Source organism: Rhizobium sp. WCS2018Hpa-16, assembly GCF_031843705.1.
GTDB lineage: Bacteria > Pseudomonadota > Alphaproteobacteria > Rhizobiales > Rhizobiaceae > Agrobacterium > Agrobacterium tumefaciens_C.
In genome coordinates, this window is sequence record NZ_JAVTIX010000004.1 from 114,909 (window position 1) to 230,251 (window position 115,343).

Sequence of the window (115,343 nt, forward strand, 5' to 3'; positions counted from 1 at the left end):
CCGCTCAGGAAGAAAATGTCGGTAAGGCTTACAAGACCGTCAAGCGTGAGCTTGCTGCTTATGGCGGTGGGTTGACCGACAAGCCTGAGATCGTAGCCCTTTCTCAGATCGACGTGCTGGACGAAAAGGAATTGAAGAAGAAGGCGAAGGAACTGGAGAAGGCTTGTGGCCGCCCACCGCTTCTTCTGTCTGCTGCTGCCCATATCGGCATGGTCGAAACCCTTCGCGAGCTGCGCGATATCATCGTGTCCGATAGCCGTGGCGGTGATACCGCCATGCCAGACCGCTCCATGCCGGTTGAAGATGAGCTAGAGGATGGAGACGACCGCCTATGACACCGGTGCGAAAACCGCTCGGTAGCCATCACCGCATTGTCATCAAGATCGGCTCTGCCCTTCTCGTTGACCGTGCCAGCGGCCTGAAAAAGGAATGGCTCGACGCGATCTGCGAAGATATTGCAGCGTTGAAGGCCAATGGTGCCGATGTTCAGGTCGTGTCCTCGGGCGCCATCGCCCTTGGTCGCACCGTGCTTGGCCTCCCCTCCGGCGCACTCAAGCTTGAGGAGAGCCAGGCTGCTGCGGCAGTGGGTCAGATCGCGCTGGCCCGCGCATGGTCTGAAAGCCTTTCGAAATATGAGATCGTCGCAGGTCAGATCCTGCTGACCCTTTCCGACACCGAAGAGCGCCGCCGCTATCTCAACGCCCGTGCGACGATCAACCAATTGCTGAAAATCGGCGCTATCCCGATCATCAACGAAAACGACACGGTCGCGACCACGGAAATTCGCTATGGCGACAATGATCGCCTGGCGGCACGCGTGGCGACGATGACCGGCGCAGACCTCCTGATCTTGCTCTCGGATATTGACGGCCTCTATACGGCACCGCCGCATCTTGATCCCGACGCACAGTTTCTGGAAACGATTGCCGAAATCACCACCGACATCGAAGCCATGGCTGGTGGCGCAGCGTCGGAACTGTCGCGTGGCGGCATGCGCACCAAGATCGATGCAGGCAAGATTGCAACGGCTGCCGGTTGCGGCATGATCATCGCCTCCGGCAAGACGCTCAACCCGCTGAAAGCCATCGAAAACGGAACACGTTCTTCATGGTTTGCGCCGTCGGGCACACCCGTCACGGCGCGCAAAACGTGGATTGCCGGGCAACTTCAGCCTGTCGGGGAATTGCATGTGGATGCCGGCGCTGAAAAGGCGCTCTATGATGGCAAGAGCCTCCTGCCTGCGGGTGTAACGCTGGTGAAGGGCAATTTCGGTCGTGGCGATGCGGTTGTCATTATCGGCTCGCAAGGCCGGGAAATCGCCCGTGGCCTTGCAGGCTACGATGATGACGAGGCACGGCAGATCAATGGCCACAAGTCCACCGAGATCGAAGCGATCCTCGGCTATGTCGGTCGTGCCGCGATGATCCATCGCGACGATCTAGTGATGACGGGCGCGTCCGTCAAAGTGAAATATGCAAATAAGGATGAGGTCGATGCCTGAACAGGCCGTGAAGCAGAGCCATGATATCGAAACGCTGATGCTGTCCATCGGCGCTCAGGCAAAAGCTGCTTCCCGACCGTTGTCCATTGCCAGCACCGATCAGAAAAACCGGGCTTTGCTGGCTATGGCATCCGCAATCAAGGCGTCCGAGGCGAAGATTCTCGACGCCAATGCCAGGGATGTCGCAGCCGCAGAAATTGCGGGCGTCGCCGCCTCTTTCATCGACCGTCTGAAACTGGATGCTTCGCGCATCGCCGCGATTGCCGACGGCATTCGCTCCATCGCAGCACTGCCAAACCCCGTTGGTGAGGTGATTGCGGCATGGGATCGGCCCAATGGTCTGAAGATCGAGCGGGTCCGCACGCCGCTCGGCGTTATCGGCGTGATCTATGAAAGCCGCCCGAATGTGACGGCTGACGCAGGTGCGCTTTGTCTCAAAGCCGGCAATGCGGTGATCCTGCGCGGCGGTTCGGACTCGCAATATTCATCGCGTGCCATCCACGCCTGCCTTGTGGAAGGTCTGAAGATAGCGGGCCTTCCAGAGCACGCCATTCAACTTGTACCGGTTACCGATCGCGCCGCTGTCGGCAGCCTTTTGGGCGGACTTGGCGGCACGGTGGACGTTATCGTTCCGCGTGGCGGCAAAAGCCTCGTTGCTCGTGTTCAGTCGGAAGCGCGGGTGCCTGTCTTTGCGCATCTTGAAGGCATCTGCCACGTCTATGTCGATAAGTCAGCTGATCTGGAGATGGCGCGCAAGGTGGTGCTGAACTCCAAGATGCGCCGCACCGGCATTTGCGGCTCGGCGGAAACCTTGCTCATCGATAGCGCGGCTGTCGCCACGCATCTTGCGCCGCTGGTCCAGGTGCTGATCGACGGCGGCTGTGAGGTTCGTGGATCGCAGGCCGTGATGGATGCGGTCAGCGGCGTTACGGCAGCAATCGAGGAAGACTGGCGCACGGAATATCTGGATGCGATCATCTCTGCGACTGTGGTTGATGGCATCTCCGGTGCCATTGCCCATATCGGCACCTATTCCTCCAACCACACCGAAGCTGTCATCGCTGAAGACCCTGAAGTCGTTGAGCGTTTCTTCAACGAGATCGATTCGGCCATTCTGCTTCACAACGCCTCCACCCAATTTGCCGATGGTGGCGAGTTTGGCATGGGCGCGGAAATCGGCATCGCAACGGGCAAGATGCACGCACGCGGGCCTGTTGGTGTGGAGCAATTGACATCGTTCAAGTACCGCGTGCATGGCACCGGCCAGACACGGACCTGATATTGACCGCGGATCATGGCCTCGAGAAACGCTACCTGACCATGCCGCACACCGAGCGCGGCATGGTGATCGGCCTGTTCGGCGGCTCGTTCAACCCGCCCCATGCCGGCCATGCGCTGGTAGCGGAAATTGCCCTGCGGCGTCTGGGTCTCGACCAGCTCTGGTGGATGGTCACACCCGGCAATCCGCTAAAGAACAGGGCCGACCTTGCACCTTTGGCAACGCGCATCAAGGCGTGCGAGGCGCTGGTGTCCGATCCGCGCATCAAGATCACAGCCTTCGAGCAATCCTTCGGCGTGACCTATACGGCCAATACCCTTCGGCTCATAAAGGCGAAGAACCCGCTTGCCCGTTTCATCTGGATCATGGGTGCGGATAATCTGCGCAGCTTTCACCGTTGGCAGAACTGGCGCAAGATCGCCGAGACATTTCCCATCGCGGTCATCGACAGGCCGGGTGCAACGCTCGCCTATCTCTCCTCCACCATGGCGCAGGCCTACAGCCAGGCGCGCGTGGATGAAGACGATGCTGGCATTCTGTGGACGAAAACAGCGCCTGCATGGATGTTCATCCATGGTCCGCGCTCCACATTGAGCTCCACGGCACTGCGCAACGCGCAAAGCTGAATAGGCAAATTCTAGCCTTTGCACGCATCTTGAAAAGTTAACGCTTTGATGCCACCTTTATTCTGTGGCGCACAGAATCGCATGCCACAGTATCTGGTTTGTCATTTTGAGAGGAAAACAACTGACAACAGTGCACACCAAGGGAAGAGCTTTCAGCGCTATCCCAAAGAGCATGGAGAGTGGCGTTGATGCCGCCCGTCGTGCCCTCGGAACCGTCCTGACCAGTGTCGAGGACTCCAAAGCAGAAGACGTCGTTTACCTGAACATTGCCGGAAAATCGGCGCTTGCGGACTACATGGTTGTGGTTTCCGGGCGATCGAACAGGCATGTCTCGGCGATTTGTGATCACCTCATGTCCGATCTGAAGGATGAGGGCTTCGGTCACTCGCGCGTCGAGGGTCTGGAAAACGGCGACTGGGTTGTGATCGACGCCGGCGACGTCATCATTCACGTGTTTCGTCCCGAAGTCCGGGCGTTCTACAACATCGAAAAGATGTGGGCCGCTCCCGATATCGAGGAAGAAACGCTGCATTGATTCGACCTTGCATCTGGTGCCGACGCATCACTGCATAGGAATTCGCTGATCATCCTGATATGAGCGCAAACCACAAGGTTTGCGACAAGGATGGATGTGGACAATGCGAATCTCGATTTTTGCGGTGGGACGGCTTAAATCCGGCCCTGAAAAGGATCTTGCGTCCCGATATCTCGATCGCCTGGCCAAGACCGGCCCGGCCATTGGGCTGGAATTTGGCCGCATCATCGAGGTGGCGGAAAGCCGCGCATCGAACGCTGAAACGCGCAAGCGTGAAGAGGCTGCCATGCTGGAAAAGCATCTGGCCGACGGTGCCGTGCTGGTCCTCCTCGACGAACACGGCAAGGCGCTCGACAGCCCGGCTTTTGCCGAGCTTTTCGGAAATCTCCGCGATAGCGGCAAGCGCGATCTCGTGATCGCCATTGGCGGCGCGGATGGGCTGGACCCATCACTCTATGACAGGGCAACAGCGACCCTGTGCCTTGGCAAACTCACCTGGCCACATCAGCTGGTTCGCATCCTCATTGCAGAACAGCTTTATCGGGCAGTGACAATCCTGTCCGGCCACCCCTATCACCGCGCATAATCCCTTGTTCTGCCCATTATATAAAAGCGCGCGCATCCGTTCCGGTCATCTTCTTGCCCATCCATACGTGTTGATTGGCGAAACGCCGCGAAGCAGCGTATGGTCATCCATCTTTCGACGGTTCACACATTTCATGATCAAGAGCGGCAGCAACACCAGATGGACGACCCTTTCGGGCGCGCTTCTTGCTGCCTGCATGGTCGCTTCTCATGCGCTCACGCCTGCATTGGCGCAGGACGCTGTGGTGCCGGAAACCGCTCCACCCACCCTTGCGCAGACGCCAACCGCGCCTGACGATTTGGACGCGCTCGAGCAACGCCGCGACCAGAACCGTCAGGACTTGCAGGAACTCGTCGATAGTATCGGCCTTTCCGAAGACAAATCCCGCCAGCTTCAGGATAGTATCGCCGCGCTCAACCAGGACACGGCGCGGATCAAGGCCGAGCTGATCGCCTCTGCCGCACGCCGGAAGGACCTTGAAGACAAGATCAGGGATGGTGAGGACCGGCTTGCCAAGCTCGGCGTGCGTGAAGATGCGGCCAAAGCGTCGCTCCGAGAGCGGCGCGGTGTTCTCGCCGAAGTGCTGGCCGCCCTTCAGCGCATGGGCCGCAACCCACCCCCTGCCCTTTTGGTTTCGCCTGAAGATGCGCTGGCATCCGTTCGCAGCGCTATTCTGTTGGGGGCCGTCGTTCCCGGCATTCGCACGGAAACGGAAAAACTGGTGTCTGCTCTCAAAGAGTTGACTGACCTGCGCCTCGCCATCGCCAGCGAAAAACAGCAGCTGACCGACACGATGACGGCGAGCCTTGAGGAAGAAAAGCGGCTGGATCTGCTGCGGCTGGAAAACGAAAAGCGTAACACCCAGACCGCGAGCGATCTGGAGGCAGAACGCAAACGTTCTGAAGAACTTGCGAGCCGGGCAACGAGCCTGGAAGGCCTGGTGTCCTCGCTGGAAAACGAGATTTCCTCGGTGCGTGAAACCAAGGAAAAACAGCGGCTGGAAGAAGAGCGGCTGGCCGCACTTTCGCAAGCTGAACGTGACAAGGTGCAGGCCGATACCGAGGCTGGAACGCCCGATAAAAACCGCATTGCGCCCGCATATCCGTTTTCAAGTTTGAAGGGCAAGCTGGCCATGCCGGTTTCCGGTGACGTGCTGCGACGGTTCGGCGATGCTGACGGTACGGGGCATTTCTCTAAAGGAATCGTCGTGGCGACAGGCCCTGAAGCACTGGTGACCGCACCGGCCGATGGCTTTGTCGTTTTTGCTGGTGAGTTCCGCAGTTATGGCCGCATGATTATTCTAAACGCCGGCGACGGTTACCATCTGGTGCTGACGGGCATGGACAATGTGAGGACGAGGCAAGGCATGTTTGTGTTCTCTGGCGAACCCATTGCCTCCATGGGTGCAAAAAGAGTGGCAAGTGCTGCCGCATTGGCGCTGGAAACTGACAAGCCGACGCTTTACATTGAATTCAGGAAAGACGGTGTGCCGGTTGATTCTCAACCATGGTGGACCGCAAAAAATACCGGAAGGGCGCGCAATGATTCGTAAGGCTTCACTTCTCCTCATCGGTGGACTTATGGGTGCCACAGCGATGAGCGTCATCTATTCGGCAAGCATGCCGGCACAGGCTGCCGGTCCTTCCACCTATAAGGAGCTGTCGATTTTCGGTGACGTGTTTGAGCGCGTGCGCGCGCAATATGTGACGCCTCCCGATGACAAGAAGCTGGTTGAGAATGCCATCAACGGCATGTTGAGCTCGCTTGATCCGCATTCCAGCTTTCTGAATGCGCAGGACGCAACCGACATGCGCTCCCAGACCAAGGGCGAATTTGGCGGTCTCGGCATCGAAGTCACCATGGAAAACGAGCTGGTCAAGGTCATCTCGCCGATGGATGACACCCCTGCCGCTAAGGCGGGCATTCTGGCTGGTGACTTCATCTCCGAGATCGACGGCCAGCCTGTTCGCGGCCTGAAGCTGGAAGAAGCCGTCGAAAAGATGCGCGGCGCGGTTAAGACGCCGATCAAGCTGACCATCATCCGCCAGGGCGCAGACAAGCCACTCGATATCACTGTCATGCGTGAAATCATTGCCGTTCGTGCCGTGAAGTCCCGTGTAGAGGCTGGCGACGTCGGTTATCTGCGCGTCATCTCCTTTACGGAAAAGACCTATGACGACCTCGAAAAGGCAATCAAGAAGATCAAGCAGGATGTGCCGGCTGACAAGCTGAAGGGCTACGTGCTTGACCTGCGCCTCAACCCGGGCGGATTGCTGGACCAGGCGATCAACGTCTCCGACGCCTTCCTTGAGCGTGGAGAAGTCGTGTCCACACGCGGCCGTAACCCTGAAGAAACCCGCCGCTTCAACGCAACGGCTGGCGATCTGACCGATGGCAAGCCGGTCATCGTTCTCGTAAACGGCGGTTCGGCTTCCGCGTCCGAAATCGTGGCTGGCGCCCTTCAGGATCTGCGACGTGCAACCGTTCTGGGCACCCGTTCCTTTGGCAAGGGTTCCGTCCAGACCATCATCCCGCTGGGCGACACAGGCGCTCTTCGCCTAACGACCGCGCTCTATTATACGCCATCGGGCAAGTCCATTCAGGGCACGGGCATCACGCCTGACATCAAGGTGGATCAGCCGCTGCCGCCGGAACTGCAGGGACGTGTGCGTGCGGAAGGCGAATCCAGCCTGCGCGGCCACATTCAGGGCCAGAGCGAGACGGAAGAAGGTTCCGGCTCGGTTGCTTATGTGCCACCGGAAGCCAAGGACGATATTCAGCTGAACTATGCGCTGGATCTTTTCCACGGCACCAAGACTGACCCTTCATACCCGCCAAATCCTGAAAAGGCGGTCGTCAACAAGCAGTAAGGCCGTAAGGCATCGCAATGCGCGATGCCTTTCCGGCTGCACGCAGTCAAGCACGGATAGATCATTGCCTTCAGACCTGCGCAAACCGCTTATGGGTCGACGTAAGAAGAAAAGCGCTGGGTCGTTCCGGCGCTTTTCTGCGCTTGCGGGCATCGTCCTGCTCGGCGTGGGCGGCATAGGCGGCCTGTCCGTCTACACGGCTCTGTCTCCCGGTAATATGAAGAGCAACTCCACAGCGCCCAATGTGGAACTGAGCGACGCTGCAACACCGCCTGAGAAAAAAGAGCCAACCGCCCCGCAAACCGACGTGGACGGTACGCTCCTGACGCAGAGCGGCCGGTCCGGGGCGAATGTCCAGCGAAACCAAATGGACGACGGCAACGTCGTGTCCGTCTATTCGCCACGCGACCGAGGCACCGACGGTCCGGTGCTGATGACAGGCCAGACCTATGGGCAAGACCCCCGCATGGCGGCCCAACCCAATGAGGAACTGCTGGAGGATTCGGCCTTCGGCAGGCTTCCGAAGATTGGCCCTGATGGCCTGCGACCCCTAGAGCAATATGCGCGGCCATGGTCGGGCACGAGAGGCACACGCATCGCAATTGTCGTCGGAGGGCTGGGGCTCAGCCAGACCGGCACCCAGAAGGCGATCAGGGAATTGCCTGCAGACATTACGCTCGGCTTTGCGACAAGCGGAAACAGCCTTCAACGATGGATGCAGGAGGGCCGCCGCAAAGGCCATGAGATTTTGCTTCAGATCCCCTTCGAGCCCTTCGGCTATCCCGGCACCAATCCGGGGCCGGACACGTTGCTGGTTGCTGGGCCTGCCAAGCTCAACCTGGAGCGATTGCACCGCTCCATGGCCAAGATCACCAATTACACCGGCATCATGAACTATCTTGGCGGACGCTTCATGGCAGACGAAAAAGCGCTGGAGCCTGTGATGTCCGATATCGGAAAGCGCGGCCTGCTGTTTCTGGACGATGGCTCCTCCGCCCAGTCGAAAAGCACACCCCTTGCCAAGGCCCAGTCGGTCGCGGCAGGCTTTGCCGATCTGCAACTGGATGATCAGGTCAACGAAGCCGCAATTCTGCGAAAGCTTGATGATCTGGAACGCATCGCACGGAGAAATGGTTCTGCCATCGGCGTGGCCTCGGCCTTTGATGAAAGCGTTGCGGCCATTGCCAAGTGGTCCGTTGAAGCGTCCGGGCGCGGCATCGAAATCGTCGGCGTTTCAGCCCTTGTCATCGACAAGACAGCCCCTTAGTTCTTGACGCCACAGCACTCCTTTCATCAAAGGTCCAAAATGACAGTCAAAGCGGAAGATCTTCCCTACCGCCCCTGCGCGGGTATCATGGTTCTGAATGCTGAAGGGCTTGTCTGGGCCGGACGGCGTATCTCCGAAGGCAACTCGGAATTCGATGGTTCTCCGCAACTCTGGCAGATGCCACAAGGCGGCATAGATGACGGCGAGAAGCCGCTTCTGGCGGCCATCCGCGAACTCTACGAAGAAACGGGCATGAAAACCGTGTCGCTGCTGGCAGAGGCAAGCGACTGGATTCACTATGATCTACCGCCGCAACTGATCGGCATTGGGCTCAGGGGAAAGTATCGCGGACAGGCCCAGCGCTGGTTTGCGTTCCGTTTCGAGGGCGACGAAAGCGAAATTCAGATCAATCCACCACCGACAGGCCATGAGCCGGAATTCGATGCCTGGGAATGGAAGCCAATGGAAAGCTTGCCGGATCTTATCGTGCCCTTCAAGCGCGGCGTTTACGAACAGGTCGTTGCTCAGTTCAGGCATCTGGCCGCGAAATAAGCAAAAGCAAAAGGCGGCACGAATGCCGCCTTTTTCAAATTCAGTCTAATCCGCTTATTCGGACTCTGCAGCGTCTGCGGAGTCTGCGTTCAGCTGGCCGTACTTGGCTTCGCCGATCTTGTTCAGAAGCTCAAGCTGGGTTTCGAGGAAGTCAATGTGACCTTCTTCGTCGATCAGCAAGGTTTCGAACAGCTTCATCGAAACATAGTCGCCAGCCTCGTGACAGATCTCACGGGACTTCTTGTACGCGGCGCGGGCATCATATTCACCGGCGAGATCCGCTTCCAGAACTTCCTTAACGTTCTGACCGATGCGCAAAGGCGCAACCGTCTGAAGGTTCGGGTGGCCTTCGAGGAAGATGATGCGATCGATGATCTTGTCAGCGTGCTGCATCTCTTCGATGGACTCGGCACGCTCTTTCTTGGCGAGCTTTGTATAGCCCCAATCGTTCAGCAAGCGGTAATGCAGCCAGTACTGGTTGACTGCGCCGAGCTCGAGGAAAAGTGCCTCGTTAAGCTGCTCGATGACTCTTTTGTCGCCTTTCAATGTCCGCTCTCCTGTTGTCTTCATGCAATTGTCTCAGGCGGGACATAAAATCAAAAACATCGGCTTCCGTCGAGTGGCGACGTGCATGATATTCTTCCGTGGTCCTGATAATCAGTTCAACAACGGTCGGGAAGCAGCCACAGCAACGACCACGTTTGGCCATAGCGTGATACACTTTGGACGGGACGATAAGCTGCCAACAGTCTTCATCGAGCATCTCGTTGATGACATCGCGAATGTCGTTGTCGGTGATGTAGTTACAGCTGCAAACGAGCATGGTTCTTTGCCTGTATGACGCAACACGTTGTTTTCATTCTTAAACCAAAACAGGATAGTGAGTGTCAAGAAAAAGATGCGATGCATCGCCCGAGATATATTAGAACTATTCCAAACTAAACGAAAATTATCGTGTTTTCATTAGGTTAGCGTTCTCTACAGAACAAATTTCCACACTCAATTTTTTGTCAACCGACCCAATACACCGCGCACGCGATCACGAAAAGTTTACTGAACATGCGCCTTAAGTGAAATACTGACCGCCATTCGCCGTCAATGTCGAACCGGTGATGAAACCAGAACTGTCAGCCGCCAGAAACAGCGCGCAGCGAGCAATCTCTTCCGGCTCTCCAAGGCGACCGACGGGTATCTGCGGCAGGATGCGCTCGTTCAACACGTTCTCAGGTATCGCCCGCACCATCTCCGTTCCGATATAGCCAGGGCAGATCGCGTTCACGGTAATGTTTCGCGCCGCACCTTCCTGCGCCAGCGCCTTGGTCAGTCCCAGATCACCGGCCTTGGCAGCCGAGTAATTGGCCTGTCCAGCCTGACCTTTCTGGCCGTTGATCGATGAAATATTGACGATGCGGCCAAAACCGCGCTCGCGCATACCGGGCCATATGGGATGCGTCATGTTAAACACGCCGGTCAGATTGGTATCGAGCACCTGCCGCCACTGCTGCGGTGTCATCTTGTGAAACATCGCGTCGCGGGTGATGCCCGCATTGTTGACAAGCACCTCTATCGGACCGAGATCGCTTTCAACCTGCGCGATGCCGGCAACACAGGCATCGTAATCGCGGATATCCCAGCAATAGGTAGGAATGCCGGTCTCGCTGCGAAACTGTGCGGCGCGCGCCTCGGTAAAAGCGTAGTTCACCGCGACCTTGTAGCCTTCGGCATGAAATGCCCTGGCAATCGCCGCACCAATTCCGCTTGTCCCGCCTGTTATCAAAGCAACCCGGCTCATCTCAAGGCCTCCCCTGTTTCATTGCGTCAGCCTTAAGATGTGCCAAAGTGGCATTTCGATGATCGAAAGGATCAGAGACCTTCGAGGCACATGGCGATACCCATGCCGCCACCGATGCACAGTGTCACCAATCCTTTTTTTGCACTGCGGCGCTTCATCTCGAAAAGCAGTGTGTTGAGCACGCGTGCGCCAGATGCACCGATGGGATGGCCGATGGCGATCGCGCCGCCATTCACGTTGACGATCTCGGGATTAAGCCCCAGATCGCGGACGACCGCGCAGGACTGCGCTGCAAACGCCTCGTTCGCCTCGACAAGATCGAGATCGGATACCGACCATCCGGCCTTTGACAGCGCTTTGCGCGATGCCGGAATGGGGCCTGTACCCATGATCTGCGGATCGACACCGGCTGTGGCCCAAGAGGCGATGCGCGCCAGGGGTTGCAGGCCGCGTCGTGTTGCTTCCGCCTCACTCATAAGCAAAACGGCAGCTGCCCCGTCGTTCAAGCCAGAAGCGTTGCCAGCGGTAACGGTACCTTCCTTGTCGAAGGCAGGGCGAAGTTTCGCCATGGTGTCGATTGTGGCACCAGCGCGGATATATTCGTCGGCATCAACCGTCACATCAGACTTGCGACCCTTGATGATGAAGGGGACGATCTCATCTGCAAAACGCCCGGCGGATTGCGCAGCCTCGGCGCGGTTTTGAGAGGTCACGGCAAATTCGTCCTGCTCGTCGCGCGAAAGCTGCCACTGACGGGCAATGTTTTCTGCCGTTATTCCCATGTGATAGCCGTAAAAGGCATCCGTCAGGCCATCCTTCAACATGGTGTCCACCATCTTGAAATCACCCATTTTCACGCCGCCACGCAGATGTGCACAATGCGGTGCCATGGACATGGATTCCTGCCCACCCGCCACAATGATGGATGCGTCGCCCGTGGCGATCTGCTGCATCCCCAGCGCCACTGCACGCAGGCCAGAACCGCACAGCTGGTTGATGCCGAATGCCGTGGCTTCCTGCGGAATACCAGCCTTCATCGCGGCCTGGCGGGCCGGGTTCTGTCCTTCGCCCGCGGCAAGCACTTGCCCGAGAATGACTTCATCCACCTCGCTTGGCGCAATCCCCGCCCGCTCCAGCGCGGCCTTGATCACCGCAGCACCCAGCTCATAAGCCGGCGTGTTCGCGAAGCTGCCATTGAACGAGCCCACTGCCGTGCGTGCTGCAGCAACGATGACGATTGAAGTCGAAGTCATGTCGTAGATCTCCCATTTGCGGCGCAAGATAGTCAAAGCTTGGAGGTCAAGTCAAACCATCTCGGCATTGCAACCTTCCAGCCAATCCCTCACCGTGAGAGAGCGCAAATGCTGCGCAAAAAAAGTGACTGCTGCAACGCACAAAACGTTTGTCAGTCCGGTTGAATTGAGCATAACTTAAAAGCGGGAAGAGCAAAAAAGCATTATAAGAAGAAAATACCAGGATCGCGAGGAGGCGAGCATGGCCAAGCACAGCGGCGAGACCGTTATCAAGAAATATGCCAACCGGCGGCTCTACAATACCGGAACCAGCACCTATGTGACACTTGAAGACCTGGCCAAGATGGTCAAGCGCGGCGAAGAGTTCAAGGTTCAGGATGCCAAGACCTCGGAAGACATTACCCACGCCGTCCTGACGCAGATCATCATGGAGCAGGAAGGCAAGACCGGCAACACGCTGTTGCCAACCGCGTTTCTACGCCAGCTCATTTCCTATTATGGCGACCAGATGCAGATGGTGGTGCCAACCTTTCTCGAGCACTCCATGAAGACGTTTTCCGAACAGCAAACCCAGATGCAGGAGCATATGGGAAAAGCCTTCGGTGATACATCGTCGAAAAATTTCGCCACGCCATTCGGCTTCATGGAAGAACAGATCAAGCGCAACACCGAGCTTTTCCGTCAGGCCATGCAGGTGTTTACGCCATTTCCCATGCCTGCGGCCCCTGCAGAAAACAAGAAACCGGACGCCTCAGAAATCAATGAGCTGAAGGCACAATTGCGCTCGCTTCAGACTAAGCTCGATCAGCTTTGAGCGACTTCTGATCTTTCGGGAACACGCAGCAGCAACAGGAAGCCCGCGCCCAGAAAAATCGTGAGCGTCGCCATGCCCAAATGGGCCGAACCGCTGACATAGGTGACGATAGAAAAAGACAGCGTCGCCATGAAGCTCGTGGCGCGACCGGACAGCGCATAAATCCCGAAATAACGGCCAGCCTCGGCAACCGTCACATTGCGCGAGAGATATGACCGTGACGAGGCCTGAACCGGACCAAACGCAATGCCGATGAGAATGCCATAAAAGAGATAGGCCTTTTCAGCAGAACTCGAAAACAGCCCTTCCGTGCTGGACACCGGAAGAGCCAGCAGACCGAACAGGGTCGAATCCGTATAGGTCGAGACGATGCCAAAGGTTGCCACCAGCAACAGCGCAAGGCTGATCAGCACTGTGTTGCGCGAACCCAGACGCTGATCGACAAGCCCTGCGGCAATGCAACTGCCAATCGCCACGATGTTGAGAATGATCCCGTAAATTCCGATCTCCAGCGTACCCCAGCCGAACAGGCCCGCCGCAAAGGCACCGCCAAGGATCAGCACGCCATTGACGCCATCCTGATAGAGCATCCGCGCGATCAGAAACCGCGTGATGGCAGGGCGACCTTTCAACTCCCTGAGCGTCGCTTTCAGTTCCGTGAGTCCAGAGTGAACCGCTCTACCGAGCGGCAGGCCCTTCTTGACGTCAGGCGTGAACAAAAACATCGGCAAAATGAACACGAGATACCAGAGCGCCGAAATGGGGCCCGTGATGCGCGCATCTTCCCCCGCCGCCGGATCAAGCCCGAACAGGGGCGGAATGCCGAGGATCGTGACATTGCTGTTGGGTGCAGCGGCCAGAAACAACACGACGAAGATCAGAACCACCATACCACCCAGATATCCAAGACCCCAGGCCGTATTGGAAATGCGCCCGACATTCTCAGGCGTGGTCAGACGCGGCATCATGGAATCATTGAAGACGATCGAAAATTCAGCAGCGATGGACGCCACGATCATGAAGGTGACAGGCCACAGGAGAGCTGATCCGGGTGCGGCAAACCACAACATAGCAAGGCTCGCGATCTTCAGCGTCGCGAAGAAAGCGATCCATGGTTTTCGAGAGCCGGATTGGTCAGCGATGGAACCCAGGATTGGCGAGAAAATGGCAATGATGATGGATGAGATCGTCGCCATATTGCTCCAGGTCGTCTGGGCCGAGATCGGGTCCTCTGTCAGCCGCGCAACGAAATAGGGGCCGAAAATGAAGGTGGTGACGACGGTGAAAAAGGGCTGAGCTGCCCAATCGAACAGCATCCAGCCCCATATGCCACGCTTCGTCACAGTGTCGCCGGTCGCAAGGGAAGATGAGGCCATACGTCACCCTTTCGGCCATGGAATGGTCTGGTCTGCCCGGCCACGCAGCCGGGCAGTTCTGCACCTGATGTCAGACGCTTCGAGCCTGGACTATATCCGAAAGCAATCCGGCAGCAACCGTTAGGCGGGCGAGGTTGGTCTCGCCGCTGTCGCTGAGAGCGCTCAGCTCAGAAACGATGCGGTTGACCCGAACGCGGTCGGCGGCATACCAGGCCTGCACCGGGTTCTTTTCCTTCGCGTACTCGGTCATCGCCGAGATGACGATGCGAAGACGCGACGATGCGATCTGATCCTGGCTGCGCAGCAAGGCAAGGCTTTCATAATGGTCCGCAGGCGTAACCCGCTGACCCGCCTCCAGAAGCTTCGCCACACGGAATGTGGCGGATACGGCAGCATAGCTTTCCGCCGCACGCGCAAGCGTCGTGTTTGCCCGCTCGGCAATCAGCATGATTTCCGGCACATAAACCAAGAGCGACAGCGTTTCCAGATCGCGGATCAAAGCGGGCTCGACGCCCTCGATCTCGCTGAAACCAAGCTCCTCCTTATACTTGGCCGCACCTGGAACAAGCGTATGGATCGCCGCTTTCAACCGCTCGATTTCATCCGCCATAGAACCTGCAGCCGATGTCGTCTGGAGATAGAGCCGTGTGGCATCGGTAAATATTCTGGCGACATCGGCGTAAAGGCCGTTCTGCACCGCGCCGGAAATTTTGCCGTCGAGCTTGTCGATCTCGCTCCACAGACGCTTCAGACCAAAGCCGTCTTCCACGATCATCGCGGCCTTGACCACCGTGGGTGCCAACAGTCCGCTGGCATCGACCAGTTTCTGGACAAAGCCGGGACCGCCGCGATTGACGACTTGGTTGGCAAGCGATGTCGCAACGATTTCGCGGTGCAGACGATGGTTGGTAATATCGCCAGCATAGGTCTTCTGCATCTTGCTGGGGAAATAATCCCTTAAGAGATGCTGGAGGTAGGGCTCATCAGGCAATGGGCTCGCCACAAGCGTATCGAACAGCGTCAGCTTGGCGTAGGAAAGCAGAACGCCGATTTCCGGTCGTGTCAGCGGCTTGCCGGCTGCGTAACGCTCAGTGAACTCCGCATCGTTCGGCAGGGTTTCCACCCGCCGGTTCAACAGACCCGCCGTTTCCAACGCGCCCATCAGGCGGCCAAGTTCCTCACCATTTTCCGTGCCGCGACGTTCGGTCAGCGATATGGCAAGCGATTGAAGGTAGTTGTTGCGCAACACCAGATGCCCGACTTCCGTCGTCATGGAAGACAGCAGCTGATTGCGCTTGGGCAAGGTCAGACGCCCGTCATTGACCGGAGATGACAGGGCGATCTTGATATTGACCTCGACGTCCGAGGAGTTGACGCCAGCCGAGTTGTCGATGGCATCGGAGTTGCATCGGCCACCTGAAAGCGCATAGGCAATACGGGCTTTCTGCGTGATGCCCAGATTGGCGCCTTCACCGATCACCTTGGCGCGAACCTCGGTCGCGTTGACGCGGATCGGATCATTGGCGCGGTCACCCACCTCTGCATTGGTTTCCACCGCAGCTTTGACATAGGTGCCGATGCCGCCAAACCAGAGAAGATCGACGGGTGCCTTCAGGATCGCCGTCATAATTTCAAGTGGCGTCGCCACGGATTTGTCGATGCCGATGGCGGCAACAGCCTCCGGCGTCAGTGTCACCGATTTTTCCGAGCGGGAAATAATCATCGCACCTTCGGACAAAGCGGAACGATCATAATCCTGCCAGCTGGAGCGCGGCAGGTCGAACAGGCGTTTACGCTCGGCAAAAGACTTGTCCGTATGGGGCGTTGGATCGATCACGATATCGCGGTGATCGAAGGCCGCAATCAGTTCGATCTTTTCCGATAGCAACATGCCATTGCCGAACACGTCGCCCGACATGTCACCCACGCCAACCACCTTGAATGGCGTTGTCTGGATGTCGGTGTCCATTTCGCGGAAATGCCGCTTCACGGTTTCCCAGGCGCCGCGGGCGGTAATGCCCATTTTCTTGTGGTCGTAGCCGGCAGAGCCGCCTGAGGCAAAGGCATCATCCAGCCAGAAACCGGCCTCGCGGGCCAGACCGTTTGCGGTATCGGAGAAGGTTGCCGTTCCCTTGTCGGCTGCGACGACGAAATAGGGATCGTCACCATCCAGCCGCAACGTGTCGGCAGGGGCGACGATATCATCGCCGACAATGTTGTCGGTAATGGACAGCAGCGTGCGAATATAGGTCTTGTAGGCTTCCTTGCCCGCGTTAAAGACCTCATCGCGGTTGCCGCCAACCGGCAGGGTTTTCGGATAGAACCCGCCCTTGGCACCAACAGGCACGATCACCGCGTTCTTAACCTGCTGCGCCTTGACCAGACCCAGCACCTCGGTACGATAATCCTGACCGCGATCCGACCAGCGAAGCCCGCCACGGGCGACCTTGCCGAACCGCAGATGGACACCTTCGACCTCCGTGCCGTAAACGAAGATTTCACGGAAGGGCCGTGGATCCGGCAAACCATCCAGAAGCTTCGGATCGAACTTGAAGGCCAGCATCGCCTTTGGCGAACCATCCTCATTGCGCTGGAAATAATTGGTGCGCAGCGTCGCATCCACCGCATTGACGTAACGGCGAAGCGTACGGTCCTCGTCCAGATTGGGAACGCCTGAAAGTGCGGCCTCAATCGCCTTGTGCAGATCAGACAGCTTGCGAAGCCGGGGCTTGTCGCCGACCTTCGGATCGAAGCCATAAGAAAACAGCTCGAAAATCTTCACGGCAATCGCTGGATATTTGAACAGCGTCTCAGAAATATGCTCCTGCGAGTAGACAATACCCGTCTGCCGCAGATAGCGGGCATAGGCGCGCAAGACAGACACTTCGCGCACGCTTAGGCCAGCTGCGACAATCAGCCGGTTGAAACTGTCATTGTCGACAGTGCCATCGAAGGCCGCCAGAAATGCTTCTTCAAGCCGTGGCCCGTAAACCGAAAGATCAAGCTTGACCCCGGGCTGTACCTGCAATTCCATATCGTGCAGCACGATGGATCTGGTCTCATCTGGAGATATGACACCAATATCGAACGTACGTTCGCTAATAACGCTGAAACCGAGATTCTCAAGCAAAGGCACACGTCGTGAAAGCGGCAAATGGCCATCTCGGTGAAAAATCTTTAGCGACAGCACGCCTTCGGCCTGGGTGTCGCGGCGGTAGAACTCGATGCGCACTGGCTCACCGCCAGCAGTCGCGGCAATATCGGGCAGATCGATGATCGCCTCGTCAGGCGTAAAGGCTTCCTGATAGGCCTGATCGACATCCAGAACGGGCGAACCGACGGGGGAAAGGGCCACGAAATGGTCGGTCCACCGTGCTGCGATATCGCTGACGGCGTCTTCGAGTTTATCCTGCGCCACCCGCGGCGTCTTGCCATTGGTGCGCCCGACGATGAAGTGGACCCGTGCCACAGCGCCCTCGGGAAATGCCGGGTAATAGGCCGAGATATGGCCATCATAGATATGGGATAGATACTCGCCCATCTTTTCGCGGACGTAGGAGTTATACTCCTCGCGCGGCACGAAAATGATGACCGACACAAACCGGTCAAAGCGGTCGATGCGTGGGAGAACGCGAACACGAGGTCTGTCGCTGAGCTCCATGATCTGCTCGATGAAGCGGATCAGAAGATCGGCATCGATCTGGAAGAGATCGTCACGCGGGTAGGATTCCAGCGTATTGTGCAAGATCCGGCCGGAGTGGCTGTTGGGATCGAAACCGAAATGATCCTCCACTTCGGCCACTTTCGCCCGCAGAAGCGGTATCTGTTTGACGGAATGCGTATAGGCGGTGGCGGTGAACAGGCCGACAATGCGCAATTCGCCAACGACATTGCCATCCTCATCGAAACGCTTGATGCCGATATAATCCATATAGGCGCGACGGTGGACGATGGATTTGACATTGGCCTTGGTCACGATCAGGAAATCGGGACCATCGAGAAAGGCCAGGATTTCCGGCGTCGTCGTGACCGCGTCCTTGCCGAGGCGCAACACCCGGACATTCGGGTCCGTCAGCGTACCAAGACCGCTGCCCTCGCCGCGCTCGACCTTGGCATCGTTGCCCGTGCCGGAATAGCTGTAGTCGCGCATGCCAAGAAAAGTGAAGTTATCATTGCGCAACCACTCCAGAAACGCGACGGCTTCGTTGCGCCCGGTTTTACGACGGCTGGGACCACGCTCCTGCAACTCCGTCAGCGCCTTGTCCAGCTTGGCAATCATCGGTTTCCAGTCGGTGAAGGCCGACTGAACCTGAGACAGCACAAACAGCAGACGCTCCGTCAGCGCCTCGGCTGCCTGCGAAGCAATCGGCGCGATATGGATCTGGATGAGGCTGATATTGTCATGGGGCGCATCAAGTTCGGAATCGGCGAGACGATAGCCGCCGGTTACAGCGGCATCGGCAACCAGAATAGGGTGGACGGCGAGAAATAGGCTGCGGTAGCTGCTCGTTACCTCACCCATGACGCTGTCATAGAGGAAAGGCATGTTGCGACCGATAATGGTCAGAATAGAGACAGGATTGTCGCGCGGAGAAACACCCTCTACTTCAGAAATTCCAATATAGGGCTTGTCTTTCGTCCAGCGGGACAATTCATCCCGCGTGTGCTGGGCTGCTGCTGCCAGCATTTCAGGTGAATAATATTGTATATCATCTGAACTTGCGCGGCCAAAAACTGCCTCTGGGTCTAGAAATGGCTTACCGGACATCTCCGCCAAAATTCTGGTCTTTTCGAGTTTTTTGTCGCGTTTTGGATTGTTCCGGTAGCCCATTTTGTCTTTTTCCTCCCAAAGGGTGAAGTTTTATCAATGAAAACAGAAAAAATCGTCATTTTCACAAATTCGAATCGGATATTGGCGCGGAATTATGAAGAGTTTAAGTGGCAATCTTTACTTTAAGCGCCGCGCCCGAATTTTATTCGATTGAAATCTGCGGGGCGCGTCCTGCGCCGAATCAAAAGGCACCGATTCGCATTTTTCGTCGGTGGCAAAGTGACCCTATTGTGACTCGATAGTCACGGTCGAAGCAAATTATTGATTTCCTCGTATTTTTGTGATAGACCTTAGAAACTGATCCACAGCGTGGCATTTGCGTGCCCAAAAACACCACGAAAGCAACTCATCACTTGCACGCGGTTTCCGTGACATACCGATTGTTTGTGTCAACCTGCGGGTTGCGGGTGGCCTGTCTTTGAGCGCACGTCTGTACCAGTATCAAGTCACTTGACGGTTCCCCCGTCTCATCCGGGCCTGACCGACCCGACCCCCGGAAATCCCGGGTGTATGTAACAGGGAGTTTTTAGAACGAATGACGACCCAGCCAAAAAAATCTCCAGCGCGTCACGGTTTCAAGACCGGCGAAGCGATCGTTTATCCCGCTCATGGTGTCGGTACCATTTCGTCCATTGAGGAACAGGAAGTTGCGGGTATGAAGCTCGAACTGTTCGTCATTGATTTCGAAAAAGACAAGATGCGTCTGAAAGTTCCAGTGGCCAAGGCTGTGACAATCGGCATGCGCAAGCTGTCGGAAGAGGATTTCGTCGAGCGTGCATTGAAAGTTGTTCAAGGCAAGGCTCGTGTCAAGCGCACCATGTGGTCGCGCCGTGCGCAGGAATATGATGCAAAGATCAATTCCGGCGACCTGATCGCCATCGCGGAAGTGGTTCGTGACCTTTACCGTGCGGAAAATCAGCCGGAACAGTCCTATTCCGAGCGCCAGCTTTATGAAGCTGCTCTTGATCGCATGGCCCGCGAAATTGCTGCTGTGAACAAGATGTCTGAAACGGAAGCCGTTCGTCTGGTTGAGGTCAATCTCAACAAGGGACCAAAGCGCGGCAAGGCGATTGACGAAGAAGACGCTCAGGAAGAAGAAGCCGCGTAAGCGTCTGATCTTCCATTCTACAAACCCGGCCTTTGAATTGGATATGCTCCGCATTGGAAACAGGTTCAATTCAAAGGCCGGGTTTTTTATTCTGCGATGATCTTCACACGTTCGCCTGGCTGGATGGCCGCTGTCGCGCTCATGGCGTTCAATACCCGGAAAAGCTCCACCTTCCTGTCAGTCCCCATCATGCGCCCAGCAATGGACGCAATCGTGTCGCCCGGCTTGGTGGTAATAACGCGCACACGCAGGGGCTTCAGCGCCGAAATTTCAGCCGGTGTCATCTTGCGGAACGTCGTGCGCAACACATTTGCCACGCTATCGAGTTGGGCACTGCCCTTGGGCACGGCGGTCAGGAAGCGGAAAATCTGCTGTCCGACGCGGATTACGGTGACATCGAAATCCCATTTATCGGCGGTGGCGCGAGCCGTCGCTGCCGGCAATCCATTGATTTCCGTTTCACGCACGGTTTCAGGCACCAGACCCGCGACCCAGCCGCTGGTCAGATAATTGGCAAGGCTCGTCTGCTTGGGATCGGCCACACCATCGAAACGGATCGCCATTTCGCCGGGACCGGTGGCAAGCACCGCCTCGACCTTGTTGTCGATCTGGAAGCCTTCGGGAACATCGAAGCGAATTCCGAGAGTGCCATGCAGGAACGTGTTGCCACGCACATATCCTTCCTGGGGACTATCGCCGTAAAGAAGCCCGTCTATGCCATTGAGGAACCAGTCACGACCCTTATCGCCAACCTGTCCTTCCTGCCCGAAGGCGCGAGCATGGCGCTTGGCCAGCTCGATGCGCTGCGGAGTGTTAGGGTGGCTCGACAGGAAGTCGAGGCTCTGATCGCTGTCGGGATCTGCCGATGAGAAGCGCGCATAGGCCGCCATGGAATCGAGGAAGCGAGGCGACGCATAGGGATCGTAACCGGCCTCGCCCAGCATGCGTACGCCTATAACATCGGCTTGCAATTCCTGCTGGCGGGAAAAGGCTGCGAGGCGCAACTTGCCACGCGCAAGTGCCTGTTTTCCGGCCAGATCGCTGGACAAGACTTCCGCAACCACACGGCTGGCAATGACCTCGGCCTCTTCGCGGCGCTGGCGCTCAATGCCATGATTGGCAGTCACATGGCCCATCTCGTGCGACAGCACGGCTGCGACTTCCGAAGCATCATTGGCAAGTGCCAGAAGCCCGCGCGTCACATAGAGATAGCCACCCGGCAGCGCAAATGCGTTGATGGCGGGAGAGTTCAGAATGGTGATGCGATAGGACTGCTGCGGATTTTCCGAGACTGCCGTCAGCGCACCCGCAATGCGGGCCACGAGGCGTTCAGTCTTATCGTCGTGATATTCGCCGCCATAGCTTGCCACGATGCGCGGATGCTCACGCGCACCCATCTGGGCACGCGGATCGTCCTTTTGAACCTGCTCCACGGTCTGCGGATTGTCAGATGGCTTGAGCGTTGACTGGTAGGACGAGCTGAAGAGAGACTGGCACGCCGACAGCACGAAGCCGGCGGTCGCCAATGCCAGCGTGCGCTTGACCAGCCTGCCTGTCTTCCGCATCTTCTGACTGGAGGTGTGGCCCCGCAGAGCCTTCACACACGTCATCATCCTGCCTGTCTGCTCCAAACGTTCCTGATCATCCGTTAAAGTGCAGACCAGTATGCCATATTAGCCCTAGGGGCATGTGAATGCGCAAACAATCGAAATGATCCGCCATTTGCAAATATATTATCAGATCGCTTGTTTGCATCACTTCTCAAGCAGTTGTGAATGAATCGCAACTGCAAAATTTGCGCATCGACCGTGTTATTTTGCAAGGCTTGACAGTGACCCGCGTCGAAATTGTGACGCGGCATAACCGCGAATGCTGAGCGACAATCTCACGCCGCCAGAAATATCCTGATTGGCTCAAGATGGGTCGCGGCAAAAAACGCGTCAACACTGCCTTCAAACAGCACCTGACCGTGATGAAGAAACACAACCGCATCTGCCAGTTTGCTTATATCATCAGGGTTGTGCGTCACCAGAAGAACGGTGTTGCCCAGTTCCTTATGCAGCGCCCGCAGCAGGCTTCCCATGCCGGCGCGAAGGCCGGGATCGAGTGCCGCAAACGGCTCATCCAGAGCCATGATGCTGCGACGGCGCACCAGGGCTCTGGCCAGCGCCGCCCTTTGCCGCTCGCCGCCAGACATGGTCGAAGGCAGGCGTCTTTCAAAACCGGCAAGCCCGACGCGCTCAAGCGCCTTGCTGATCACGACCTTGTCAGCGGCACCCAGCTTCAGGGATGAATTGATGCCCAATCCAACATTTGTGAAGATATCCAGATGGGCAAAGAGATTGTTGTCCTGAAAAACCACGGAGACTGGCCGTTGCGAGGGATCAAGCCCGCGCATATCCTGTCCCTCGATCAGCAACTTCCCGCGATCCGGCGCTTCAAAGCCCGCAACGAGATTGAGGAGCGTGGACTTCCCCGATCCAGACGGACCGACAATGGCTGTCACCTTGCCGCGCGCAAAGCGGCAATCCAGCGCAAAATTCTGCTGGCCGAGCGTAAGCTCGATCTTCTCAATGCTGACAGCAATATCGTGCAGGGTCATGCGATGGCTTTCGCTGGCTGACGGGAAACGCCCCCGGCGGCGAGGACGAGGCAGATGACGCCCAAGATGAAGGCGTAACCCGCCGCATCATTGGTCCGGTAACTGCCCATATTGCTATAGACCAGCCAGGGCAATGTCGTGAAGTTTTCCGAGCCGAACAGGGCAACAGCACCGAGATCGCCGAGCGAAAGCGCCATGGCGAATGAAAATGCCGTCGCAACCGGTCTCCATAGAACCGGCCATTCAACAAGGCGAAGCCGGGACAGACCTGATATCCCGAGACTGGCAGCCAATCGCCCACTGCGGGTCTGATGGGCGATGTATGCAGGTTCCAGCACCCGCATCACGAATGGCAGCGCCATCAGCATGTTGATGATGGAGACAAGGATAGGCGCAAATGTCGAGACATCGCCCAGCGGTCGCAACAGCAGAAACCAGCCACTCCCCAGAACGACCGGAGGCACGAGCAGCACCAGGGCCGATCCGGCACCCATGGCTGTAAACAAGACCCGAAGCGGTCCAGCCGGTCGTCTTTGCCCAGCGATAGCCTGACGGGCGCGCACAAGTGCGACCGAAATGAGAATGGCAAGAGACGCGGACTGGAGCGCGATCAGCAGGCTGGTGATCGCAGCCTTGAGGAATGCGCTTGCAAGCAGCAGCCGCGAAAGATCCGCGGTCAGTCCAGATGCTGCGACCGCGCAGAGAGGCAATGCGACCAAAACCATGGCAAGCATGATCATCGATCCATCCCACAGACGCGCCGTCCACCTGTCGCTATCGAAGCGTCGCACGGCTTTCGCCTGCGTCAAAGCTTCCGCATCGGCAGAGGGTAAACGCGCCAGCAGCGCAAGCAGCACGCTGGTCATGATGATCTGCATCAGGGAAAGCGAAATGGCGCGGGGTGGATCGAAATCAAAACGCAGCGCCTGATAGATGGCGACCTCGATCGTGGTTGCCGCAGGCCCACCCCCCAGCAACAAAACGAGTGTGAAGCTCGTGGCGCAGAGCATGAAGATCAGACCGGCCACGCCCGGGATGAGACGCGCAATGGCCGGCCATTCCACGAAGCGAAACGTCGAGAGTGGACCAAAACTCAGGCTGGCAGCGATGCGCCAATATTCCCCCGGAACCCGCTCAAGCCCGGCCAGAAAGAACCGTACCGCCAGCGGCAAATTGAAAAACACATGGGCAATCAGAATACCGGACAGACCATAGATGCTGAAAGGCTGCTCTGCGCCAGCCGCCATGAAGACCGTGTTGAATATCCCTTGCCTGCCCCAGATGGCGATAATCCCCAGCGCACCGACAATCACCGGAAGTCCCATCGGCACCGCCATGAGCCGGATGATCCAGATGCGGCCGGGAAAATCCCGCTGTCGCGCCAGCGCCAGCGCCACTGGCAGGCCGAGAGCTATCGACAAGACGGTGGAAAGCGTTGCTTGCCAGAGAGTGAAGCGCAATATGCGCAGCGTATAGACATCCAGCACCTCAGCGGACGCTGTGTCGGCATCAAACGAGAGGAGCGCCGCGACGGCAAGGCCCATGAACAAAAGAACGGCAACAAATGCCACCGTTCCACTGACAATAAACCTTCGACGTTCAACGCGCTCGATCATGATGAAGAGCGATCCGTCTTACTTGACGCTCATCGCAGCCAGCCATTCATCGATCCAAGCCTTGCGATTTTTGGCAACCTCTTCGGGGGACATCAAAAAGGTTTTGGCAGGCTGGACGAGCTTGGAAAATGCCTCAGGCAAGGGGGCAGATGTGGCCGCAACCGGCATCATCCAGTTGTTTTCTGGAATGGCGTCCTGAAAGCCCGGCTTCAGCATGAAAGCGAGAAACTGCTTTGCCAGGGGCTTTTCCGGCGCGTTCTTCAGGATGCCCGCAACTTCGATCTGGATATAGTGACCCTCTTCGAAACTGGCAGCCTGATAGCGATCCGTCTTTTCCGACACCATGTGATAGGCGGGAGACGTGGTGTAGGAAAGCACCATCGGCACCTCTCCCTTGGTAAACAGGCCATAGGATTCAGACCAACCCGGCGTCACCGTCAGCACGCGGGTCTTGAGCTTCGCCCAAGCCTCCGGCGCCTTGTCGCCATAAACCGACTTGACCCACAAAAGCAGCCCGAGACCCGGGGTGGATGTTCGCGGATCCTGAATTGCGATCTTCTGCGAGGGATCGCCCTCTACCAATTCCCTAAGGCTTTTCGGCGGGTTCTTCAGTGTCTGCGTATCGTAGACGACAGCGAAATGCCCGTAATCATAGGGCACGAAAACATCGTCCTTGAACCCACCCGGCACCTTGGCCGCTGATGTATCGATGCCTGACTGCTCGAACAATCCCGTCTGGCGGGCCTCCGTCACGAGGTTTGTATCCAGACCCAACACCACATCCGCACTGGAGCCTGCGCCTTCCAGCTTCAGCCGGTTGAGCAAAGCCATACCATCGGCCACGCCAACGAAGTTGACTGTGCAATTGCACGTCTCTTCGAAAGACGCCTTGACCTTGGGGCCGGGACCCCATTCGGAAACAAAGCTCTCATAGGTGTAGACGGTCAGCACCTTCTTGTCTTGCGCATGGGCGAAACCGGGCAATGCGAAAGACGCGGCAACAAGACTATGAATGAACAGACGACGCATCAGACAACCTCCTCGAATGGACGAACGGGAAAGTGGCGTCTGGATGGAAGCCGTCTAATCCCTCCGCCGGTGTTAACCGGATCAGGTTCTTCGGGTTGGCAAATGCCTCTCAGCCCTGCCCTATCAGACAAAGCACCCCGTTAGATCTAGGCAAAGCTGTAATTGGTTGCCGCGGTATTGGCAAGATGCAGACGAGACACCCGCGCCGGGGGTGCGGGTCGCATCCGTTAGCCTTCCATTTCCTCACGAAGCATTTCAAGCTCCAGCCATTCTTCTTCCATGGCCTCCAGCTTTTCGCGAAGCTTCGACATTTCGTCGGCCAGCGTGTTGAAGGCGGTTGGGTTTTTGGCAAACAGCTGCGGATCGGCCATGCGCTCTTCGCGCTTGGCAATTTCGGCCTGCGCCTTTTCCATTTCCTTGGGCAGATTTTCCAGCGCAAACTTCTGCTTGAAGGAGAGCTTCACTTTCGCCTTGCCGGTTTCACCGGATGATGAGGATGCTTTGCTCTTTTCCTGCTTTTCAGCCTTTTTCTTCTCGTCAGACGCGCCCTTGCGCTGCGCCATCATATCCGAGTAGCCACCGGCATATTCGATCCACCGGCCATCCGGCGCTTCGGGATTGGCAGGCGCAATCGTCGATGTGACAGTCCGGTCGAGGAAGTCGCGATCATGGCTGACAAGAATGACGGTTCCGGAAAAGCCGGCAACGATTTCCTGCAGCAGATCGAGCGTTTCAATATCGAGATCGTTGGTCGGCTCGTCGAGGATCAGAAGGTTTGTCGGCTTTGCAAGAATGCGCGCCAGCATCAGACGCGCGCGCTCGCCGCCGGAAAGCCTGCGGATGGGCGTGCGCGCCTGTTCAGGCTGAAACAGAAAATCCTTCATATAGCCGGTGACGTGCTTCACCTCACCATTGACCAAAAGATTTTCGCCCCGCCCGTCTGTCAGGTAATGCGCCAGCGTGTCCTCAAGGTTCAAGTCTTCACGCTTCTGGTCGAGCGTGGCAATTTCCAGCTTTGTGCCAAGCTTGACGGTGCCGCTATCGGGCTCCAGCTGACCCGTCAACATCTTCAAAAGCGTCGTCTTGCCCGCACCGTTCGGCCCAACGAAGCCAATGCAATCGCCGCGATGCACGCGCAGGGAAAACGGCGCAACTATGATGCGATCGCCATAGGATTTCGTGATTGCATCGGCCTCGACCACCAGCTTGCCGGACTCGCGCCCTTCAGCGGCGGTTGCCTGCACGGTACCCTGCGGGCCGTTGTGACCGCGATAGGAGGCGCGCATATCGCGCAACTCTCCCACGCGGCGCATATTGCGCTTGCGCCGGGCGGTCACGCCGTAACGCATCCAGTGCTCTTCGCGCTCAATGGCTTTGCCGAGCTTGTGCTGTTCCAGTTCTTCTTCTTCCAGCACCTTGTCACGCCATTCCTCGAAATGGGCAAAGCCCCTGCTGAGACGGCGCGACTGGCCGCGATCCAGCCAGACGGTGGCTGTGGAGACCTTTTCGAGAAAGCGACGGTCATGGGAAATCAGAACGAGAGCGCTGCGCGTCTGCTGCAACTCGCCTTCCAGCCATTCGATGGTTGGCAGGTCCAGATGGTTGGTCGGCTCATCGAGCATCAGAATGTCAGGCTCAGGCGCCATGACGCGCACCAAGGCCGCGCGTCGGGCTTCGCCGCCGGACAGGCTGGATGGATGCTCAAGCCCGGTCAGACCCAGATGTTCGAGAAGATAGGTCACGCGGTAGGCGTCATCGCCCGGCCCCAAGCCCGCCTCTGCATAGGCCTGCACCGTCTCAAAACCTTCAAAATCCGGTGCCTGTTCCAGATAGCGGATGGTGGCGGATGGATGCCGGAAAACCTCCCCGGACTGCGCCTCGACCAGACCGGCTGCAATTTTCATCAGCGTCGATTTGCCAGAGCCGTTGCGGCCGACGAGGCAGATGCGATCTCCCGGCTCAACTTGCAGGTTTGCACCATCCAGCAGCGGGTTAACGCCAAAGGTCAGCTTGATATCATCGAGTTTCAGAATAGGGGGTGCCACGGTTCAGGCTCCGGTCAAGTCATAGGGACGGGCAAGCACAATGGCTTTGCCGCTTTCAAGGCGAAGTCGCAAAGCGCCCTCCGCCACATTGGAAATAGTGCGCGACGAGCCGAAGGCAAGCGCAAAGTCTTCAAGAGGATAGCGAGCATTGTCGATATCCAGCCCCTCCAGCGCCGTAAAACCTGCGATGGAGAACAGGGAGCCGGCAGGCAGATCGATGGAGAGGTCACCCGCCAGCAGGGGATAGGCTTCCTCCGTGCCCGATGTCAGGATGACGTCAAAACCACGCTCTGCCAGTGACACGGCGTAAAGCAGGTGAAACAGCGCATGATCGGATCTTTCACCAGCCAGCGCACCGACCAGAACCAGCCGGTTTGCACCGCGAGACAGGGCCTCAGAAACAGCAATCTCGCCATCCGTAACGCCCTTTGCAGCCGGAAACGGCTGTTGCGGGACATTTTGCCATTGGGACATCAGATCGGCATCGGACGAATCGAAATCGCCGACCCATAGCTCCGGCGTCAGCCCCAGCGGGGCGGCGTGGCGCATACCGCTATCTGCCGCAATCGCACGCGTTCCGGCCACCGCTTTTTGCAAGCGATCCGTGACGGTGATGTTTCCGCCAAGCAGAATGGTGAAGGGTGCCGAACTCATGCCCTGCCATAGCCCGGAACGGGCCTATAAGGAAAGGCACAAACGCGGACAGGGCAGCGATATTGATTTTTAGGCCAGACAGGATTATGACACCTGCCAGTGGTGATTTGCCGACCGGCTTGCGGCCACTTTAAAGAAGTTGCTAAATGGTCGAGGAAATAGGCAATTTCCGAGGACCGGCTGCGATTTCGTTGCCGGTTTTTTTGTTTTCTAGGCCTGTGCTGCCAGGAAAGTGAGAGTTCGAGATGCCGATCAAGATACCTGATACGCTGCCTGCCTTCGAAACCCTCGTGCAAGAGGGCGTGAGGGTGATGACAGAAACAGCGGCGATCCGTCAGGATATCCGCCCGCTTCAGATCGGCCTTCTCAATCTCATGCCGAACAAGATCAAGACCGAGATACAGATGGCGCGGCTGGTGGGTGCATCCCCCCTTCAGGTGCAGCTGTCGCTCGTGCGCATCGGCGGACACCGCGCCAAGAACACGCCGGAAGAACATCTGCTTTCCTTTTACGAAACATGGGAGGAGGTCCGTCACCGCAAGTTCGACGGCTTCATCATCACGGGCGCGCCGGTGGAAACGCTCAACTATGAGGACGTGACCTATTGGAATGAGATGCGTCAAATCCTGGATTGGACGCAGACCAATGTTCACTCAACGCTCAATGTGTGCTGGGGCGCGATGGCAGCCATCTACCACTTCCACGGCATTCCCAAGCATGAGCTGAAGGAAAAGGCATTCGGCGTGTTCCGCCACCGCAACCTGTGCCCGTCATCCATCTATCTCAGCGGCTTTTCCGATGATTTTCAGGTGCCCGTCTCCCGCTGGACCGAGGTGCGCCGTGCAGACATCGAAAAGCATCCCGATCTGGAAATCCTGATGGAGTCAGAGGAAATGGGCGTCTGCCTTGTGCATGAGCGCAAGGGCAAGCGTCTCTATATGTTCAACCATGTCGAATATGATTCCACCTCTCTCTCGGAAGAATATTTCCGCGATGTGAATGCGGGCGTACCGATCAAGGTGCCGCATAATTACTTCCCGCATAATGACCCGGATCTGACGCCGCTGAACCGCTGGCGCAGCCATGCCCATCTGTTTTTCGGCAACTGGATCAACGAGATCTACCAGACGACGCCATATGATCTGGCAGATATCGGCAAAGACAAACCATAATTCTGCAATTGCGCGGGCGTTGAAAATAAAGCAACGTCCGGCCCTGTTGATTGATCGGGAGAGTGACACGATGAGCGAAGCTGGCGCACGGGAAGATTTTGGTTTCACGGCCAAGGGTGAGAAGGTCGAGCGTGTCACGATTTCCGCTGGCGGCCTGAGGGCAAAGGTGATGACCTGGGGCGCGGTCATTCAGGACCTGCGTCTCGATGGGCACCAGCCCGCACTGGTGCTGGGTTTCGACAATTTCGATGACTACCCGAAATACTCTTCCTATTTTGGTGCAACACCGGGCCGCAACGCTAACCGTATCGGCGATGGCAAATTCACGATTGATGGTACCGCCTATCAGCTGGAACTCAATGAAAAGGGTGTAACCCATCTCCACGGCGGCAGTGACAATATCGGCAAGCGCAACTGGATGATCATGGAGCATGGGCAAGACCATGTCGTGCTGCAGATTGTCGATCCCGATGGCCGCGCCGGTTATCCCGGCAATTGCACCGTGCGCGCCACCTACACGATCCGCGAGGGCGGCGTGCTATCGGTGGTCTACGAAACAACGACCGACCATCCGACCATCGCCAATGTCTGCCAGCACACCTATTTCAATCTGGATGGCGCTGAAACCGCATTGGGGCATGAAATAGAGATCGCCGCCGACCACTATTTGCCAACGGATGAGCGCCAGATACCGAGGGGCGAAATCCGCGCTGTTGATGGCACCGAATTCGACCTTCGCTCATCCCTGCCCATGAAGCATATGAAGGATGGCGAACAGGTTCTTTACGATCACAATTTCTGCCTGTCGCCGGAACGTGTCGCCAAGCGGCATGTCGCGCGCGTTTCCGCGCCGGCCTCCAATATTACGCTGGACGTGGCAACGACGGAGCCCGGCGTGCAACTCTATTCAGGCTTCAAGCTGAATGCGGCGGTGCCGGGGCTGGATGGTCGCCACTACGGACCCTTCGCCGGTTTTTGCCTGGAAACCCAGATCTGGCCCGATGCCGTCAACCATGACGGTTTTCCAAACGGCATTCTGCGCCCCGGCGAGACGCTGGTTCAGGAAACCGACTATATTTTCAAGAAAGGCTGAGCGGTTTAGTTCAGTCCAGCACGCAGCGGACATAAGCGCCCGAACCGCGGGCGCGCCTCTCGATCAGCCCGGCCAGCCTTTGCATGCCCCGGCCGGGTTTGCTGGCAACGCGATCAATCGGATTGGGCAATGAGACAGCAAGAAGCGCTGCCTGTCTCGCGCTCAGTTTCGACGCGGAGACCTTGAAGTGGTGCTGGGAAGCCGCCTCGATGCCATAAATGCCCGGCCCCCATTCTGCGACATTGAGATAAATCTCCATCATCCGCCTTTTTGACCAGATGAAGTCTGACGCCACGGCCAGCGGCAATTCTAGCCCCTTGCGCAAAAAGGAACGCCCATTCCATAAAAACAGGTTCTTTGCGGTCTGCATGGGTATCGTGCTGGCGCCGCGTGTGGATTCGCCCTCAAGCGCGCTGCTCACCACCGTCTGCATCTGGTTCCAGTCCACACCGCCATGGGAACAGAACTGCCCGTCTTCAGACATCATCACGGATTGCACGAGGCGTGGCGAGATCTTCTCGAGCGGCACCCAGCGGCGATCATAGCCCTGAAACGTGACCAGTTCAGCCAGCATGAGTGTGGACACGGGGCGCACAAAGGGCAAAGCGTAGAGCGGAATGAGAAGATAGGGCAACACAAGCAAGGCTAGGAGGATAAGAAGGACGCGTCTCACCAGGTTTCGAATATCCACCTTCGGTTTACTCCCGCTTTCATCAAGCGTTTCATCGTCCGTCTCGATATCCGGCGTGCTACTCAAAAACCTGCCCCCACTTGGCGTCCCCCATTTGGCTGCCGCTCGGAGCCTTTCATATTCCGCATACACCATCAAGGCGAGTCACGATAACGAAGTTCCCCGGTGCCCCACAAAAATGATTGCCAGCCTTTTTCCCCCATGCCAAACAGCCGATATGTTGAGGAAACGGCCACAATGACATTCGAGACACGCCTGCGCGACAATGCGGCACGAACCGAAACCCTGCTGGGCGAACTGCTGTCAGGCGACAGCCGCACTGGCGAGACGACGCGACCGGCAAACCTTCTGGACGCGATGCGACACGGCGTGTTGAACGGCGGAAAGCGGCTGCGCCCCTTTCTGGTCATCGAGACAGCCCGGCTTCTCGGCGGAAACATGCACGCCGCATTGCGCGTGGGTGCAGCACTGGAATGCCTGCATTGTTACTCGCTGGTGCATGATGATCTTCCCGCCATGGATGATGATGACCTGCGACGGGGTCAGCCAACCGTTCACAAGAAGTTCGATGAAGCAACCGCGATCCTGGCTGGCGACAGCCTGCTGACGCTGGCCTTCGACATTATCGCCGCGCCCGAGACGGAGCTGCCGGATGACCGCAAAGCTCAGCTCGTTCTGGCCCTGGCAAGAGCGGCCGGCATTGGCGGCATGGCAGGCGGACAGGCGCTCGATCTCTATGCCGAGACGCATCCGCCGGATGAAGCGGGCATCGTGACATTGCAGACGATGAAAACCGGCGCGCTGATCCGCTTTGCCTGCGAAGCCGGTGCCATCATCGCGGGCAGTGACACCGCCGAGCGGGAAAGGCTGCGCATTTTCGGCGAAAAAATCGGCCTCGCTTTTCAGCTGGCAGACGATCTGCTGGACCTGACCTCCAATGCCGTGACCATGGGCAAGGCAACGGGTAAGGATGCAGCACGTGGCAAGGGAACACTGGTTGCCCTGCACGGTGCCGACTGGGCCACAACGAGGCTGCGGGAACTGGTGGAAGAAGCTGCCGAACTGCTGGCGCCCTATGGCGAAGCGGGTGAGACCCTGATCGACACGGCAAAGTTCGTGGCGGAAAGAAAGAGCTGAGACGCGCGTGGGCGCTTAGCCCACCTGCTCCATAATATCCTATACAATCCTGGCCGGTTTTCCGGCCATCTTGAACACGCCCACTCATCGCCTCAGCGCGATGCGAAGATGCGCTCCATCATTTCGCTTGAGAAATTGCCAATGCCGGGTTATGCGTGTTTATGCACGATTCCTCCGACTGGCCCTCCTATGTCTAGATCAGATCACTTTGTTGGCGAGCGTCAGGCTCTCATTCACGCGGAACTGCTGCGCCATGGCCGGGTGTCCGCGCAGGAACTGGCGCAGAAATTTGCGGTATCCGAGGACACTGTCCGCCGTGATTTGCGCGAAATGTCAGCGCGTGGCGAATGTGAGCGGGTTTATGGCGGTGCGCTGCTGATATCAGGCACCACGATACCACTGAAAACGCGCATGACCCTGATGACGGAACGCAAGGCCGCCATGGGACAGGCTGCGGCGGCGCTGTTGCAGGATGGCATGACCGTCTTTCTCGATGCTGGCTCAACCAATCTGGCGATTGCGCAGCATCTGAGTGCAGATGCGCGATTGACCATCATCACCAACACACCTGACATCGCGGCCGAACTCACCGGCCGCAACGGGGTCGAGCTGATTCTCATTGGCGGCAGGGTTGATCCGGCTGTCGGCGCTGCCATTGACACAACGGCTATCAAGCAGCTGGAAGACATCAGACCAGATCTGTGTATCGTCGGCGTCTGCGGACTATCGCTCATCCAAGGATTGTCCGCCCAGATTTACGAGGATGCGGTCTTCAAACGACTTGCCTGTCAAACCAGCACGAGAATTCTCTGCGCCATCACCTCTGAAAAGATCGAAGCCCCCACGGCATTCCATGTGCACCCGCTGACATCCAAGCTGACGCTTGTGCTTGAGGCGGATGCTGACGCGGCAACGGTCGAAACGCTCAGGAAAACCGGCGTCGAAACTGTCCAGGCCAGCGCGTCTTCCCCAGTATCTTCATTTATCCAAACACCAAAGGACCAGTCCCGATGACCGGCTCTACCACGCATCCATCCCCCACAACCCGCACGCCATATATGACGAGGACACGCCTTGGCGTTTCCCTGTTGTTTCTCATGAATGGCTTCATGATGGGCTCATGGGCACCGATGATACCGGAGTTCGCCACGCGCTTTGCGCTCAGCGAAAGCGAACTCGGCCTCGTCATCCTTGTCTACGGCCTTGGCTCCCTGTCCTTCATGCCCATCGCAGGCTCCCAGATCGGCCGTCTCGGTTCGCGAACCGTTACGCTTGCCGTGGCGCTCGTCATGGTGCCGACGCTGCTTTTGATCACAATGGCGAACGCCTTGTGGGCTGGTGTCATCGCCGTCTTTCTGTTCGGCGGACTGACGGGGGCAATGGATGTTGCCATGAATGCCAATGCCGTTGTGGTGGAACGCAGCATGCGCCGCGCCATCATGTCGTCCTGCCATGCCTTCTGGAGCCTTGGCGGTCTCCTCGGCGCGGGTCTGGGCGGCCTGCTGATCAACATGACCGGCATTTACGGCCACGCCGTCGCATTGACGATCATTGCCGCGATCATGCTTGCCGTCGCATGGCCGCGGGTACTGGTGGATCGCCCGAATCCGGAAGAAGAGCGTCCGAAGGGCGGGCTGCCGCTTACCCCGCTCCCCTGGATCATCGGCATCATGGCCCTGTTTTCAATGATCCCGGAAGGTGCGATTCTAGACTGGGGCGCGCTTTACCTGCGAAACGAACTCAGCGCATCCGTGACACTGTCGGGCTTCGGCTTTGCGGCCTTCTCCCTGACCATGGCCGTCATGCGCTTTGCGGGTGATCTGGTGCGAGATCGATTCGGCGCAGTCCGCACCCTGCAATTCTGCTCGTCCATATCGATCGTGGGTCTGCTGATTGCCGGTTTTGCCCCCAATGCCTTCGTGGCGATTGCAGGCTTTGCCATTGCTGGCATCGGCATTTCCAACATGGTGCCCATTGCTTTCTCGGCAGCGGGCAACATGCCGGGAATGGCACCCGGCATTGCATTGTCCGTGGTCACGACCATGGGATATTCCGGCATTCTCGTCGCACCGTCAGCCATCGGCTTCATCGCGGAACATACGGGACTGGCCGTCGTCTTTCTCGGCCTGCCGGTTTTGCATGTCGTGGTTCTGCTTCTCTCCCGCCTGGCCAGCCACGCCGATGGTACATGCAACCACCACTGACACAGCACTTTGCCCCTCATGACGGCTGGTCTCCAATTTTGCCATGATTGCGGTGAAAGAGGAGTTGATCGCTTCGATATTGACAAGGCTCGCGCCGTGTTACACCTGAATGATCAGACCAACCACAATTGCTTGAGAAAACCATGACGTCACACGCCGATTATGATCCTAAGCCGCGCCGGTCCTCGGTCGCTGTCGATGTCGGTGGCGTGATCGTAGGTGGCGGCGCGCCAGTCGTCGTGCAATCCATGACCAATACGGATACGGCTGACATCGACGCCACTGTGCAGCAAGTGGCAGCCCTGTTCCGTGCTGGTTCCGAAATCGTGCGCATCACCGTCGACCGCGACGAAAGTGCCGCCGCCGTTCCAAAAATCCGCGACCGCCTCTTGCGCCTTGGCCTTGATGTGCCGCTGGTTGGAGACTTCCATTATATTGGCCACAAGCTTCTGGCGGATCACCCGGCTTGCGCCGAGGCGCTGGCAAAATACCGTATCAATCCGGGCAATGTCGGCTTCAAGGACAAGAAGGACAAGCAGTTCGGCGATATCGTCGAAATGGCGATCCGCTATGACAAGCCCGTCCGCATCGGCGTGAATTGGGGTTCGCTGGATCAGGAACTCCTGACCACACTGATGGACAAGAACAAGGATCAGGGCTTTCCGCTCTCGGCCCGTCAGGTCACGCGCGAAGCCATCGTCCAGTCGGCCCTGATTTCCGCAGAGCTTGCCGAAGAAATCGGCCTGCCGCGCAACCGCATCATCCTGTCGGCTAAAGTCAGCCAGGTTCAGGATCTGATCGCCGTCTATTCCATGCTGTCGGAACGCTCCAACCATGCGCTGCATCTGGGCCTGACCGAAGCGGGCATGGGCTCAAAGGGCATCGTCGCCTCCTCTGCCGCCATGGGTTACGTGCTGCAACACGGCATTGGCGATACGATCCGCGTATCCTTGACGCCCGAGCCCAACGGAGACCGCACCCGCGAAGTGCAGGTTGCGCAGGAAATCCTGCAGGTCATGGGCTTTCGCCAGTTCGTTCCTGTCGTTGCAGCCTGTCCGGGCTGTGGGCGCACCACCTCCACCGTGTTTCAGGAACTGGCGCAGAACATCCAGAACGATCTGCGCAAGAATATGCCGGTCTGGCGTGATAAATATCCGGGCGTCGAGGCGCTCAATGTCGCTGTCATGGGCTGCATCGTTAACGGTCCCGGCGAAAGCAAGCATGCCGATATCGGTATTTCCCTGCCCGGCACAGGCGAAAACCCGGCAGCTCCCGTCTTTATCGATGGCGAAAAGGCTTTGACCCTGCGTGGACCTGATATCGCCAAGGATTTCGAGGCGCTCGTCATCGACTATATCGAAAAACGTTTTGGCCAAAAGGACGCAGCCGAGTAGGTTTCGACCGCGAAAATGCCGGAATTTACCTGTCTTACCTTACGTGAACTCACGGAGCACTGGAATTCATGATCAAGAAGTTTGTCGTTCTTGCGCTTGCCGCAACCTATCTTTCCGCCTGCACCACCACCGACCCTTACACAGGTGAGCAGAAGGTTTCCAATATGGCGGGTGGTGCCGGTATCGGCGCACTGGCCGGTGCTGTCGGCGGTCTGGCCATCGGTGGAGGCAACAAGGGCCGCAACGCCTTGATCGGCGCGGGCATTGGCGCGCTGGCCGGTGGTGCCATCGGCGGTTACATGGACAATCAGGAATCCGAGCTGCGTCAGCAGCTTCAGGGAACCGGCGTTTCGGTCACCCGTCGCGGCGATAGCATCGTTCTCAACATGCCGTCCAACGTCACCTTCGCGACAGATCAGGATCAAGTGATCCCGCCATTCTTCCCGACGCTTAACTCGGTCGCAATCGTTCTGAACAAGTTCAGCAAGACCTATATCGACATTAACGGCCATACCGATTCGACCGGCAGCCTGGCGCATAACCAGCAATTGTCCGAACGTCGCGCGGCATCCGTCGCCAACTATCTCGGAGATCGTGGCGGCGTCGACCAGCGCCGTATTTCAACAATGGGCTTTGGCCCATCGCAGCCGGTTGCTTCCAACGCAACGGCAGACGGACGCGCCCAGAACCGCCGCGTCGAAGTGCTAATCTCGCCACTGACACAGAACTGATTTCCCAACGCGTCTTAACCGAAAGACCTGTTCAGCAAAAAGCCCACCTTCCGGTGGGCTTTTCGTTTCTATTCAGAGCTTATTCGCCGTAAGCGATCAGCAGGTCCTTAGCGTCGATCTGATCGCCGGGCTTGACCAGAACCTCGACAACCTTGCCGTCACGTTCGGCGTGAAGCGCGGTTTCCATTTTCATGGCTTCGATAGACACCAGCACGTCGCCTGCCTTCACATCCTGCCCCTGATTGACGAAGACACGGGAAATGACGCCCGGCATCGGTGCGCCGACATGCGCTGCATTGCCTGGCTCGGACTTGCGGCGAACGGCAGAACCCGTGGCACCATGGGCACGATCCGGCACCTTGATGCGGCGCGGCTGGCCGTTGATTTCGAAGAACACCGTGACCATGCCCTTGTCATCAATGCCGGATGAAGCCTGATTGACGATGACGAGTGTTTTGCCGCGTTCAATATCGGCAAACAGCTCTTCGCCATCTTCCATACCGTAGAAATAAGCGTGGGTCGGCAAGACCGACACAGGCCCGTAAGTATCAGAGGCCAGCGCAAAATCCGTGAAGACCTTCGGATACATCAGGTAGGACGCAAACTCGAAGTCATCCACCGAACGCTCAAGCTTGGTTTCGATGTCCTTGCGCTCCGCATCCAGATCAGCATCTTCAAGAAGAGAGCCGGGACGTGCTGTATAGGGCTCCTCGCCCTTGAGCGCCTTCTTCTGAAGCGCCTGCGGCCAACCGCCCGGCGACTGGCCAAGATCACCCTTCAGCATGGAAACGACGGAATCCGGGAAGGAAACCTCTTTTTCCGGGCTTTCGACATCGGCCACCGTCAAATCCTGGCTCACCATCATCAGCGCCATATCACCGACAACCTTGGAGGATGGCGTGACCTTGACGATATCGCCGAACATCTGGTTGACGTCCGCATAGGTCTGCGCGACCTCGTGCCAGCGGCTTTCCAGACCCAGTGAACGGGCCTGTTCTTTCAGATTGGTGAACTGGCCGCCCGGCATTTCGTGCAGATAGACTTCCGATGCGGGGCCCTTGAGATCGCTTTCAAAGGCTGCGTATTGCCCGCGCACAGCTTCCCAATAGAAGGAAATGCGGCGGATCCACTCCGTATCGAGCCCGGTATCGCGGTCCGTTCCCTTGAGGGCTTCGACGATGGAACCCAAGCATGGCTGGGAAGTGTTGCCGGAAAGCGCATCCATGGCAGCATCGACCGCATCCACGCCCGCTTCCACCGCCGCTAGAACCGTTGCGGCAGAAATGCCTGAGGTATCATGGGTGTGGAAATGGATCGGCAGGCTGGTGGCCTCACGCAACGCCTTGAACAGAACGCGCGCGGCAGCTGGCTTCAACAGTCCCGCCATATCCTTGACGGCGATGATATGTGCGCCGGCCTTTTCCAATTCAGCAGCCAAGTTGGTGTAGTATTTGAGATCGTATTTCGGGCGAGCCGAGTTCAGGAGGTCGCCGGTGTAGCAGATGGTCGCTTCACAAAGCTTGTTCTCCTCGGCAATCGCGTCCATCGAAACGCGCATATTCTCGACCCAGTTCAGGCAATCGAACACGCGGAACAGATCGACGCCGCCTCTTGCGGCCTGACGCACGAAATATTTGACGACATTGTCAGGATAATTCTTGTAGCCGACGCCGTTGGCACCGCGCAAAAGCATCTGCAGCAACAGGTTCGGCGCGCCTTCGCGCACCTGCGCCAGACGCTCCCACGGATCTTCCGTCAGGAAGCGCATGGACACGTCGAAGGTCGCGCCACCCCAGCATTCCAGCGACAGAAGCTGCGGCAGAGCCTTGGCATAGACGCTGGAAACCCGGGCGATATCATGAGTGCGAACACGCGTCGCCAGCAGCGACTGGTGGCCGTCGCGCATCGTCGTGTCTGTCACCAACACGCGCTTTTCATTGCGCATCCACTCGGCAAAGCCTTTCGGCCCCAGCGTGTCCAGAAGCTGCTTGGTGCCATCAGGCGTTGGCTGGTCGATATAGGGAACGATGGGAACTGGGGCATTTGCGTGAGGCTTGGCTCGCCCCTTCGTTTCAGGATGCCCGTTGACGGTGACATCCGCCAGATAGGTCAGAAGCTTGGTGGCGCGATCCTGCCGCTTGACCTGCTCGAACAACTCAGGCGTCGAATCGATAAAGCGCGTTGTATAGGTGTTTCCGACAAAGCTCGGATGGCTGATGATGGCTTCCAGAAATGTGAGGTTGGTCGCTACACCGCGAATACGGAATTCGCGCAAGGCACGATCCATGCGCGCAATGGCTTCCTCGGGCTGTGGTGCCCAGGCCGTGACCTTGACCAGAAGCGGATCATAATAGCGCGTGATGATGGCGCCCGAATAGGACGTACCGCCATCAAGCCGAATGCCGAAGCCCGATGCCGAGCGATAGGCAGTGATGCGGCCATAATCGGGAATGAAATTGTGTTCGGGATCTTCCGTGGTGATGCGGCACTGAAGCGCATGGCCGTTAAGGCGGATATCCTTCTGTGCCGGAACGCCGGATTGAAGCGTACCAATCGTCTCGCCTTCGAGAATATGGATCTGCGCCTTGACGATATCGATACCGGTCACGACTTCCGTCACCGTATGCTCGACCTGAATACGCGGATTGACTTCGATGAAGTAGAATTTGCCGGTATCGGCATCCATCAGATATTCGACTGTGCCCGCGCCGACATAGTTGGTGGCACCTGCGATCTTCAGCGAATAATTCGCAAGCTCCTGACGGCGCTCCTCTGAGAGGTAAGGCGCAGGTGCACGCTCGACCACTTTCTGGTTGCGCCGCTGGATGGAGCAGTCACGTTCGAACAGATGCACGACATTGCCGTGGGTATCGCCCAAAATCTGGCTTTCCACGTGGCGGGCGCGCTCGACCAACTTCTCAAGATAGACTTCATCCTTGCCGAAAGCAGCCTTTGCTTCACGCTTGGCTTCTGTCACCTCGCGGGCGAGATCCTCCTTCCTTCTGATGGCGCGCATGCCGCGGCCACCGCCGCCCCATGAGGCCTTGAGCATGACGGGATATCCGATCTCCTCGGCCATGCGCTCAACCTCTGCCATGTCGTCAGGCAGCGGATCGGTGGCCGGTACGACCGGTACACCAACAGAAATCGCCAGATTGCGTGCGGCAACCTTGTTGCCGAGCCTGCGCATCGTATCTGCGGTTGGCCCAATGAAAATGATGCCCGCCTCGTTGCAGGCTTCCACAAATTCCGGGCTTTCGGAAAGCAGGCCATAGCCGGGATGGATCGCGTCTGCGCCAGAAAGCTTGGCGACCCGGATGACCTCTTCGATCGAAAGATAGCTCTCGATGGGGCCCATATCCTTGGCAAGGTGCGGGCCGCGGCCGACCTGATAACTCTCGTCCGCCTTGAACCGGTGCAGGGAAAGCTTGTCCTCCTCTGCCCATATGGCAACCGTTTTAATGCCGAGTTCATTGGCAGCACGGAACACACGGATCGCGATCTCTGAGCGATTGGCGACAAGGATTTTCGATATTTTCAAGACGGCCTCCCGAACCACAACAGCAGCATGTTTATGCTGCACCGCGAAATTAAGCAGTAAACGTGTTCGTTGGAAAGGCCGATTTTGATATTGTCAGTTCCCGGGCGGGAGACAACAACGTTTCAGGAGATTAAACCGAGACGAAGTGCAAGCGCCACCACATGCTGACGATTTCTGGCATCGAGTTTTCGCTGGATGCCGTTGATATACCAATCCACCGTATGGCTCGAGATCGAGAGGCTCTTGCCGATTTCCGGTGAGGTCCGCCCCTGGGCAAGAAGCGTCAGCACATCGAACTCACGCCGTGTGAACTGGGTCCCAGCCAGATCCGGCATAGCCAGAACGCTTTCGGACTGGCCTGAAAATTCAAGCAGCCGCCAAAACGCAACACGCATGGCCGTATCAAGGATGAACAGTTCCGATGTCGTCAACAGCCGACCATCGCCAAAAATATAGACCCCGCCCAGCAGTCCGCTTCGACCGTGGATGGGAAAGGCATAGCCTTCGCGCAGACCGAAGCGCGCAGCATCCTGAAAAAGCCTTGCGGCTCTTTTGCGCTGTGTCGACTGCGGCAGGAAGGACATGACTTCGCGGCAACGAAATGGCTGATGCAACAGACCGAGCGTTCGCTTCACGGGGTCGGCTTCACCATATTTCTTGGCGTGATAGAATTCTTTCCAACCAACGGGCAGATGCTCGGCGAGAACCGTTCCGGTGAATGTCAGATCTTCGACATCCCGTTGCACGATGCGGTAGTAATTAAATCCGAGACGACGCAACAGTTCATGAAATGTGGAGAGAAACCTGTCCTGGGTCTTTGACTCGTAACACACAGTCAAAAACTGAAAAACATTGTGCATTAAAGCTAATACCTTGAAAAATATGGAACACTTGTCAATTTTGGTCGATAGAATTCCTGAACAAGGGCCCCCCCTTTGCCAAGATGCATTGCCTACATCAAATCGTCCCCTAATGGATAATCAATAATTAAACCATGCCGCGAAATTTTGCATGGCGCATCGGGTTGTATTCACAACTTCGCATTTTTTTCGCATTCCCGCTCCCCGCTCGGCCCCCGTTAAGCGCGCATTCATGTGGAAAGAGCGATAAAACAACGGCTTGCAAGGGTCGAAATTTTTTTGAGCTCAAGCAGACCATTGGCGCCTTGACCAGCGCTGCTCGACGGATATGAAGACGGGATACGGGAATTGACACTGTTTCAGGTTTATAGTCGCGCCCTGCGCTACCTCGCCAATAACAAATGGCGTGTCACCATCGTCGTTATCGCAAACGTCATTCTGGCCGCGATTACGATTGCGGAGCCGGTCCTGTTCGGACGAATCATCGATGCGATTTCTTCCGGCTCGGATGCCACCAACATATTGATTCTCTGGGCGGCGTTCGGCGTGTTCAACACGATCGCCTATGTTGCCGTGGCCCGTGAGGCAGATCGCCTGGCCCATGGTCGGCGCGCATCCTTGCTGACGGAAGCCTTCGGTCGCATTATTTCCATGCCGCTTTCATGGCATCACCAGCGCGGCACATCCAACGCTTTGCACACGCTTCTGCGCGCTAGCGAAACCCTGTTCGGCCTTTGGCTTGAATTCATGCGTACACATTTGGCGACATTCGTGGCGCTGCTGCTTCTCATCCCCACAGCCATCTCGATGGACCTGCGTCTCAGCTTCGTTCTGATGGGGCTTGGAACAGTCTACTGGTTCATCGGCAAATGGGTCATGGAGCGGACAAAGGAAGGTCAGGCCTCTGTCGAAGAACATTATCACTCCGTTTTCGCCCATGTGAGCGATTCGATCAGCAACGTATCGGTCCTGCACAGCTACAACCGCATCGAAGCTGAAACAAAAGCCCTTAAATCCTTCACCGAGCGTCTGCTCAGTGCACAGTATCCGGTTCTCGACTGGTGGGCCTTTGCCAGCGCGCTGAACCGCACCGCATCGACGCTCTCCATGATGATCATCCTCATCATCGGCACGGTGCTGGTTAAGAACGGTGAACTGCGCGTGGGCGACGTGATTGCCTTTATCGGCTTTGCCAACCTTCTGATTGGCCGTCTCGACCAGATGCGTGCATTCGCGACGCAGATCTTCGAAGCCCGCGCCAAGCTTGTCGATTTCTTCAAGCTGGAAGATTCCGTGCAGGAACGTGAAGAGCCAAGTGGTGCGATTGAGCTGGGCCAGGTCTCCGGCAAGATCGAATTCCGCAACGTAAACTTTGGCTTTGCAAACACGAAGCAGGGCGTCCATGACGTCTCCTTCACCGCAAATGCTGGCGAAACCGTTGCCATCGTCGGCCCAACAGGCGCTGGCAAGACCACGCTCATCAATCTGCTGCAGCGGGTTTACGATCCCAATGGCGGCCAGATCTTTGTCGATGGCGTCGATATATCGACGGTCACGCGCCAGTCGCTGCGTCACTCCATCGCAACGGTGTTCCAGGATGCGGGCCTTCTCAACCGGTCCATCCGCGACAACATCCGTCTTGGCCGTGAAGCAGCAACAGATGATGAAGTGGCCCAGGCTGCTGCTGCCGCCGCTGCCACAGATTTCATCGACAGCCGTCTGAACGGCTATATGACGCAGGTGGGTGAACGCGGTAACCGCCTGTCGGGCGGCGAGCGCCAGCGCATCGCCATCGCCCGTGCCGTGTTGAAGAACGCGCCTATTCTGGTGCTTGACGAGGCCACCAGCGCGCTTGACGTGGAAACCGAAGCCCGCGTGAAAGACGCGGTGGATGCTCTGCGCAAGAACAGAACGACCTTCATCATCGCTCACCGTCTTTCCACGGTCAGAGACGCAGATCAGGTTCTGTTCATGGATAATGGCCGCATTGTCGAGAAGGGCACATTTGATGAGCTCAGCATGCGCGGCGGTCGTTTCTCATCGCTGCTGCGCGCCAGCGGCCTGTTGAACGATGACGAAAAGACAGGCGCGCCTGTGCTGTCTCTGCCCGCCAAATCTGCCTGACCTCGGTCAGGCCTGCCTGAAACGAATGCGCACCCAATAAAAAAGCCCCGGTCAATGCCGGGGCTTTTTCGTATGATTTGCCGATCAATCGATCAGTAGGTCTCGTCTTCCTCATCGTCCTTGCGGGTCGATTTGAGAGAGTTGAGCTTGGCAAAGACAGCGTTGTGGTCGATTTCTTTTTCTTCATCACGCTCGTATTTATAGCCAAGACCTTCCGTTGCAGCGGCTGGCTGCAATGTCGCGTCAAGCTCTTCCTGCGTTGGCAGAGGACGTCCACGAGATGCGCGCTCAACCTCAAGGTCAAGGTCGATCTGGCTGCATAGGCCAAGCGTGACTGGGTCCATCGGTGTCAGGTTGGCTGAGTTCCAGTGGCTGCGGTCACGGATCTGTTCGATCGTGGACTTGGTAGTGCCGACGAGGCGCGAAATCTGCGCATCTTTCAGTTCCGCGTGGTTGCGCACCAGCCAGAGAATGGCGTTGGGGCGATCCTGACGCTTGGAAACCGGCGTGTAACGCGGTCCTCGGCGCTTGGATTCAGGCACGCGAACCTTTGGCTCGGAAAGCTTGATCTTGTGATTCGGGTTGGATTCCGCCTTTGCGATTTCATCGCGAGAAAGCTGGCCGGTGGAAATAGGGTCGAGACCCTTGATGCCCTGCGCGGCTTCGCCATCGGCGATTGCCTTGACCTCAAGCGGATGCAGCTTGCAGAACGTAGCGATCTGTTCAAATGACAGCGCTGTGTTGTCCACCAGCCAGACGGCCGTCGCTTTCGGCATAAGCAATGTTTGAGCCATAGATACAGTCCTTCTGTCCGTCCGCTCCGGTGGCGCGGGCCGTGGAGATTAACCACTAATTTCCGGGATATCAGCGGTCTATAACCGGATTGCATCAGAAATGCAATTCTTTGCGCGACAAATGACCTTTGTCTAATTGCCGGATGTCAGCGAACTGCTATGAATCTGGCACATGACTGGAGAACGGAGTCTCCGGTGCCTGTAAAGACGCGAGCAGCCTGGGAGGAATTCATGTCTGCTAAAATCTATCCGGTTCTGAAATCTGCAAAAACACGCACGCTTGTCGATAATGACCGTTACCTGAAATGGTACGAGCATAGCGTGGAAGATCCCGATGCCTTCTGGGGAAAGCACGGCAAGCGGATAGACTGGTTCAAGCCCTACACAAAGGTCAAGAATACGTCTTTCAAAGGCAAAATCCCGATCAAATGGTACGAAGACGGCCTGACCAACGTCTCCTACAATTGCATTGATCGCCACCTCAAGACCCATGGCGAGCGCACCGCGATCATCTGGGAAGGCGACAACCCGTATATCGACAAGAAAATCACCTATAATCAGCTCTATGATGCGGTCTGCCGAATGGCAAACGTGCTGAAAAAGCATGGCGTGAAGAAGGGCGACCGCGTCACCATCTACATGCCGATGATTCCCGAAGCGACCTATGCCATGCTGGCCTGTGCCCGTATCGGCGCTGTCCATTCCGTGGTCTTTGGCGGTTTTTCGCCGGATGCGCTTGCCGGTCGAATCGTTGATTGCGAATCAACCTTCGTCATCACCTGTGATGAGGGCGTGCGCGGCGGCAAGCCCATTCCGCTGAAGGAAAACACCGACAAGGCAATTCACATTGCCGCCAAACAGCACATCATAGTCAACAAGGTTCTGGTGGTGCGCCGCACCGGCGGCAAGACGAACTGGGCACCGGGCCGCGACCTCTGGTACCATCAGGAAGTCGCCAGCGTAAAACCCCATTGCGAACCGGCAAAGATGAAGGCGGAAGACCCGCTTTTCATTCTCTACACCTCAGGCTCAACCGGCAAACCCAAGGGCGTGCTGCACACGACGGGCGGATATCTCGTCTATGTATCCATGACGCATGAATATGTGTTCGATTATCAGGACGGCGAGGTCTACTGGTGCACCGCCGATGTCGGCTGGGTCACGGGGCACTCCTACATCGTCTACGGACCGCTGGCCAATGGTGCCACCACCCTGATGTTCGAAGGCGTGCCAAACTTCCCCGATCAGGGACGCTTCTGGGAGGTCATCGACAAGCATCAGGTCAATATTTTCTACACCGCCCCGACAGCGCTGCGCTCCTTGATGGGTGCGGGCGACGAGTTCGTCAAACGCTCGTCGCGCTCCAGCCTGCGGTTGCTCGGCACGGTGGGTGAACCCATCAATCCGGAAGCCTGGGAGTGGTATTACCATGTGGTGGGCGAAGACAAGAGCCCGATTGTCGATACGTGGTGGCAGACAGAGACCGGCGGCATTCTGATCACGCCGCTGCCCGGTGCGACTGATCTCAAGCCAGGCTCGGCCACGCGGCCCTTCTTCGGTGTGCAGCCGCAACTGGTGGATGCCGAGGGCAAAGTGCTGGAAGGCGCAGCCGACGGCAATCTGTGCATCATCGACAGCTGGCCGGGCCAATCACGCACGGTCTATGGCGATCATCAGCGCTTTATCGAAACCTATTTCTCTACCTATAAGGGGAAATACTTCACGGGCGACGGCTGCCGACGCGATGAAGACGGCTATTACTGGATCACAGGCCGCGTGGATGACGTGCTGAACGTTTCCGGCCACCGGCTGGGCACAGCCGAGGTCGAATCGGCTCTCGTGTCCCACAACCTCGTCTCGGAGGCTGCGGTCGTTGGATATCCCCACACGATCAAGGGTCAGGGCATCTACTGCTATGTTACCTTGATGGCGGGCAAGACGGGCGACGACGCGCTGCGCGAAGAGCTTATCAAGCATGTGCGTAACGAGATTGGTCCCGTGGCAACCCCCGACAAGATCCAGTTCTCGCCGGGCTTGCCGAAGACACGCTCGGGCAAGATCATGCGCCGCATTCTTCGCAAGATCGCCGAGGATGATTTCTCAGCACTGGGCGACACGTCCACGCTGGCTGATCCTAGCGTCGTGGATGACCTGATCGAAAACAGGCAGAACAAGGCGCCTGCCGCTTAAAACATTGTAAACACGGCAAAAAACGACGCCCGGGGAGCGAACAGCATCCCGGGCGTCATTTGTTTCGGCATGATTATTCCATCGCATTGGGTGTGAAAAGCAAAGTTTGCCGACGGTCGGAGAGGTCTGTTCTGGGCATGATCCGCCCTTTCGGCGGCAACCAAAATGTGCACACTGGCGGCCCGGAGGAAAACCGACATGGATCAAAAAACTAACCCCGTCATCGCCTTCATCGGCACCGGACTGATGGGCGGCCCGATGGCCAACAATTTGCTCAAGGCTGGCTTCAGCGTCAGGGTCTGGAACCGCAGCATCGAGAAAGCGCAGGCGCTGGTCGCCGAGGGCGCAGTTCTGGCATCTTCACCGGCGGATGCCGCAAAAGGTGCCGATATCGTCATCACCATGTTGAGTGATGGCAACGCGGTCGGCGACATGCTGTTTAACGCAGGCATTGCCGCGGCGCTCCAAAAGAATGCTGTTGTGATCGACAGCAGCTCGATTGCTCCCCCAATTGCACGCGAACACTCAAAGCAGCTTGAAGCGCTCGGCATCCGCCATATCGATGCGCCCGTATCGGGTGGTGTCGTCGGGGCAAAGGCAGGGACACTTGCGATCATGGCTGGCGGCGATGAAGCCGTTATTTCAGGGCTCTCACACGTCTTTGCCGCCATGGGCAGATTGACCTATGTCGGCCCGTCTGGTGCGGGGCAACTCTGCAAACTGGCCAACCAGCAGATCGTCGCCATCACCATTGGTGCCGTCGCGGAAGCCATGATGCTGGTGGAAGCGGGTGGAGCCTCGCGTGAGGGATTTCGCAACGCCATTCGCGGCGGTTTCGCGGAAAGCCGGATTCTGGAGCTGCATGGCGAGCGCATGGTCAAACGTGATTTCGTGCCGGGAGGACCATCCAAGTTTCAGCTGAAAGATCTCAACGGCGTGCTGGCCACGGCGAAAGACCTGTCGCTGGAACTGCCGTTGACGCAGCAGGTGACGCAGGCATTCGATGAATTCGTGAATGATGGCGGCGCCGATATCGACCATAGCGGAATTCTTCTTCACTTGGAGAAGCTGAACAATCGACAACACTAGCGATCCGAACAGAATTAACCGGCGGCCAGTCATATGGTGACTTTTATCCAGTCATATTATGACGTAAGGTAACCGAGATTTTTAGCAGCATCGCAAGGTGCGGCGGCATCTTCCATGGTGTCAAAGGTCAATCACAAAGCAGCGGCGCACATGGGTGCGGCCCCTGTTTGCAAAGGAGCATGTTCATGACAATCCATCAGAACCTTATCAACGGCGAGTGGGTCGGATCCGACGGGTCTAAAAACATCAATCCATCTGACACCAACGAAGTCGTCGGTGTTTATGCGCAAGCCGGTGCAGAAGAAGCAAAGCAGGCCATCGCCGCAGCCAAGGCCGCATTTCCCGCATGGTCGCGTTCGGGCATTCTGGAACGTCACGCAATCCTGAAAAAGACCGCCGACGAAATCCTCGCGCGCAAGGAAGAACTCGGCGCTTTGCTGGCACGCGAAGAAGGCAAGGTTCTTGCTGAAGGCATTGGTGAAACCATCCGCGCCGCCCAGATCTTCGACTTTTTCGCCGGTGAAGCCCTGCGCCTTGCGGGCGAAGTCATTCCGTCGGCCCGTCCCAATATCGGCGTCGAAGTCACCCGCGAGCCGCTCGGCGTTATCGGCATCATCACTCCTTGGAACTTCCCGATTGCCATTCCCGCCTGGAAAATTGCTCCCGCCCTTTGCTATGGCAACACCATCGTCTTCAAGCCTGCCGATCTGGTACCGGGCTGCGCATGGGCCATCGTTGATATTCTGCACCGCGCGGGTCTGCCAAAGGGCGTCCTGAACCTCGTCATGGGTCGTGGCTCTGTCGTTGGTCAGGCCATGCTCGACAGCCCGCATCTGGCTGGCATCACCTTTACCGGCTCCACTGGCACAGGCCAGCGCGTTGCGGCATCGTCCCTGCCCTTCAACCGCAAGTTCCAGCTGGAAATGGGCGGCAAGAACCCCTTCGTCGTTCTGGATGATGCAGATCTGGATGTCGCTGTCGAAGCCGCTGCCAATTCCGGCTTCTACTCCACCGGACAGCGCTGCACCGCGTCTTCGCGCCTCATTGTTACAGAAGGCATTCACGACAAGTTCGTCGCAGCCCTGACCGAGCGTCTAAAGAAAATCAATGTCGGCAACGCGCTGGACAAGAACACCCATGTTGGTCCAGTCGTTGACGAAAAGCAGTTGAAGCAGGACACCGATTACATCGAAATCGGCAAGCAGGAAGGCGCAAAGCTTGCCTTCGGCGGCGAACTCGTCAAGTGCGAAACACCCGGCTTCTTCCTCCAGCCAGCGCTGTTTACCGAAGCGACAAACAGCATGCGCATTTCCCAGGAAGAAATCTTCGGGCCTGTCGTCGCTGTCATCCGCGTCAAGAACTATGACGAGGCTCTTGCTGCCGCCAACGACACGCCATTCGGTCTGTCTTCCGGCATCGCCACGACAAGCCTCAAGCACGCAACGCACTTCAAGCGCAATGCCGAAGCCGGCATGGTGATGGTCAACCTGCCGACCGCGGGCGTTGATTTCCACGTTCCTTTTGGTGGTCGCAAGGCATCGTCCTTCGGCCCACGCGAGCAGGGAAAATATGCCAGCGAGTTCTTCACAACGGTGAAGACAGCTTATACGCTGGCTTGAAACAAACCTTTGCTACAAGTCCTCGGCGTCGCCGGGGACTTTCTCGGCCAAGACGAGACCGCTTGAGCGGGGCCGAATGACATGCCGATGAGGATAGCGTGACAGACATTGCGATGATTGAAGCGGCCCGCCAGCGCATTGGCGATGAAGCAAGCCGCACACCCTTTTTATCATCGCCCTTTCTGGATGACATCGCCGGTCGAAAGATTTTCGTGAAGGCCGAATGCTTGCAACGGACAGGCTCTTTCAAATTTCGTGGTGGCTGGTCGGCGGTATCGGCCCTCACGCCAGATGTGCGCAAGCGGGGCGTGATCGCCTTTTCATCCGGCAATCATGCGCAAGGGGTCGCACTCGCGGCTGCATTGCACGGCGTGCCCTCCGTCATCATCATGCCGCAGGATGCACCGAAGATCAAAATTGACAATACACGAGCTTACGGAGCCGAAGTCGTTCTGTTCGACCGCGCCAAGGACGACCGCGACGCCATCGGCACAAAACTCGCAGAAGAACGCGGCCTGACCCTGATCAAGCCTTTTGACGAGCCTCTGGTCATTGCAGGTCAGGGAACCGTCGGGCTCGAAATTGCCGAGCAGGGGCGCGAGCATGGCATCGAGACAGCCGACGTGCTTGTTCCCTGCGGCGGTGGTGGCCTGACATCCGGCATCGCGCTGGCACTGGAAGCAAAGGCGCCGCGCTACACCGTCAGGACCTGCGAGCCTGAAAAATTCGACGATGTGGCCCGCTCTCTGGCTTCGGGAAAGATCGAACGCAACGAAGCCCTATCGGGTTCGATCTGCGACGCCATCATCACACCCCAACCGGGCAGCATCACCTTTCCAATCATGACCGGGCGTTGCGGCAAGGGAATGGCCGTGACCGAAGACGAAGCACTCAGAGCCATGGTGCTCGCCTTTCTGCGATTGAAGGTCGTGATCGAACCCGGCGGTGCCGTCGCACTGGCAGCCGCCCTTTTTCGAGGCGATGAGATCGACGCAGACACGGTCATTGCCGTCGCATCCGGTGGCAATGTCGATCCAGCCGTCATGGCTGCAGCACTCGCGCGCTTTGCGGACTGACGAAACAACGCGCCTCTGGCCACACTCACTGCAACATTACGTCCATCAGGGCATCCATTGAACCGGACGCCCTGTTCCACGTTATGTCCTGGCAATTGGCAGTTCGTCACGAGTTTGGAGGCTTGTGACGATAGGTATTTTTTACAATTGCCTCGACATACGAAAATCTGTCTCTGCAAAGACTGCCCGGATTAACGATAGACTAAGTCATAGCCTGAACACTTGCCGCTTCGGCCAAATGTTATCCAAGGGAGGGTTCGATGTCTTATTCCAAAGCCGGAAAGATCAAAGATTTCACGCCGTCGCCTGCATCCGTATGGAGCTGGAAGTCCGCCGTTCACGCCGTCATCGCTGGCCTGTGCTTCGCTTTCGTCGCTGCCGTCATCTGCGGGGTCATAGGCTGATCCCCGCGGCGGCCCTTACCGGCTTTTCAAATAATCTTCAGCCAGTTCAACCCAGAACGCGGTGCCGATCGGCAATACGTCGTCATTGAAATCGTACTTTGGATGATGCAGCGGAGGGTCGTTCTCGGTGCGCTTCGTTCCGAGGAAGAAATAAGCCCCCGGCCTCTCCTCAAGCATATAGCCAAAGTCTTCCGCACCCATGCTGGGGCGCGCCATCTCCGCAACATTCTGCGCACCTGCAAAGCGGGTTGCGAGATCCGCGATATAGGCCGTTTCCGCTGCGTGGTTGACGGTGGGATTATAACCCCGCTGATAATCCAGCGTCACGCTCATGCCATAGCTCGCGGCCTGCCCTTCAGCGATCAGCCTGATCCGTTTCTCCAGCTCGTCGCGGGCAGATGGGTCGAATGAGCGGATCGTCAGCAGCATTTCGGCGGTTTCAGGAATGACATTGCTGGCGACACCGGCGTGAAACGCCCCGACCGTCACCACGGTTGGTGTCATGGGGTGAATGTTGCGAGACGAAATCGTCTGAAGCGCCATGATGATGCTGGCACCGGCAACGATTGGGTCAAGAGCACTTTGCGGCTCCGCGCCATGGCCGCCAAAACCGTTGACCGTGATCTTGCATTCATCCACCGCGGCCATGATCGGCCCATCCCGAAGCACGAATTGCCCGAATGGCAGGGCAGGCTCATTGTGAAGCGCAAACACCGCATCGCAGGGGAAACGCTCGAAAAGCCCGTCCTCGATCATCATCCTCGCGCCGCCGAAGTTTTCTTCCGCAGGCTGGAAGATGAGATGCAGCGTACCATCGAAATTGCGGCGCTCGGCAATGATCTTCGCCGCCCCCAGCAGCATTGCCGTGTGCCCGTCATGGCCGCAGGCATGCATCACGCCCGGATTGAGGCTGGCATAGTCCGCCCCCGTCTCCTCAAGGATCGGCAGTGCATCGAAATCAGCGCGAATGCCCACGGAGCGTCCGCTCGTGCCGTTGCGCAGGCTGGCCACGACGCCGGTGCCCGCAAGGCCGCGTGTGACGTCATAGCCCATCTCAGAAAGCCTCTGGGCAACGAAATCCGAGGTCTGGAATTCCGACAGGCCAATTTCAGGATTGCGATGCAGATGATGGCGGATCGCCATGACATCAGGCATGTGGTTGGCAACGGTATCGGCATTTTTAAACTGGGTCATTTCGAAGTCCGGCAATGGGGTGACAGGCATTTTATCCATGCGGCTGCCTAGCACAAAATCCGATGCGAGGTAAGGCTGGGCAGGGCAAACACAATCCACCATGCGCCGCTGATCTGGCCTCTTGCACAGAAGTGAAACCGGTGGCATGGAACAGATCGTGCATGAAATCATTCCATTAAACGTCGCCCTTCTGCCGTGCAGAAAGACGTAGACATCAGGGGTTTTTCATGGCGAGATAGAACACGATCGGCATGAGGTGTTTTTCGCTTGGGGGAGTATGCGAAATTGAATCATGAAGAGGGTGCGCGGTCTCGCGCAAAACCCGTTTGCGCCTCCCAAGCAATTGATTTGCTTCAACCTGGTGCACACCCATGCCCAAAATTGCCATGATAATGTGTCGCAATACGTCACGCAAACATCGCCGCTGGTTCGCGATGGTTCAGCATAGGTTCAGGATCAGCGAGAAATAAAGCGTCCAAACTGTTTCAATCTTCAAGAGCAATCTGAAACAAGTCCGGTTAGATCGACCAGCCCCTCACAGAGTGCAGAATACGAGCCCGATGTCATTTCATATTACCCCGACCGCCGCCGCCCGTGATTCAGAAGCAAAGCAGATCGATCACAATGATTCGATACGCTCCGTTTACTTCACAATCGAAGAGTTAAGGGATATTGGAGCCGAACTCTCCAGATCCGGGGCGGATAGCCTTCCCGGCTTCATGGAGTTCGATTTCTTCGCGCGCCATCGTGAAAACGAAAAGGAAATCCTGCGCGTCTATCGCACGACGGCTGTCGACGCCGAAAATGGCGCGACGATCACGCCTGCTGCCGAATGGCTTCTGGACAATCACTATGTGATTGAAGAGGCCATTCAGGAGGTCCGTCGCGACTTCCCGCGCAAGTTCTACCGCCAGCTGCCGACGGTCAGAATCGGCAATGTCGAGATACCCCGGGTTATGGCGCTGGCATGGCTCTATGTCGCCCATACGCACAGCACGATCTCACGCGAGAGCATGACGGCACTGGTTGAGGGCTACCAGACGTCGAAGACACTCCAGATCGGTGAACTCTGGGCGCTGCCATCCATCCTGCGCTTTGTGCTGATTGAAAACCTGCGCCGCATTTCGATCCGCGTCGAGCGTTCGCGCCGCATGCGCCAGCGCGCCAATGAGGTCGTCGACGAGATCATCCGCCTCAACGATGCCGACGCGTCCGAAGCGCTTCTGAAGCAGAATGACGGCCTTGTAGACGACCCCACATTCTCGACCCAGTTCCTCTACCGCCTGCGCAACGGTTCGCAGACCTCGGGTTCTGCGCTGAACTGGCTGGAAGAGCGTCTTCGCAGCGCCGGAACCGATGCCGAAAACATCATGATGGCGGAGCATAACCGCCTCGCCTCCGGCAATGTGACGATGGGCAATATCGTCCGAAGCCTGCGTGAAATCGATGATACGGAATGGTCGGTCTGGTTCGAGGAAGTCAGCCATATCGACAAGGTTCTGCGTGAGCAGACCGACTATAACACTCTGGATTTCGGATCGCGCAACACCTACCGCAACACGATCGAACTTCTGGCGCGCCGTTCGCCCCAGTCGGAAATCGAGGTGGCGCAGTCCGCCATCGACATGGTGACGGAAACCACCGCGTCCGATCAGGTCCACCCACATGCCCCCAATGTCGGCAGCTTCCTGATCGGCCAGCGCCGGCAGGAGCTGGAAGACCGGATTGGCTACAACCCGCTGGTTTCGCAGCGCATTGTGCGTTTCATGCGCAAGTTCAACTGGCTTTCGGTTGCCGTGCCCGTGATGGTGCTGACAGCTCTTGCCATGGCTGCGGTTGGCTGGTTCCTCGCTGATGCCGGCATGCCGTGGTATGTCGTGAGCGCATTCCTTCTGATGTTCGCATTGCCAGCCTCCGAAGGCGCAACCGGCCTGTTCAACACGGTCGTGACCTTCTTCGTCAAACCATTCCGTCTGGTTGGCTACGAGTTCAAGGAAGGCATCCCGCAGGACGCCCGCACCCTGCTGGCCGTTCCCTGCATGCTGACCAGCCGCGACAGCGTGGACGAAATGGTCCGCAACATCGAGGTGCATTATCTCGCCAACCCGCATGGCGAAATCTATTTCGCGCTGATCAGCGACTGGCGCGATGCCAAGTTCGAACAGACGCCTGAAGACATCGAAATTCTAGAATATGCCAAGCGCGAAGTCGAAGCACTGAGCGCCCGCTACGCATTTGACGGCAAGAAGCGGTTTTTCCTCCTCCACCGCCGCCGCCTCTACAATCCGGCGGAAGATTGCTGGATGGGTTGGGAGCGCAAGCGCGGCAAGCTGCATGAACTGAACATGCTGCTGCGTGGCGACAAGGATACGACCTTCCTCAACGGTGCCAACATGGTGCCTGACAACGTCAAATACGTCATGACGCTGGATGCCGATACCCGCCTGATGCGCGACGCCGTCACCAAGCTCGTCGGCAAGATGCACCACCCGATCAACCGTCCGGTCCACGACCCTGTTACCGGCCGCGTGATCCACGGTTACGGTCTGCTCCAGCCGCGCGTTACACCGTCGCTCACCACCGGCAAGGACGCATCCGTCTTCCAGCGCGTCTTCTCCATCAATCGCGGTATCGACCCTTACGTCTTCACCGTATCGGACGTTTACCAGGACCTGACCTCCGAAGGCACTTTCACAGGCAAGGGCCTTTATGACGTTGACGCGTTCGAAACGGCGCTCAAGGGCCGTATCGAAGAAAACGCCGTCTTGTCCCATGACCTTCTGGAAGGCTCGTTCGCGCGCTGCGCACTGGTCACAGACGTTGAACTCGTCGAAGACTTTCCAACGCGTTATGAGGTCGAAGTCTCGCGTCAGCACCGCTGGGCGCGTGGCGACTGGCAGCTCCTGCCTTACATCATGGACCCCAAGCGCGGCGTAACCGCCATTGGTCGCTGGAAGATGATCGACAACCTGCGTCGCTCGCTGACACCGGTTGCATGGTTCGTCGCATCCGTTCTCGGCTGGTACTTCATGGGCCCGCTGGGTGCGCTGATCTGGCAAATTCTGCTGATCTTCTCGCTTTTCGTCGCCCCGACCCTGTCGCTGATTTCGGGCCTTGTTCCGCGCTCCACCGACATTGTGCCTCAGGCCCATTTCCACACGCTCTGGTCGGAAGTGCGGGCAACCAATGCACAGGTCGCATTGCGGATCGTCTTCATTGCCGACAGTGCCTGCCTGATGGCAGATGCTATCGTCCGTTCCCTCTACCGCCTGTTGGTCAGCGGCAAGCTGATGCTGGAATGGCGCACCGCCGCCAGCATTCAATCCAGCGCGCAGGGCAGCATCTTCGATTATTATCGCCAGATGTGGCACGCCCCCGTGGTCGCGCTGCTCGGTCTGATCTTTGCAGGTCTTCCCGGCGACAACGCGTTTCTGGTCGGCCTACCCTTCGCCCTGCTGTGGATCTTCTCGCCGGTCGTTGCCTGGTACGTTAGCCAGTCTGCCGAGACCGAAGATCGCCTGTTCGTCTCGGAACATGTTTCCAGCGAGCTGCGCAAGATTGCACGCCGGACATGGCGCTACTACGAAGCCTTTGTAACATCCTCTGAGAACTATCTGCCGCCTGATAACTATCAGGAAACACCTGAGCCTCTGGTTGCCAGCCGTACATCGCCGACCAATATCGGCGTCTATCTGCTGTCTGTGATTTCGGCGCGTCAGTTCGGCTGGATCAGCTTCTCGGAAACCGTCGAGCGGATGGAAAAAACCATCGAGACGGTTGAGAAGATGGACAAATATCGCGGCCATCTGTTCAACTGGTATCATAATGATACCTTGCAGACGCTTGGACCACGCTACGTTTCCGCTGTCGACAGCGGTAACCTCGCCGGTCACCTGATCGCCATCTCCTCTGCCTGCCGCCAGTGGGCGGAAGCGCCATCGGCTCATCTTCAGGGCAATCTCGACGGCATCGGCGACGTTGCAGGCATCCTGCGCGAAACGCTGAAGGAACTGCCTGATGATCGCAAGAACCTTCGTCCGCTGCACCGCCGTCTGGAAGAGCGTATCATCGGCTTCTCTGCGGCTTTGGCCTCCGTCAAGCGCGAGCACGAGTTTGCCTCGATCCGCGTCATCAATCTCGCCGTTCTGGCGCGCGATATCCAGAAGCTGGCGTCCAATCTCGATCTCGAAGTCAAATCCGGGCAGAGTGCGGAAGTCACCCGCTGGGCACAGTCGCTGGTGGATTGCTGCGAAGCGCATATTTCCGACAGCGCGTTTGATCTCTCCACCATCGATCCATTGCGTGAACGTTTGATTTCGCTGTGCGAACGCAGCCGGGATCTCGCCTTCTCGATGGATTTTGCCTTCCTCTACCGCAAGGATCGCCGCCTGCTTTCCATCGGCTACCGCGTGGACAGCCAGGAACTCGACGAAGCTTGCTACGACCTTCTGGCGTCTGAATGCCGCCTGACCAGTCTCTTTGCCATCGCCAAGGGCGATCTGCCAACGGAGCACTGGTACCGCCTGGGACGTCAGGTGGTGCCAATCGGCGCGCAGGGCGCATTGGTATCCTGGTCTGGCTCAATGTTCGAATATCTGATGCCGCCGCTCGTGATGCAGGAGCGTCATGGCGGCATTCTGAACCAGACGAACAATCTGATCGTCAAAGAGCAGATCAACCATGGTCGCCGTCTTGGCACCCCATGGGGCATCTCCGAGGCCGCCTTCAACGCCCGCGACCACAACATGAACTACCAATATACCAACTTCGGCGTGCCCACTTTGGGCCTGAAGCGTGGTCTTGGTCAGAACGCAGTTATCGCCCCTTACGCGTCGATCCTGGCATCGCAGTACGATCCCGAGGGCGCCCTTGAAAACCTCGACAAGCTGCGTGCGCTAGGCGCGCTCGGCAAATACGGCTTCCATGATGCCGTGGACTTTACCCCCACCCGCGTGCCGGATGGCAAGGTTTGCGCCGTCGTTTACAACTACTATGCGCACCACCATGGCATGTCGATTGCAGCCGTTGCCAACGTGGTGATGGACGGCATCCTGCGCGAACTCTTCCACGCCGATCCTGTCATCGAAGCCGCAGAATTGCTTCTTCAGGAAAAGGCGCCGCGCGAAGTGCCCGTCATGAGCGCGAAATACGAGCCGGAAACGCCCGGCAAGGAACAGGCCGATCTGCTGCGTGCGGAAGTCCGCACCATCGCTGATCCTGCGCTGCGCGACCGCGAAGTCGTGTTCCTCTCCAACGGTCACTACTCCACCATGCTGACCGCCACGGGCGCTGGCTATTCCAGATGGAATGGCGTGTCGATCTCGCGCTGGAAGGCAGACCCGACTGAAGACCGCTGGGGCACATTCCTGTTCCTGCGCGATACCGTTTCTGGCGACTGGTGGAGTGCCACGGCAGAACCACGCGTCGCAGCGGGGGAAAAGACCAAGACGGTCTTCACGGACGACAAGGCAGAATTCCACAAGACCGTTGGCGATCTGCAGAGTGTGGTCGAGTGCATCGTCGCGACAGAGCACGATGCTGAAGGCCGCCGCGTGACACTTCTCAATGTCGGTTCGGAAGATCGCTACATTGAGGTCACCTCTTATCTGGAACCTGTCATCGCCAATGATGACGATGACAACGCCCATCCGCTGTTCTCGCGCATGTTCGTGCAGACGGAAATCGGCAAGCGTGGTGATGTCATTCGTGCTTGGCGCAACAAGCGCAGCCCGAGCGAACCCGGCACTGTGATCGCGCATCTGGCGGCAGACAATGCCGGCCCAGCACGCCCGACGGAGTTCGAAACGGATCGTGCCAAGTTCTTGGGCCGTGGCCGTTCGCTCGGCGAAGCCGCCGCGTTCGATCCGGGCGCAACGCTTTCGGGAATGGACGGCTTTACGCTCGATCCAATCCTGTCGCTGCGCCGCGTCGTGCGCGTTCCAGCAGGTAAGAAGGTCAGCGTGATCTTCTGGACCATCGCCGCACCAAGCCGCGAAGACGTCGACAAGGCGATTGATCGCTACCGCCACCCGGATGCCTTTGCGCACGAACTGGTCCACGCCTGGACCCGCACGCAGGTGCAGATGCGCCATGTGGGCGTAACATCGCAGCAGGCAGCGGCCTTCCAACATCTGGCCCGCTACCTTGTCTATCCTGACATGCACCTTCGCGCTGATGCCGATACGCTGAAGACCGGTCTTGCCTCGCAGCGTTCGCTGTGGCCGCTGGCCATTTCGGGCGATTTCCCGATCTTCAGCCTTCGCATCAACGACGATATGGACATGGATATCGCCCGCGAAGCCTTGAGTGCGCATGAATATCTGCGCACACGCGGCGTCATTTTCGATCTCGTTATCGTCAATGAGCGTGCAGCCTCCTACGCTCAGGATATGCAGCATGCGCTCGACTTCATCTCCGAAGCGCAGCGCCGCATCAATCCGGCAGATGGCGGACGTCCGCACGTCTTCTCCGTTCGTCGTGACCTCATCGATGAGCAAACATGGTCCGCCCTGCTCGCCGCCTCGCGTGTTGTCCTTCACGTTCGCAACGGCAAGATCGTTGATCAGGTCAACCGCGCTGTTTCTCTCTTTGCAGCCACTCGCGGTCCCGAAGGCAGCGAATCGGCGCAGGCTCGCCTGCCGGCACCGGCCTTCCAGCACGGTGAGCCGGTCGAGGATGCCAATGATCTGGACTTCTGGAACGGCTTTGGCGGTTTCACGAAGGCTGGCGATGAATATGTCGTTCGTCTGCATGGTGGTCAGGCCACGCCGCAGCCATGGATCAACGTCATCTCGAATGAGCGTTTCGGCTTCCATATCTCGGCAGAAGGCGCCGGGTTTACCTGGAGCCGCAACTCGCGCGACTACCAGCTGACGCCATGGAGCAACGATCCAGTCGTCAACCGTCCCGGTGAAGCGATCTACGTTGCCGATGTCGAGAGTGGCAAAATTCACTCGCCATTCGCGGCCCTGTCGCGCAATCCCGAGGCGGTCTTCGAAACCCGCCACGGGCTTGGCTACTCGGTTATGCGCAGCGTCGATGACGGGCTCGATATCGAAGTCACGCAGACCGTGGATCGTGAACGGCCAGTCAAGCTTTCCCGCCTGACCGTCCGCAACGTCGGCACGCAGAACCGTCGCCTCAAGACCTACGGCTATGTAGAATGGGTGCTGGGCAACAACACCCAGAAATCAGCGCCGTTCATTCTGAGCACGCATGATGAGGAAACGGGCGCGCTGTTCGCATCAAACCCGTACAGCATCGATTACAGCGCCCGCACTTCGTTCCTAGCTCTTCAGGAACAGGCAACCAGCTTCACAACCAGCAAGCGGGAATTCATCGGTCGCTACGGATCGGTCCATGCCCCGCAGGCCATCCTGTCCGGCGCAGCCCTCTCCGGCAGCGTTGAGCTTGATGGCGCGCCTTGTGCCGCTGTCATGCAGGAAATCCACCTAAAGCCCGGCGAAGAACGGCATATCCTGTTCTATCTGGGTGATACGGATACGTCTGAAGAAGCCCGTGCTTTCGTGAAAGATATCCGCAACGCGGATTTCGATGCTGTCCTTGCCGAAAACAAGGCGTTCTGGAACGGCTTTACAGGCCAGTTGCAGGTCGAGACACCGGATGCTGGCTTCAACCACATGGTCAACAGCTGGCTGCCTTACCAGGCACTGGCATGCCGTATCATGGCCCGCACGGCCTTCTATCAGTCGAGCGGTGCGTTCGGTTTCCGAGATCAGCTGCAAGATACGCTGGCCTTCCTGCTCTACCAGCCAGCACTGGCCCGCGAGCAGATCCTGCGCGCAGCCGGTCGCCAGTTTGCGGAAGGTGACGTACAGCACTGGTGGCTGCCACTGACGGGAGCGGGCGTTCGCACGACCATCTCCGACGACGTGGTCTGGCTTGCCTATGCGACCCACCAGTACATCGTGGCGACGGGCGACAAGGCCATTCTTGAGCAGAACATTCCGTTCCTCAAGGGTCCCGCTCTGACACCCGGACAGCATGATGCGTTCTTCCAGCCGGAAACGAGCGACACATCGGCAAGCCTCTATGAGCATGCCGCATTGGCACTCGACCTTGCCATTCAGCGCACGGGCGAAAACGGCCTGCCGCTGATCCTCGGTGGAGACTGGAACGACGGCATGAACCGGGTTGGCGTTGCGGGCAAGGGCACCAGCGTCTGGCTCGGCTGGTTCCTCGCCGGAACCCTGCGCGACTTCATCGACATCGCTGAGGAACGCCGTGATCTCGACCGTGTCGAGGCATGGAAGACCCACCGCGACAAGCTGCGTGCAGCGCTCGAAACCGCAGGATGGGATGGCGAATACTACCGTCGCGGCTACTTTGATGATGGCACCCCGCTCGGCTCCATCACCAGCGAGGAATGCCGCATTGATTCGCTCGGCCAGAGCTGGAGTGTTCTGTCTGGCGAAGGTGAAGAGCAGCGCTCGACACAGGCCATGGATGCCGTGATGCGGGAGCTTGTCGATGAAGAAACGGGCATCATCCGCCTCTTCACGCCTCCCTTCTCCCGCTCGCCGCAGGACCCGGGCTATATCAAGGCCTATCCGCCAGGTGTGCGCGAAAACGGCGGCCAATATACCCATGCCGCCACCTGGGTGGTGATGGCGCTGGCAAAGCTTGGTCGCAGCGAGGATGCATGGAAGTGCTTCTCCATGCTCAACCCGGTCAACCACGCGCTGGACCGCTCATCGTCCGAGACATACCGTGTCGAGCCTTACGTGGTCACTGCGGATGTCTATGGCGCGGGCGCCTATGCCGGCCGTGGTGGCTGGAGCTGGTACACAGGTTCTGCTGGCTGGCTCTATCGTGCGGCTGTCGAGGGCATTCTCGGCATCACCCGCATCGATGGCAAACTGCACATCACGCCATCTCTGCCAGAAAGCTGGAATGGCTTCTCGGCAAAGATCACACTGGACGGCAAGGTGCGGGAAGTCGCCATCAAGCGCGCTGAAGGTTCGTCGGATGTCGAGGTTTCGGTGGATGGCAAGCCCGTCACATCAACGGACAAGCTGATCGCCTTCGATTGATAGCAGGGGCTTGCGCCCATTACCACGCAACAAAAAGCCACGGCATCTCATCGATGCCGTGGCTTTTTACATTAAGGGGTAGAAGGTTTCAGCGCGTGCCGAAGATCGCCGATCCGACCCGCACGCTTGTCGCGCCGAATTCAATGGCCGTTTCGAAATCACCCGACATGCCCATGGACAGTTTTTCCACGCCGCATTCTTTTGCCAGCTTTGCCAACAGCGCAAAATGTGGTCCGGGGTATTCCTCCGCAGGCGGAATGCACATCAGGCCTTCGACATCAAGCTTCAGCTCATCCCGGCACATGGCAACGAACGCCACGGTCTCACGCGGATCGATGCCGGCCTTTTGTGGCTCCATGCCGGTATTCACCTGCACGTAAAAACGAAGCGCTTTGCCCTGCTTGTTGCACTCATCCGCAAGAGCACGGGCAATTTTCTCGCGATCCACGGTTTCAATGACATCAAACAGCGCAACGGCATCGGCAGCCTTGTTGGATTGCAGAGGACCGATGAGATGCAGCTCGATACCGCCGGTTTTTTCCCTCAGCGCAGGCCACTTGCCTTGCGCTTCCTGAACCCGGTTTTCGCCGAAAATGCGCTGGCCACAATCGATCACCAGCTGGATTGTATCCGCCTCGAAGGTTTTCGAAACGGCCACAAGCGCCACGCTGCCAGCCTCACGGTCAGCTTTCTCGGCAACTGTCGCAATTCGCTGCGTGATGTCTTCAAGACGCGCTTCGATTTCCATATCAGACCTTCGCTTAAATACAGGGATAGGGTTTCAGTAGCGACCGCAAGCCTTGATGCCAAGCACCATTGTCACCATTTGAACGCTGTAAACCAACATTGCGCCCATCCAAAGCCCTGCCAAACTTGACGCCTAGGCTATTTCATGGTGAAGGTCAGCGCAAATTTTCCCCTTGATACCCGGATTTCAGAAGTATGGCCATCGAACGTTATAATCCTCGCGACGCCGAGCCGCGCTGGCAGCAAAAATGGAACGAAGACAATGTCTTCGTGACAGACAACAGCGACACGCGCGAGAAATATTACGTCCTTGAGATGTTTCCATATCCATCGGGCCGTATCCACATGGGCCATGTTCGCAACTATGCGATGGGCGATGTCGTTGCACGCTACAAGCGCGCACGCGGTTACAACGTTCTTCACCCCATGGGCTGGGACGCATTCGGCATGCCCGCGGAAAACGCCGCCATGCAGAACAAGGTCCACCCCAAGGACTGGACCTACCAGAACATTGCCACCATGCGCGGCCAGCTGAAATCCATGGGTCTGTCTTTGGACTGGACCCGCGAATTCGCCACCTGCGATGTGGAATATTACAGCAAGCAGCAGGCGCTGTTCATCGATTTCATGGAAAAGGGCCTTGTTTACCGCAAGCAGTCCAAGGTCAACTGGGATCCTGTCGATCACACCGTTCTGGCCAATGAGCAGGTCATCGATGGACGCGGCTGGCGCTCTGGCGCTCTGGTCGAACAGCGCGAATTGACACAGTGGTTCTTCCGCATCACCGATTTCAGCCAGGATTTGCTGGACGAGTTGGACCAACTGGATCAGTGGCCGGAAAAAGTCCGCCTGATGCAGAAGAACTGGATTGGCAAGTCGGAAGGCCTGTCCTTGCGCTGGCAGACCGTGGCCTCCACCGCCCCTGCCGGTTTTGACGACATTACCGTTTACACCACGCGCCCCGACACATTGTTTGGCGCGTCGTTCCTGGCCATCGCAGCGGACCATCCGCTGGCCAGAACGCTGTCTGAAACCAGCACCGAGATTGCCGAGTTCTGCGATGAGTGCCGCCGTCAGGGCACGTCTCTGGCTGCCTTGGAAACCGCTGATAAACGCGGCTTCAATACCGGCGTCAAGGTCGTTCATCCCCTCGACCCAACGATCGAAATACCGGTTTATATCGCCAATTTCGTGCTGATGGATTACGGCACAGGCGCCATCTTCGGCTGCCCGTCCGGCGACCAGCGCGATCTGGATTTCGCACGCAAATATGATCTGCCTGTCGTTCCTGTCGTGATGCCGGAAGGCGAGAACGCTGAAACCTTTGCCATCGGCGACACCGCATTCGTTGATGACGGCGTCATGATCAATTCGCAGTTCCTGAACGGAATGACGACGACTGGCGCTTTTGAGGCTGTCGTTGCAAAGCTCTCGGCACATATGCTGGGCGATGCGCCTCAGGCTGAACGCAAGGTCAACTTCCGCCTGCGCGACTGGGGCATTTCCCGTCAGCGTTATTGGGGCTGCCCGATCCCGGTCATCCATTGCGAAGTCTGCGGCGTTGTTCCTGTTCCCAAGAAGGACCTGCCGGTCAAGCTGCCCGACGACGTGACGTTTGATGTGCCAGGCAATCCGCTGGATCGCCACCCCACCTGGCGCCATGTTTCCTGCCCGCAATGCGGTCATGCCGCGCGCCGGGAAACCGACACGATGGATACATTCGTCGATTCCAGCTGGTATTTCACCCGCTTCACGGCCCCTTGGGAAGAAAACCCGACAGATCCAAAGGTGGCCAGTCACTGGCTGCCGGTCGATCAGTATATTGGCGGCATCGAGCACGCGATCCTGCATCTGCTTTACTCGCGCTTCTTCACCCGCGCCATGAAGGCAACCGGCCATGTGGACGTGAAGGAGCCCTTCAAGGGGCTGTTTACGCAGGGCATGGTCGTGCATGAAACATACCGTCTTGGCGAAGGTCAGAACGGTCAGTGGGTCGTGCCTGCCGATATCCGCATTGAGGAAACAGACGGCAAACGCCGCGCCTTCCTGCTGTCAGGCGGTGACGAAGTTCAGATCGGCTCGATTGAAAAAATGTCGAAGTCGAAGAAGAACGTTGTCGATCCCGACGATATAATTGCGTCTTACGGTGCTGATACCGCCCGCTTCTTCGTTCTGTCGGACAGCCCGCCGGACCGTGACGTGATCTGGTCTGAGGCCGGTGTTGAGGGGGCGCATCGTTTCGTCCAGCGCGTCTGGCGCATCATCGGTGAGGCGGCGGAAGAATTGAAATTCGTCAAGCCAGCACCTGCCACGCAGGGCGAAGGCCTGAACGTTTCCAAGGCTGCCCACAAGACGCTCAAAGCCGTGCAGGACGATCTGGACAAGCTTGCCTTCAACAAGGCGATTGCCCGCATCTACGAACTGGTCAACACGCTGGCCGGTCCATTTGCAGAGGTGGCCGCTGGTGGCAAATCTGAGGATATGAAGGCCGCTGCCCGCGATGCGGCCGAAATTCTCGTGCGCCTGATCGCACCGATGACACCGCATCTGGCCGAAGAATGCTGGACGGCGCTGGGCAATGAAGGCCTTGTCGCGCAAAGCCCATGGCCGGTCTTCGTCCCCGCACTCATTGAGGAAAATGAGGTGGTGATGCCCGTCCAGATCAATGGGAAGAAGCGTGGCGAATTGACAATCGCGCGCGATGCGGATCAAGATGCCGTGCGCGCAGCCGTGCTTGAACTGGACGCCGTCAAGGCAGCTCTTTCAGGTGCTGCGCCCAAGAAGATCATTGTGGTTCCACAAAGGATTGTGAACATTGTTGTTTGATGCCTATTCCCGATGGGGCCGCATAGCCGCCGCAATATCCGTCACTGTGTGCGCTGGTCTGCTGGCTGGATGTCAGGTGCGTCCGCTTTACAGCGAAGCTTCCGGCACGCGCCAGAAGCTGCAAACCGTCGAATTTGCGGATGCGGGTGACCGCGTCACGCAAGAAGTGCGCAATCACCTCGTCTTCCTGGCCTATGGCGGAGCCGGTGCCCCGACCAGCAAGGAATACGACGTCAAGATCACGGTCAAATCAAGCGCGACATCCACGGAAGTGACTGACGATACCAGCCTTTCGGTGAGCAAGAACAACTATGACGGCCCCTTCCCCGGTCGCGTGAGCATGACCGGCAAATACGTGCTGACGCGCGTGTCTGATGGCCAGGTTCTGCGCGCGGCGACGCGCACCGTCACCGCCATGCTTGATCTGCCCCAGCAGGAATTCGCCAAGATCCGCGCCATTCGTGATGGTGAAAACCGTGCAGCAAGAGAGCTTGCCGAAATTATCCAGACGGATATTGCCGCCACGCTCAGCCGCTGAGAGCGATCATGACGGAAATCAAGTCGCATGAATTCGAACGCTTCGCCGAGAAACCGGCGGAGCGTTTTCGCGTTTTCGTTCTCTATGGTCCAGATCGTGGCCTTGTCTCGGAACGCGCTTCGCTCATCGCATCCAAGACCGGCATAGACCCCAACGATGCCTTTGCATCCCTGAAATTGACGGCAACGGATCTCCACGGCGATCCCGGACGGCTTCTGGATGAAGTCAATTCCATCGGCCTGTTCGGCGGCGAAAAGCTGATTTGGGTCAAAGGTGCCGCCAATGAAAAGGCGCTTGTCGATGCCTTGCAGGTTCTCTCTGATAACCCACCTGAAGCAAGCTTCCTGATTATTGAGGCTGGTGACCTCAAGAAGGGCACAGGCCTTCGCAAGATTGCAGAACCCTCCCGCTCTATCGCGGCCATTCCCTGCTATGCGGACGATGCCCGCGCCTTGAATGCCCTGATCGATCAGGAGCTTTCCACCGAACACTTGCGCATTTCCCCAGCCGCCCGTCAAAGACTGGCGGAATCGCTGGGTGGAGACCGCATTGCCTCGCGCAACGAGGTGCGCAAGCTGGCGCTGTATTGCCGCGGACATGATGTCATCGAGGAAGACGACGTGCTGGCCATCATTGGCGATGCCAGCACGGTTTCGGCAGACGACGCAGTCGATGCCATCCTGAAGGGGGATCGCAACGCCTTCTTCCACGCCACCCAGAAAATCATCGCATCCAAGACGCCGATCTTTCTGGTGCTGCAGGGCTGTCTTCGCCAGTTCCAGCTGCTGGACCAGATGCGGGCGGAAATGGATGACAAGAAGCAGCAGGCAGGCCAGGTCATGCTGACACTCGGGCGCGGCATTCACTTCCGCCGCAAGCCCGTCATCGAACGCGCGCTGCGCACGTGGCAGCCAGCAGCGATTGCGCGCGAGATGAACCGATTACAGTCTGCCATCCTCCAAAGCCGTCAGCGGCAAAGCCTGGAGGAAAGCGTGGCATTGCTGACCTTGCTCTCCACCACACTTCAGTCCGGGCGCGGACAATAGCCACAAGCGCAACAAAAAGCCTCCGCAGCTACTGCTCGGAGGCTTTTTGTTTTAGAACTAATCCAGAGGATCACAGCGTAGGGTGTGCTTAGTCGCCCTTACCCGGCTCTGCCGAGAAGTAGAGATCGAGCTTTCCTGAAACGCCATCCATTTCCTTGGCTTCAGGCATAGGATCGCGCTTGACGGTAATGTTGGGCCAGATGGCAGCATATTCGGCATTCAACGTCAGCCACTTGTCCAGACCCGGCTCCGTGTCTGGCTTGATGGCCTCTGCGGGACATTCAGGTTCGCACACACCACAGTCGATGCATTCGTCGGGATTGATCGCCAGAAAATTCTCGCCCTCATAAAAACAGTCGACGGGGCAGACTTCGACGCAGTCGGTATACTTGCAGCGAATGCAGTTATCGGTCACGACATACGTCATGATGGACTCCAGATATGCAGGCCGGGCCACAGGGCTTGAGAAACAAGCCTTTGCCCGGATTTCAGACAGGGCATTTTGGCATGTGAGGTAATGCCTTTGTGACAAGATAGCAAGGACAAACGGTTTCAAAAAAGGGGCTGATCTGGGTCATTTATTCCAGCTGCGCTGGTGGCCTCACCTCTGCGCGGCCCATCGGCACCGCTATTCGAAGCCTTCGCCGCTGTCTGAAATGAACTTGTCGAGCGCACGGCGCTCCTTCTTCGTCGGCCGTCCGCTGCCAGGTTCGCGCATGGCCTGTTCCAGAGGGGTGAAGCGATCGCTGGGCACTGGAGGTGGTGTCTGGTCATCATAGAGGAGCTTGGCCTCCTCGTACGGTCCGCGCCGCTCACCCGATGCCAGCACCACGAGAATGCGGGTTGACCGTTCGAAAGAAAGTTCGAGCCTGTCGCCGGTCTTTAAAAGATGGCTGGACTGGCGAATGGGGTTGCCATTGATGCGAACATTGCCCGATTGAATATAGCTCTGTGCGAGCGATCTGGATTTGATCATACGGGCAAAGAACAGCCATTTATCGAGACGCTGACGGCCTGCATCATGTGGCTGCTGCTTCTCACCCATCACGTATTTCCAGGAAAAATGCGGCCCGCTTTTCCGTCCGCACATGCGTTCAAACAAGACGGTAAAAGCCCTCTGCTTTCGATAAAGCAGAGGGCTTCCTGTTACTTCTTCAACTGGTCTTTCAAAGCAGCAAGCTTTGCGAAAGGCGAATCCGGATCAAGCGGCTTTTCCTTGCGCGGTGGCTTGGCTTCGAAACGCTGCTGACCCTGTGGCTTGCCACCACGGTCGTTGCGATCTGGCCGGTCCTTGCGCTCGCCACGATCTGGGCGATCAGAGCGATTGTTGTTGTTGTTGCGGTCTGGACGACCACCGTCGCGCTTGCGGTCGCCTTCGCGCTTGCGATCACCGTCTGGGGCGGCATTGCCACGTGGCTGAGACTTGCGGTCTTCGCCACCTTCAGCACGGCGCTCACCCTGTCCACGATTGCCGGGACGACGGTTGTCGCTGCGCTGGGTGTCGTTGCGACCGCCTGGACGCCACAGCAGAACTGGCTTCGGCTCTGCAACTTCGGCCGGTACAGCTTCAGCAGCTTCAGCCGCTGGTTCCTGCGCAGCCTCTGTCACCGTCTCAGATGCTTCCGCAGTCGATGGTTTCTCTTCCGCTGTCACTTCGGCAGGCGCCTCTGCAACGGCTTCAGCGACAGGCGCCTCTTCCGAAGATGTCTCGGCATCGGCATCATCATGCTGTGCAGGCTCTTCAGCCACAGCAGCCGGTGTCTCGGTCTTTACAGCGTCGTTTGTCTGTCCGCCAAGGAAAGCGGCAGCATCTTCAGCGCTGACCTGATCGGCACGGTAGCCGAGGCCCTTCAAGATTTCTTCCATATCGTCGAGCGTAGCGCCGAGAATGGAAAGCATCGCGGTGGTCGTTGTAAAACGACGACCGTCATAAGCGCCTTCAGGGCGTGGCTGCGCACCCGGCTTCCACTGCAACAGCGGACGGATGAGATCGGCCAAACGCTCCAGAATGTCGATGCGAACAGCCCGCTTTCCGAGGAAGCGGAAGCCCGCAAGCTTGTAGAACATACGCTCGAAGCTTGGTTCCGTTACGACAGATGTCCGGCCCGCGGCGAGAACAGGAATAAGATCGCCGTAACCTGGCTTTCCAAGACCGTCATTCTTCAGAGCCCAGAGCAGCGTCACCAGCTCAGCAGGTGCTGGCTTCAATAATGCTGGCAAAAACACGTGGTAAGCGCCAAAGCGGATGCCATAGCGGCGCATGGAAGCGCGCGCATCCTGATCCAGCGTCTTAACTTCTTCGGTTACGTCACGACGGAACAGAACGCCGAGGTTTTCCACGAGCTGGAAGGCCAGACCCTTGGCAAGACCCTGCAAATCTTCTGCGCGAGAGATATCATCGAGAGGCTTGAGCACCGTCGCGATCTGATGGTTCACGAAACGCTCGATGCGTGCAACGGCGTGATCACGCGCATTGCCGCTCAGCTGCTCATCCGCCAGCATGATGACACGCGGCTTCATGATATTGTCGCCAGCTGCCAGACGAGCGACAGGCTCACCCAACCAGCGGACAAGGCCGTCGGCGCTTAACGCGAGGTCGCTGTTGCCGCTGGCATGCAGGCGCGCAGCACGCGCCTCATATTCCAGCGCAAGCGCCTTCTGCGCTGCGCCTTGCACAGCCTTGGCATCTGGCCCTTCAGCTCCGGCAACCGGTGTAAACCGGAAACCCGCCAATTGGCCGACATGATGTCCTTCAACAAAGACATCACCATTCACACTGATTTCAGCTTCAAGCATCGCATTCTCTCTTAGGCGCCTCATGAGCACAGATGTCCTGCGATCAACAAAGCGTTTCGTCAACCTTTCATGTAAAGCATCGGACAATCGATCTTCGATTTCCCGAGTCTTTTCTTGCCAGTGTGTCGGATCGGCAAGCCATCCTGGGCGGTTTGATACATACGTCCATGTTCTGATCTGCGCAATCCTTGCAGATAGCGTATCGATCTCTCCGTCGGTGCGGTCCGCCCGCCGCACCTGTTCGGCCATGAAATCCTCATTAACGGTTCCGCGTTTGACGAGGTCGAAATAGAGTGTCGAAATCAAGTCGGCATGCTGTGCTGGCGCGATGCGGCGGAAATCCGGCAAAGCACAGGCTTCCCACAGCTTCTCCACACGCGCAGCGTTCGTCGTTATGTCAACGATTTCTGGGTAACGCGCAAGGTGTTCCAGCGCTTGTTGATCAATTGCAGGTAGCGCTCGCGTCAAACCCTGCACGGTTGGTGCTGCATCAAGGCTCGCCCGCAACCTGGAAATCGACGCAAAATCGAAATTTGTCGTGCGCCATTGCAGCACCTTGACGGCATCAAACTGGTGTGATTCGACCCGGTGCACCAGTTCATCGTCGAATGGATCGACCTGACCCGTCACGCCGAAGGTGCCATCGCGAAGGTGGCGACCAGCGCGTCCGGCAATCTGGCCCATTTCGCCCGCATTCAGATTGCGGAACTGGTAGCCATCGAATTTGCGATCCTGCGCGAAAGCAACATGGTCAACATCGAGGTTAAGGCCCATGCCGATCGCATCGGTCGCAACCAGATATTCCACATCACCGGATTGATAGAGCCCGACCTGCGCGTTGCGTGTGCGTGGAGACAGCGCGCCCAGCACAACAGCCGCACCGCCGCGCTGACGCCGCACAAGCTCTGCAATAGCGTAGACTTCATCGGCGGAAAACGCGACGATGGCGGTGCGTTGCGGCAGACGGGTGATTTTCTTCTGGCCCGCATAAAAAAGCTGCGAAAGCCGGGGACGCTCCACCATGACGATGCCCGGCAGCAACTTTTCAAGAATCGGCCGCATGGTGCCGGCACCGAGCAGCAGGGTCTGCTCGCGTCCACGCAAATGCAGAATGCGGTCGGTAAAGATATGTCCCCGCTCGAGATCGCCGGCAAGCTGCACTTCATCGATGGCCACGAAGGCCGCCGTGGTCTCACGCGGCATGGCTTCAACGGTGCAGACGGAATAGGCCGCTTTGGGCGGGGTGATTTTTTCTTCGCCGGTGATTAGCGCCACATTGGGCGCACCGACCTTTTCCACCAGCCGTGTATAGACCTCTCGGGCAAGCAGCCGCAGCGGCAGGCCAATGACGCCACTTCCATAGGCGACCATGCGCTCGATGGCGTAATGCGTCTTGCCGGTATTTGTCGGTCCAAGAACGGCCGTAACACCGCGGCCGCTCAAGATCATGGGGCGAGAATTCAACGTATTATCCGTAAGCTCGACTGAACTGCTATTTTAGAACCATTCGGAAACGTTCCGTCCGCCTCTTCTCTTCCACACATGGCAATGGTGGAGGTCAAAGGCAAGGAGGCTTTTCATGAAAGGCGGATTTGCAGGGATTTTAACCTATACTCTGCCGTTTAGACCATGTCGCGGACATATCAGCGCCGAATCACCGGGTCAAAGTGGCTGACCGGCCAGCAATCTCGGCCCGCCCTTATCCTGGGTGCCTGCCGCCTGACCGATGAAATAGGATTTGAGGCCCGGAATGCGGTCCACAATCCCCAGCCCGAAATCACGCGCCACGCGGATCGGGCCGACATCGTTGGAAAACAGCCGGTTCAGCACATCGGTGGTGATGCCCATGCGCACCGTATCGAACCTGCGCCAGGACTGGTAACGCTCCAGCACGTTCAGCGACCCGATATCAAGGCCCAAGCGATCTGCCTCCACAATCGTTTCGGCAAGCGCGGCAACGTCCTTGAAGCCGAGATTGAGGCCTTGGCCCGAAATCGGATGAATGCCATGGGCGGCATCGCCCGCCAGCGCCAGACGCGGGGCCACAAATGCCCGTGCAAGGGTGAGGCCGAGCGGAAATGCCCGCCTTGGACCCACGGGCCTGATGGCACCGAGCTTGTGGCCGAAACGGCGCTCCAGCTCTTCTTCGAAGACGAGATCATCAGCCGCGACCAGCTGGTCCGCATCGGCAGTCCGTTCCGTCCAGACCAGCGAGGAGCGATTGCCCTTCAACGGCAGAATGGCGAAGGGGCCGGAGGGCAGGAAATGCTCTTCCGCGCAGCCATTGTGCGGGCGCTCATGTTCCACAGTCGTGACGATGCCGGATTGGTCATAGGCCCAATGGACCGTCTTGATGCCCGCCATGTCGCGCAGGGCAGAGCGAACGCCATCACAGGCAACCAGCAGCCTTGTTTCCAGCGTCGAGCCATCGGCCAATGTCACCAGATTGCAGCGGGGACCGGCATCGAAGCCGGAAACGCTTGACCCGTGGCGAATGGTAACGCCCATGCGCTCGCAAAGGCCGCGCAAGGCACCGACCATGGCAACATTCGGCACCATATGCGCGAAAGGCTGGCCTTCGGCGACATCGCCATCGAATGTCAGAAACACGGGCCGCACGGGGTCTGATGTTTTCGAATCAGTGACGATCATCCTGTTGATCGCCTGCGCCTCAGGAAGCAACTCGTCCCAAATGCCGAACACGTCCAACATGCGCGAGGCCGCAGCAATGATGGCCGATGCGCGCATGTCCTTTTTCCAGACATCCTCAGGCGCTGCTTCGATGACCTGCACTTCCATGTGCGGTGCAGCCTGCTTGATGGCGACCGCAACGCCAAGACCGACATATCCGCCGCCAGCAATCACCACATCAAGCATCACGTCATCTCCTGCATTCTTGTGAATATCACGCGGGCACTATAGACCATCCATTCTGGTCTTCCTACAGCTGGAGCATGTCGAAAATGTCGCGCCCTTTTGAAAATTCTGCGCCGCTGGAAAATCTCATCTCCACGCTGGACCTCGAAAAACTGGAAGAAAACCTGTTTCGTGGCACCAGCCCGCAGGTTGGCTGGCAGCGGGTTTTCGGTGGGCAGGTCATCGCGCAGGCGCTGATGGCAGCCCAAAGAACCGTCAGCGCCGAGCGTTTCGTCCACTCGCTGCACGCCTATTTCATGCGCCCCGGAGACCCGCTGGTTCCCATCATCTATCAGGTGGACCGCATTCGTGATGGCGCGAGTTTTGCCACACGCCGCATCGTCGCCATCCAGCACGGCAAGGCGATTTTTTCGATGTCTGCCTCGCTCCAGATCGATGAAGGCGGCTTTGACCATCAGGCAAAGATGCCTGACATCCCTCAGCCAGAGCAATTGATGAGCGAAGACCAGATGCGCGATGCGTTTCTGGCAAAAGCGCCGCCTGCCATTCGCAAATATTGGGAAAACAAGCGCCCCATCGAGATCAGGCCCGTGTCCCTGACGCATTATATTTCCAGGGAGAAACTAGAACCAGAGCAAAACATCTGGGTGCGCGCCGTGGGTGCCGTGCCGGATGACCGGCACTATCAGGCTGCCGTTCTGGCCTATCTTTCCGATATGACCCTGCTCGACACGTCGCTTTACGCTCATGGCACGACGATCTTCGATCCGGCCATTCAGGCAGCCAGCCTTGACCACGCCATGTGGTTTCACCGCCCCTGCAAACTGGATGACTGGCTGCTCTACGCCCAGGACAGCCCCAGCGCATCCGGCGCACGTGGCCTGACACGCGGAAGCCTGTTTACCCGCGACGGCATGCTCGTCGCCTCGATGGCCCAGGAAGGCCTGATCCGCAAAACAGCAAATGATTAGTTTTTAGGCATTTTTCAAAAATTGCCCACCAATTGCGCGACACTTGCGCAAAGCGCTGCCTGTTTTTCAGTCTTATTTATTATTCCTATTGTAAATCAATAGGTTAGAAACGCGACCATCAAACTGGCACGCGCCTTGAATGTATGGTTTCAGTCGCTGTTATCGATCAGCCAGCGTCGAGGAGAATCGGCACTGCCGAGGACAAACAAAGGATGGGAAACCAGATGAAAATTGTGATGGCCGTTATCAAGCCGTTCAAGCTGGACGAGGTGCGCGAAGCGCTTACCGCTGTTGGTATCCAGGGCCTGACTGTGACCGAGGTGAAGGGTTACGGGCGCCAGAAGGGGCATACCGAAATTTATCGCGGCACCGAATATGCGGTCAGCTTTCTTCCAAAGTTGAAGATCGAAATCGCCGTTGCTTCCGATCTCGTCGAGAAGGCCGTCGAGGCTATCGCGGCATCTGCAAAGACGGGGCAGATCGGTGATGGCAAGATCTTTGTCTACTCGATTGAACAGGCCGTGCGCATCCGTACCGGCGAAACCAACACAGAAGCGCTTTAAGCTCGGCTGACAGGGGAGTTTTCAAACCATGCAATTCAACAGGATTTCCACACTCGGTCGGCTCAGCGCTGGCGCGGCGGCGCTCCTTGCCCCCGCTTTGGCCTTTGCGCAGGATGCCGCAGCCCCGGTTGTTGCCGCAGCGGCGCCAGCAATGACGGTCGACAAGGGTGATACGACCTGGATGATGATTTCCACCATCCTCGTCCTCTTGATGATCGTTCCCGGTCTGGCGTTGTTTTACGGCGGTCTCGTTCGCACCAAGAACATGCTGTCTGTCCTGATGCAGGTCATGATGATTGCGGCTGTCGCCATGCTCATCTGGGTCACCTACGGCTATTCGCTGGCCTTCACCGATGGCGGCTCGCTCAACAGCTTTGTCGGCGGCCTTTCCAAGATGTTCCTGGCGGGCGTCGATACGACGACACTGTCGGAAACCTTCACCAAGGGTGCAGCGATCCCGGAAATCGTCTTCGTCTGCTTCCAGATGACGTTCGCAGCCATTACCCCGGCGCTGATCGTTGGTGCGTTTGCTGAACGTATCAAGTTCTCTGCGGTGATCCTGTTTACGATCCTCTGGCTGACCTTCGTCTACTTCCCGATTGCGCACATGGTCTGGTTCTGGGGCGGCCCAAGCGCCTTTGACGGCCCGACTGGCCTGATCTTCAGCTTCGGCGCAATCGACTTTGCGGGCGGCACCGTTGTTCACATCAACGCAGGCGTTGCAGGTCTCGTCGGCGCAATCATGATTGGCAAGCGCACAGGCTTCGGCAAGGACATGATGGCTCCGCACTCCATGACCCTCACCATGGTCGGCGCTGCCCTTCTGTGGGTGGGCTGGTTCGGCTTCAACGCCGGTTCCAACCTGGAAGCAAACGCCTATGCTGGCCTCGCCATGATCAACACCTTCGTTGCCACGGCGGCGGCCATCGTTTCCTGGGCACTCGTTGAAAACTTCACACGCGGAAAAGCCTCCATGCTGGGCGCTGCTTCCGGTGCTGTCGCCGGCCTCGTTGTCGTCACCCCTGCTGCCGGTTTCGTCGGTCCAATGGGCGCGATCATCATGGGTCTGGTTGTTTCCCCAGTGTGCTACTTCTTCGTTTCGACGGTGAAGAACAAGTTCGGCTACGATGACACGGCAGACGTGTTCGGCGTGCACGGCGTCGGCGGCATCATCGGCGCTCTGCTGACAGGTGTTTTCGTCAACCCAGCACTCGGTGGCGCAGGCATCGTTGATTATTCGACAGCTGACTTCGCTGCCAGCTACGCAGGCACGGCAACGCAGGTCTGGGCGCAGCTCAAGGGCGTTCTCGTCACCGTTGCATGGTCTGGCATCGGTTCGATCATCCTCTACAAGGTGGTAGACCTCGTCGTTGGCCTGCGTGTTCCGGTGGAAGCCGAACGCGAAGGTCTCGATCTCGCCACCCACGGCGAAGCGGCTTACCACTCTTAAGGCCAGCCCGCTTTACTATAAGACACGCGAAAGCCCGGCCACCGCCGGGCTTTTTGCATTTCCGGGCCCTGAATATCAGCAGAATGTGCATGGTTAATGCCATGTTAACCAGCGACCCGCTATTTTGGCCTGTCATCCCGTCTGCGTCAGCTCTGGCGCGGACCCCGGAAGCAACTAGGAACGACAGGTTCAGAATATGGACAGAGTGACTTCTCCGACATTCGATGGTCGTGATAACCGCTTCGTGCTGACGGCATTCGTTGTGCGCCAGATATTGGCCCTGTGTGGTTTCGCCGTGCTGGGCGTACTGGCGTTCGGCATCACGGCATTGGCCACCTGGAATGTCGCAGACCCCAGCCTGTCCTATGCCACGGGCAATGCGCCGACCAATCTGCTCGGCCACAGCGGCGCGATTTTTGCCGATATCATGATGCAGTTTCTAGGCCTGTCGGCGCTGATCGCCATGCTGCCGATCCTTGCCTGGTCATTCGCTCTGATTTCCGGCCGAAAGTTCAGCCGCATTCCTGCCCGCCTGGTGGCCTGGGTGAGCGGCGCCTTCATCGCTTCTGCCTCGCTCGGTTGCTTTCCAGCACCTTTGACATGGCCGCTGCCCAACGGCATTGGCGGCGTCATCGGTGATATGATCCTGCGTTTCCCAGCCCTCTTCATTGGCGCCTACCCGACAGGCACTTTCGCCACAGTCCTTGGCAGCCTCTTTGCAATACCGGCTGCATGGCTGATGCTGTTTGCCTCGGGGCTTCTTGGCGCACCGGATGAAGAAGACGAGCTCATCGTTGCCCAAGCCTCCACGCCCAGCAAGGCCCGCAAGGTGCAGGAAGCGGTTGACGAGGAAGACGACGACAGCAATGGCTTCTTCGGCAGCCTTTTGGCTTTCGGCGCACTCACCCATTACTGGTACATCGCACAGGCCCGCTTCCGCCGTCTGTTTGGCCTGAAGCCAAAGTCGATGCGCAACGAGTTCGAACAGCCCTATGATTTCAATGATTATGAATTCGGTACGCTGAACGAGCCATCACGCCTGAAAACTGCCATGAACAGGCTGGAGCGCGCCGAGCCATCCTTTGAAGAACGCGCCGAGGCCCGCGCACGGCGCGACGTTGCCCCGCCATCGATCTCAATGGACGATGACAACAATAACGACGAAGACGATGATAGCCTGCCTGATGGCGTCCTGTCCGGCGATGCCAAGTTTGCCGCCCGCCCTGCCGCTGGCCAAACCCGAATCACGCCGCCATCCGCCCGGCCCAAACCCAGCGAACGCCTTGCCCGCGATGCGCAACCCTCCTTCATTGCCAGAGACGGCTTCCAGCTTCCCTCTGTCCATCTTCTGGCCGAGCCGAAAAGCGTTGTTCGCGACAACACGCTGAATGCAGATGTTCTGGAAAAGAACGCCCGCAGACTGGAAGGCGTTCTGGAAGATTTCGGCGTCAAGGGCGAGATCATTCACGTGCGTCCCGGCCCCGTGGTCACCATGTACGAGCTTGAACCCGCACCGGGTATCAAGTCCTCGCGTGTCATCGGCCTTGCCGATGATATCGCCCGCTCGATGAGCGCCATTGCCGCCCGCGTGGCCGTGGTGCCTGGCCGCAACGCCATCGGCATCGAACTGCCGAACAAGATCCGTGAAACCGTCTATCTGCGGGAATTGATCGCCTCGCGCGATTTCGAGAACAACAAGGCCAAGCTGCCCATGTCGCTCGGCAAGACCATTGGCGGTGAAGCCGTGATCGCCGATCTGGCCAAGATGCCGCATCTGCTGGTCGCCGGCACCACCGGCTCCGGTAAATCCGTTGCCATCAACACCATGATTCTTTCGCTGCTCTACCGCATGACGCCGGAGCAGTGCCGCCTCATCATGATCGACCCAAAAATGCTGGAACTCTCCGTCTATGACGGCATTCCGCATCTGCTGTCTCCCGTCGTTACCGATCCGAAAAAGGCCGTTGTCGCGCTGAAATGGACCGTGCGCGAGATGGAAGAGCGCTACAAGAAAATGTCGAAGATCGGTGTGCGCAACATCGATGGCTTCAACACCCGCGTTCAGCAGGCGTTGGACAAGGGCGAAGTGCTGACGCGCACAGTACAGACCGGCTTTGACCGCCAGACCGGCGAAGCCATGTACGAGACGGAAGAATTCGACCTGAAGCCGCTGCCCTACATCGTCGTTATCATCGACGAAATGGCCGACCTGATGATGGTGGCGGGCAAGGATATCGAAGGTGCCGTCCAGCGTCTGGCGCAGATGGCGCGTGCCGCCGGCATTCACGTCATCATGGCCACGCAGCGTCCGTCCGTCGACGTGATCACCGGCACGATCAAGGCCAACTTCCCGACCCGCATTTCCTTCCAGGTCACCTCCAAGATCGACAGCCGCACGATCCTCGGTGAACAGGGTGCCGAACAGCTGCTTGGCATGGGTGATATGCTCTATATGGCGGGCGGCGGGCGCATTCAGCGTGTGCACGGTCCATTCGTGGCCGATAATGAGGTCGAAGACATCGTCGCCTACCTTAAGACTCAAGGGTCACCGGAATATCTCGAATCCATCACCGAAGAGGATGAAGACGAGGATGGTGGCGGCCCATCTGGCACCGGCAACATGGCTGAATCTGACGATCCCTATGATCAGGCTGTCGCCGTGGTGCTCCGCGACGGAAAGGCATCCACATCCTACGTTCAGCGTCGACTGGGCATCGGCTATAACCGTGCTGCTTCACTCATCGAGCGCATGGAGCAGGAAGGTATCATCGGCCCAGCAAACCATGCTGGAAAACGCGAGATTCTCGTGCCGACAGAGCAGGATTGATACGCGAGCCCAGACGTGCCAGTTCACGCTGATGTCAGCAACCAAGACGGCGTTCCGGCATTATACACGGTGGCGATATACCCCATGGCGATGTCATGAAGCCGCCGCGTTTTTTTGGCAAGAAATGGCGATGAAGGAGAAAAGAATGAAAAACAACGTCCCGGTCGCTTCCGCGCAGCCTTTCAGCCTTGATGGCACAATGACGCGTCGCGGCCTGATGACCCTGTTTTCTGCAACGGCAGCGATGGCGGCTTTGCAGCCGCTGCACGCTTTTGCGCAGGACGCGACGGCCCAGAAAATTGCCAACCACTTCTCCTCCGTCAAAACCATGATGGGAGAGTTCGTGCAATTTGGTCCACGCGGCGAACAGACGGGCGGAAAGTTCTATATTGCGCGTCCGGGCAAGCTGCGCTTCAACTATGAAGACCCATCGCCGATGCGCGTCATTTCCGACGGCAAGAACGTGGTGATCGGCAACAACAAGCTGAAAACCTGGGATCTCTATCCCCTTTCCAAGACGCCGCTCAGCCTTCTCCTGTCCGACAAGATCGATCTTGGCAACCAGAAGGTCCGCGACGTCAAACAGGAAACCGACCTGACAACGATTGTTCTTGGCGACAAGAGCATATTCGGTGATTCGACCATCACGCTGATGTTCGATCCCAAGACCTTCGATCTGCGCCAATGGACCACGACGGATGCGCAGAACAAGGATACGACAGTGATGATCTTCAACGTCCAGACCGGCATGGCGCTGGACGACAAGGTGTTCGCGATCAATTACGAGGAAGTCCGCGGTCGCGGTTGAGAAAAGAATTCCCGTTTCCGGCTTGATGTTATAAGCCTGCCTCCACCGTTCAGACGGATCAATGGAGTGCAGGCATGACCTTTTCGATAACCACCTGGAACATCAACTCGGTACGGCTGCGCATGCCGATCGTCGAGCAGTTTCTGGTGCGTTATAACCCCGATGTGCTATGCCTTCAGGAAACCAAGTGCCCCAATGGTGAGTTTCCGCTCAAGCCCTTGAAGGCGCTCGGCTACAACCATGTCATCATCCATGGCCAGAAGGGCTATCACGGCGTCGCAATCGCCTCGAAACTGCCGCTGACCGAAGACCACCGACAGGATTATTGCGGCATTGGCGATGCGCGCCACATCTCCGGTATTGTTCAGGTCGGTTCTCGCAAAATCCGTCTTCACAATTTCTATGTTCCGGCAGGCGGCGATGAGCCGGATCGTTCGATCAACCCGAAATTCGGCCACAAGCTTGATTTTATCGAGGAAATGAAGGCGTTGAGCGCCGACGGCGTGCCCGGCACATCCTCCATCCTCGTTGGCGACTTGAACATCGCGCCGCTGGAACACGATGTCTGGTCGCACAAGCAACTCTTGAAGATCGTCAGCCACACGCCGGTTGAGACCGAAGGTCTGCTGGAGATCATGAAGAAGGGCAACTGGCTCGATCTGATGCGCCTCAATGTGCCAGAGACCGAAAAAATCTACACCTGGTGGAGCTACCGCGCCAAGGATTGGGAAGCGGCCAATCGCGGTCGTCGTCTCGACCATATTTGGTCGTCGCAGGACCTCGGCCCTTCTCTGGATCGCATCGAGATCCTGCGCGAAGCCCGCGGCTGGAACCGGCCATCGGACCACGTTCCCGTCACGGCACATTTCAAGTTCTAAGGTTTTATGAGAAGCGGCCCTGAAGGGCTGCGGCACCGGATGACAAGGCCGCGATATTGTCGCGAATGCGCGTCAGGACAACGTCGGCCACATCAGGGAATTCTTCGATCATGCGGTGGAAGAGGATGCGCGTGATGCGGATGACCTCAGAATCCTCATGCGCAACCGCCGTATATTTGCGCTCGCAGAGCGTAAACAGCGCAAGCTCTGACAACAGTGAACCCGCCTGGGGCCGCGCCTGAAGCTCAGGCTTTCCCTGACGACCAGTGCTGTAGAGATCAAACCCACCACGCGCAATGACGAAGCCGCATTCGGCTGGAGAATGCTCACGGAACAGGGCCTGCCCCTCGGCAATCCTGCGCCGCTCGGCACCGAAGGCAATCAGACGCAACTGGTCGTCGCTGAAGCCCTGAAACAGGGGCACCTGCGACAGAAGCTGGATATCGTCATTCAATGCCATAACGTTCGAAGCCCCCACAGCTGATCACAGCTCTGGTTTTCGAACAACGGCGCGGCCAAGACAAGGGCCGCACCGCCAGATTTATCGTTACGGCACAATCTTGTAGCCACCATTCTCGGTGACCAGCAGTTCTGCGTTGGATGGGTCGCGCTCGATCTTCTGGCGCAGGCGATAAACATGGGTTTCCAGCGTGTGCGTGGTGACGCCGGAATTATAACCCCAGACCTCTTCTAGAAGCACATCACGCGTCACAACCGCGTTGCCGGCACGGTAGAGATAGCGGATGATCGCGGCTTCCTTTTCGGTCAGACGGATCTTCTTGCCGTCATCCGATGTCAGCAGCTTCTGGCTCGGCTTGAACTGGTAAGGACCAACGGTGAAAACGGCGTCTTCGCTCTGCTCATACTGGCGAAGCTGTGCACGCACCCGCGCCAGCAGAACGGCAAAACGAAATGGCTTCGTAACATAGTCGTTGGCGCCAGCTTCCAGACCAAGGATCGTATCGGAGTCCGTGTCATGGCCGGTCAACATGATAATCGGTGCCTTGAAGCCATTCTTGCGCATGATCTTGACGGCTTCGCGCCCATCCATGTCAGGCAGACCAACGTCCATAATCAAGAGATCAACCTGCGTTGATTTTGTCGTCTGGATCGCAGCATTGGCGTTGGCACCCGTCAGAAGATTGAATTCTTCATAAGGGGACAATTGCTCGGCAAGTGTCTCGCGCAGATCGTCATCGTCGTCGACCAAAAGAAGTGTACGGGCCGTCATGGGATATCTCAGCCTTTCTTGTTACATTGAAAGCATATCGCACAAGCGTATCTTGCGATCGTCATGGTGCGCGTGCTTTCTACATTCGTGAGCCAATTCAGCGATTTGATGCCGCAACGTCAACCCTTTGTCACTCTATAACACTGCGCCCGGAGGTAACGTTGCCACACCTGCAAAGCAAAATCTCGTGAGAACCATGCCGACACGCAAAATAAAGCAGCCAAAGAAGACTCTGGAATTACGGGTTCGCGCCGCACCGCGCAACAAAAGCCGCGCATTGCTGCAACTGGGCCACCTCATTTTTCAGGCGGCTATCGGCCGCAACGGGCGAACGGCACTTAAACGCGAAGGCGATCGCAAAACGCCGATCACGACGATGGCTGTGCTCTACGGCTTCCACAGAGGTGACAGAATGACCGCCTTGAACACATCGCTGCCGATGTATCGCACGCGGTCGAACATGTTGTGGTGTGATGCACCATCAGATCCCAATTACAACAGGCTCGTCACGGCACCCTTCAAGGCAAGCCATGAGGAAATGCGCCGTCAGGATGGTCTCTACGATGTCTGCCTCGTGCTCGACTGGAACGTCACATCACGCCGCCGCAATCTGGGGTCGGCCATTTTCATGCATATGATCCGCCCGGGCTATGAACCGACAGCGGGATGCGTGGCACTTCATCCAAGAGACATGCGCCGCATTCTGCCCCATCTGCGCAAGGGCACGAAAATCACTGTCTGTTAGAAAGGGCCGGGAGTAGTTTCCTGCTCCCGGCCCTCGTCACAATTTAGCGCCAGTCGCGAACATCCACGAAATGCCCAGCAACCGCAGCAGCTGCAGCCATTGCAGGCGACACAAGATGCGTGCGGCTCTTATAGCCCTGACGTCCCTCGAAGTTGCGGTTGGACGTGGAGGCGCAACGTTCGCCCGGCGCAAGCCGGTCGTCATTCATGGCAAGACACATAGAGCAGCCCGGTTCGCGCCACTCAAAGCCCGCCTCCAGGAAAATCCTGTCCAGACCTTCCTTCTCGGCCTGTTCCTTCACAAGACCAGAGCCGGGAACGATCATGGCAGAGACGGTGGACGCGACCTTGCGACCCTCGACGATTTTGGCCGCAGCCCGCAGATCTTCGATGCGACCATTGGTGCAGGAGCCGATGAAGACGCGGTCGATGGCGATGTCGGTCATCTTGGTGCCGGGCTTCAGGCCCATATATTCCAGCGCGCGCTGCTTGGAATTGCGCTTGTTCTCATCCTCGATGGCGGCTGGATCCGGCACTTCTCCCTGCACGGAAACTACATCCTCAGGCGACGAACCCCAGGAGACGATGGGCGGCAGGTTCGCAGCGTTCAGCACGACAACCTTGTCGTAATGCGCGCCTTCATCGGATTTCAGCGTTTTCCAATAGGCGATGGCCTGTTCCAGAACCTCACCCTGCGGAGCGCGTGGCTTGCCCTTGATGTATTCGAATGTCGTCTCATCAGGCGCGACAAGGCCAGCGCGGGCGCCGCCTTCAATGGTCATGTTGCAGACCGTCATACGGCCTTCCATCGACAGTGAGCGGATCGCTTCACCTGCAAATTCGATGACGTGGCCCGTACCACCGGCAGTGCCGATCTCGCCAATAATGGCAAGGATGATATCCTTTGCAGTCACACCATCAGGAACCTTGCCATCCACACGCACCAGCATGTTCTTGGCTTTCTTCTGGATCAGCGTCTGCGTTGCCAGAACGTGCTCGACTTCAGAGGTGCCGATACCGTGCGCCAGCGCGCCGAACGCGCCGTGGGTGGATGTATGGCTGTCACCGCACACGATTGTCATGCCCGGCAGCGTGAAACCCTGCTCCGGCCCAACGATGTGGACGATGCCCTGACGCTTGTCGCGCTCGGAATAATATTCAACGCCAAATTCCGCAGCGTTCTGTGCCAGCGCCTCAACCTGCACACGGCTTTCCTCATTCTTGATACCCTCAAGACGGTCGGCAGTGGTTGGCACGTTGTGGTCGACAACGGCCAAAGTGCGGGATGGCGAATGAACGGGACGACCGGCAAGGCGCAAGCCTTCAAAGGCCTGCGGGCTGGTCACCTCATGCACAAGGTGACGGTCGATGTAGAGAAGACAGGTTCCATCCGAGTCGCGATTAACGACGTGATCATCCCAGATTTTATCGTAGAGGGTGCGGGGTGCGCTCATGGCTGTATCCATCGATTTTGAAAAATGAGTTCGGGTCGCAGCAAAACGGTCAAGCTCTCAGGAGAGCTTTCAGGCAATCGTAAGTCGACCGCCAAGAGCGCCGGAAATGCGCGCAAAGAAACGTGCCGGCAGACGCTTATGGTCTTGCAGCACGAAAACGTTCTGAGCGAGGCATCCGAATTTTGATCCCATTCGTTCGTCATACCAGATCGGATAATCCTCGGCAATATTGCCATCACGGCAGAAATACGCCGCTCTCCGTCCATTAGAGGTGGATAAAACAGCCTTCTCATTCGTTAGGACTGTCAGTACCTGTTCACGATGTCATAACGTGGTCGTGAAGGCGGGGGCCGTGATCACGCAAGGCTGCGCTTCGGTGCAGCCAGAAGGAGGATACGTTTTGGTATCTGAAAAGGCGCTAATTTCAAAAATCACCTGGCGGCTGATGCCGTTTCTAGGCCTGCTCTATCTCATCGCCTATATCGACCGACAGAATGTCAGCTATGCCAAGCTGCAAATGGTGGGCGATCTGGGTTTGAGCGAATACGCCTATGGACTCGGGGCATCGCTGTTCTTCATCGGCTATTTCATCTTCGAAGTGCCCAGCAACCTGCTGTTGACGCGCTTTGGCGCCAGCCGCTGGTTTGCCCGCATCATCATCTCGTGGGGAGCCGTCACAATCGCGCTCGCATTCACCAGCAGCCAGACCATGTTCTATATTCTGCGCTTCCTGCTCGGTGCCTGTGAAGCGGGCTTCTTCCCCGGCGTTCTCTACCTCCTCACCATCTGGTTCCCGCGGGATTATCGAGGACGCATGGTTGGCCTCTTCATGATCTTCAGCGCCCTTGCCAACGCCATCGGTGCACCGCTGGGTGGCATGTTGCTCGATCTGGATGGCGTCATGGGTCTGGCTGGCTGGGAGTGGGTGTTCCTTGCAACAGGCGTTCCGGCAGTCATCGCCGGTATCTTCACGATCTTCTATCTCGACGACACGCCGGAAAAGGCCAAGTTTCTGACCCAGGACGAGAAGAACTGGCTGAAAGACCGCATCGCGTCCGAAAATTCGCACATGGAAGAAAGCGCCGAGAACGGCTTCAAGGCGCTCATCAATCCGCAGGTGCTGTTCATGTCGCTCTGCTTCGTGGGCTTTCCTCTCGCGGCTTATGGCCTCAGCTACTGGCTGCCCACCATCGTCAAGAGCTTCGGCGTCTCCAACACCACCAACGGCTTCATCAACATCATCCCATGGATTGGTGTGGCGATTGCGCTCTATGTGGTGCCTTCGGCAGCGGACCGTTCGCAAAGCAAGATCCCCTTCATCGTCGGCCCGGCCTTCATAGGCGCATTCTGCCTGTTGATGTCGGCGCTTGTCACCACGCCTGTCGTGCAGTTCACATTCCTCTGCATCGCCGCCGCCGGTATCTTTGCCGGACAGCCGGTGTTCTGGAGCCTGCCGGGTCGTTTCCTCAAAGGTGCAGGTGCCGCAGCAGGCCTCGCTGCCATCAACTCGGTCGGCAATCTCGGCGGCTTCGTTGCGCAGAATGTCGTGCCGTGGATCAAGGATGAAACCGGCAGCACAATCGCGCCGATGTTCTTCCTGTCAGCCTGCCTTGCGGTCGCCGGTGTGCTGGTCATCATCGCCGGTCGCATGATTGCGAAACAGACGAAGGCTCAGGACGCCCGAGCCTGATCAACCATTTGCAGTCGCTGGTTTTAGATGTGGCCAGCGACGGCAGCTCTGTCTTTTGAAAGCTACCCGAGCGGGCTGCGGCGCATGGATTTTTCCACACGCCGCAGCACAAGCGAAAGCCCGACGGTCAGAATGAGATAGATGTAAGCGACGATCGAATAGGTCTCGAAAAACCGGAACGAGCCCGCCGCATAGACCTTCCCGAGTTGCGTGACATCCATGACGCCCAGAACCGAGACGAGCGAACTGTCTTTCACCATCGACACGAAGTCGTTGGAAAGCGGCGGGAAGATCGTGCGGATCGCCTGCGGAAAAATGACAAGGCGGAAGCGTTGGGCGCGGCCCAGTCCCAGCGCCTTGGCAGCCTCGATCTGACCCTGATCCACGGCCTCGATTCCGGCCCGAAAAATCTCGGCGATAAAGGCAGCGTAGCAGATCGTCAGCGCCAGAATGGCCCGCCATGTCAGGGAAAAATCCCGCACCAGCACAGGATCCAGCCACCCACCCTCGATCAACGGCGTCATCAGCCAGTTGATCAGGCTGACAATCGCGGGCGCACCCACGAAAGCCACGTAGAACAGCACGACGAGAACGGGAATGCCGCGGATGGTTTCGATGTAGAAACGGGATATCTGACGCAGAATGATGCTGTCAGCCATGCCCAGCATTGCAATTGCCAGCCCCCACAGGGACGCCAGCGCAAATGCCACCAGCGTCACGAACACGGTCATGCCCACACCTTTGATGACGGTGGAGAAGACCTGCGCGTAAATACCGTTAATGGCGATCAGAACGGCCAGCACCGATCCGATGCCGATCATCGCCACCAGCCACCAGGGAAAGTCATCCTCGGCGGCAGACGATGTCCGGGCGCTCACGCCACTGCCTTTGCGGCTTGAACCCATGAACTATTCGCCAAGCTTGTAGTCCAGAAACCACTTTTTATCGAGCGCGGCAAAGGTCCCATCCGCTTTCAAGGCGGCAATCGCGGCGTTGATCGGCGCAGACAAGTCTGACCCCTTCTTGAAGATGAAGCCAAAATCATCGCCACCCAGCGGGCCACCAATCAGCTTCAGCGTGCCACCGGAGGCATCGACATAGCCCTTGCCCGCCACGCCATCGGTCAGAACCAGATCGACATCGCCGGTTTTCAGCGCCTGAACAGTCGCCCCGAAGGTTTCCATAAGCTTCACCCGCGGGTTTTGCTCGTTACCGTCAAGCACATCATAGATGATGGTATAGAACGGCGTCGTACCCGCCTGCGCGCCCGCCAAAGCCTTATCCATCGCGCCAAAGCTCTTGGCGTCGGTAAAGCGCGTCTCGTCGGCGCGCACCAGCATAAACATTTCAGACCGCATATAAGGATCGGAGAAGTCGACCTGTTGCTTGCGGTCTTCCTTGATGCTGATGCCGGTCATGCCGATATCGTATTGCCCTGATGAAACAGCGGGGATCATCGCATCCCAGGACGCGTTCTGATACGAAACCTTGGCGTTCAGCCGTTTTGCAATCTCGTTCATCGCATCATATTCCCAGCCAATCGCATTGCCGGATTTTGGATCGACAAATTGCAGCGGTGGATAGGCGTTCTCGGTCACGACCACGATCTCCCGACCTTTTAGGTCTGGCAGCTCAGCTGAAAATGCCAGCACTGGCAGAAAAAGCGCGGTCGAAACGGCGGCAAGGAACATGCGTCTGAACAAGGGAATATCTCCTGCTGGAATACCCCACGAAAATGGCATGGTTTTGCAGCAGGAGGCAAGGCGTCACGCAGGCGTGGCTGACCTCCGGATTACCCGATCAACAGCTCATCATCATCAAGCGTCTGGCCGCGTATGTTGCGGAACATCTCGATCAGGTCTTCCACTTGCAGACCCTTGCGGCTCTCACCTGACACATCGAGAACAATTTCACCGGCATGCAGCATGATGGTTCGGTCGCCATAATCCAGCGCCTGACGCATGGAGTGGGTCACCATCAATGTCGTCAATTTGCGCTCTTCCACGACTTTCTGCGTCAGCTGCATCACGAATTCGGCCATGCCGGGATCCAGCGCTGCGGTATGCTCATCCAGCAGCAGAACGTCTGACCCGGCAAGCGTTGCCATGACCAGCGATACGGCTTGACGCTGGCCACCGGACAAAAGGTCCATGCGGTCCTTCAGTCGGTTTTCGAGGCCGAGGTTCAGCGATGCGATGCGCTCCTGGAAGAACGCACGCCTGCCACCGCCAAGGGCTGGCAAGAGACCACGTGTCTTGCCGCGGGCAGCGGCAAGGGCGAGGTTCTCTTCGATGGTCAGGGCACCGCAGCTACCAGCAAGCGGGTCCTGAAACACACGGGCGACCTGCCCGGCACGATTGGCCGTTGGCTTGCGCGTAACGTCCACCCCGCCAATCGTGACCTTACCGGCGGTTGGCAAGACATCACCCGCCAGCACACCCAGCAAGGTCGATTTTCCGGCGCCGTTGGAACCGATGACAGTCACGAAGGAGCCGTTTTCAATCGTCAGATCGATCTTTGCGAGAGCCTGCTTTTGCAGCGGCGTGCCGCGCCCGAAGATGACTTGAATATCGGAAAGCGAAATCATGACGATGCTCCTCCACGGCGCAGGCGCGGCAAGATCAGCGCGACGGCGACCAGCACCGCAGTCACGAAATTGAGGTCGGAGGCCTTCAAGCCGAGGGAATCGCTCGACAGTGCCAGCTGAATGGCAAGCCGGTAAGCGATGGAGCCAAAGACGCAGCCGATCAGCGCAATCAGAATTCCGCGTGAGCCAAACAGCGTCTCACCGATGATCACGGCCGCAAGCCCGACAACGATGGTGCCGACACCGGCTGTCACATCCGCAAAACCGTTGGTCTGCGCAAACAAGGCGCCACCAAGCGCGACAAGCGCGTTGGACAGCGCCATGCCGAGATAGATCTGGTTGCCGGTCTTCACGCCCTGTGCCCGCGCCATGCGGGCATTGGCACCGGTGGCACGCATGGCAAGGCCCGCATCACTTTCCAGAAAGCGCCATACGATGAGAACAGCGACCACCACCAGCACGCCGACAAAGAGCGGGCGGAGCAGATAGTCCGAAATGCCTAGACCATAGAAGGGCTCAATGACGGTATCCTGATTGAGAAGCGCCACATTGGGCTTGCCCATGACCCGCAGATTGACGGAAAAGAGGGCAATCATGGTCAGGATCGAGGCCAGGAGGTTGAGAATCTTGAAGCGGACATTCAGCACCGCTGTCACCATTCCAGCCGCTGCCCCCGCAACCATGGCCACGCCCGTGGCGACCCAAGGGTTGAACTCCGCGACAATCAGCACCGCAGCCACGGCTGCACCCAGCGGAAACGAACCGTCAACCGTCAGATCGGGGAAATCGAGGACGCGGAAGGCCAGATAAACGCCGATAGCGATAAAGGCGAAAACCAGCCCCAGCTCGACAGCACCCCAAAAGGCGATTTGACTCACGGTAGAATTCCTTGGGTTGTCGCCCCCCATCCGGAGGGCTGCAATTCAGCAGCCATCAGACTGCCATTCTGGCGGCAAACCTCTCTCGCGTCAGTATGAGGCGAGAGAGGTTGATGGCTTACTCGATGATCTTGGTTGCGCGCTTCGTGACGCTCTCAGGGAAAGTCACGCCTGCCATGGCAGCGGCCTTCTTGTTGAGAACGAGATCGGTGCCGACGGCGAGCGTTGCAGGAATATCGCCAGGCTTTTCACCTTTGAGAATGCGAACAACGACCGCACCGGTCTGCTTGCCCACATCAAAATAGTTGAAGCCGAGAGCGGCCACTGCACCGCGAGCCACGGAATCCGTATCGGCTGCAAAAAGCGGGATCTTGGCTTCGCTTGCGACACCGGCTGCGGCTTCAAAAGCAGAAACGATCGTGTTGTCGGTTGGCACGTAGATCACGTCAGCCTTGCCCACCAATGCGCGGGTCGCACCCTGCACTTCGGCAGACTTTGTGGCAACGGATTCGACAACGGTCAGACCCACCTTCGCCGCTTCGCTCTTCAACAGTTCAAGCGTTGAAACCGAGTTGGCTTCGGCCGAATTGTAGATGAAGCCGATGGACTTGGCGTTTGGCGTGATTTCCTTGATCAGTGCCAAATGCTCGGCAACCGGCAGCATGTCAGAAAGGCCGGTCACATTACGGCCGGGCTTGTCCATGGACTTGATCAGCTGCGCACCGACAGGGTCAGACACCGCGGTGAAGACGATTGGAATATCACGGGTGGCGGCCACGACGGCCTGTGCCGATGGCGTGGAAATCGGAACGATGACATTTGGGGCATCGCCCACGAACTGGCGTGCGATCTGCGAAGCCGTGCCAGGATTGCCCTGCGCGGACTGGTAGACGAATTTCAGGTTTTCGCCTTCCTTGTAACCGGCCTCGGCAAGTGCTGCCTTGACGCCATCACGCGCGGCATCCAGTGCAGGATGCTCAACGATGGCAGTGACGGCAACGGTGACATCCTCTGCCTTGGCAGGGGCTGCAAGGGCTGTCGCCGTCGCAAGTGCCAGAATGAGTGCGCGCATGGTGTATTCCTCCTGATGTTTCGCTTTTACCGCCCTCTTTAAGAAAGGGTTTATGCGAAATCAATCATGCAGACCGGGGCGCACCCATCAATTCTTGTTCTATTCGTCGTCTGCGCCGTGATTGGCGATCATCATCGCCTCAAATGCCATGCGCTCAGTCTTGCGCATGCGCTCGGATTCCGACTTCAATTGACCACAGGCCGCAAGAATGTCACGCCCGCGCGGGGTGCGGATTGGCGAAGCATAGCCAGCCTGATTGATGAAATCGGCAAACTTCTCGATCTGCTCCCAATCGGAGCACTGGTAGTTCGTGCCGGGCCATGGGTTGAACGGAATGAGATTGATCTTGGCCGGGACACCCTTCAAGAGCTGCGTCAGCATCTTGGCGTCTTCCAGACTGTCATTGACGTCCTTCAGCATCACATATTCAAAGGTGATGCGGCGGGCATTCGACACGCCGGGATAGTTGCGGCAGGCTTCGATCAGCTCTTTCAGCGGATACTTCTTGTTGATCGGCACGAGCATGTCGCGCAACTCATCGCGCACGGCATGCAGCGAGATGGCCAGCATCACACCAATTTCATCGCCGGTACGGAAGATTTCCGGCACGACGCCCGAGGTCGACAGCGTCACGCGACGCTTGGAAAGCGACAGGCCGTCACCATCGGTAGCGATCAGCAGTGCCGTTTTCACGTGTTCGAAATTATAAAGCGGCTCGCCCATTCCCATCATCACGATGTTGGAAACCTTGCGGCCTTCGGCGGGCATGATCGTGCCCTGCGGTGCTTCCCGGTCGGGAAAGTCACCCAGACGGTCGCGCGCGACCAGAAGCTGCGCCAGAATTTCTTCTGCCGTCAGATTGCGCACCAGACGCTGCGTTCCGGTGTGACAGAAGGAACAGGTCAGCGAACAGCCGACCTGGCTGGAAATGCACAGCGTGCCGCGTCCTTCTTCAGGAATATAGACCGTTTCGATTTCAACCGGACGGCCTGCGCCGCGTGGCGGAAAGCGCATCAGCCATTTGCGGGTGCCATCGTTGGAAACCTGTTCTTCCACGATCTCAGGCCGCGAAATGGTAAAGTGTGCCTTCAGCTTTTCGCGCAGATCCTTGGCCACATTGGTCATGTGGTCGAAATCGGAGACGCCGCGGACATAGAGCCAGTTCCACAGCTGGCTCACGCGCATCTTGGTCTGCTTCTGCGGCACACCGATTTCCATCAGCGCATCTGCCATCTCTTCCCGCGTAATGCCAATCAATGACGGCTTGCCGTCCATGAGATCGGCATTGGCAACAATCGGGCTCTTGATTGCCAGACCGGCGGTCGCTTCCAATACGGACATTGTCTTATCCCATCAGCCATTGCAGTGCGAAACCGCGCGAAACAAGCGGCGGATGGTCGTCTGCATGTGGAGAAAATTCAAAGGCAAGGCACGTCTTGCGCACCCACCTGTTTGTGTTGACGCGCCTTTAGCACCAAAACAGTCAAAACGCAAATGGCCGGTCAAGGACCGGCCACCGCAAAATCTAAAACCAAACCGCCTTACTTGCAGCTTTCAACCTGCTTCAGCGCCGCCGAGATGCCCGAAAGCGAATAGGCATAGTTGGTGGCAGTGCCACGGGCAGATGTTGCCTTGACCGTCATGGACTTGCCAGTCTTCATGGCTGCGACCAGTGCCGGCTCTTCAGCAGCGTTCTCAACCCAGGCGGCCTTGTCCTTGGTGAACATCACGAAGTTCTTGTTATCGATGGTCACATTGACCTTGGAGCCTTCGCGCAGGCTGTAGCCGACCATGGCCTGTGGCTCATAGGAAATGTTCTGGCCCGGGCGCTGCGAAACGATAAAGAAGATATCGCCGTGATCAACGCTCGCGGGTTCCTTGGTCGTTGGGATCGAAAGAACATAGCAAACGGTGCTGTTACCCGACTTGTACGAATAGGCACCCCATGCATTGAACTGCTGGATGCGCGTGGGCGACTGTGCAGAGGCTATGCTGACACTGGTCAGCAAAATGGCGACTGCGGTTGCTACACTTCTTACAAACATTGAATTTCCTGCCGGGTTATTGTCTTCCAGTTGGCCGAACGGCTGTGCCGGGCCGATGCTAGGTAAGTCCGTCATCTTCATATTGGCTAAAGATCGGTTACCAAACCGTCAACACCGATGCTAAAAGTCGATATTTGCATCGGGATGTAACAGGTCGGCAGGTCCCAGCGCCAGGCCACGGCGCACTGACGTGCACGCGTCCTGAGCACAGACACAAGAATTCAGGCAAGAATTTGTCGGCGTCTTCAAGGGCAGAAAACACCGGTTCACAGAGGCGTTACTCCTCGCTTATCCGCGCGATGGCGGCATCGGCTGCATCGTAATGCTCCATCTTGATATGGGCACGGATCATGGCCAGCGCTGCGGTCAAAACCGCGATGTCATCGGTAAAGCCGACAACAGCAAAAATGTCCGGCACGACATCGATGGGCAGGATGAAGTAGCCCAAGGCAGCCAGAAGAATGCCCTTGGCACGAAATGGCGTTTCGCGATCCGTTGCGCAATAATAAGCGGCAGCGGCATCGCGCGCAAATGGCACCTTGCTGGCCACGCGCTTCATCTTTGGCCAGAATTTGGAGCGCACCTGACGCTCGGTCTGCTCCTGCTGGTCCGGGTCACCCGGCAGCAGGATCTCGCCAATCTTCACATCATCCATGGTCATGTGTCCTGTGGTCATGAAGGATCATATAAGACATTGCTTTTGTGGTTCAATCGCTGCGCCCACGTGCGGCCTTCTCCATCGCGCCCGCCAGCAGGAAATCCCGCTCGGTAATTCCTTGAGAATCATGGGTGGTCAGGCACACCTTGACGCGCGAATAGACGTTCGACCATTCCGGGTGGTGATTGAGCTTTTCAGCCACCAGTGCGCATTGCGCCATGAACCCGAAGGCCTCCGCAAAATTGGCGAATTTGTAAGCCCTGACGATGGCCAGACCATCCTCGCGCAGCGACCAGCCTTGCAGCTTGGCGAGCTCAGTCTCGATCACGTCTTTGGCAAGTTTAGGATATTGCATTGGGCTGCCTTTCATCATTAAGGAGGAAACACCGTATCGCCTGTTTCGATCCAACATTGCTCTCGGTATCGCTTTTGCCGTGAAGCCACCCCTCATATATGGAGTACACAGGATGAAACCGACAGCCATCCTTTTTGTCTGCATGGGAAATATCTGCCGATCACCTCTTGCGCAGGGTATCCTCGCACATATTGTCGAAAAGCAGCAGATTGCACACCGGATCGTGATCGATTCCGCTGGCACGGACGCTTGGCACGTTGGTAATGCGCCGGATCCACGATCTGTTGCGATCGCGAAGCGTCATGGTATCGACATCACCAGACAAAAGGCACGGCAGGTAGAGCCATCCGATTTCGAAAAGTTCGACCTCATCCTGGCGATGGACACGGACAACCTCGCCAGACTTTCAGCAATCTGCCCGGTGCAATATGCCCAAAAGCTGCACCTGTTCAGCGATTATGCCACCGGCGATCGATCCAATGTACCGGACCCCTATTATGGTGGAGATGACGGATTCCAGACCGTCTACACCATGCTTTTTTCCGGCTGCATGTCCTTGGTCGCCAAGCTGGAGACAGGCCAGGCTTCCTGAAGCGGAAAGGCCTCTTCAACGATATAGGGACCACCGCCGACCGATTCCTTTGACGACATCAGCACAAAGCGTCCGATGTTGAAGGAGGAGGTGCGGAAATCTCCACGCCCGGACAGGTAGTGCACCACATCATCAAGCCTTGAGTGCCGAAGCCGCGCCAGCGTGACATGCGGGGTAAACTTGCGCGGATCGGGCGGAAGACCCAGCCGCTGGCACATGCGCTCAATTTCGCTTTGCAGCGCATTCATCTCGGCTGAGGCAGAAACGCCGGCCCAGATGGAGTGAGGCTTCTTAGAGCCGAAAGAGCCGATACCGGTCAGATTGACCTGAAATTCCGGCCTGTCGATCCTATCGAGCCGGTTGACGACTTCGTCAGCGGTGCGACCATCAATATCTCCGATAAAGCGGAGCGTGATGTGATAATTCTCCACATCGATCCACCGGGCACCCGGCAGACCACCGCGCAACAATGAAAGGCTCATGGCCGCATTGCGCGGAATTTCGAGGGCGGTAAACAGTCTCGGCATGGCGAGCTCCCCGAATCTCTTGGCAGAACAACCCTAGCGAATCATGCAACGGTGCGGGGCGCAAGCGCTTATTTTTTTTGCGCGCTGACAGCCTTTACGAAATCCTCGACCGTGGGCAGCGTTTTCTCGACCATTACGGCTATGCCTTTGGTGTTGGGATGCATTCTGTCCTCCAGCTGAAGGCTCTGATCCATCACGACGCCGTCCAGAAAGAACGGATAGAGTGGCAGACTATGCTTCTTCGCGAGGCGGGGGTAAATCTCGTTGAAACGCTTCCCAAAGTCACCGCCCATATTCGGTGGCGCCAGAATGCCGATCAGCAGAACAGGAATATTGCGCTTCTGAAGCCCGGTGATGATCGCATCGAGATTTTTTTCGGTCTCGTCGGGGGATACGCCCCGCAACGCATCGTTTGCCCCCAACTCAAGAATCACACCGTCGGTACCATCTGGAACAGACCATTCGGCACGCGCCAAACCGCCGGATGTCGTATCGCCCGAGACACCGGCATTGGTAATCGTAACATTGACGTTCTTGGCTTTCAGCGCGGCCTCTAGCTGGGCGGTGTAGCTATCGGTGGGCGGTAGCTGATACCCTGCCATCAGACTGTCCCCGAAACCGACCAATTGGACCGGCTTGTCCTGCGCCTGCGCGAAGGGGGCTGCCAACAAAGCGCAGCTGATGACGATGAATTGAGCGGTAGCGGCTTTAAAACCCATGGCGGTCTTCCTAATTTGTCTGGCACTGCCCGAAAATCGGACTGCTCTCCCGGATTGCCTTCAGCTTTATATAGGAACGCGAATTGTGACGAAAAGCATCATTGATCTTGATAAGGCCGATCTCACGCTCGGCAACGCCGCCGCCTCCGTTCACGTTCTCAAAAGCATCAATCTCAGCATCAATGAAGGCGAAGCCGTTGGCATTGTTGGGCCATCGGGTTCTGGAAAATCGACGCTTCTGATGGTTCTGGCCGGGCTGGAGCGTCTGGATAGCGGCGCGATCACAATTGCGGGAACCGAGCTGCACAAGCTGGGTGAAGACGCTCTTGCCGAATTTCGCGGTCGCAATATAGGCATCGTTTTCCAGTCCTTCCACCTCATTGCCAATATGACGGCGCTTGAGAATGTGGCTGTGCCGCTTGAACTGGCAAATGTCGCCAACCCCTTCGAGATTGCAAAGAAAGAGCTGACAGCCGTGGGACTTGGGGAGCGGCTGAACCATTATCCCGGCCAGCTTTCGGGCGGTGAACAGCAGCGCGTGGCCATTGCCCGCGCGCTCGCCCCCTCACCCGCCGTGCTGATTGCCGACGAACCGACCGGCAATCTGGACACCGACACCGGCAGGCAGATTGCCGATCTCCTGTTTTCCAAGCAGGCCGAGCGCGGCATGACGATGATCCTCGTTACCCATGACATTTCGCTTGCCGCCCGCTGCTCGCGCCAGATCAAGGTTCGCTCTGGTCAGATCGAAAGCGATAGCGCCGCCACGGTCGCCAGCCTGGCGGTTTCACAATGATGGGTGCTCTTCCGTCTCTGTTCAATATCCGCAACGCATTGAGGCTTGCCAGCCGTGAAATTCGCGGGGGCCTGCGCGGCTTTTACATTTTCCTCGCCTGTATCGCGCTTGGCACCGGCGCCATTGCAGCGGTTAACTCCGTTTCACGCGCCGTCACCAGTTCGATTGCAACGCAAGGCCAGTCGATTCTGGCTGGCGACGTGCGCTTCGAGCTTCGCAACCGTGAAGCCTCTGAACAGGAGCGCGCCTATCTCGATGGGCTGGGCGAGGTCGCCGTATCGACCGGCCTTCGCTCGATGGCGCGGCTTGCCGATGGTTCGCAGCAGACCCTGACAGAGGTCAAGGCGGTGGATGGTGCCTACCCGCTCTACGGCACATTCGAGGCCCAACCGGCGGCCCCGCTTTCACAGCTGCTAGCAAAACAGGGCGAGATCTATGGCGCGGTCGCAGCACCCCTGCTCCTTGAACGGCTAGGCATCAAGCTCGGCGATGAGCTGCTGGTCGGCAATGTTCGCCTGAAACTATCAGGCACTGTCGTCACAGAGCCGGATGCGCTATCGGATGGCTTTGGCTTTGCCCCGCGCCTTCTCATCAGCCGCGAAGCGCTGACCGCCTCCGGCCTGATCCAGAGCGGCAGCCTTGTCGAGCATGCCTACAAGATCCGCCTCAACGACCCATCAAAGCGCGCGACTGTTACCGACGATACCAATCGGGAATTTCCCAGCGCTGGCTGGTCGATCCGCACCAGCGACAGGGCCGCCCCGTCTCTGACGGAAAACGTCAATCGCTTCTCACAGTTTCTCACACTTGTCGGTCTCACCGCCTTGATCGTCGGCGGCGTGGGTGTTGCCAATGCCGTGCGCGCCTTCCTTGATTCCAAGCGCTCGACCATCGCCGCGCTGAAGTGCCTCGGCGCACCTGCCAGCGTCGTGACGATGACCTATCTTTTCCAGATCGCCTTCATCGCCATTATCGGCATCGCCATCGGTCTGGTGCTGGGGGCCATCACACCGCTCATTGCCATGCGTTTTCTGGAAGGCGTGTTGCCGGTACCGGATGAGCTCGCCATCTATCCCGGTCCGCTGTTTATGGCTGCCGTGTTCGGTTTGTTGACCACCCTTGCCTTTGCCATTCTGCCTCTGGGTCAGGCCCGCGAAGTGCCTGCGACGGCGCTGTTTCGTGAACAGGGCTTTGACGAAAACAAGCTACCGACATGGCCCTATCTTCTCGCCACCGGTCTGCTTCTGGCAGCGCTGGCCGGACTTGCCATCTACACCTCGCAAGAGCGTTTCATCGCGTCGGTCTTTCTGGGTGCCGTTGCGTTTGCTTTCGTTGTGCTGCGGCTCGTGGCCTGGGGCATCAAGGCGCTGGCCAAGCGAAGCCCGAGGGTGCACTCTGCCGCGCTGCGACTTGCCATCGGCAATATTCACCGTCCCGGCGCGCTGACACCGTCCGTCGTTCTCTCGCTCGGTCTCGGTCTGACGCTTCTTGTCACCCTGACACTGATTGACGGCAATCTGCGGCGCGAACTGACCGGCAGCCTGCCTGAACGTGCACCGAACTTCTTCTTCGTCGATATTCAAAGTGCCGATCGTGATGGTTTTCGTGATCTCGTCAAACGCGAGGCACCGGACGGTCTCTTGACCGAGGTGCCGATGCTGCGCGGGCGTATCCTCGCCTTCAACGGTCAGGATGTGACGAAAATGGAAGTGCCGGCTTCTGGCCGCTGGGTGCTGAGGGGTGATCGCGGCATTACCTACTCTGCCGATCTCCCTGAGAACGCAAAGCTGACTGCTGGAAAATGGTGGGAACAGGATTATAGCGGCGAACCGCTTGTTTCCTTCGCGGCGGAAGAGGCCGGCGAGCTTGGCCTCAAGGTAGGCGACACTGTCACCGTCAATGTCCTTGGTCGCAATATCACGGCCAAAATCGCCAATCTGCGCGATGTGCAGTGGGAATCCCTGTCTCTCAACTTCGTCATGGTGTTTTCACCTAACACATTCCGGGGCGCACCGCACTCATGGCTGGCAACACTTGCAGACCCCTCAGCAACACCCGCGCAGGAAGGTGAAATCCTTCGCACCATCACCAATGCCTATCCGACCATTACCAGTGTAAGGGTCAAGGACGCGCTTGATGTGGTCAATCGTCTGGTCGGCCAGTTGGCGACCGCCATCCGTGCGGCGGCTGCCGTCGCGCTTATTGCATCGGTTCTGGTGCTAGCCGGCGCACTGGCCGCCGGAAACCGGGCACGAACCCATGATGCGGTCATATTGAAAACGCTGGGCGGAACCCGCGCCATGCTGATCCGCGCCTTCTCCTATGAATATATGATCCTGGGATTGGCAACGGCCATCTTCGCGCTTGCCGCTGGCGGTGCCGCCGCATGGTTCGTCATCGCCCGCATTATGAAGCTTCCGTCGAGCTTCCTGCCGGATGTGGCGATCGCCACCATCGTCATCGCCCTCATCATGACGGTCGGTATCGGGCTAATCGGAACGTGGCGCATACTAGGCCAGAAAGCAGCACCGGTTCTTCGCCAGGCAGGGGAGTGATCCGAAAAGTTGCGCGCCACATAACTTTAACGGGTAAATCAGGTTTCTGATCGCCAAAACGTTATCGCATTTCGCGCATACGGTGTTTTTTCGGATCTGAAAGCTCTTGTATCCGCGAGGCGATATCCTCATATTCTTTGTTAGGCTTGCTGTAGCTCCGCAGCGGCGCCTGGGATATGGTCTCTAAGCGACGATATGCCGACACCGTAGCAATTTCGGAGCTCAAAAGAGGTAACAATGTCTGACTTCAACAACTACCAGAACCGTATGGCCCAGGGCCATGCACAGGCTGGCGCGATGATCGATGAAGGTCTGCGCACCTATATGGTCAAGGTTTATAACCTGATGGCCGTTGGTCTTGCGATTACAGGTTTCGCAGCGTTTTTCACATCGATGCTGGCGACCACAAATGATCCTGCGGCAGCTGTTGCCACGATGGGTAACGGCACGATGCTGACCAGCCTTGGTGCAGCCCTGTACGGCTCGCCTCTGCGCTGGGTCGTCATGCTGGCTCCGCTGGGTCTCGTGTTCTTCCTGAGCTTCCGCATTCAGAAGATGAGCGTTCCTGCCGCACAGGCAACCTTCTGGGGCTACGCAGCGCTGATGGGTCTTTCCCTGTCGTCGATCTTCCTGGTCTATACCGGCCAGAGCATCGTCCAGACGTTCTTCATCACGGCTGCTTCATTCGGCGCGCTGTCGCTCTATGGCTACACCACGAAGAAAGACCTGTCCGGCATGGGCTCGTTCCTGATCATGGGTCTGTTTGGCTTGATCATCGCGTCCATCGTCAACATCTTCCTGCAGTCGTCTGCCATGGGCTTTGCAATCTCCGCCATCGGCGTGCTGATCTTCGCAGGCCTGACCGCCTACGACACGCAGAAGATCAAGGAAATGTACTTTGACGGTGATGATGTCGCCACGGCTGGCCGCAAGGCCATCATGGGCGCCCTGACCCTCTACCTCGACTTCATCAACCTGTTCATGTTCCTGTTGCAGTTCCTCGGAAATCGCGACAAGTAAGTCTGGTTGAACACATAGAAAAGGCGGCCTCTGGGCCGCCTTTTTTTGTGGGATGCACAAACCCTACAATCACTCGATGAGCTTCAAGACCTTGTCGAAGACTTTCAGCACCTGCGGCAGTTCATGGCCGCGCTTCAAGATACGTCCATCCACATTCACGACGCTATAGGCACCCTGCTTAGAGGCGAGCTTGGGATTCTTCTCAATTCGGAAAAGCGGCATCTCGCCGGAGCGCTTGAAGACGGAAAAGACCGCCTTGTCTTTCAAATGGTCAATGGCATAGTCCCGCCATTCCCCCTCGCCGACCATCCGCCCATAGATGCGCAATATCGCATCCAGTTCACGTCGGTGGAATGTAATGGGCAAGACATCCTTGCTCTGCCTGTACTCTCTGATATCGACCACGGATGCGCCATCTCTGTGAGACAGGCCTTTACGCTCCAAATCCGGCTGATCTGTCATTGGGCAACCTCGCTCAACAGCAAATGACAATTTCACGACAGTCTGACCCCGTGAAAGCGGAAATGCAAGCCTTGCATGGCGGTGGGAAAGATACGCGCGCCGGTAATAATTAGGGCATGATGAACATCTTAAATTGCCCTATTTCCGTCAAATCATGGCCCGATTTGAGTGGGATATGACTAATGTCAATTGATGCCTCGGCACCAACATGACCCGGTCCGGTGCATTGACCCTTTACCCCCAGCCCCCAATGCCCGGATCGGATCTTCCCGCTTTTAAGCGGATACCTATTTCCCCGACGTCATGAGAACACTGGCCCCGATGATCGCTGCGGGATTCCCGCTTGCATCGCTCGTCTGCAAAAGCACGGCGCAGCCGCCGTCCTTTGCCTTGCTCATGATGCTTGAGGGCAGTTTGACCGTCATGGACGTTCCATCCCACATGCCCACCGTCTGCACGTCATAGACACTGTGCCAGTAGGATATGGTCTTGCCCTGATTGTCGCCCTTTTGCACGTCAACGACCTGCTCGCGGTTGAAATAGGCCACGACGACGTCGGCCTTGCCCTGGCCCGGACCAATCTCGATCGCAATCTCATCATCCACCCGGCGCGCCTTGACGGGCACGCTGAGGCCTTCTCCGGCCTTTTTGAATGCATCCAGCCGCGTATCGATTGCCTTCATGTCCGCGCCCTTGACGTGGTCGCGACCATTGATGACAGCCTGTGGCGTATAGACATTGTTGCGACCCAGAGCACGGGCATAGCCATATTGCCGCTCTGTATTTTCCTTGGATGCCAGCGAATCGGCCCAGCCCAGATAGTTCCAGTAATCGACATGATAGGACAGGCCGACCACATCGCCCTTCTGGATGAGTTTGCGCAGCGCCTCATCTGCCGGTGGGCAGGATGCGCAGCCTTGCGAGGTGAACAGCTCGACAACGCCCTTCAACTGCTCCTGCTGCTGCGCCATTGCGGGCACCGGTGCAATCGCTGCGAAGGCGCACATCGTAAGACCAACTCTGACAGGCCCGTATTTCAGCGACATTGCAAGAACCCTTGTCTGGACGTGTCTCCAGACCATTGATGCTATCAATTCCTGTCGGGACGCCCGGCGAAAATAACGCGAGTGGCCCTTCAATAGAAAGTAACGATGGGGTGAGTGCCGATCACGAAGCAAGCTTCACCAGAATACCCCATCATAATACGCAAAACGCCGGGATTTCTCCCGGCGCTTTTTTCATGATGTGGCAATAATTATGCAGCCAGGTCGCGAAGAACCGTCTGCAGAATGCCGCCATTGTTCATGTAGATCACTTCATCCAGCGTATCGATGCGGCAAAGAAGCGGAACTTCCTTCACTGTACCATCGCTGTAGGTGATCTTGGCGATCTTCTTCTCGCGCGGTTTGATGTCGCCTTCGAGACCATCGATCTCAACGGTTTCATCGCCCTTGAGGTTGAGGCTTGCCCATGTCGTGCCTTCTTCGAAGACGAAGGGAACGACGCCCATGCCGACGAGGTTGGAGCGGTGAATACGCTCGAACGACTGCGCAATCACGGCCTTAACGCCGAGCAGGTTGGTACCCTTCGCAGCCCAGTCACGGGAAGAACCGTTACCGTATTCAACGCCTGCAAAGATGACGAGCGGCGTGCCTTCAGCCTTGTACTGCATGGCTGCATCGTAAATCGACATCTCTTCCTTGGACGGATAGTGGATGGTGTAGCCACCTTCCTTGCCGTTTGGCCCAAGCATGTGGTTGCGAATACGGATGTTGGCAAACGTGCCGCGCATCATCACTTCATGGTTGCCACGGCGTGTGCCGTACTGGTTGAAGTCGGCAACGCCCACGCCATTGTCGGTGAGGTATGCACCGGCAGGCGAAGCAGCCTTGATCGAACCGGCCGGGGAAATGTGGTCGGTGGTGATCTTGTCGCCGAAGAGACCGAGAACGCGCGCGCCCTTGATGTTCTTCAAGCCTGTGCCGGTCTTGCCCATGCCCACGAAGTAAGGCGGGTTCTGAACGTAGGTCGACTTGTCGTCCCAGGCATAGGTCTGGCCCGGAGGAACCTGAACGGCCTGCCAGTTTTCATCACCCTTGAACACGTCAGCATATTTGGACTCGTAGAGTTCACGCGTCACGTATTTCAGGATGAATTCCTGGATTTCGGCAGATGTCGGCCAGATATCCTTGAGGAATACAGGCTCTCCGTCGGAACCAATACCGAGCGGCTCTGTGGTCAGATCCTTCTGGACCGTACCGGCCAGCGCGTAAGCAACAACCAGCGGGGGGGAGGCAAGGTAGTTCGCCTGAACGTCTGGCGAGATGCGGCCTTCGAAGTTACGGTTGCCGGAGAGAACGCCAGCGGTGATCAGACCCTTGTCATTGATGGTCTTGGAAATCGGTGCTGGCAGCGGGCCGGAGTTACCGATGCAGGTCGTGCAGCCAAAACCAACAAGGTTGAAGCCGATCGCATCCAGATCCTTCTGAAGACCGGACTTCTCGAGATATTCACCAACAACCTGGGAACCAGGTGCCAGAGATGTCTTTACCCAAGGCTTGGATGTCAGACCCTTGGCAACGGCGTTGCGAGCCAGAAGACCGGCAGCAATCAGGACGGATGGGTTAGACGTGTTGGTGCAGGACGTGATGGCGGCAATAGCGACGTCACCATGACCGAGGTCGAAATCCGTGCCTTCGACAGGGTAACGATTGTCGAGCTGGCCTGGCTTCTTGTAGTCGGCTTCCAGAGCAGCCGCGAAACCGGAAGCGATGCCTTCAAGCGCAACGCGACCTTCGGGACGCTTTGGACCAGCCATGGATGGCACAACTTCGCCGAGATCGAGTTCCAGCGTGTCGGTGAAGACGAGATCGGCACCGTCGCCGGTACGCCACATGTCCTGCGCCTTGGAATAGGCTTCAACGAGCGCGATGCGGTCCTTGGTGCGGCCAGACATGGTGAGGTAGTTGATGGTTTCGCCGTCAACAGGGAAAAAGCCGCAGGTCGCGCCGTATTCCGGACCCATGTTGCCGATGGTCGCACGGTCAGCCAGCGTCATCGAATCAAGGCCGGGGCCGAAGAATTCAACGAACTTGGAGACAACGCCCTTCTTGCGCAGCATCTGAACGACAGTCAGCACGAGGTCGGTGGCGGTTACGCCTTCCCTGACCTTGCCTGTCAGCTTGAAGCCGATAACTTCAGGCAGAAGCATGGAAACCGGCTGGCCAAGCATGGCCGCTTCGGCTTCGATACCGCCAACGCCCCAGCCCAGAACGCCAAGACCATTGATCATGGTCGTGTGGCTGTCGGTGCCAACGCATGTATCCGGGTAAGCGATGGTTTCGCCGTCTTCTTCCTTGGTCCAAACGGTCTGGCCAAGATATTCGAGGTTAACCTGGTGACAGATTCCTGTGCCTGGTGGAACGACGCGGAAGTTCTTGAACGCCTGCTGGCCCCACTTCAGGAAGCGGTAACGCTCGCCATTGCGCTCATATTCCAGCTCAACGTTGCGCGCAAATGCTGTCGGCGTGCCGAATTCATCAACGATAACGGAGTGGTCGATGACGAGATCGACAGGAACCAGCGGGTTGATCTTCTCGGGATCGCCACCCAGCGCCACCATCGCGTCGCGCATGGCAGCAAGGTCAACCACGGCTGGAACGCCGGTGAAGTCCTGCATCAGAACGCGAGCGGGGCGATAGGCGATTTCGTTTTCGACGAGGCCCTTGTTGTTCAGCCAGTCTGCAACAGCCGTGATGTGTTCCTTGGTAACGGTCTGACCGTCCTCAAAGCGCAGCAGGTTCTCAAGCAGAACCTTCATGGAGTAGGGCAGCTTGGAAACGCCTGTCAGGCCATTCGCTTCTGCTTTTGGAAGGCTGAAATAAACATAGTCCTTACCATTGACGGTAAGCACAGAACGACAATTGAAACTGTCTAGAGATTTAGCCACGGATAATGCCCCGCTTCCTCTGATAGCCAACACGCGCGTGCGGACACCAATGCACTTAAGCACATCAGGATGCGGGTACGGTCATTTCCGCTGTCCGCACGAGAAGCTGCTTTCGCAACCTTCAGGTCCGGCGCTATATGATGATCACGCCGACCGCTGGCGTGGTTGACACCCATATAGATAATTTATGAGAAACGTGCCAGACCGGAAAAACACCTAAATCGATTTTTTTGCCAACGAGATGATTAAAATCTTAAACGAGATGACACCATGCTGCTAACAGCAGAAAATCTGGCCGTCCGTCGTGGCGAAGACCTAATATTCATGAATGTTTCCTTCAAGTTAAGCTCTGGTCAGGCTATGCTCCTGACGGGACCGAACGGGTCTGGAAAGTCGACGCTTTTGCGGGTGATTGCGGGCCTTTTGCGCCCCGAAGCAGGGAGCGTGACCATAGCCGGCGAAGGACTTGAAACAGACGTTCGCGCCTCCGAGGCAAGCCACTATCTCGGCCACCGCAACGCGATGAAGCAGGATCTGAGTGTTTTCGAAAATCTCAATTTTTGGAAGAAATTTCTCGGCGATTTTGATGGCGGCAGCTCTCTTGATATCGAAGAGGCGGCAGAAGCGGTTGGCCTCGCCAGCATTACCCACCTTCCTTTCGGATATTTGTCTGCCGGTCAGCAGCGCCGATTCGCCATGGCCAAGCTGCTTGTCGCATGGCGGCCGATCTGGATCCTGGATGAACCGACCGCCGCACTCGATGCGAGCGCCGATCTCATGTTCACCGGGCTGGTGAAGACGCATCTGGAAAAAGGTGGCATGGCCGTCGCCGCAACCCACCAGCCGCTGGGGCTGGAAAATGCACAGGAATTGCGGATGACCGGTTTTGCCGGGGTGGAGGAGGCATGGTGACTTCGCTGTCCCCACATCTGATAGTCGGGCATATGGTTGACCCTTGCGAAAGCGGCACAGCATGATCGCCCTTTTCCTGCGCGACCTGAAACTCTCCATCCGGGCTGGCGGCGGCGCGCTTATCGGCGTGCTGTTTTTCATGACCATCGTGGCCGTCATCCCATTCGGGGTCGGCCCGGACCTTAATCTGCTCTCGCGGATCGGACCTGCCATCGTGTGGATCGGCGCGCTGCTCGCTGCCCTGCTCGGCCTCGACAGGCTGTTTCAGGCGGAGCGCGACGATGGATCGCTCGACCTCATCCTCATGCAGGAAACGCCGCTGGTGCTGACGGTTCTGGTCAAGTGCCTGGCCCACTGGACAGCAACCAGCCTGCCGCTGGTGCTCGCATCGCCGCTGCTGGGCCTGTTCATGAATATGAGCGAGGTCGCCATCGGCGCTGTGATGCTGACCCTTCTGGTGGGCTCACCGGCGCTCACATTCATCGGCGCCGTCGGTGCGGCGGTGGCCGTGGCGCTTCCGCGTGGGGGGCTTCTGGTGTCCATCCTCGTGCTGCCCTTAGCTGTTCCCGTGCTGATCTTCGGTGTCAGCGCATCCTATGCGGCGGTTCAAGACCCCTCGCCCTTCATGCCACCCTTCCTCATTCTCATTGCAATCACGCTTTTTTCATCGGTCGTGGGGCCGTTCTTTGCCGCTTTGGCACTGCGCAGTTCCATGGATTGATAAGGATCAATTGCCGCAATCCCGGTCTCATTGTAGAAAGACGCCATGAGCGATACGAGCCTTGCCATTACCAAGTTTAGCGACCTTGCCAACCCGACGCGGTTTCTGGCATTGGCCGCTCGCATTTTACCATGGCTGGCAGGGCTTTCCGCCCTCTGTCTGGCCGCTGGCCTCTATATGGCCTTCACAACCGACAGCGATTACCAGCAGGGCAACACCGTGCGCATCATGTATGTCCACGTGCCAGCAGCATGGCTTTCCATGATGTGCTATACCGTCATGGCCTTGTCTGCCATCGGCACGCTGGTCTGGCGGCACCCGCTGGCAGATGTCGCGCATAAATCGGCAACCCCGATTGGCGCAGCTTTTACGCTGATTGCACTCGTCACCGGCTCGCTGTGGGGAAAACCCATGTGGGGCACGTGGTGGGTGTGGGATGCGCGGCTGACCTCCGTTTTCATTCTGTTCCTGATGTATCTCGGCCTCATCGCCTTCAATAAGGCCATGGATGATCCATCCAAAGCCGCCCGCGTCAGTGCGGTTCTCATTCTTGTCGGTTTCGTCAACATACCCATCATCAAGTTTTCGGTGGAATGGTGGAATACGCTCCACCAGCCAGCCAGCGTTCTGCGCCTCAACGGCCCGGCCATCGCACCGGAATTTCTGTGGCCGCTGCTGACCATGGCCATTGGTTTCACCCTGCTGTTTTTCACGCTGCATCTCGCCGCCATGCGCAATGAAATCTGGCGCAGGCGCGTTTCTGCCCAGCGGCGAATAGCGGCGCGTCTCGCCAGCCGGGAGAAGGCCAAGCCATGAGCCATACATTTTATATCGGCATGTCCTATGGTTTGACCGGGCTCATCGTCGCCGTCCTGATCGGCTGGATTTTTCTGGATGGGCGCGCCCGCAAACGCGAAATGGCGCAGCTCGAAGCCTCCGGCATCGGCCGCCGGGCGCACAAGCCCAAGGTGGAGCAACCAGCACCATGACGAAAGAAACGCAAGTCGCTACGGCCTCTTCGGGTAAGAAGGCGCGCTACATTCTGGCGCTGCTGCCCTTGCTGGCCTTTGCGGGCTTTGCTGCCATTGCCGCCAAGATGCTCTATGAGCAGGATGTGAATGGGCTAGACGTCAGCGCCATTCCATCGGCACTGATCAACACCAAGGCACCGTCGCTATCCTTGCCGCCGCTGGAAGGCGCCAATGTCCCGGCGCTGACCGATGCTGCCATCAAGAACAAGCTCACCCTCGTCAACGTCTTTGCCTCCTGGTGCGTGCCCTGCAGGCAGGAACATCCGATGCTGAAAGAGCTGGCCAAGGATAACAGGCTGAATGTGGTTGGCATCAACTACAAGGACAAATCAGACAATGCCATCCGGTTTCTGGGCGAACTCGGAAACCCCTATGCCGCCATCGGTATCGATCCGAATGGCAAGGCAGCCATAGACTGGGGTGTTTACGGCATTCCCGAGACCTATCTGGTCGATCAGGCAGGCACCATCGTTTACAAGAAGGTCGGCCCCATCGATGTCGCGACCTATGAGCGCGAGATCATTCCGGCCATCGAAAAGGCTGCCGCTGGAAACTGAGCGATCAGCCAGCTGGAAGGGCGTTCTGCCATTCCTTGATGGCGTCGATGGGCGTGACCAGCATCAGCACATTCAAGGTGAGGTTATCGCGGATGAGCCAGCCGGTGAATATCTCGAAGACGATGGCGACAAGGATGGTCAGCCACACCGGCACGCGCATCGCAAAGAAGAAGCCGAGCACCATGAAGACGGTATCCATGGCCGAATTCAAGATGCTGTCGCCGCTATAACCCAGTGCCATCGTCGCGGTGCGGTAGCGATCAATGATGATGGGTGAATTTTCCAGAAGCTCCCATGCAGCCTCGATCAGCACCGCGAAGGAAAGCCGCATGGATATCGGCTGCTTGCGAAACAGAAGCCATGCCAGACCATAAAACAGGAAGCCGTGGATGATGTGTGACGGCGTGTACCAGTCAGCCAGATGCTGGGAATTGCCGGGCGTGTTCACACCGGGCTCAAACAGCTTCACATAGCCGCATTCGCAAATGGGCAAACGCCCCATCGCATAGAGAATGACGATCTGCAGAACCAGGATAGCGGCAGCAACACCAAACCAGATATGGGCGGAGGAACGGGCCCCATGCATCGGCGCAGATGTCATTTCTTATCCTTCATCAACGGCTCAAGCGAGTGACGCATGATGAGCGGCATTTGTGCCATGGTGAAGAGAATGGTGATCGGCATCGTGCCCCACACCTTGAACGCCACCCATGTATCGGTAGAAAATCCGCGCCACACGACTTCATTCAGCACCGAGAGAAACAGAAAAAAGAAGCCCCAGCGGAATGTCAGCTTGCGCCAGCCCTCGTCATTCAGCTTGAAGGCCGAATTGAACACATAGCCCAGCAACGACTGGCCAAACAGCAGACCGCCCAGCAGGATAACCCCAAACAGCGCGTTCACGATGGTCGGCTTCATTTTGATGAACGTGTCGTTTTGCAGATAGAGCGTCAGCGCACCGAAAACGAGCACGACAATGCCCGAAATCAGCGGCATCATCGGCAAGGTGCGGGTCAATATCCATGAAGCGGTCAGCGCGACTGCCGTGGCAATCATGAAAAGACCGGTGGCAATGAAGATCGGGCCACCGAATTCCGTCAGCACAGGAAATGTCTTTGCCAGCCATTCGCCGCGGGAGTTGGCAAAGAAGAACACGACCAGCGGGCCAAGCTCCAGAACGAACTTCAGGAGCGGGCTGATCTCACGGACCATTTTTTCGCTTTCGCGCTGATTGCTTTCCACGTCCATCGTCACACTCCCGCAATCGCCTTGGCGAAATCTTCTGCCTCGAATGGCTCCAGATCATCAACACCTTCGCCAACGCCGATGAAATACACCGGCAATTTATGCTTGGCTGCGATGGCAACGAGGATACCGCCGCGCGCCGTGCCATCCAATTTTGTCATAATCAGGCCGGACACACCCGCCACATTGCGGAAAATCTCGACCTGATTGAGCGCGTTCTGGCCGGTTGTCGCGTCCAGCGTCTGCAAAACCGTGTGCGGCGCGTCGGGATCGAGTTTGCCAAGAACGCGCACGATCTTTTCCAGCTCATCCATCAGCTCGGTCTTGTTCTGCAAGCGCCCGGCCGTATCGATGATCAGCACGTCGCATTTCTTCGCTCGTGCCTGCTCAAAGGCATCATAGGCAAGACCGGCCGCATCCGCACCCAGCTTGGTGCCGATGAACTCCGATCCGGTCCGATCCGCCCAGATTTTCAGCTGCTCGATGGCCGCTGCGCGGAACGTGTCACCTGCCGCCAGCATGACCTTAAGGCCCGAGCCGGAGAGCTTGGCTGCCAGCTTGCCGATGGTTGTCGTCTTGCCAGTACCATTGACGCCAACCACGAGAATGACATGCGGCTTGTGCGAGAGATCAAGCTCAAGCGGCTTGGCAACCGGTGTCAGAACCTTGGTAATTTCGCCCGCCATGATACGGGCCACATCTTCGCCGCTGACATCCTTGCCATAGCGTTCAGAAGACAGTGCGCCAGTGATGCGCATGGCCGTTTCCAGACCAAGATCGGACTGGATCAGCAAATCCTCCAGCTCGTCCAGCGTGTCTTCATCCAGCTTGCGCTTGGTGAACAGCGCGGAAATCTGGCTGGTGAGCTGCATGGACGTGCGCGACAGGCCAGCGCGCAGGCGCTGGAACCACGACAGTTTCTGCTCCGGCTCAGCTTCCACAGGCTCAACGCGCGCGCTTGGCAAGGCAAAGCCTTTGGGCAGAACAGGAGCCGCGGAGGTTTCGCTCGTCTCTGTGGCTGTTACCGCTTCTGCCTCGTCCAGCAGGGCATCCATGGCCAAAGTATCGAGTGGCGCGTCCGGATCAGCCAGCTCCTGCATTTCCGTTACGGGCAGCGCTTCAGCCTCGGCTTCGGCCTGCAGAAGAGACAGCGGCACCATGCCCATATCGCCAACCTGTTCAGGGCCGGGCAAAAGCGGTGCATCGTCCTCTTCGTCTTGTTCGGCTTTCCCGTCGGCGCTCACATCATCAGAGGCAGGCCCGCCAGCTGTCTCCATCTCAAGGGAGGAAACCGGATCGTCGGCCACCGGCGCATGCGCCTCCGCTTCGATTAGGACATCTTCGAACGACGCATTCTCATTGGCCTTTTCAACCGCGACATCGGCATCCTGCCTGTCCGTGTCGGCCTTGTCCTTGCCAAAGGAGAAGACTTTTTTGATGAAGCCGAGGGCCATATGTGTTCCGTATCTTTACGTCAGGCGGCCTGTGCGGCCAGACATTGCATATCCAGGTGTTTTCCGTTGTGACCGGTAATCAGCACCTGCGCAAGTGTGCGGGGCTCAAGTCCGGGTGCAGCAACGAGCGTGAAATTGTCCGTATGGGCAAAGCCGTTGTTTTCAACAAGAATGGTTTGCTGCGTTCCCACCATGCGCTCCAGATGCGCATGGCGCAAATTCTCGCCGCGTTCGCGAAGCCTTGCGGCCCGCTGCTTGATCAAGCCACGGTCGAGCTGCGGCATGCGCGCGGCAGGCGTGCCGGGACGCGGGCTATAGGGAAAAACATGCAGGTTGGAAATTCCGCATTCTTCCGCAAGGGTCGCCGCGTTCTCAAACATCTCTTCGGTTTCGGTCGGAAAACCGGCGATCATGTCGGCTCCAAACGCGATATCAGGCCGCAGCGCTCTGACATCCTCACAGAAACGAATGGCATCCGCGCGCATATGCCGACGCTTCATGCGCTTCAAAATCATGTCGTCGCCATGCTGAAGCGAAAGATGCAGATGCGGCATGAAACGTGGCTCATCCGCAATTAAATCCAGCAAATGCCTGTCAGCCTCGATACTGTCGATGGAGGAAAGCCGCAGACGCAAAATCTCCGGCACCTGTTTCAGCAGCGTCTTTGCCAGATAACCGAGCGTTGGTTCTCCCGGTAGATCGGCACCGTAGCTGGTGGCATCCACACCGGTCAGCACGATTTCGCAATAACCGTTTTCGGTCAGTTTGCGGGCCTGCTCCACCACGGCACCCATCGGCACGGAGCGCGAATTGCCGCGACCATAGGGAATGATGCAGAAGGTGCAGCGGTGGTCGCAGCCATTCTGGACCTGAATGAAGGCGCGCACATGCCCGTCAATATGCTTGATCATCTGCGGCGCGGTGGCCTTGATGCTCATGATATCGTTGACGCGCAGCTTTTCTTCCGCCGAAACGCCGAAATCCGGCAAAGCACGGTAGGACACGCTTTTCAGCTTCTCCTCATTGCCCAAGACAGCATCGACTTCCGGCATATCGGCAAAGGTCTGCTTTTCCGTCTGCGCCGCACAACCGGTGACGATGATGCGCGCATGGGGATTTTCGCGGCGCGCACGGCGGATGGCAGATCGGGCCTGACGCACCGCTTCGCCCGTCACGGCACAAGTATTGACCAGCACGGCATTGTTCAGCCCCGCCTTTTCCGCCTCGGCCCGCATGACCTCGGACTCGTAGGTATTGAGGCGACAGCCAAAGGTTATGACCTCGACGCCACTCATATAACAGCAGTTTCCTGTGCTGCTTCGCGCTGCCAGGCACCCGTGACAGGATCGACCTGCCCTGCCCATTCCCATTCCGCAGGGCCAGTCATAATGACGTGATTGTCCGCCCGCCACTCGATTTTCAAGGGAATGCGAACAGGGCTTGAGGCAACATCGATCTCGACAAGGCGGCCGGTGCGGCCCGTGCGGGCAGCAGAAACGGCAGCGGCACAGGCGGCAGACCCACAGGCTAGCGTCAGACCCGCACCACGTTCGAATGTGCGCGTGCGCAGGGCACTGTCAGAGATGACCTGCGCTAGCGTGATATTGGCCTTCTCCGGGAACATGGGGTGGTTTTCCAGAAGCGGCCCGAAGCGTTCCAGATCAAACTCCATGGGATCGCGGTCCACCCAGAAGATTGCATGGGGATTGCCCATGGACATGACCGCAGGCGAATGCAGCATGGGATTGTCGATTGGCCCGATCTGAAGCTCGATGCGGCTGGTATCGTGGAATTCTTCAGACAGCGGGATCTCGTTCCAGCCAAAGCGTGGCAAGCCCATATCGACTGAGATCATGCCGTCATCATGTTCGGAAGCGTTCAAAATTCCCGCAACAGTCTGGAAGGTAAAGCTTTTCTTGCCAGTCTCAGAGGCCAGCGCTTGCACGACGCAGCGCGTGCCATTGCCACAAGCCTGCGCCTTTGTGCCATCGCAATTGAGAATATCGATATAGGCATCGGTTCCGCTGAGCCGCGGATCGTGGATCGCCATGATCTGATCGAAGGCCGTGTCGGCATCACCATTCAGCGCAATCGCGGCATCGGGCGTGACCATATCCTTGCGGCCGCGCATATCAATGACGAGGATCTTGTTGCCAAGCCCATTCATTTTCGCAAATTCGACCCTGTTCGACATGTTCCTGACCCGTTTGAGATATGTGCAGGCGCAGTCGCCCCGTTTTTCCCTATATGGCGGAAATGCCTGCGCATTACCAGTGTCAGGTCACCACCAGTATCAGGTCACCGGGGCGGCGCCATCACGCAGCGGGAACGTCGAAGACTTCGCTGGGGCGCATGGGGCGGAAGCGGTCTTCGGGCACGTTGTGTTGGCTGAGCGCTGCCTTCAACGCAATCAGCGGCGCATCGATGGCTTCATCGGTCAGTTGAACCGTGCCCCAATGGTGGCCGCAGGCATAGGCAGCACCACAGATCTTCATGCCCTCAACGGCTTCCGTCGGGTTCTGGTGCTGGCCCTTCATGAACCAGCGTGGCTCGTAAGCGCCAAATGGCAGGTTTGCCAGACGGAAGCTTCCATGTTTCTTGGCAGCGGCATGGTAGTTCAGGCCCCGGTGAAAACCGGTATCGCCAATGTGGTAGATCTTGCCACCGGGCGTTTCCAGAACGAAAGCTGCCCACAGCGCCATGCGGCGATCATTCAACCCACGCGCCGACCAGTGATGGCACGGCTCAAAATGGATTTTCACATCGGGGGCAACCGCCAGCACATCGCCCCAATCGCCCGTCGAAATCTTCGCGGCCTCAACGCGGGTGCGGATGACGACGTCATTGCCGAGCGGCGTGATGAAGTGGGGTTTGTGGTGAATGTGAAGTTGCTGCAGCGTTTCCAGATCGAGATGATCATAATGATTATGCGTGATCAGCACGAGATCGATCGGCGGCAGATCTGCAAATTGCACCCCGGGCGGATTGACGCGCTTGGGCCCGACAAAGCTGAAGGGGCTGGTACGCTCCGACCAGACCGGATCGATCAGAATATTCAGCCCCGCCGTCTGGATGAGAAAGGATGCGTGGCCGATGAAGGTGACGCGCATGTCTTTACCATTCACGCGCTCATCGGGCTTCACGAATGGAAACGGGCTCGGATAGGCCTCTGGCCACGTCGCCTTTTGCCCGTCGAAGCGCCATTTCATCAGATCGACAAATCCGTTCGGCGTCTCCCCACCGGGATTGAAAAACCGTGCGCCATCGAAATGGTCCGAAAGCGGGCCTTTATAATAGGCGCTTGCGCTGGACTGGCGCGCATAAAGACCACCACCCGCCAGAAGCGCTCCGAGCAAAGAGAGTTTGAAAAATTTGCGTCTGTTCATGATAAATCTATAGGTGCAGCCCGAGACCTCTTCAAGCAGGCAGATGCCCGGTTACGGTAATTTGAGATGGCACGACGCCCACCTCTGCGCCAAAAATCCTTGGCCGCCTTGACTCTGGAAGCCTTTTCCTGTTAACCCGCGCCAATCAGCTGGCAGTTTCATGACCGCAGCCGCCGACCGGGACCCGCAAGGTATAGAAGATCCCGGAGGCAAACATCCGACAGCGCGATGCGCCCTCGGGTGCTTTTTGGCTATGCATCTTGTTTTTGACAGCAAAAGCACCGACGTTTCGGTTACCCCGGAACGAAGAAGGATGACGCAATGTTTGAAAACCTCCAGGACCGCCTTGGCTCCATTCTGAATGGACTGACCGGCCGTGGCGCGCTTTCGGAAGCCGATGTAACGGCTGCCCTGCGCGAGGTTCGCCGTGCGCTTCTGGAAGCGGACGTCGCGCTGGAAGTCGTGCGCTCCTTCACCGACAAGGTGCGCGAAAAAGCCGTCGGCGCGTCAGTCCTCAAAGCTATCAAGCCCGGCCAGATGGTCGTCAAGATCGTTCATGACGAGCTTGTCGAAATGCTGGGTTCCGAAGGCGTGGCGATCGATCTCCATGCAGCCGCCCCTGTCGTCATCATGATGGTGGGTCTTCAGGGCTCTGGTAAGACGACCACAACAGGCAAGATTGCAAAGCGCCTGACAGACCGTGACAAGAAGAAGGTGCTGATGGCATCTCTCGACACGCGTCGTCCGGCAGCTCAGGAACAGTTGCGCCAGCTCGGCGTTCAGACCGGCGTCGATACGCTGCCGATCATTGCTGGACAATCGCCGACCGATATTGCTTCGCGCGCCGTACAGGCTGCCAAGCTCGGCGGCCATGATGTCGTGATCCTCGATACTGCAGGTCGTACCCACATCGACGAGCCGTTGATGATGGAAATGGCCGACATCAAGAAGAAGGCCAAGCCGCACGAAATCCTGCTGGTGGCCGATAGCCTGACCGGTCAGGACGCCGTCAATCTGGCGCGTAACTTCGATGAGCGCGTTGGTATTACCGGCCTCGTTCTGACCCGTATGGATGGCGATGGTCGCGGTGGCGCGGCCCTCTCGATGCGTGCCGTCACCGGCAAGCCGATCAAGCTAATCGGTACCGGCGAGCGCATGGGCGAGCTGGAAGAGTTTCATCCCCGCCGTATCGCCGACCGTATTCTCGGCATGGGCGACATCGTTTCGCTGGTTGAAAAGGCTGCTGAAAACATCGATGCGGAAAAAGCCGCAGCGATGGCCAAGAAAATGCAGTCGGGCAAGTTTGATCTGAACGACCTTGCTGACCAGCTTGGCCAGATGAAGAAAATGGGCGGCATGGGCGGCATCATGGGTCTGATGCCCGGCATGGCCGGCATGAAGGACAAGATGGCGGCGTCGGGTCTCAACGACAAGATGTTCGACCGCCAGATCGCCATCATCTCATCCATGACCAAGGCCGAGCGCGCCAACCCTGATTTGCTCAAGCACAGCCGCAAGAAGCGCATTGCTGCCGGTTCCGGCACCGACGCTGCTGAAATCAACAAGCTGCTCAAGATGCATCGCGGCATGGCCGACATGATGAAAGCCATGGGCGGCAAGGGCAAGGGCGGCATCATGAAGCAGATGATGGGCGGCCTTGCGGGCAAGATGGGTCTGGGCGGCGGAATGGGCGGCATGCCTGATCTGGCCAATATGGATCCCAAGCAGCTCGAAGCGCTTCAGAAACAGGCAGAGGCCGCAGGTCTCGGCAAGCCGGGTGGCATGCCACCGGGTCTTGGCGGCATGGGCGGAATGCCTGGTCTTCCCGGTCTGGGTGGACCCAAGCTGCCGGGCCTCGGCGGTCTTCCGGGTCTTCCCGGTTTCGGCAAGAAGAAGTGAGAGCAGCGATGATCGACACAGACGTAAAAGCTCAACTTTCGCAATACCGCCAGTCCATCGACAACATCGATGCAGCGCTGGTGCATATGCTGGCAGAACGGTTCCAACGCACCAAGGCGGTTGGCGTTTTGAAAGCAACCTACGAATTGCCGCCGGCAGACCCGGCGCGCGAAGAATACCAGATCGAACGCCTGCGCCGCCTGGCAAAGGATGCAGATCTGGACCCGGATTTCGCCGAGAAGTTCCTGAACTTCATCATCAAGGAAGTCATCCGGCACCATGAAGCCATTGCCGCTGAACATAACGGCATCGAAAAGACCGCCTGATCGGCGGACTAGCCATTCTTAAGGAGAAATAACATGGCACTGAAAATTCGTCTCGCACGCGGTGGTTCCAAGAAGCGCCCGTACTACCAGATCGTTGTTGCTGACGCCCGTTCGCCACGCGACGGCCGCTTTCTGGAAAAGGTAGGTTCCTGGAACCCAATGCTTGCCAAGGACAACGCTGATCGCATCCAGATCGATGCTGACCTCGTCAAGGAATGGATTGCCAAGGGCGCGCAGCCAACAGACCGCGTTCTGCGCTTCCTCGCAGAAGCTGGCATCGCGACCCGCGACACACGCAGCAACCCTGAAAAGGCAAAGCCAGGCAAGAAGGCTGTTGAACGCATGGCCGAGAAGAAGCAGAAGGCTGATGACGCCGCTGCAGCAGCCGCAGAAGCTTCTGCTGCTGAATAAGTCCGGTTTTTAAGACAGCAACGGGTGGTGTGGTTTTCCGCGCCACCCGTTGCTGTTTATTTTGGCGGCAACATGCCGTAGATAAACTTCTAAAGACGAACACCGAAACGGACGACCGATGGCAAAGCTGGAACATCCTATTCTCATGGCCAAGATCGGCGCGGCGCAGGGGCTGCGCGGCGAAGTGCGCGTCAATTCGTTTACCGATGACCCCACCGCACTCGGTGACTACGGCAATTTGATCGCTAACGATGGACGTGTGTTCGAAATCCTCGAGATTCGCCAAGCCAAGACGGTTGTCATCGTGCGCTTTCGCGGCATCAATGATCGCAACGCGGCGGAAAGCCTGAATGGGCTGGAGCTGTTTATCGAGCGTGACAACCTTCCAGACGACGATCTGGATGAAGACGAATTCTATTATACCGATTTGGAAGGGCTCGAAGCCGTCGACGCTGAAGGCAAGAGCTACGGCTCCATCGCCGCTGTCCATGATTTCGGTGCGGGCGATCTGCTGGAGCTCAAAGGCGCTGGCCGCCGTCCCACACTCATCCCCTTTACAGAGGCCGCCGTTCTGGAGATTGACCTTGAAGGCGGAAAGATACTGATCGATCCGCTCGCTGCAGGCCTGATCGACAATCCCGAAGATGGCAAGGACGATCCTGACCATCCAATTTTCGGCAAGAAATAAATCCATGACCTTCAAGGCAACTGTGCTGACGCTCTACCCGGACATGTTTCCGGGACATCTGGGCCATTCGCTGGCGGGCAAGGCGCTGGAACGCGGCCAATGGCAGATGGAGCCGGTGCAGATTCGCGACTTCGCCACCGATAAGCACCGCAGCGTCGATGACACCCCGGCGGGCGGTGGCGCTGGCATGGTGCTGAAACCGGATGTGCTCGCAGCCGCAATCGATGCAGTTTCGACCGACGACAACCGCCCTCGCCTGTTGATGAGCCCACGCGGCAAACCGTTGACGCAAGAGCGGGTGCGCGAAATCGCCGCCGGTGATGGCGTGATTATCATTTGCGGTCGTTTCG

General features: G+C 57.7%; 96 protein-coding genes and 2 riboswitches (2 of these 98 cut by a window edge). Of the genes, 51 read left to right on the forward strand and 45 right to left on the reverse strand.

Features of this window, described 5'->3' with window-relative positions:
- The 10 genes from obgE to RQI55_RS14660 all read left to right on the forward strand — a co-directional run.
- Positions 1-335, forward strand: the 3' portion of a protein-coding gene (obgE, locus tag RQI55_RS14615) for a GTPase ObgE (protein WP_042620029.1). It extends 733 nt beyond the left edge of the window; only the last 335 of its 1,068 coding nucleotides appear in the window; its start codon lies beyond the left edge, outside the window; the stop codon is at positions 333-335.
- On the forward strand, positions 332-1,501 hold the full coding sequence (gene proB / locus RQI55_RS14620; RefSeq protein WP_243258054.1) for a glutamate 5-kinase: 1,170 nt from the start codon (positions 332-334) through the stop codon (positions 1,499-1,501). The genes obgE and proB overlap by 4 nt, the downstream gene beginning before the upstream one ends.
- A complete protein-coding gene (locus RQI55_RS14625) occupies positions 1,494-2,780 on the forward strand; it encodes a glutamate-5-semialdehyde dehydrogenase (protein ID WP_243258055.1) in 1,287 nt (428 codons plus the stop codon). Before proB ends, RQI55_RS14625 begins: the two co-directional genes overlap by 8 nt.
- Positions 2,781-2,821: 41 nt before the next feature.
- Positions 2,822-3,406 carry a nicotinate-nucleotide adenylyltransferase gene (locus tag RQI55_RS14630; protein ID WP_243258188.1) on the forward strand — a complete coding sequence of 195 codons (585 nt, stop codon included), beginning with the start codon at positions 2,822-2,824 and terminating at the stop codon, positions 3,404-3,406.
- A 76-nt stretch (positions 3,407-3,482) separates the two neighbouring features.
- Positions 3,483-3,941, forward strand: a complete 459-nt coding sequence (rsfS, locus tag RQI55_RS14635; protein ID WP_409233739.1) for a ribosome silencing factor — start codon at positions 3,483-3,485, stop codon at positions 3,939-3,941.
- A 103-nt stretch (positions 3,942-4,044) separates the two neighbouring features.
- The gene (gene rlmH, locus RQI55_RS14640; protein WP_243258056.1) at positions 4,045-4,527 is read left to right on the forward strand and encodes a 23S rRNA (pseudouridine(1915)-N(3))-methyltransferase RlmH; all 483 of its coding nucleotides are present in this window, start codon (positions 4,045-4,047) and stop codon (positions 4,525-4,527) included.
- 196 nt (positions 4,528-4,723) lie between these two features.
- On the forward strand, positions 4,724-6,079 hold the full coding sequence (locus RQI55_RS14645; RefSeq protein WP_243258189.1) for a murein hydrolase activator EnvC: 1,356 nt from the start codon (positions 4,724-4,726) through the stop codon (positions 6,077-6,079).
- Complete coding sequence (locus RQI55_RS14650) at positions 6,069-7,397, forward strand: S41 family peptidase (RefSeq protein ID WP_243258057.1); 1,329 nt, start codon at positions 6,069-6,071, stop codon at positions 7,395-7,397. The genes RQI55_RS14645 and RQI55_RS14650 overlap by 11 nt, the downstream gene beginning before the upstream one ends.
- Before the next feature lie 64 nt (positions 7,398-7,461).
- Positions 7,462-8,664: a divergent polysaccharide deacetylase family protein gene (locus RQI55_RS14655; RefSeq protein WP_243258058.1), complete on the forward strand. Its 1,203-nt coding sequence runs from the start codon at positions 7,462-7,464 to the stop codon at positions 8,662-8,664.
- 39 nt (positions 8,665-8,703) lie between these two features.
- On the forward strand, positions 8,704-9,216 hold the full coding sequence (locus RQI55_RS14660) for an RNA pyrophosphohydrolase (RefSeq protein ID WP_243258059.1): 513 nt from the start codon (positions 8,704-8,706) through the stop codon (positions 9,214-9,216).
- A 54-nt stretch (positions 9,217-9,270) separates the two neighbouring features.
- On the opposite strand, the gene bfr is transcribed toward RQI55_RS14660, so the two are convergent.
- The 4 genes from bfr to RQI55_RS14680 form a co-directional block, all read right to left on the reverse strand.
- Positions 9,271-9,762: a bacterioferritin gene (gene bfr / locus RQI55_RS14665; protein ID WP_042615689.1), complete on the reverse strand. Its 492-nt coding sequence runs from the start codon at positions 9,760-9,762 to the stop codon at positions 9,271-9,273.
- Entirely contained in the window at positions 9,728-10,039 is a 312-nt protein-coding gene (locus RQI55_RS14670; RefSeq protein WP_082249749.1) for a bacterioferritin-associated ferredoxin, read from the reverse strand. Before RQI55_RS14670 ends, bfr begins: the two co-directional genes overlap by 35 nt.
- 243 nt (positions 10,040-10,282) lie before the next feature.
- Positions 10,283-11,008, reverse strand: a complete 726-nt coding sequence (gene phbB, locus RQI55_RS14675; protein ID WP_243258061.1) for an acetoacetyl-CoA reductase — start codon at positions 11,006-11,008, stop codon at positions 10,283-10,285.
- A 71-nt stretch (positions 11,009-11,079) separates the two neighbouring features.
- Entirely contained in the window at positions 11,080-12,261 is a 1,182-nt protein-coding gene (locus tag RQI55_RS14680; protein WP_243258062.1) for an acetyl-CoA C-acetyltransferase, read from the reverse strand.
- 241 nt (positions 12,262-12,502) lie between these two features.
- On the opposite strand from RQI55_RS14680, the gene phaR reads away from it, so the two are divergent.
- Positions 12,503-13,075 carry a polyhydroxyalkanoate synthesis repressor PhaR gene (gene phaR / locus RQI55_RS14685; RefSeq protein WP_192065314.1) on the forward strand — a complete coding sequence of 191 codons (573 nt, stop codon included), beginning with the start codon at positions 12,503-12,505 and terminating at the stop codon, positions 13,073-13,075.
- Here the strand turns inward: phaR and RQI55_RS14690 are convergent.
- Entirely contained in the window at positions 13,066-14,451 is a 1,386-nt protein-coding gene (locus RQI55_RS14690) for an MFS transporter (RefSeq protein ID WP_243258063.1), read from the reverse strand. The genes phaR and RQI55_RS14690 overlap by 10 nt on opposite strands.
- 70 nt (positions 14,452-14,521) lie before the next feature.
- A complete protein-coding gene (locus RQI55_RS14695) occupies positions 14,522-19,282 on the reverse strand; it encodes an NAD-glutamate dehydrogenase (protein WP_243258064.1) in 4,761 nt (1,586 codons plus the stop codon).
- Positions 19,283-19,817: 535 nt separating this feature from the next.
- On the opposite strand from RQI55_RS14695, the gene RQI55_RS14700 reads away from it, so the two are divergent.
- Positions 19,818-20,390 (forward strand): CarD family transcriptional regulator, encoded by a 573-nt coding sequence (locus RQI55_RS14700; RefSeq protein ID WP_243258065.1) that lies wholly within the window; start codon positions 19,818-19,820, stop codon positions 20,388-20,390.
- An 86-nt stretch (positions 20,391-20,476) separates the two neighbouring features.
- Here the strand turns inward: RQI55_RS14700 and RQI55_RS14705 are convergent, their stop codons facing one another.
- From RQI55_RS14705 to RQI55_RS14730, 6 genes are all read right to left on the reverse strand, one after another.
- Positions 20,477-21,955, reverse strand: a complete 1,479-nt coding sequence (locus RQI55_RS14705) for a M48 family metalloprotease (RefSeq protein WP_243258190.1) — start codon at positions 21,953-21,955, stop codon at positions 20,477-20,479.
- A gap of 320 nt (positions 21,956-22,275) precedes the next feature.
- Positions 22,276-22,992 (reverse strand): ATP-binding cassette domain-containing protein, encoded by a 717-nt coding sequence (locus tag RQI55_RS14710; protein WP_311273127.1) that lies wholly within the window; start codon positions 22,990-22,992, stop codon positions 22,276-22,278.
- A complete protein-coding gene (thiP, locus tag RQI55_RS14715) occupies positions 22,989-24,608 on the reverse strand; it encodes a thiamine/thiamine pyrophosphate ABC transporter permease ThiP (protein ID WP_192065308.1) in 1,620 nt (539 codons plus the stop codon). The genes RQI55_RS14710 and thiP overlap by 4 nt, the downstream gene beginning before the upstream one ends.
- Before the next feature lie 18 nt (positions 24,609-24,626).
- On the reverse strand, positions 24,627-25,640 hold the full coding sequence (gene thiB, locus RQI55_RS14720; RefSeq protein WP_243258191.1) for a thiamine ABC transporter substrate binding subunit: 1,014 nt from the start codon (positions 25,638-25,640) through the stop codon (positions 24,627-24,629).
- Positions 25,641-25,678: 38 nt separating this feature from the next.
- Positions 25,679-25,787: riboswitch (TPP riboswitch) on the reverse strand.
- Between the two features lie 77 nt (positions 25,788-25,864).
- A complete protein-coding gene (locus RQI55_RS14725; RefSeq protein ID WP_243258067.1) occupies positions 25,865-27,682 on the reverse strand; it encodes an ABC-F family ATP-binding cassette domain-containing protein in 1,818 nt (605 codons plus the stop codon).
- Between the two features lie 3 nt (positions 27,683-27,685).
- Positions 27,686-28,336 carry a thiamine diphosphokinase gene (locus RQI55_RS14730; RefSeq protein ID WP_042615552.1) on the reverse strand — a complete coding sequence of 217 codons (651 nt, stop codon included), beginning with the start codon at positions 28,334-28,336 and terminating at the stop codon, positions 27,686-27,688.
- Between the two features lie 89 nt (positions 28,337-28,425).
- A riboswitch (SAM riboswitch) is annotated at positions 28,426-28,502 on the forward strand.
- A gap of 79 nt (positions 28,503-28,581) precedes the next feature.
- On the opposite strand from RQI55_RS14730, the gene metA reads away from it, so the two are divergent.
- The gene (gene metA / locus RQI55_RS14735; RefSeq protein ID WP_243258068.1) at positions 28,582-29,508 is read left to right on the forward strand and encodes a homoserine O-succinyltransferase; all 927 of its coding nucleotides are present in this window, start codon (positions 28,582-28,584) and stop codon (positions 29,506-29,508) included.
- Between the two features lie 70 nt (positions 29,509-29,578).
- Complete coding sequence (locus tag RQI55_RS14740; protein ID WP_243258069.1) at positions 29,579-30,601, forward strand: aldose epimerase family protein; 1,023 nt, start codon at positions 29,579-29,581, stop codon at positions 30,599-30,601.
- Positions 30,602-30,611: 10 nt separating this feature from the next.
- Here the strand turns inward: RQI55_RS14740 and mtgA are convergent, their stop codons facing one another.
- Entirely contained in the window at positions 30,612-31,358 is a 747-nt protein-coding gene (mtgA, locus tag RQI55_RS14745) for a monofunctional biosynthetic peptidoglycan transglycosylase (protein ID WP_243258070.1), read from the reverse strand.
- A 171-nt stretch (positions 31,359-31,529) separates the two neighbouring features.
- On the opposite strand from mtgA, the gene RQI55_RS14750 reads away from it, so the two are divergent.
- The 5 genes from RQI55_RS14750 to RQI55_RS14770 all read left to right on the forward strand — a co-directional run bounded on the left by RQI55_RS14750 (position 31,530) and on the right by RQI55_RS14770 (position 36,758).
- Entirely contained in the window at positions 31,530-32,429 is a 900-nt protein-coding gene (locus RQI55_RS14750) for a polyprenyl synthetase family protein (RefSeq protein WP_409233737.1), read from the forward strand.
- 189 nt (positions 32,430-32,618) lie between these two features.
- The gene (locus RQI55_RS14755) at positions 32,619-33,443 is read left to right on the forward strand and encodes a DeoR/GlpR family DNA-binding transcription regulator (protein WP_243258071.1); all 825 of its coding nucleotides are present in this window, start codon (positions 32,619-32,621) and stop codon (positions 33,441-33,443) included.
- Entirely contained in the window at positions 33,440-34,633 is a 1,194-nt protein-coding gene (locus RQI55_RS14760; protein WP_243258072.1) for an MFS transporter, read from the forward strand. Before RQI55_RS14755 ends, RQI55_RS14760 begins: the two co-directional genes overlap by 4 nt.
- 143 nt (positions 34,634-34,776) lie before the next feature.
- The gene (gene ispG / locus RQI55_RS14765; RefSeq protein WP_243258073.1) at positions 34,777-36,027 is read left to right on the forward strand and encodes a flavodoxin-dependent (E)-4-hydroxy-3-methylbut-2-enyl-diphosphate synthase; all 1,251 of its coding nucleotides are present in this window, start codon (positions 34,777-34,779) and stop codon (positions 36,025-36,027) included.
- A 68-nt stretch (positions 36,028-36,095) separates the two neighbouring features.
- Positions 36,096-36,758 (forward strand): OmpA family protein, encoded by a 663-nt coding sequence (locus RQI55_RS14770; protein WP_042615558.1) that lies wholly within the window; start codon positions 36,096-36,098, stop codon positions 36,756-36,758.
- A gap of 79 nt (positions 36,759-36,837) precedes the next feature.
- On the opposite strand, the gene pyc is transcribed toward RQI55_RS14770, so the two are convergent.
- Together pyc and RQI55_RS14780 are read right to left on the reverse strand one after the other, a co-directional pair.
- Positions 36,838-40,299: a pyruvate carboxylase gene (gene pyc / locus RQI55_RS14775; RefSeq protein WP_243258074.1), complete on the reverse strand. Its 3,462-nt coding sequence runs from the start codon at positions 40,297-40,299 to the stop codon at positions 36,838-36,840.
- A gap of 122 nt (positions 40,300-40,421) precedes the next feature.
- Complete coding sequence (locus RQI55_RS14780) at positions 40,422-41,159, reverse strand: LuxR family transcriptional regulator (RefSeq protein WP_042615560.1); 738 nt, start codon at positions 41,157-41,159, stop codon at positions 40,422-40,424.
- 348 nt (positions 41,160-41,507) lie between these two features.
- On the opposite strand from RQI55_RS14780, the gene RQI55_RS14785 reads away from it, so the two are divergent.
- A complete protein-coding gene (locus RQI55_RS14785) occupies positions 41,508-43,283 on the forward strand; it encodes a glucan ABC transporter ATP-binding protein/ permease (protein WP_042615561.1) in 1,776 nt (591 codons plus the stop codon).
- A 92-nt stretch (positions 43,284-43,375) separates the two neighbouring features.
- Here the strand turns inward: RQI55_RS14785 and RQI55_RS14790 are convergent, their stop codons facing one another.
- Complete coding sequence (locus tag RQI55_RS14790; protein WP_243258075.1) at positions 43,376-44,077, reverse strand: DUF1013 domain-containing protein; 702 nt, start codon at positions 44,075-44,077, stop codon at positions 43,376-43,378.
- A gap of 231 nt (positions 44,078-44,308) precedes the next feature.
- Between RQI55_RS14790 and acs the strand changes: the two genes are divergently transcribed.
- The 5 genes from acs (at position 44,309) to RQI55_RS14815 (ending at position 50,455) form a co-directional block, all read left to right on the forward strand.
- Positions 44,309-46,267: an acetate--CoA ligase gene (gene acs / locus RQI55_RS14795; protein ID WP_311273128.1), complete on the forward strand. Its 1,959-nt coding sequence runs from the start codon at positions 44,309-44,311 to the stop codon at positions 46,265-46,267.
- A 198-nt stretch (positions 46,268-46,465) separates the two neighbouring features.
- Positions 46,466-47,356, forward strand: a complete 891-nt coding sequence (locus tag RQI55_RS14800; protein ID WP_243258077.1) for an NAD(P)-dependent oxidoreductase — start codon at positions 46,466-46,468, stop codon at positions 47,354-47,356.
- 185 nt (positions 47,357-47,541) lie between these two features.
- A complete protein-coding gene (locus tag RQI55_RS14805) occupies positions 47,542-48,975 on the forward strand; it encodes an aldehyde dehydrogenase family protein (RefSeq protein WP_192065285.1) in 1,434 nt (477 codons plus the stop codon).
- A gap of 98 nt (positions 48,976-49,073) precedes the next feature.
- Positions 49,074-50,051, forward strand: a complete 978-nt coding sequence (locus tag RQI55_RS14810) for a threonine/serine dehydratase (RefSeq protein WP_243258079.1) — start codon at positions 49,074-49,076, stop codon at positions 50,049-50,051.
- Between the two features lie 260 nt (positions 50,052-50,311).
- Complete coding sequence (locus tag RQI55_RS14815) at positions 50,312-50,455, forward strand: hypothetical protein (protein WP_042615568.1); 144 nt, start codon at positions 50,312-50,314, stop codon at positions 50,453-50,455.
- Between the two features lie 15 nt (positions 50,456-50,470).
- On the opposite strand, the gene RQI55_RS14820 is transcribed toward RQI55_RS14815, so the two are convergent.
- Positions 50,471-51,649, reverse strand: a complete 1,179-nt coding sequence (locus tag RQI55_RS14820; protein ID WP_243258080.1) for a M20 aminoacylase family protein — start codon at positions 51,647-51,649, stop codon at positions 50,471-50,473.
- Between the two features lie 560 nt (positions 51,650-52,209).
- On the opposite strand from RQI55_RS14820, the gene RQI55_RS14825 reads away from it, so the two are divergent.
- The gene (locus RQI55_RS14825) at positions 52,210-60,702 is read left to right on the forward strand and encodes a GH36-type glycosyl hydrolase domain-containing protein (RefSeq protein WP_311273129.1); all 8,493 of its coding nucleotides are present in this window, start codon (positions 52,210-52,212) and stop codon (positions 60,700-60,702) included.
- A gap of 88 nt (positions 60,703-60,790) precedes the next feature.
- On the opposite strand, the gene RQI55_RS14830 is transcribed toward RQI55_RS14825, so the two are convergent.
- Entirely contained in the window at positions 60,791-61,450 is a 660-nt protein-coding gene (locus tag RQI55_RS14830; RefSeq protein WP_243258082.1) for a YggS family pyridoxal phosphate-dependent enzyme, read from the reverse strand.
- Between the two features lie 194 nt (positions 61,451-61,644).
- Between RQI55_RS14830 and leuS the strand changes: the two genes are divergently transcribed.
- From leuS to holA, 3 genes are read left to right on the forward strand one after another with little or no spacing between them, the layout of a single operon-like run.
- Positions 61,645-64,275, forward strand: a complete 2,631-nt coding sequence (gene leuS / locus RQI55_RS14835; protein WP_243258083.1) for a leucine--tRNA ligase — start codon at positions 61,645-61,647, stop codon at positions 64,273-64,275.
- Positions 64,265-64,813, forward strand: a complete 549-nt coding sequence (locus tag RQI55_RS14840) for a hypothetical protein (RefSeq protein WP_236727858.1) — start codon at positions 64,265-64,267, stop codon at positions 64,811-64,813. The genes leuS and RQI55_RS14840 overlap by 11 nt, the downstream gene beginning before the upstream one ends.
- 8 nt (positions 64,814-64,821) lie before the next feature.
- Positions 64,822-65,859 (forward strand): DNA polymerase III subunit delta, encoded by a 1,038-nt coding sequence (gene holA / locus RQI55_RS14845; protein WP_243258084.1) that lies wholly within the window; start codon positions 64,822-64,824, stop codon positions 65,857-65,859.
- A gap of 88 nt (positions 65,860-65,947) precedes the next feature.
- Here the strand turns inward: holA and fdxA are convergent, their stop codons facing one another.
- The 4 genes from fdxA to RQI55_RS14865 all read right to left on the reverse strand — a co-directional run bounded on the left by fdxA (position 65,948) and on the right by RQI55_RS14865 (position 71,532).
- Positions 65,948-66,286 (reverse strand): ferredoxin FdxA, encoded by a 339-nt coding sequence (fdxA, locus tag RQI55_RS14850; RefSeq protein WP_042615693.1) that lies wholly within the window; start codon positions 66,284-66,286, stop codon positions 65,948-65,950.
- 201 nt (positions 66,287-66,487) lie between these two features.
- Positions 66,488-66,904: an RNA-binding S4 domain-containing protein gene (locus RQI55_RS14855; RefSeq protein ID WP_243258085.1), complete on the reverse strand. Its 417-nt coding sequence runs from the start codon at positions 66,902-66,904 to the stop codon at positions 66,488-66,490.
- 101 nt (positions 66,905-67,005) lie between these two features.
- The gene (locus RQI55_RS14860) at positions 67,006-70,104 is read right to left on the reverse strand and encodes a helicase-related protein (RefSeq protein WP_243258086.1); all 3,099 of its coding nucleotides are present in this window, start codon (positions 70,102-70,104) and stop codon (positions 67,006-67,008) included.
- A 213-nt stretch (positions 70,105-70,317) separates the two neighbouring features.
- Complete coding sequence (locus tag RQI55_RS14865) at positions 70,318-71,532, reverse strand: ubiquinone biosynthesis hydroxylase (RefSeq protein WP_243258087.1); 1,215 nt, start codon at positions 71,530-71,532, stop codon at positions 70,318-70,320.
- Between the two features lie 86 nt (positions 71,533-71,618).
- Between RQI55_RS14865 and tesB the strand changes: the two genes are divergently transcribed.
- The 6 genes from tesB to RQI55_RS14895 all read left to right on the forward strand — a co-directional run bounded on the left by tesB (position 71,619) and on the right by RQI55_RS14895 (position 79,029).
- Positions 71,619-72,503 carry an acyl-CoA thioesterase II gene (tesB, locus tag RQI55_RS14870; RefSeq protein WP_243258088.1) on the forward strand — a complete coding sequence of 295 codons (885 nt, stop codon included), beginning with the start codon at positions 71,619-71,621 and terminating at the stop codon, positions 72,501-72,503.
- Between the two features lie 212 nt (positions 72,504-72,715).
- On the forward strand, positions 72,716-73,066 hold the full coding sequence (locus RQI55_RS14875) for a P-II family nitrogen regulator (RefSeq protein WP_279290545.1): 351 nt from the start codon (positions 72,716-72,718) through the stop codon (positions 73,064-73,066).
- Between the two features lie 28 nt (positions 73,067-73,094).
- Positions 73,095-74,516 (forward strand): ammonium transporter, encoded by a 1,422-nt coding sequence (locus tag RQI55_RS14880; RefSeq protein WP_243258090.1) that lies wholly within the window; start codon positions 73,095-73,097, stop codon positions 74,514-74,516.
- A 196-nt stretch (positions 74,517-74,712) separates the two neighbouring features.
- Positions 74,713-77,343, forward strand: a complete 2,631-nt coding sequence (locus RQI55_RS14885; protein ID WP_311273130.1) for a DNA translocase FtsK — start codon at positions 74,713-74,715, stop codon at positions 77,341-77,343.
- Positions 77,344-77,488: 145 nt separating this feature from the next.
- Positions 77,489-78,151 (forward strand): outer membrane lipoprotein carrier protein LolA, encoded by a 663-nt coding sequence (locus RQI55_RS14890; RefSeq protein WP_243258092.1) that lies wholly within the window; start codon positions 77,489-77,491, stop codon positions 78,149-78,151.
- Between the two features lie 74 nt (positions 78,152-78,225).
- Complete coding sequence (locus RQI55_RS14895; protein ID WP_042615580.1) at positions 78,226-79,029, forward strand: exodeoxyribonuclease III; 804 nt, start codon at positions 78,226-78,228, stop codon at positions 79,027-79,029.
- 4 nt (positions 79,030-79,033) lie between these two features.
- On the opposite strand, the gene RQI55_RS14900 is transcribed toward RQI55_RS14895, so the two are convergent.
- Together RQI55_RS14900 and RQI55_RS14905 are read right to left on the reverse strand one after the other, a co-directional pair.
- Positions 79,034-79,489 carry a cyclic nucleotide-binding domain-containing protein gene (locus RQI55_RS14900; protein WP_192065262.1) on the reverse strand — a complete coding sequence of 152 codons (456 nt, stop codon included), beginning with the start codon at positions 79,487-79,489 and terminating at the stop codon, positions 79,034-79,036.
- Between the two features lie 87 nt (positions 79,490-79,576).
- A complete protein-coding gene (locus tag RQI55_RS14905) occupies positions 79,577-80,260 on the reverse strand; it encodes a response regulator transcription factor (RefSeq protein ID WP_042615582.1) in 684 nt (227 codons plus the stop codon).
- A gap of 196 nt (positions 80,261-80,456) precedes the next feature.
- On the opposite strand from RQI55_RS14905, the gene RQI55_RS14910 reads away from it, so the two are divergent.
- Positions 80,457-81,005 carry a L,D-transpeptidase gene (locus tag RQI55_RS14910; RefSeq protein ID WP_243258093.1) on the forward strand — a complete coding sequence of 183 codons (549 nt, stop codon included), beginning with the start codon at positions 80,457-80,459 and terminating at the stop codon, positions 81,003-81,005.
- Positions 81,006-81,048: 43 nt separating this feature from the next.
- Here RQI55_RS14910 and leuC read toward each other — a convergent pair whose 3' ends face one another.
- A complete protein-coding gene (gene leuC / locus RQI55_RS14915; RefSeq protein ID WP_243258094.1) occupies positions 81,049-82,458 on the reverse strand; it encodes a 3-isopropylmalate dehydratase large subunit in 1,410 nt (469 codons plus the stop codon).
- A 400-nt stretch (positions 82,459-82,858) separates the two neighbouring features.
- Between leuC and RQI55_RS14920 the strand changes: the two genes are divergently transcribed.
- A complete protein-coding gene (locus RQI55_RS14920; protein ID WP_243258095.1) occupies positions 82,859-84,148 on the forward strand; it encodes an MFS transporter in 1,290 nt (429 codons plus the stop codon).
- Between the two features lie 62 nt (positions 84,149-84,210).
- Here the strand turns inward: RQI55_RS14920 and RQI55_RS14925 are convergent, their stop codons facing one another.
- From RQI55_RS14925 to RQI55_RS14965, 9 genes are all read right to left on the reverse strand, one after another.
- A complete protein-coding gene (locus RQI55_RS14925) occupies positions 84,211-85,053 on the reverse strand; it encodes an amino acid ABC transporter permease (RefSeq protein ID WP_243258096.1) in 843 nt (280 codons plus the stop codon).
- Between the two features lie 3 nt (positions 85,054-85,056).
- Entirely contained in the window at positions 85,057-85,839 is a 783-nt protein-coding gene (locus tag RQI55_RS14930; protein WP_243258193.1) for a transporter substrate-binding domain-containing protein, read from the reverse strand.
- A gap of 101 nt (positions 85,840-85,940) precedes the next feature.
- A complete protein-coding gene (locus RQI55_RS14935) occupies positions 85,941-86,735 on the reverse strand; it encodes an ABC transporter ATP-binding protein (RefSeq protein WP_243258097.1) in 795 nt (264 codons plus the stop codon).
- Positions 86,732-87,613: an ABC transporter permease gene (locus RQI55_RS14940; protein WP_243258098.1), complete on the reverse strand. Its 882-nt coding sequence runs from the start codon at positions 87,611-87,613 to the stop codon at positions 86,732-86,734. The genes RQI55_RS14935 and RQI55_RS14940 overlap by 4 nt, the downstream gene beginning before the upstream one ends.
- A gap of 118 nt (positions 87,614-87,731) precedes the next feature.
- On the reverse strand, positions 87,732-88,685 hold the full coding sequence (locus RQI55_RS14945) for an ABC transporter substrate-binding protein (RefSeq protein ID WP_243258099.1): 954 nt from the start codon (positions 88,683-88,685) through the stop codon (positions 87,732-87,734).
- Positions 88,686-88,784: 99 nt separating this feature from the next.
- Positions 88,785-89,960 carry a 23S rRNA (adenine(2503)-C(2))-methyltransferase RlmN gene (gene rlmN, locus RQI55_RS14950; RefSeq protein ID WP_243258194.1) on the reverse strand — a complete coding sequence of 392 codons (1,176 nt, stop codon included), beginning with the start codon at positions 89,958-89,960 and terminating at the stop codon, positions 88,785-88,787.
- Positions 89,961-90,226: 266 nt separating this feature from the next.
- Complete coding sequence (locus RQI55_RS14955; protein ID WP_042615591.1) at positions 90,227-90,730, reverse strand: invasion associated locus B family protein; 504 nt, start codon at positions 90,728-90,730, stop codon at positions 90,227-90,229.
- 277 nt (positions 90,731-91,007) lie between these two features.
- Positions 91,008-91,385: a YkvA family protein gene (locus tag RQI55_RS14960; protein WP_192065491.1), complete on the reverse strand. Its 378-nt coding sequence runs from the start codon at positions 91,383-91,385 to the stop codon at positions 91,008-91,010.
- A gap of 52 nt (positions 91,386-91,437) precedes the next feature.
- Complete coding sequence (locus RQI55_RS14965) at positions 91,438-91,743, reverse strand: 4a-hydroxytetrahydrobiopterin dehydratase (RefSeq protein ID WP_243258100.1); 306 nt, start codon at positions 91,741-91,743, stop codon at positions 91,438-91,440.
- Between the two features lie 112 nt (positions 91,744-91,855).
- Between RQI55_RS14965 and RQI55_RS14970 the strand changes: the two genes are divergently transcribed.
- Positions 91,856-92,335, forward strand: coding sequence for a low molecular weight protein-tyrosine-phosphatase (locus tag RQI55_RS14970; protein WP_311273131.1), 480 nt, complete (start codon positions 91,856-91,858; stop codon positions 92,333-92,335).
- Here the strand turns inward: RQI55_RS14970 and thpR are convergent.
- Both thpR and RQI55_RS14980 read right to left on the reverse strand, forming a co-directional pair.
- Positions 92,269-92,862 (reverse strand): RNA 2',3'-cyclic phosphodiesterase, encoded by a 594-nt coding sequence (gene thpR / locus RQI55_RS14975; RefSeq protein WP_243258102.1) that lies wholly within the window; start codon positions 92,860-92,862, stop codon positions 92,269-92,271. The genes RQI55_RS14970 and thpR overlap by 67 nt on opposite strands.
- 68 nt (positions 92,863-92,930) lie before the next feature.
- A complete protein-coding gene (locus RQI55_RS14980) occupies positions 92,931-93,581 on the reverse strand; it encodes an arylesterase (protein ID WP_243258103.1) in 651 nt (216 codons plus the stop codon).
- 85 nt (positions 93,582-93,666) lie between these two features.
- Here RQI55_RS14980 and RQI55_RS14985 point away from each other — a divergent pair, with 85 nt between their 5' ends.
- The 3 genes from RQI55_RS14985 to RQI55_RS14995 all read left to right on the forward strand — a co-directional run bounded on the left by RQI55_RS14985 (position 93,667) and on the right by RQI55_RS14995 (position 97,952).
- On the forward strand, positions 93,667-94,377 hold the full coding sequence (locus RQI55_RS14985; protein WP_042615700.1) for an ABC transporter ATP-binding protein: 711 nt from the start codon (positions 93,667-93,669) through the stop codon (positions 94,375-94,377).
- On the forward strand, positions 94,374-96,932 hold the full coding sequence (locus RQI55_RS14990; protein WP_243258104.1) for an ABC transporter permease: 2,559 nt from the start codon (positions 94,374-94,376) through the stop codon (positions 96,930-96,932). Before RQI55_RS14985 ends, RQI55_RS14990 begins: the two co-directional genes overlap by 4 nt.
- Positions 96,933-97,169: 237 nt before the next feature.
- Positions 97,170-97,952 carry a Bax inhibitor-1/YccA family protein gene (locus RQI55_RS14995; RefSeq protein WP_243258105.1) on the forward strand — a complete coding sequence of 261 codons (783 nt, stop codon included), beginning with the start codon at positions 97,170-97,172 and terminating at the stop codon, positions 97,950-97,952.
- Between the two features lie 69 nt (positions 97,953-98,021).
- Here RQI55_RS14995 and RQI55_RS15000 read toward each other — a convergent pair whose 3' ends face one another.
- The 3 genes from RQI55_RS15000 to acnA all read right to left on the reverse strand — a co-directional run bounded on the left by RQI55_RS15000 (position 98,022) and on the right by acnA (position 102,363).
- Complete coding sequence (locus tag RQI55_RS15000; RefSeq protein WP_042615597.1) at positions 98,022-98,414, reverse strand: DUF2794 domain-containing protein; 393 nt, start codon at positions 98,412-98,414, stop codon at positions 98,022-98,024.
- A gap of 287 nt (positions 98,415-98,701) precedes the next feature.
- Positions 98,702-99,421: a thioredoxin family protein gene (locus tag RQI55_RS15005; RefSeq protein WP_236727860.1), complete on the reverse strand. Its 720-nt coding sequence runs from the start codon at positions 99,419-99,421 to the stop codon at positions 98,702-98,704.
- A 248-nt stretch (positions 99,422-99,669) separates the two neighbouring features.
- A complete protein-coding gene (acnA, locus tag RQI55_RS15010; RefSeq protein ID WP_243258106.1) occupies positions 99,670-102,363 on the reverse strand; it encodes an aconitate hydratase AcnA in 2,694 nt (897 codons plus the stop codon).
- 270 nt (positions 102,364-102,633) lie between these two features.
- Between acnA and ccmA the strand changes: the two genes are divergently transcribed.
- From ccmA to RQI55_RS15035, 5 genes are all read left to right on the forward strand, one after another.
- Positions 102,634-103,275, forward strand: coding sequence for a heme ABC exporter ATP-binding protein CcmA (gene ccmA / locus RQI55_RS15015; RefSeq protein WP_243258107.1), 642 nt, complete (start codon positions 102,634-102,636; stop codon positions 103,273-103,275).
- A gap of 61 nt (positions 103,276-103,336) precedes the next feature.
- Entirely contained in the window at positions 103,337-103,996 is a 660-nt protein-coding gene (ccmB, locus tag RQI55_RS15020) for a heme exporter protein CcmB (protein WP_192065230.1), read from the forward strand.
- Positions 103,997-104,041: 45 nt separating this feature from the next.
- Positions 104,042-104,812 (forward strand): heme ABC transporter permease, encoded by a 771-nt coding sequence (locus RQI55_RS15025; protein ID WP_042615602.1) that lies wholly within the window; start codon positions 104,042-104,044, stop codon positions 104,810-104,812.
- Positions 104,809-104,985: a heme exporter protein CcmD gene (gene ccmD / locus RQI55_RS15030; RefSeq protein ID WP_243258108.1), complete on the forward strand. Its 177-nt coding sequence runs from the start codon at positions 104,809-104,811 to the stop codon at positions 104,983-104,985. Before RQI55_RS15025 ends, ccmD begins: the two co-directional genes overlap by 4 nt.
- Positions 104,982-105,584, forward strand: a complete 603-nt coding sequence (locus RQI55_RS15035) for a DsbE family thiol:disulfide interchange protein (RefSeq protein WP_243258109.1) — start codon at positions 104,982-104,984, stop codon at positions 105,582-105,584. Before ccmD ends, RQI55_RS15035 begins: the two co-directional genes overlap by 4 nt.
- Before the next feature lie 4 nt (positions 105,585-105,588).
- On the opposite strand, the gene RQI55_RS15040 is transcribed toward RQI55_RS15035, so the two are convergent.
- The 6 genes from RQI55_RS15040 to RQI55_RS15065 form a co-directional block, all read right to left on the reverse strand.
- Positions 105,589-106,185, reverse strand: coding sequence for a DUF2585 domain-containing protein (locus RQI55_RS15040; protein ID WP_409233738.1), 597 nt, complete (start codon positions 106,183-106,185; stop codon positions 105,589-105,591).
- Positions 106,182-106,832: a septation protein A gene (locus RQI55_RS15045; RefSeq protein WP_243258110.1), complete on the reverse strand. Its 651-nt coding sequence runs from the start codon at positions 106,830-106,832 to the stop codon at positions 106,182-106,184. The genes RQI55_RS15040 and RQI55_RS15045 overlap by 4 nt, the downstream gene beginning before the upstream one ends.
- Before the next feature lie 2 nt (positions 106,833-106,834).
- Entirely contained in the window at positions 106,835-108,283 is a 1,449-nt protein-coding gene (gene ftsY / locus RQI55_RS15050) for a signal recognition particle-docking protein FtsY (protein ID WP_243258111.1), read from the reverse strand.
- A 20-nt stretch (positions 108,284-108,303) separates the two neighbouring features.
- Positions 108,304-109,578 (reverse strand): tRNA (N(6)-L-threonylcarbamoyladenosine(37)-C(2))-methylthiotransferase MtaB, encoded by a 1,275-nt coding sequence (gene mtaB, locus RQI55_RS15055; protein WP_243258112.1) that lies wholly within the window; start codon positions 109,576-109,578, stop codon positions 108,304-108,306.
- Positions 109,575-110,477, reverse strand: coding sequence for a diaminopimelate epimerase (gene dapF, locus RQI55_RS15060; RefSeq protein ID WP_243258113.1), 903 nt, complete (start codon positions 110,475-110,477; stop codon positions 109,575-109,577). Before dapF ends, mtaB begins: the two co-directional genes overlap by 4 nt.
- A gap of 121 nt (positions 110,478-110,598) precedes the next feature.
- Complete coding sequence (locus tag RQI55_RS15065) at positions 110,599-111,669, reverse strand: MBL fold metallo-hydrolase (RefSeq protein WP_243258114.1); 1,071 nt, start codon at positions 111,667-111,669, stop codon at positions 110,599-110,601.
- Between the two features lie 321 nt (positions 111,670-111,990).
- On the opposite strand from RQI55_RS15065, the gene ffh reads away from it, so the two are divergent.
- The 5 genes from ffh to trmD form a co-directional block, all read left to right on the forward strand.
- Positions 111,991-113,568: a signal recognition particle protein gene (ffh, locus tag RQI55_RS15070; protein ID WP_243258115.1), complete on the forward strand. Its 1,578-nt coding sequence runs from the start codon at positions 111,991-111,993 to the stop codon at positions 113,566-113,568.
- A gap of 8 nt (positions 113,569-113,576) precedes the next feature.
- Complete coding sequence (locus RQI55_RS15075; protein WP_042615611.1) at positions 113,577-113,894, forward strand: chorismate mutase; 318 nt, start codon at positions 113,577-113,579, stop codon at positions 113,892-113,894.
- Between the two features lie 33 nt (positions 113,895-113,927).
- Positions 113,928-114,305 carry a 30S ribosomal protein S16 gene (gene rpsP / locus RQI55_RS15080; protein WP_042615612.1) on the forward strand — a complete coding sequence of 126 codons (378 nt, stop codon included), beginning with the start codon at positions 113,928-113,930 and terminating at the stop codon, positions 114,303-114,305.
- Between the two features lie 118 nt (positions 114,306-114,423).
- Positions 114,424-114,993 (forward strand): ribosome maturation factor RimM, encoded by a 570-nt coding sequence (rimM, locus tag RQI55_RS15085; protein ID WP_042615613.1) that lies wholly within the window; start codon positions 114,424-114,426, stop codon positions 114,991-114,993.
- Between the two features lie 4 nt (positions 114,994-114,997).
- Positions 114,998-115,343, forward strand: partial view of a tRNA (guanosine(37)-N1)-methyltransferase TrmD gene (gene trmD, locus RQI55_RS15090; protein ID WP_243258116.1) — the start only. Its footprint extends 347 nt past the window's final position; only the first 346 of its 693 coding nucleotides appear in the window; the start codon lies at positions 114,998-115,000; its stop codon lies beyond the right edge, outside the window.

Bases quoted from the DNA above. Each gene is read 5' to 3' on its own strand.
- mtaB (WP_243258112.1), bottom strand. From the start codon at position 109,578: ATGAGTGGCGTCGAGGTCATAACCTTTGGCTGTCGCCTCAATACCTAC.
- RQI55_RS14815 (WP_042615568.1), top strand. From the start codon at position 50,312: ATGTCTTATTCCAAAGCCGGAAAGATCAAAGATTTCACGCCGTCGCCT.
- RQI55_RS14705 (WP_243258190.1), bottom strand. From the start codon at position 21,955: ATGCGGAAGACAGGCAGGCTGGTCAAGCGCACGCTGGCATTGGCGACC.
- RQI55_RS15005 (WP_236727860.1), bottom strand. From the start codon at position 99,421: ATGTGCGCCTTCGCAGCGATTGCACCGGTGCCCGCAATGGCGCAGCAG.
- RQI55_RS14925 (WP_243258096.1), bottom strand. From the start codon at position 85,053: ATGGGTTCAAGCCGCAAAGGCAGTGGCGTGAGCGCCCGGACATCGTCT.
- RQI55_RS14960 (WP_192065491.1), bottom strand. From the start codon at position 91,385: ATGGATGATGTGAAGATTGGCGAGATCCTGCTGCCGGGTGACCCGGAC.
- RQI55_RS14770 (WP_042615558.1), top strand. From the start codon at position 36,096: ATGATCAAGAAGTTTGTCGTTCTTGCGCTTGCCGCAACCTATCTTTCC.
- RQI55_RS14630 (WP_243258188.1), top strand. From the start codon at position 2,822: ATGCCGCACACCGAGCGCGGCATGGTGATCGGCCTGTTCGGCGGCTCG.
- RQI55_RS14955 (WP_042615591.1), bottom strand. From the start codon at position 90,730: ATGTTTGTAAGAAGTGTAGCAACCGCAGTCGCCATTTTGCTGACCAGT.
- ccmB (WP_192065230.1), top strand. From the start codon at position 103,337: ATGATCGCCCTTTTCCTGCGCGACCTGAAACTCTCCATCCGGGCTGGC.
- rimM (WP_042615613.1), top strand. From the start codon at position 114,424: ATGGCAAAGCTGGAACATCCTATTCTCATGGCCAAGATCGGCGCGGCG.
- ftsY (WP_243258111.1), bottom strand. From the start codon at position 108,283: ATGGCCCTCGGCTTCATCAAAAAAGTCTTCTCCTTTGGCAAGGACAAG.
- thpR (WP_243258102.1), bottom strand. From the start codon at position 92,862: ATGCCGAGACTGTTTACCGCCCTCGAAATTCCGCGCAATGCGGCCATG.
- rlmH (WP_243258056.1), top strand. From the start codon at position 4,045: ATGCGAATCTCGATTTTTGCGGTGGGACGGCTTAAATCCGGCCCTGAA.
- RQI55_RS14805 (WP_192065285.1), top strand. From the start codon at position 47,542: ATGACAATCCATCAGAACCTTATCAACGGCGAGTGGGTCGGATCCGAC.
- acs (WP_311273128.1), top strand. From the start codon at position 44,309: ATGTCTGCTAAAATCTATCCGGTTCTGAAATCTGCAAAAACACGCACG.
- RQI55_RS14690 (WP_243258063.1), bottom strand. From the start codon at position 14,451: ATGGCCTCATCTTCCCTTGCGACCGGCGACACTGTGACGAAGCGTGGC.
- RQI55_RS14670 (WP_082249749.1), bottom strand. From the start codon at position 10,039: ATGCTCGTTTGCAGCTGTAACTACATCACCGACAACGACATTCGCGAT.
- RQI55_RS14755 (WP_243258071.1), top strand. From the start codon at position 32,619: ATGTCTAGATCAGATCACTTTGTTGGCGAGCGTCAGGCTCTCATTCAC.
- RQI55_RS14930 (WP_243258193.1), bottom strand. From the start codon at position 85,839: ATGTTCCTTGCCGCCGTTTCGACCGCGCTTTTTCTGCCAGTGCTGGCA.
- metA (WP_243258068.1), top strand. From the start codon at position 28,582: ATGCCGATCAAGATACCTGATACGCTGCCTGCCTTCGAAACCCTCGTG.
- RQI55_RS14980 (WP_243258103.1), bottom strand. From the start codon at position 93,581: ATGGGTTTTAAAGCCGCTACCGCTCAATTCATCGTCATCAGCTGCGCT.
- RQI55_RS14880 (WP_243258090.1), top strand. From the start codon at position 73,095: ATGCAATTCAACAGGATTTCCACACTCGGTCGGCTCAGCGCTGGCGCG.
- RQI55_RS14895 (WP_042615580.1), top strand. From the start codon at position 78,226: ATGACCTTTTCGATAACCACCTGGAACATCAACTCGGTACGGCTGCGC.
- RQI55_RS14885 (WP_311273130.1), top strand. From the start codon at position 74,713: ATGGACAGAGTGACTTCTCCGACATTCGATGGTCGTGATAACCGCTTC.
- RQI55_RS14830 (WP_243258082.1), bottom strand. From the start codon at position 61,450: ATGGAAATCGAAGCGCGTCTTGAAGACATCACGCAGCGAATTGCGACA.
- RQI55_RS14905 (WP_042615582.1), bottom strand. From the start codon at position 80,260: ATGACGGCCCGTACACTTCTTTTGGTCGACGACGATGACGATCTGCGC.
- RQI55_RS14945 (WP_243258099.1), bottom strand. From the start codon at position 88,685: ATGCGCGCACTCATTCTGGCACTTGCGACGGCGACAGCCCTTGCAGCC.
- fdxA (WP_042615693.1), bottom strand. From the start codon at position 66,286: ATGACGTATGTCGTGACCGATAACTGCATTCGCTGCAAGTATACCGAC.
- RQI55_RS14855 (WP_243258085.1), bottom strand. From the start codon at position 66,904: ATGGGTGAGAAGCAGCAGCCACATGATGCAGGCCGTCAGCGTCTCGAT.
- RQI55_RS14730 (WP_042615552.1), bottom strand. From the start codon at position 28,336: ATGAGTTCGGCACCCTTCACCATTCTGCTTGGCGGAAACATCACCGTC.
- RQI55_RS15075 (WP_042615611.1), top strand. From the start codon at position 113,577: ATGATCGACACAGACGTAAAAGCTCAACTTTCGCAATACCGCCAGTCC.
- RQI55_RS14645 (WP_243258189.1), top strand. From the start codon at position 4,724: ATGGTCGCTTCTCATGCGCTCACGCCTGCATTGGCGCAGGACGCTGTG.
- thiP (WP_192065308.1), bottom strand. From the start codon at position 24,608: ATGATCGAGCGCGTTGAACGTCGAAGGTTTATTGTCAGTGGAACGGTG.
- RQI55_RS14780 (WP_042615560.1), bottom strand. From the start codon at position 41,159: ATGCACAATGTTTTTCAGTTTTTGACTGTGTGTTACGAGTCAAAGACC.
- RQI55_RS14820 (WP_243258080.1), bottom strand. From the start codon at position 51,649: ATGACCCAGTTTAAAAATGCCGATACCGTTGCCAACCACATGCCTGAT.
- RQI55_RS14750 (WP_409233737.1), top strand. From the start codon at position 31,530: ATGACATTCGAGACACGCCTGCGCGACAATGCGGCACGAACCGAAACC.
- RQI55_RS14800 (WP_243258077.1), top strand. From the start codon at position 46,466: ATGGATCAAAAAACTAACCCCGTCATCGCCTTCATCGGCACCGGACTG.
- RQI55_RS14910 (WP_243258093.1), top strand. From the start codon at position 80,457: ATGCCGACACGCAAAATAAAGCAGCCAAAGAAGACTCTGGAATTACGG.
- RQI55_RS14825 (WP_311273129.1), top strand. From the start codon at position 52,210: ATGTCATTTCATATTACCCCGACCGCCGCCGCCCGTGATTCAGAAGCA.
- ccmD (WP_243258108.1), top strand. From the start codon at position 104,809: ATGAGCCATACATTTTATATCGGCATGTCCTATGGTTTGACCGGGCTC.
- ccmA (WP_243258107.1), top strand. From the start codon at position 102,634: ATGCTGCTAACAGCAGAAAATCTGGCCGTCCGTCGTGGCGAAGACCTA.
- tesB (WP_243258088.1), top strand. From the start codon at position 71,619: ATGTCGCGCCCTTTTGAAAATTCTGCGCCGCTGGAAAATCTCATCTCC.
- RQI55_RS14760 (WP_243258072.1), top strand. From the start codon at position 33,440: ATGACCGGCTCTACCACGCATCCATCCCCCACAACCCGCACGCCATAT.
- RQI55_RS14965 (WP_243258100.1), bottom strand. From the start codon at position 91,743: ATGCAATATCCTAAACTTGCCAAAGACGTGATCGAGACTGAGCTCGCC.
- RQI55_RS14790 (WP_243258075.1), bottom strand. From the start codon at position 44,077: ATGGCTCAAACATTGCTTATGCCGAAAGCGACGGCCGTCTGGCTGGTG.
- RQI55_RS15040 (WP_409233738.1), bottom strand. From the start codon at position 106,185: ATGACATCTGCGCCGATGCATGGGGCCCGTTCCTCCGCCCATATCTGG.
- RQI55_RS14680 (WP_243258062.1), bottom strand. From the start codon at position 12,261: ATGACTTCGACTTCAATCGTCATCGTTGCTGCAGCACGCACGGCAGTG.
- RQI55_RS15025 (WP_042615602.1), top strand. From the start codon at position 104,042: ATGAGCGATACGAGCCTTGCCATTACCAAGTTTAGCGACCTTGCCAAC.
- RQI55_RS14740 (WP_243258069.1), top strand. From the start codon at position 29,579: ATGAGCGAAGCTGGCGCACGGGAAGATTTTGGTTTCACGGCCAAGGGT.
- phbB (WP_243258061.1), bottom strand. From the start codon at position 11,008: ATGAGCCGGGTTGCTTTGATAACAGGCGGGACAAGCGGAATTGGTGCG.
- RQI55_RS15065 (WP_243258114.1), bottom strand. From the start codon at position 111,669: ATGAACAGACGCAAATTTTTCAAACTCTCTTTGCTCGGAGCGCTTCTG.
- dapF (WP_243258113.1), bottom strand. From the start codon at position 110,477: ATGTCGAACAGGGTCGAATTTGCGAAAATGAATGGGCTTGGCAACAAG.
- RQI55_RS14660 (WP_243258059.1), top strand. From the start codon at position 8,704: ATGACAGTCAAAGCGGAAGATCTTCCCTACCGCCCCTGCGCGGGTATC.
- RQI55_RS14860 (WP_243258086.1), bottom strand. From the start codon at position 70,104: ATGATCTTGAGCGGCCGCGGTGTTACGGCCGTTCTTGGACCGACAAAT.
- RQI55_RS15035 (WP_243258109.1), top strand. From the start codon at position 104,982: ATGACGAAAGAAACGCAAGTCGCTACGGCCTCTTCGGGTAAGAAGGCG.
- RQI55_RS14625 (WP_243258055.1), top strand. From the start codon at position 1,494: ATGCCTGAACAGGCCGTGAAGCAGAGCCATGATATCGAAACGCTGATG.
- RQI55_RS14695 (WP_243258064.1), bottom strand. From the start codon at position 19,282: ATGGGCTACCGGAACAATCCAAAACGCGACAAAAAACTCGAAAAGACC.
- proB (WP_243258054.1), top strand. From the start codon at position 332: ATGACACCGGTGCGAAAACCGCTCGGTAGCCATCACCGCATTGTCATC.
- RQI55_RS14990 (WP_243258104.1), top strand. From the start codon at position 94,374: ATGATGGGTGCTCTTCCGTCTCTGTTCAATATCCGCAACGCATTGAGG.
- phaR (WP_192065314.1), top strand. From the start codon at position 12,503: ATGGCCAAGCACAGCGGCGAGACCGTTATCAAGAAATATGCCAACCGG.
- holA (WP_243258084.1), top strand. From the start codon at position 64,822: ATGACGGAAATCAAGTCGCATGAATTCGAACGCTTCGCCGAGAAACCG.
- RQI55_RS14935 (WP_243258097.1), bottom strand. From the start codon at position 86,735: ATGATTTCGCTTTCCGATATTCAAGTCATCTTCGGGCGCGGCACGCCG.
- leuC (WP_243258094.1), bottom strand. From the start codon at position 82,458: ATGAGCGCACCCCGCACCCTCTACGATAAAATCTGGGATGATCACGTC.
- RQI55_RS14865 (WP_243258087.1), bottom strand. From the start codon at position 71,532: ATGCTTGATGTGGTGATTGCTGGCGGCGGATATGTCGGTCTTGGCGTT.
- RQI55_RS14995 (WP_243258105.1), top strand. From the start codon at position 97,170: ATGTCTGACTTCAACAACTACCAGAACCGTATGGCCCAGGGCCATGCA.
- RQI55_RS14650 (WP_243258057.1), top strand. From the start codon at position 6,069: ATGATTCGTAAGGCTTCACTTCTCCTCATCGGTGGACTTATGGGTGCC.
- RQI55_RS14890 (WP_243258092.1), top strand. From the start codon at position 77,489: ATGAAAAACAACGTCCCGGTCGCTTCCGCGCAGCCTTTCAGCCTTGAT.
- RQI55_RS14875 (WP_279290545.1), top strand. From the start codon at position 72,716: ATGGGAAACCAGATGAAAATTGTGATGGCCGTTATCAAGCCGTTCAAG.
- RQI55_RS15000 (WP_042615597.1), bottom strand. From the start codon at position 98,414: ATGACAGATCAGCCGGATTTGGAGCGTAAAGGCCTGTCTCACAGAGAT.
- ispG (WP_243258073.1), top strand. From the start codon at position 34,777: ATGACGTCACACGCCGATTATGATCCTAAGCCGCGCCGGTCCTCGGTC.
- rlmN (WP_243258194.1), bottom strand. From the start codon at position 89,960: ATGGACGGCAAGCCGTCATTGATTGGCATTACGCGGGAAGAGATGGCA.
- rpsP (WP_042615612.1), top strand. From the start codon at position 113,928: ATGGCACTGAAAATTCGTCTCGCACGCGGTGGTTCCAAGAAGCGCCCG.
- RQI55_RS14700 (WP_243258065.1), top strand. From the start codon at position 19,818: ATGACGACCCAGCCAAAAAAATCTCCAGCGCGTCACGGTTTCAAGACC.
- RQI55_RS14970 (WP_311273131.1), top strand. From the start codon at position 91,856: ATGAAACCGACAGCCATCCTTTTTGTCTGCATGGGAAATATCTGCCGA.
- leuS (WP_243258083.1), top strand. From the start codon at position 61,645: ATGGCCATCGAACGTTATAATCCTCGCGACGCCGAGCCGCGCTGGCAG.
- RQI55_RS14710 (WP_311273127.1), bottom strand. From the start codon at position 22,992: ATGACCCTGCACGATATTGCTGTCAGCATTGAGAAGATCGAGCTTACG.
- RQI55_RS15045 (WP_243258110.1), bottom strand. From the start codon at position 106,832: ATGGACGTGGAAAGCAATCAGCGCGAAAGCGAAAAAATGGTCCGTGAG.
- RQI55_RS14900 (WP_192065262.1), bottom strand. From the start codon at position 79,489: ATGGCATTGAATGACGATATCCAGCTTCTGTCGCAGGTGCCCCTGTTT.
- ffh (WP_243258115.1), top strand. From the start codon at position 111,991: ATGTTTGAAAACCTCCAGGACCGCCTTGGCTCCATTCTGAATGGACTG.